Source organism: Embleya sp. NPDC001921, assembly GCF_053594475.1.
Genome location: NZ_JBSFEO010000051.1, coordinates 1 through 84,617, shown reverse-complemented (window position 1 = coordinate 84,617; position 84,617 = coordinate 1). Strand labels below are relative to the sequence as shown.

The window sequence follows — 84,617 nt, the reverse complement described above, 5'->3', positions numbered from 1 at the left end:
ATAAAAACACCCAACACAGAGAAAACCAAAATATAGTGCGTGATAGGGTAGTTCCGCGGTGTCCTCTCCCGTCCGCCCGGGGCGGGGCTCACACCCCGCCCGTCCGGCGCTCGAGGACAACACGGCCGCAGGCCGGGGCGTTCGTCGGGCTCCCGCTCGCCGACAGGCTTAACGCGTCGGGGGCTTCTTCCCCGTGACGCCCATGTAGACCAGCGTGGACAGCGCCGGACGGACGTCCTTCATCTTGATGTTCCAGGATTCGAAGCCCTTCTGGTGCCCCGCCACCGCCGCGAGCATCGCGACCAGGGTGCCCGCCATCGCGTTCGGGTGCACGTCGTCGCCGACCTTGCCCTTGGCCTGCATGTTCTCGATGGCCTCGGTCAGCGAACCGGTGACCGCCGTCAGGATCTTCTGGCGCACCTTGTAGAAGCGCTTGTCGCCCTCGGCGGAGGCCAGGTCGACGACGCGAAGGATCGGCTCGTAGTCCCGCCAGAAGTCGAGGAATCCGTCGGCCAGGGCCTCGGCGGCGGCGAAGCCGCCCTTGCCGGCCCAGCTCTGGTCCTCGGCGAGAGTCTTCAGACGCTGGCCGTCCTTGGCCATGTCGTTCGCGATCTCGAGGATCGCACTCTCGACGTCCTGAAAGTACTGGTAGAAGGTGGCGGGAGAGGTGCCTGCCATACGGGCGACGTCGATGACCTTGACGTCCCGGTACGGAGACGTGTCGAGCATCTCGCGGAGGCAGTCGAGCAGCTTTTGCCGCGTCGCCTGTCCGCGTCGCCCGGCGACGCGGCCGTCGACGGTGCGAACTTGTCCTGTCATGCCGTCAGTTTACGGGCGCATGATCGGTTTCGCTGTCCGCCGCACGGAGGAAAGCGGGCATTTCCCCGCCGCCGTGCATGAGCAGTTCCGCTCCGCTGACGTACCGTGACATCGGCGACGCGAGGAACAGGCAAACGTCCGCGACGTCCGACGGATCCGCCATCCGACCGAGTGGAATCGTGTCCGCGACGCGCTGCACGCCCGCCTCGTCCCCGTAGTGCAGGTGGGCCTGTTCGGTCCGAACCAGGCCCACGATCACCGAGTTGAGTCGGATCCTGGGAGCCCACTCGACGGCGAGCGATCGGGTGAGCGAATTCATCCCGGCCTTCGCCGCGCCGTAGGCCGCGGTGCCCGGCGAAGGGCGCACGCCGCTCACGCTGGAGATGTTCACGATCACCCCGCCGGTTTCTTGACGGTGCATCAAGCGGTGGGCGGCCTGGGCGAAATAGAGCGGACCGAGCAGGTTCAGCTCGATGATCGCCTTGGAGAACCGGGGCGACGCGGTGGCCGCGTCGGTCTGCGGCGCGCCGCCCGCGTTGTTCACCAGCACGTCCAGTCGACCGAAGCGCTCCTCGACGAACTGCACTGCGGCGAAGGCCGTGTCGGGGTCGCGCACGTCGGCGGGGGTGTACGCCGCGGTGCGTCCGCCGGCGCTCGGCAGCGTCTCCGGTTCGCGCCGCGAGCAGACCACGACGTCGGCGCCGGCGGCCAGGAAGCGCTCGCTGATGCCCCGTCCGATCCCCTTGCCGCCACCGGTGACGAGAACGACGCGTCCGCTCATGTCGAGCGGGTTGGGGGAGGACGTCATGGCCTGCTCCTGACGGGCTGCGGTGTCGTGGGCGCCACGCTCGGTCCGTCTGGCGTGGGTCGCTCGGGGTCAACTATGGTGGCAGAAATCTGACGATCAGTCAGATCGGGTGGTGATGTGCCTCTCACGACCGGACGGCCGCGTCGGCCGCACCCGCCGGTACACGGGTACGTGATCAGCCGATCCGACGCACGCGGCCGAATGGATCTGGTTGCCATGGCTATCCGTTACGAGGTGCGTGAGGGCATTGCCGAGGTGGTGCTGGACGCACCCCCCGTCAACGCGCTCACCGTCGCCGGCTGGTTCGAGCTCGCGGACCGACTCCGCGACGCGAGCCGCGACCCGCAGGTCCGGGCCGTGGTGCTCCGGGCCGAAGGGCGCGGCTTCAACGCCGGCGTCGACATCAAGGAAATGTCGAACACCGAGGGCTTCGACGCGCTGGTCGCGGCCAACAAGGGCTGCTTCGACGCGTTCGCGGCCGTGTACGACTGCGAGGTGCCCGTGATCGCGGCGGTGCACGGCTTCTGCGTGGGAGGCGGGATCGGGCTGGTCGGCAACGCGGACATCATCGTCGCGTCGCACGACGCGTTCTTCGGCCTGCCCGAGGTGGACCGGGGCGCGCTCGGCGCGGCCACCCACCTGGCTCGCCTGGTCCCGCAGCACCGGATGCGACAGATGGTGTACACGTCGGAGAACGCCCCCGCGGCGGAACTGCACGCGTACGGCTCGATCTACAAGCTGGTCGACCGGGACAAGCTGGTCGAGACCGCGTTCGAGGTGGCTCGGGCCATCGCCGCGAAGAGCCCGACCGTCATCCGCGCCGCGAAGGCGTCGCTGAACGGCATCGACCCGGTCGACGTCAAGCGCTCGTACCGCTACGAGCAGGGCTTCACGTTCGAACTGAACCTGACCGGTGTGTCGGACGAACTGCGCGACGCCTTCACCGAGGGTCGCGAGGCCGACACCTCCAAGTGACCGCCACGACCCCTTGCCGGGGGTCCGGGGGTTGTCCCCCGGGTGAGCACGGTACCGAGGGTCGCGAAGCGGACACCTCGAAGTAGATACGGGAGCAACCATCCATGGCTGACAAGCGCATGACGCCCGATCAGGTCGTCGCACAGCTCTCCGACGGGATGACCGTCGGCATCGGCGGCTGGGGCTCGCGGCGCAAGCCGATGGCCCTGGTCCGGGCCATCCTGCGGTCCGACCTCAAAGACCTGACGGTCGTCTCGTACGGCGGTCCCGACGTGGGTCTGCTGGCCCGCGCGGGCAAGGCGAGCAAGCTCGTCTACGCCTTCGTGTCGCTCGACTCGATCCCGCTGGAGCCCAACTTCCGCCACGTCCGGGAGAACGGCCTGGTCGAGGCGGTCGAGTACGACGAGGGCATGTTCCTCACCGGCCTGCGCGCCGCTGCCCAGCGGCTGCCGTTCCTGCCCACCCGGGCGGGCCTGGGCTCGGACATCCTGAAGGTCTCGCCGCACCTGAGGACGATCGAATCGCCGTACGGCGACGAGACGTTGGTCGCGATGCCCGCGCTGAACCTGGACGTCGCGCTGATCCACGCGAACGTCGCCGACGAGCGCGGCAACGCCGCGCTGACCGGCCCCGACCAGTTCATGGACGACCTGTTCTGCCTCGCGGCCGAGAAGGCGTACGTCTCGGCCGAGCGCGTGGTGCCCAGCGAGGAGCTGCTCAAGGCGGCCGGCTGTGTGCACACGCTGACCGTGCACCGCTACATGACGCACGGTGTGGTCGAGGCGCCGAACGGCGCGCACTTCACCGAGTGTCCGCCGGAGTACGGCCGGGACGAGGCGTTCCAGAAGGCGTACGTCACCGCTGCCGCCGACCCGGAGGCGTGGGCCGCGTTCGAGCGGCGATTCCTCGAGGTGGAGAACGAAGCGGCATATCAGGCCGCCGTCGCGGAGTTCCAGAAGGAGACGGCCAAGTGAGCACCGAGACCCTGATCGAGGCCACCCGGGCCGACGTGTGCGTCGCGGCCGTCGCGGACTGCTTCCGCGGCGACGGCGAGATCATCGGCAGCCCGATGGGCGCCGTGCCCACGATCGGCGCCCGGTTGGCCCGCGCGACGTTCGAACCGGACCTGATGCTCTCCAACGGCGAGTCGTACTTCTTCGAGGGCGACGCCCGACTGGGCGCCACGCCGGACGAGTTCGCCGTCGTCGGCTGGATTCCCTACCGCCAGGTGCTGGACGTGCTCGCCTCCGGTCGGCGGCACGTGATGATGGGCCCGGTGCAGATCGACCGGCACGGCAACGCCAACATCTCCGCGATCGGCGACTGGGCCAAGCCCAAGCGCCAGGTGCTCGGATCGCGCGGCGGGCCGGGCAACACGATCAACCACACCACCAGCTACTGGATCCCCAAACACTCGGCGCGCGTGCTCACGCCGAAGGTGGACATGGTCTCCTGCGTCGGCTACGACCGGGCCGCCGAGGTGGGCTCCGCCGGGCGCTTCCACGAGGTCCGACGGGTCGTCACCAACCTGTGCGTGCTCGACTTCGAGACCGACGCGAAGGTCATGCGGCTGCGCTCGGTGCACCCCGGCGTCAGCGTCGAGGAGGTCGTCGAGGCGACCGGCTTCGAGCTGGTGATCCCGAGCGAGGTGCCCACCTCGCGGGTGCCCACGGACGAGGAGCTGCGGATCGTGCGGGACGTGCTCGACCCGCGCGGGATGCGCACGCGCGAGGTGCCGGCGTGAGCGCCGCGGCCGGCACGCACCCGGCGCTGCGCAACGCGTTCACCGAGAGGTTCGGCGTCGACTTCCCCATCGTGCAGACCGGCATGGGGTACGTGTCCTACCCCCAACTGGTCGCGGCCACCGCCGAGGCGGGCGGGCTGGGCATCCTGGCGTCGGCCACGATGACCTACGAGGAGCTGGTCGCGGCGATCGCGGCGGTCAAGCGGAGCACCGCCAAGTCGTTCGCGGTCAACCTGCGCGCGGACGCGCCGGACGCGGCCGAGCGGATCGACCTGATGGGCCGTGAGGGCGTCAGGGTCGCCTCGTTCGCGCAGGCCCCGAAGAAGGACCTGATCAAGCGGGCGCACGACCTGGGCATGCTCGTGGTGCCCTCGATCGGCGCCAAGCGGCACGCGCAGAAGGTCGCCGAATGGGGCGTCGACGGTGTGATCGTGCAGGGCGGCGAGGGCGGCGGGCACACCGGCTCGATCCCGACCACGCTGCTGCTGCCGCAGGTCACCGACGTCCTGCGGGGCAGCGGCGTCACCGTGATCGCGGCCGGCGGCTTCTTCGACGGGCGCGGCCTGGTCGCCGCGCTGGCGTACGGCGCGGACGCGATCGCGATGGGCACCCGCTTCCTGCTCACCTCGGACAGCCCGGTGGGGCACGCGGTCAAGGACGTCTACCTGGCCACCGACGTCAACGGCACGATCGTGTCCAAGGAGGTCGACGGCGTCCCGCACCGGGTGCTGGCGACCGACTTCGTCAAGCGGCTCGAACAGCGCTCGGTGCTCGCCCGCTATCCGCGCTCGATCGCCAACGCGGTGCGGTTCCAAAAGCTCAGCGGGACCAGGCTCACCGACATGGTCCGCGAGGGCCTGGCGATGAAGAAGTCGCAAGGGCTGAGCTGGCCGCAGGTGTTGATGGCGGCGAACACCCCGATGCTGCTCAAGGCCGCGATGGTGGACGGCCGTCCGGACCTGGGCGTGATGGCCTCGGGCCAGGTCGTCGGCGTGATCGAGGACCTGCCCTCGTGCGCCGAACTGATCACCCGGATCGTCGAGCAGGCGAGCGGGATCCTGCACGAGCTGGAGTCCACCCGGGTCTGACCGCCCTCCCGCCTCCCGCGAACGCCGGCATCGCCCCACCCGGGCGGTGCCGGCGTCGTGTTCGCACGGTGTCCGCGCCCACCCGGGGGTGGGTCTGGACCCACCCCGGATCGGGGTCCCGGCGCAGTGTTCCGCGAACGTCGCGCCGACAGACTCGAACTGTCAGCGGGACACGCAGTGGAACACGAGGGGACCTGACAATGGCCAAGCAGCCGGCGACCGTTCGCGTCGCACGATGGAGCGCCACCCACCCGTGGCGGGCGATCACCATGTGGATCGCGTTCGTCGCCATCTGCCTGGTCGTCGGGGGCCTGGCGGGGACCGAGAAGACCACCGACGCGGACATGGGCAACGGCCAGTCCGGCCGGGCCGACGAGATCTCCCGGCAGTACGGCCTGGACGCCGCCGCGAGCGAGAACGTGCTGATCACCGCGAAGAACGGCACGCTGGACCGGGCCGCGGCCGACAAGGTCGCCGCCGAGGTCACCGCGAAGCTTCGGGCGCTGCCCGAGGTCGCCGACGTCGCCGCGCCGATCCCGGCCGAGAACGGTCGCGCGCTGCTGGTCCCGCTCACCATGAAGGGGTCGGCGGACAAGGCCCAGGACCACATCGACCCGTTGCTCAAGGCGACCGCGAGCGTCCAGAAGGCGCATCCGGACCTGCGGGTGGAGGAGATCGGCGACGCGTCGATCGGCAAGGGCATCCAGGACCAGATCGGCAAGGACCTCGGTCAGGCCGAACTGTTCAGCCTGCCGGTGACGCTGGTCATCCTGATGGTCGCGTTCGGCGCGATGATCGCCGCCGCGGTGCCGGTGCTGCTGGCCATCTCCGCGGTCGGCGCCTCGATCGGCCTGTACGGCCTCGCCTCCTCGGTCTTCCCCGACTCGGGCACCGTCTCCAGCGTGATCATGATGATGGGCATGGCGGTCGGCGTCGACTACTCGCTCTTCTACGTCAAGCGTGAGCGGGAGGAGCGGGCCAAGGGCCGCGGCCGGATCGACGCGATCGAGATCGCCGCCGCCACCTCCGGGCACGCCGTGGTGGTCTCCGCGATCGCGGTGGCCGTCTCGATGGCCGGCATGTACATCGCCGACGACGCGGTCTTCTCCAGCCTGGCCACCGGCGGCATCATCGTGGTCGCGGTCGCCATGATCGGTTCGCTCACCGTGCTGCCCGCGCTGCTGGCCAAGCTGGGCAACCGGATCGACCGGCCCCGGATCCCGATCCTGTGGCGGCTGACCGCCCGCGAGGACCGCGAGCCGCGGGTGTGGAAGGCGCTGCTGCGCCCCGCGCTGAACCACCCCGCCATCACCCTCGCGGTGTCGGTGATCGCCCTGGGCGCGCTGGCCCTGCCCGCCTTCGGGATGAAGCTGCAGAACACCTCCAGCGACGACTTCCCGCGCTCGATGTCCACGATGCAGACCTACGACCGGATGACCGAGGCCTACCCGAGCAAGCACAGCCCGTACAACCTGGTCGCGCTGGCTCCGGTCGGCAAGGAGAAGGAGACCCGTGCCGCGCTGGACCGGGCGGTCGCGCAGACCCGGAACAACCCGCTGTTCACCCAGGACCCGGTCGAGGTGCTGGTCTCGAAGGACGGGCGCGCGTTCAAGGTGGACGTGACCGTGCCGCACATCTCCAGCTCGACGCAGGCCAAGGCGGCGCTGAAGCAACTGCGCGAGAGCGTGCTGCCGGACACCGTCGGCAAGGTTTCCGGCGCCGAGTTCGCGGTCTCCGGCGAGACGGCCGCGAACAAGGACTTCGCCGACCACGTGCAGGACAAGCTGCCGCTGGTGATCGCGTTCGTGCTGCTGCTGACCTTCGTGATGATGTCGGTGACGTTCCGCTCGGTGGTCGTGGCGCTCACCGCGATCGGGATCAACCTGCTCTCCGCGCTGGCCTCCTTCGGCTTCCTGGTCGTGGTCTTCCAGCACACCTGGGCCGAGGGGATCCTGGACTTCAACTCCAGCGGCGCGATCATCTCCTGGCTGCCGCTGTTCCTGTTCGTGGTGCTGTTCGGCCTGTCGATGGACTACCACGTCTTCGTGGTCAGCCGGATCCGCGAGGCGGCCATGCAGGGCATGTCCACCAAGGCCGCGGTCGAGAGGGGCATCACCAGCTCGGCCGGCGTGATCACCAGCGCGGCGATCGTGATGGTCTCGGTGTTCGTGGTCTTCGGCACGCTGAGCATGCTGGACATGAAGCAGATGGGCATCGGCCTGGCCGCCGCGGTCCTGATCGACGCGATCGTGGTCCGCATCGTGATCCTGCCCTCGCTGATGACCCTGCTGGGCCGGGCCAACTGGTGGCCCAGCCGCATCCCCCGGGTGCACGCCCCGCAGCACGCGGCGCCGCAGCACCCGGCCGAGTACGAGCCGCACGTGTACCAGCGGCAGATCTGACCCGGAGCGACCCCCGCGAACGCCGAAGGGCGCGACCACCGAACCCGGTGGTCGCGCCCTTCGGCGTTTCGCGTCGCGCGATCCGACGCCGGGTCAGCCCAGGCGTTCGATGATCATGGCGTTGGCCTGGCCGCCGCCCTCGCACATGGTCTGCAGGCCGTAGCGGCCGCCGGTGCGCTCCAGGTGGTGCAGGAGCGTGGTCATCAGGCGGGCGCCGGTGGCGCCGAGCGGGTGGCCCAGGGCGATGGCGCCGCCGTTGGGGTTGACCTTCTCGTGCGGGGCCTTGATGTCCTTCATCCAGGACAGCACGACCGGGGCGAACGCCTCGTTGATCTCGACCGCGTCGATGTCGTCGATGCCCAGGCCGGACTTGGCGAACGCGTACTCGGTGGCCGGGATCGGCGCGGAGAGCATCTCGATCGGGGACGCGCCGCGCACGCTCATGTGGTGGACCCGGGCGCGCGGGGTGAGGCCGTACCGCTTCAGCGCGCCCTCGGAGACGATCAGCAGCGCCGCCGCCCCGTCGGAGATCTGCGACGCGACGGCGGCGGTCATCCGGCCGCCCTCCATCAGCACCTTCAACTCCGCCATCTTCTCCAAGGTGGTGCCCCGGCGCGGCGGCTCGTCGACCGAGACCAGCGTGCCGTCCACGTCGATCGGCGCGATCTCGCGCTCGAAGAAGCCGCTGTCGATCGCGTGCAGGGCGCGCTCGTGCGAAGCGAGCGCGAAGCGCTCCATCTCCTCGCGGGAGATGTCCCACCGCTTCGCGATCAGTTCGGCGCCGTGGAACTGGTCGACCGGCTCGTCGCCGTAGCGCGCCACCCAGCCCTTGGAGCCGGAGAACGGGTCGGAGAAGCCGAGCGGCACGGCCGAGGTCATCGCCGAGCCGATCGGGATCTGGTTCATGTTCTGCACGCCACCGGCGATGACCACGTCCTGCGTCCCGGACATCACGCCCTGTGCCGCGAAGTGGATCGCCTGCTGGGAGGAGCCGCACTGCCGGTCGATGGTGACCCCGGGCACCGCCTCGCTGTAGCCCGCCGCGAGCCACGCGGTGCGCGCGATGTCGCCCGCCTGCGGGCCGATCGTGTCGACACAGCCGAACACCACGTCCTCGACCACGTCCGGGTCGATCCCGCTGCGCTCGACCAGCGCCTTGATCGCGTGCGCGCCCAGGTCGGCCGGGTGCACCCCGGCCAGGCTGCCCTTCTTGCGACCGACCGGCGTACGGACCGCGTCGACGATGTATGCCTCGGCCACTGGGGCCCCCTTTGATCCTCGTGTGTTCGGCCGGCGATCGCGCTCGCACCCCGGTGGGCCGAAAAGCCCGCCCGCGTGTCCGATCGCACGCCGCTTACGGTGTCGCCACACCGCGTGCAACAGCTAACCTGACGACCCGTCAGTTATGCTACCCGTGTCCGACCGGGTTTCGACCTGTGTGTCCTCGGTCTCACACCCGTCGAGGGAGTCGCCCAGTGGATCTCGAATTCACCGAGCAGGAGCAGGAGTTCCGCCGGGAGGTGCGCGCTTGGCTGGCCGCCAACGTGCCCGCCGAGCCACTGCCGTCGATGGACACGCGGGAGGGCTTCACGGCCCACCAGGCGTGGGAGCGCAAGCTCTTCGACGCGCGCTGGGCGGTGGTGTCCTGGCCGAAGGAGTACGGCGGGCGCGAGGCCGGCCTGACCGAATGGCTGATCTTCGAGGAGGAGTACTACCGCGCGGGCGCCCCCGGCCGGGTCAGCCAGAACGGCATCTTCCTGTTCGCGCCGACCGTCTTCGAGTTCGGCAGCAGGGAGCAGCAGAACCGCTACCTGCCGAAGATGGCCTCCGGCGAGGAGATCTGGGTCCAGGGCTGGTCCGAGCCGGAGGCCGGCTCCGACCTGGCCAACGTGCGCTCGCGCGCCGACCGGGACGACGAGCGCGGCGGGTGGCTGCTGAACGGGCAGAAGATCTGGAGCTCGCGCGGCACCTACGGACACCGCCTGTTCGGCCTGTTCCGCACCGATCCCGACGCGCAGCGCCACCGCGGCCTGACCTACTTCATGGTCGACCTCGCCGCCGAGGGCGTGACCGTGCGGCCGATCCCGCAACTGGACGGGGAGCCCGGCTTCGCCGAGGTCTTCCTGGACGACGTCTTCGTGCCCGACGCCGACGTGCTCGGCGGGGTGAACGAGGGCTGGAAGATCATGATCGCCACCACCGGCAGCGAGCGCGGGCTCAACCTGCGCAGCCCCGGCCGCTTCGTGGCGCCGGCGAACCGGCTGCTGGACCTGTACCGGCGGGACCCGCGCCCGGCCGAGCGGGACGCGGTGGTGCGCGCGTGGATGGACGCCGAGGCGTACCGGCTGTTCACCTTCGGCACCGTCACCAAGCTTCAGGCGGGCGGCGCGATCGGCGCGGACTCCTCGATCAACAAGGTCTTCTGGTCCGAGATGGACGTCGAGCTGCACGCGACCGCGCTGCGCCTGCTCGGCGAGGCGGGCGAGCTGGACGACGGCGACGGCGGCTGGCTGGACGGCTTCCTGTTCGCGCTCGGCGGGCCGATCTACGCCGGCACCAACGAGATCCAGCGGAACACGATCGCCGAACGCATCCTCGGCCTGCCCCGAGCGAAGTAGAAGGATTCCGACGATGCGCCTCGCATACACCGAAGACCAGGAACTGTTCCGCGACACGGTCCGCGAATTCCTCGCCGACCGGTGCACCACCGCACACGTACGCGCCGCGTGGGACGCCGACAGCGCGATCTCCGAGCGCTGGGCCGAACTCGCCAAGGTCGGCGTGACCGGCATCGTGGTCCCCGAGGAGTACGACGGCCTGGGCATGGGCGACGAGGAACTCGCCGCCGTGCTGGTCGAGACCGGCTACGCGGCGCTGCCCGAACCGCTGCTGGAATCGGCGGTGGCGGTCGGCCTGCTCGCCGAGTTCGCCCCCGACGCCGGATGGTTGGCGAAGATCGCGGCCGGGCGGGCCACCGCGTCGGTGCTGCTGCCGGGGCAGCGGCTCGCGGTCGAGGCCGCGGCGGCCGACCTGCTGGTGATCGGGCTGGACAACGGCGAGCTGCACGTGGTCGAGCCGGGCGACTGCGAGCTCACCGCACACCGCTCGGTCGACCGCAGCCGCAAGCTGCACACCGTCGCGTTCCGGCCGACCGACAAGACCCTGGTGGCCTCCGGCGCCCATCGGGCGCTGGCTCGCGCGGCGAACCGCGGTGCGCTCGGCGCGGCGGCACAACTGCTCGGCCTGACCCGACGGATGTTGGACATGACGGTGGACTACGCCAAGCAGCGGGTCCAGCGCGGCGTGCTGATCGGCACCCACCAGTCGGTCCAGCACCACCTGGCCAACGTGCTGATCAGGCTGGAGTTCGCCCGCCCGGTGGTGCTGCGCGCGGCCTACTCGCTCGCCCGCGACCTGCCCTCGGCGGACCGCGACGTGTCGATGGCGAAGATCTACGCGAGCGAGGCGGCCGACCTCGCGGCCCGCAACTGCCTCCAGGTGCACGGCGCGATCGGCTACACCGAGGAGCACGACCTCCAGCTCTTCATGAAGCGCGCGTGGGCGCTGGGCGGCGCGTGGGGCGACACGGGCGCACACCGCGACCGGGTCGCGACGGACCTGCTGGGGGCGGCGCCGGCGCCGACCACGCCGACGTTCTGAGCTTCGCGGCTTCGTGGGCCCACGGCCTTTGGGCCCACGGCTTTCCGAGCACGACGGCTTTCCGGCCCCATGGCCTGCCGAGCACCACGGACCTTGCGAGCCCCACAGCCCGACGACGCAACAGGGCGGCCGTCGTCCGGCCGAGCCCCCGACCCGCGCGAGCGGGTCGGGGGGCCTCGGCGCGTCCTCAGCGGACCCGGTACTCCTTGCTGCGGGTCCGGAACAGGCCGGCCTGCTCGGACCAGTCCAGGTTGCCCAGTTCGATCATGTGCGGGGCCATGGTGAGCGCCTGTGCGCGGGTCAGGTCGCGGGCGGCCCAGATCGAGCGGACCGAGCCCTGTACGCCGTGCGGCGGGTAGGAGGCGATCGTCTCGGCGGCCCAGCGTGCGGTGTCCAGGAGTTCGGCGGCGGGCACCACCTGCGACACCAGCCCCGTCTCGTAGGCGCGCTTGGCGCTCATCCGCTCCGCGTTGCCCAGCAGGGTGAGCCGCATGACCTCGCCCAGCGGCATGCGCTGGGCCAGGTGCATCGACTCGAACCCGGACACCATGCCGTACGTGGTGTGCGGGTCGAAGAAGGTCGCCTCCTCCGCCGCGATCACGAACTCGCACTCGCCGAGCAGGTAGAACGCGCCGCCGCAGGCCATCCCGTTGACCGCGATGACGACCGGCTTCCACAGGTCGGAGAACTTCGGTCCGATCCTGAGCATCGGGTCGTCCATCATGTACGGCGACGACGGCTGCGGGATGTCCACGCCCCGGTCGATGCCGGTACAGAACGCCTTGTCGCCCGCGCCGGTGAGCACCACGCAGCGCACGTCGTCGTCGTGGCGCAGCTCACGCCACACGCTGTGCAGCTCGTCGATCATCGTGACGTCGAACGCGTTGTGCCGGTCCGGGCGGTTCAACGTCACCCACGCGACACCGTTCTCCTGCTCGTAGCCCAGCGTCTCGAACTTGCGCATGCCTCAGCCCTCAATCATCGGTGACCACCACGTCGCGGTGGTCTGCGTCTCGATCGCCGTGATGCCGCTTCCCTCGCCGCCATGATCTGACGTACCGTCAGGTTCAATCAACCTCTGGCCTCACCGGGAGCGATCATGCAAGGGGACCTTGAGTGGGGGAGCATCCCTGCCCTCGTGGACAGCGCGGCGGACCGCTTCGGTGACCGTGAGGCCGTGGTGGACGGCAATGTACGGGTCGGCTACGCCGAACTGCGGGACCGCGTCCGGCGTGCCGCGGCGGCGGTTGTCGCGGCGGGCGTGGACAAGGGCGACCGGGTCGGCATCTGGGCGCCGAACTCGCTGGACTGGATCGTGTCCGCGCTCGGCGCGTTGACCGCGGGCGCGGTCGTGGTGCCGATGAACACCCGGTACAAGGGCGCCGAGGCCAAGTTCGTGCTGGCCAAGACGCACGCCAAGCTGCTGTTCGTCTCGGGCACCTTCCTCGGTTCGTCCTATGTCGGGATGCTCCGTCAGGCGGCCGGCGGCGCGGCCGAGGGCCGGGCCTTCGCGGACCTGCCCGAGCTGGGCCGGGTGGTCGTGCTCGCGGACACCGCGCCGGACGACTGCGTCGCGTGGGCGGACTTCCTGGCCGGCGGCGAGCGCGTCACCGCCGCCGAGGTGGACGCCCGCAAGGCGAGCGTCGGCGCGGACGACATCGGCGACATCATCTTCACCTCCGGCACCACCGGGCAGCCCAAGGGCGTGATGACCACCCAGGCGCAGACGCTGCGCGTGTTCGACACGTGGGCGTCGGTGGTCGGCCTCGTCGAGGGCGACAGGTACCTCATCGTCAGCCCGTTCTTCCACACCTTCGGGTACAAGGCCGGGATCGTCGCGAGCCTGATCAAGGGCGCCACGATGATCCCGCAGGCGGTCTTCGACCTGGACGCCACGATGGCGGTGATCCAGCAGGAGAAGGTCACCGTGCTGCCGGGCGCGCCGACGATCTACACGTCGCTCCTGGACGCGGTGGCGCGCGAGGGGGCGGGCAAGTACGACCTGTCCTCGCTGCGTCTGGCCGTCACCGGCGCGGCGGCGGTGCCGCTGTCCCTGGTCACCCGGATGGCCGAGGAACTGGGCTTCGACTCGGTGCTCACCGCGTACGGGCTGACCGAGTCGTGCGGTACGGCCACCATGTGCCGGCAGGGCGACTCGGCCGAGGTCATCTCGTCCACGTCCGGCCGGGCCATCCCCGGGGTCGAGGTGGTCACCGTGGACGCGGACGGCAAGCCGACCGCCGTCGGCGAGTCCGGCGAGGTGTGGGTGCGCGGTTACAACGTGATGAAGGGCTACTTCGAGGACCCGGAGGAGACCGCCAAGGCGATCGACGCGGACGGCTGGCTGCACACGGGCGACGTGGGTGTGCTGGACGGGCACGGCAACCTGCGGATCACCGACCGGATCAAGGACATGTTCATCGTCGGCGGCTTCAACGCCTACCCGGCGGAGATCGAGTCGGTGCTCGCGGGGCACCCGGCGGTCTCGGAGGCCGCGGTGGTGGGCGTTCCGGACGCGCGGATGGGTGAGGTGGGCAAGGCGTACCTGCTGCTGCGGCCGGGGGCACAGGTCACGGCCGAGGAGGTCATCGCGTTCTGCCGGCAGGAGATGGCGAACTACAAGGTGCCTCGGGCGGTCGAGTTCGTCACCGAGCTGCCTCGGAACCCGGGCGGGAAGGTGTTGAAGTTCGAGCTTCGGGCGCGGGCTGCGGAGGAGGCGGTTCGCCGCTGACGCGGGGTGGGGTTTTGGCCTCAAGCGCCGGCCGGGCTGTTTGGCCTCAAGCGCCGGCCGGGCTGGGGGGACCTGGCCTTCGGCCGAGGTGGCCTCAAGCGCCGGCCGGGCTGTTTGGCCTCAAGCGCCGGCCGGGCTGATTTGGCCGCGCTGTGTTGGCCCGGTCGAATTGGGCGGGTCGGATCGGCGGGGTTACTTGCCGTCGAATTCGGCCGGCTTGCGGGCTGCCTTGGCTGTGTAGCCGGCTGTCGAGTCTTCGGAGACCAGGGTCAGGGCCGCGGACATGGCGGTGAGGCCCAGGGCCGCGTCGAGGTTGGCGTCGGCGAAGGTGTCGATGCTGCGCTTGATGCCCTGGACGGCGAGCGGGGCGTTGGCGGCCACCTCTTCGGCCAGGGCGCGGGCGGTGCGGTCCAGGTCTGCCACCGGGACCACCTCCTGGACCAGGTTCAGGCGTTCGGCCAGGGCGGCGTCGATGCGGCGGCCGGTCAGGGACAGGAGTTTGGCCCAGCCCGCGCCCGCCTCGCGGGCGATGCGGATGTCGCCGCCCGCGTCCACCGCGACGCCGATCTGCGCCTCGGGCAGCGCGAACCGGGCGTCGTCGGCCGCGATCCGGATGTCCGCCATCAGTGCGAGTTCGAAGCCGAAGCCCAGGCAGTAGCCCTGGACGGCGGCGATCACCGGCTGCGGCAGCCGGGCGAAGGTGCGAAAGCGCTCGTGTACCCAGCGCAGGCCCTCGTAGTAGTTGCGGGTGCGTTCCGCGCCGGAGCGGCCGGTGATCGCACCGCCGGGCGCGGTCACGTCGATGCCCGCGCAGAACGCGCGCCCCTCGGCCCGGAGCAGCACCACGCGGACCCGTTCGTCGAAGCGGATCCGGTCGGCCATGATGCCCAACTGCCGGGTCGCCTCCCAGCTCCACGCGTTGAGCTTGTCCGGTCGACACAACGTCAGCACCGCGATGCCGGTGTCCTCCTCGACGTCGAGCCGCATTCGCACCTGGGCCTCGTCGATGCTCGGGTCGGTGGTGTTGATCACGGTCCGGTTCCTCCAGGAGCGGTACTTCGGCCTTGTCTGACGACCCGTTAGATCGGAGTATGTGACACGCGTTCGCCACAGTCCAACGATCTCCCTCGATCCCTCGGAGGCACTTTCATGGCCGCGATCCTGCCCCCGGGCACCCTGCACGTCGGCATGCAGCTGCCCATCCAGTCGCAGAGCAAGCTGTACGCGGAGGCCTGGGAGGAGACCTCGGGGCCGGACGAGCTGGGCGAGATCGCACAGGCCTGCGATCGGGCCGGCTTCGCGTACATCGCGGTCTGCGACCACACCGCGATCCCGCGCAGCCACGCCGGCGCGATGGGCACCGAATGGTGGGACACGATGACCACGCTCGGCTGGCTCGCGGGCATCACCGAGCGGATCCGGCTGATCAGTCACGTGTCGGTTCTCGCCTACCGGCACCCGATGATGTCCGCCAAGGCGTTCGCGACGCTGGACCGGATCTCCAAGGGCCGCGCGATCGTCGGCGCCGGCGCCGGACACGTCGAGGCCGAGTTCGAGATGCTCGGGGTGGACTTCAAGACCCGGGGCAAGGCGCTCAACGAGGCACTGGAACTGCTCGACCTCGCGCTGCGGGACGAGTACGTGACCTTCGCGGGCGAGCGCTGGCAGGTCAGCGACATGGGCGCGCTGCCGCGTCCGGTGCAGACCCCGCGTCCGCCGATCTGGATCGGCGGCTCGGCCGGCGCCGCGCTCAAGCGGGTGGCCAAGTACGGCGACGGCTGGCTGCCGCAGGGCAGCCCGCGCGCCACCTACCCCGATCAACTGGCCGAACTGCGGCGCTACCAGGAAGAGTTCGGTCGCGCGGACGAGCGGCTGGACATCGGCGCGATCACCGAGCTCCTGTACGTGGGCGAGGCCGGCTGGGACGTCGGCGCGAGCACCCTCACCGGCAGCCCGGACAAGCTCGCCGAGTCGCTGCGCTGGTACGGCGAGCAGGGCGCGAACCAGATCCAGGTGCGCTTCCGCAGCCGCGACCTGGCCGAGCTGCTCGACCAGATCGCCCGGTTCGCCGCCGAGGTCGCGCCGCAACTGTCCTGATCCGGGTGGCGGTCCCGGTTTTGCCGCCCGGCTGTGCCAAAGCTCTGACGTTCCATCGGTCTCGGTTCTCCGAAAGGAAGTTCGGTATGGGCAAGCTGGACGGCAGGGTGGTCCTGATCACCGGCGCGGCGCGCGGGCAGGGCGTGGTGGAGGCCCGCCTGTTCGCGGCCGAGGGCGCGCGGGTGGTACTCGCCGACATCCTCGACGAGGCGGGCGAGGCGGCGGCCGAGGAGATCGGCGACGCGGCCCGCTACGTGCACCTGGACGTGTCGGACGAGGACGACTGGCAGCGCGCGGTGGGCACCGCCGTCGACACGTTCGGCGGGCTCGACGGGCTGGTCAACAACGCCGGGATCCTGGCCTTCGACCCGATCGAGGAGATGTCCCGGGCGGCATACCTGCGAATCGTCGAGGTGAACCAGCTCGGCACGTTCCTGGGCATGAAGACCGCGCTTCCGGCGATCCGCGCGACGGACGGTCCGGGCACGATCGTGAACATCGCGTCCTACGCCGGGCTGGCCGGCATGGAGGGGCTGGTCGCGTACGCCTCCACCAAGGGCGCGGTGCTCGCGATGACCCGGGTGGCCGCGCTGGAGGCCGGACCGCGGATCCGGGTGAACGCGATCTGCCCGGGCGGCGTGCGTACGCCGATGACCAATCCGGCCGACATCGAGGGCCTGACCGTACCGACCCCGGCGCCGGGCGAGCCGGACCCGGTAAGTGAGGTGTTCGGCGGCATACCTCTGGCCCGGATCGGCGAGCCGGACGAGATCGCCTCCGCCGCGCTGTTCCTGACGAGCGCCGACAGCTCGTACATGACAGGCACCCACATCGTGGTCGACGGCGGGTGGATGGCGGGCGTGAAGCTCTTCTGAGCGGTTGCGGGAGGCCGTCGCGAGCCGTGCGGATCCGCCACTGGGATATGCCGCTGTGGCATGACTGTGGTGAGCCCCGTCTCATCCCGCGCCGGCCCCTGGCGACCCCGGATATCTGACGTACCATCAGTTTCGTGGGTGGGCGGGGTCGGGTATGCGCGGGCATGCGACCGGCCGCGTTCGCGGGCAACACCGAGGGCAGAAGGAGCTTCGCCATGCTGGACCACGTCATCACCGGAGCCACCGTCGTCGACGGGACGGGCGCGCCGTCCTTCCTCGGTGACGTGGGCATCAGGGACGGCCGGATCGTCGCGGTCACCCCCGCCGGCGGCATAACCGAAGAGGCCGCGAGCACCGAGAACGCCGAGGGTCTGATCCTGGCCCCCGGGTTCGTCGACCCGCACACCCACTACGACGCCCAGTTGCACTGGGACCCGTACGCCACGCCCTCGGTCAACCACGGCGTGACCACGATCATCGGCGGCAACTGCGGCTTCACGCTCGCGCCGCTCAAGGCCGAGGACGCCGACTACACCCGTCGGATGATGGCCAAGGTCGAGGGCATGGCGCTGCCCGCGCTGGAGAACGGCGTGGACTGGAGCTGGGAGACCTTCGCCCAGTACCTGGACAAGCTGGAGGGCAGGATCGCGGTGAACGCCGGCTTCATGGCCGGGCACTGCGCGATCCGCCGCTACGTGATGGGCGCCGACTCGGTCGGCAAGGAGGCCACGCCCGAGCAGGTCGCGGCGATGGTGGTCGAGCTGGGCAAGGCGATGGAGGCCGGCGCGCTCGGCTTCTCCACCGGCCAGTCCAACCACACCGACGGCGACGGCAACCCGGTTCCCTCGCGGGCCGCGACGCCGGCCGAGATCCTGGCGCTGTGCGAGGAGGTCGGCAAGCACGAGGGCACCCAGCTCGAGGTCATCGTCGCCGGCTGTCTGGACAAGTTCTCGGATGAGGAAATCGACCTGCTGGTCAAGATGACCACCACGGCCGGCCGGCCGATGAACTGGAACGTGCTCACCGTCGACGCCGCCGCGCCCGACCGCGCGCCGCGCCAGATCTACGCGTCGGAGAAGGCCAAGGAGGCCGGCGGGCGGATCGTCATCCTGACCATGCCGGTCCTGGTCCCGATGAACATGTCCTTCCTGACCTACTGCGCGCTCAACCTGATCCCGGGCTGGGGCCCGATCCTGTCCCTGCCGGTGCCTGAGCGGATCGCCAAGCTGCGCGACCCCGAGGTGCGCGCGGAGATGCTGCGCAACGCGGACAGCCCCGAGGCGGGCGTCTTCCGCCGGCTCGCCGACTTCGGCCGCTACGTGATCGGCGACACCTACTCCGAGGCGAACGAGGGCCTGTCCGGCCGGGTGGTCGCGGACATCGCCAAGGAGCGCGGCCAGGACGACTTCTGGACGCTCGTCGAGATCTGCATCAACGACGACCTGCGCACGGTGCTGTGGCCGATGCCCACCGACAACGACCAGGCCTCGTGGGACCTGCGGCAGCAGGTGTGGGACAACGAGCACGTGATCCTGGGCGGTTCGGACGCCGGCGCGCACCTGGACCGGATGTGCGGCGCCACCTACACCACGCGCTTCCTGGGCGACATGCTGCGCGGCCGCAAGCTGGTCTCGCTGGAGCGCGCGGTGCAGATGCTCACCACCGAGCCCGCCGAACTGTTCGGCCTCAAGGACCGGGGCCGGATCGCCGAGGGCTTCCACGCCGACCTGGTCCTGTTCGACCCGGCCACCGTCGGCTCCGGCCCGGCCCGGCTGATGCACGACCTGCCCGGTGACAGCCCCCGACTGACCAGCGAGTCCACCGGCGTGGTCAGCGTCCGGGTCAACGGCGTGGAGACCATCCGCGACGGCGAGACCACCGGCGCCGCCAACGGCACGCTGCTGCGCTCCGGCAAGGACACGGTCACCGTCTCGGTCTGACCGCACCAAGAAACTCGGTGGCGTACGGGGGTCCTCCCGTACGCCGCCGCTCCATGCCCGGGCGGGATCGTGCCGGGCGGGGCCGGGCGGTTCTCGTTCGAGTGATCCGTTCGGGACGCCGGGGCGAATCGCCCAACCGCCGCCTACGATCTATACGACACGTACTGGAGGTATATATGACCAATACCGTGATCGACATAGACGATGAAGCGTTGGCCGAAGCCATGGTCCTGCTCGGCACCAAGACGAAGAAGGACACGGTGAACACGGCACTGCGCGAGGTCGCGATGCGCCGGCGGCGTCGTCAGGCGATGGTCGACATGCAGCGGTCGGCCGCCGAGGGCGGGATCGATCTGGAGTTCCTGAGTGACAAGAGGAACTACCGCAGTTGATCGTTGCCGATTATCTGATCGATACGAGTGCCGTGTGGCGCTTGTTGCGGGACACCGATCTGGTGCTGCCCTGGCATGCCTCGATCGAAGCGGGCTTGGTCGGTATCTGCACGATCACCGAATTGGAGGTCCTTCGCAGCGCCCGGAGCCCCAGTGAGGCCGCCGACTGGGACGACTGGCTCGGCCATGCCTATCTGCCCTACGAAACGGACGAGCGCGACATCCGCCGAGCGCGGACGGTCCAGCAGAGGCTGATGCACACCGGCTCCCATCGAGCGCCGGGGCCCAGCGATCTGATCATCGCAGCCACCGCCGAGCGCCACCGTTTGGCGCTGCTGCACGACGACAACGACTTCGAGGCGATCGCCAAGGTCACCGGGCAGCCACTGGCTCGGGTGACCGGCTCGTTGCCGTAGGGATGCCCGGGGTTCGTCGACGGTTGCGGACCGCACGTGACGTGCGACACGAGTCCCGATGCCCTCGATCGAGCGCGCCTACCCTTGGTCTGTTCGGGGGACGGCGTCGCGTCGGCTCCCGTTTGTCGGCTGGTCGGAGCGTACGTGGTGCGGTCGGCCCGCCGATCCGGCCCGAGCAACAGCGACGACAGCGAGGTGTCGCATGACCCCGACCCCCAACGAGGGACGTCCCACCGAGAGTTCGATGCGGCGCGCGCTGCGACGAGCCCGAGACGGGGTCATGCTCGACGTCTCGGAAGCGGCCGTGCTCCTGCACGCGCGCGACGCGGACCTGGCGGACCTGAGCCGGTCGGCCGCGCGCGTGCGCGACGCCGGGCTGGAGGCGGTGGGCCGCAGCGGGATGATCACCTACAGCCGAAAAGTGTTCATCCCGCTGACCCGGTTGTGCCGGGACCGCTGCAACTACTGCACCTTCGTCACCGTCCCCGGCAAGCTTCGGCGCGAGGGCCACGGGATGTTCCTCAGCCCCGACGAGGTGCTGAAGATCGCCCGTGACGGTGCCGCGCTCGGCTGCAAGGAAGCGCTGTTCACGCTGGGGGACCGGCCCGAGGACCGCTGGCCCGAGGCGCGCGAGTGGCTGGACGCGCACGGGTACGACGACACGCTCTCGTACGTGCGGGCGATGTCGGTGCGGGTGTTGGAGGAGACCGGCCTGCTGCCGCACCTCAACCCCGGGGTGCTCTCCTGGACCGACTTCCAGCGGCTCAAGCCGGTCAGCGCGTCGATGGGGATGATGCTGGAGACCACCGCGACCCGGCTGTGGTCCGAGCCCGGCGGCCCGCATCACGGCTCACCGGACAAGGAGCCGGCGGTACGCCTGCGGGTGCTGGAGGACGCCGGGCGCTCGAACGTGCCGTTCACCACCGGTCTGCTGATCGGCATCGGCGAGAACATGACCGAGCGGGCCGAGTCGATCTTCGCGATGCGCAAGGTCGCCCGGCAGTACGGCTCGATCCAGGAGATCATCCTGCAGAACTTCCGCGCCAAGCCGGACACCGCGATGCGCTCGACGCCGGACGCCGACCTGGTCGAGCTGGCCGCCGCGATCGCGGTCTCGCGGCTCGTGCTCGGGCCCAAGGTCCGGGTACAGGCGCCGCCGAACCTGATCGGCGACCAGTACGCGCTGATGATCGCCGCCGGCATCGACGACTGGGGCGGCGTATCGCCGCTCACCCCCGACCACGTCAACCCCGAACTCGCGTGGCCGCAGATCGAGTTCCTCGCCGAGCGGACCGCCGAGGCGGGCTTCGTGCTGCGCGAGCGGCTCAACGTCTACCCCGAGGTGATCCTGCGCGGCGAGCCGTGGGTGGACCCCCGAGTGTTGCCGCACGTGCGCGCGCTGTCCGACCCGGAGACCGGGCTCGCGATCGAGGGCAAGTGCCCGGAGGGCCTGCCGTGGCAGGAACCCGAGGACATCTTCGCCGCCGCGTCCGGCCGCACCGACCTGCACGTGAGCATCGACACCGTCGGCCGCACCAGCGACCGCCGCGACGACTTCGACAACGTGTACGGCGACTGGGAGTCGCTGCGCGAACAGGTCGCCGACGCCGCCACGGGATCGGTGGTCCGGCTCGACGCGGAGGTCCGGGCGGCGCTCGCCCAGGCCGCCGCCGACCCGACCCGGCTGACCGACGACCAGGCCCTCGCGCTGTTCCACTGCGACGGCGTCGCGATGGACGAACTCGGCCGGATCGCGGACGACTTGCGGCGCGAGGTGAACGGCGACGAGATCACCTACATCGTCAACCGGAACATCAACTTCACCAATGTGTGCTACACCGGCTGCCGATTCTGCGCGTTCGCGCAGCGCCGCACCGACGCGGACGCGTACACCCTCTCCCTGGACCAGGTGGGCGAGCGGGCCGAACAGGGGTGGGCGGTCGGCGCGACCGAGGTGTGCATGCAGGGCGGCATCCACCCGGACCTGCCCGGCACCGCCTACTTCGACATCGCGCGCGAGGTCAAGAAGCGCGTGCCGGACATGCACGTGCACGCGTTCTCGCCGATGGAGGTGGCCAACGGCGCGACCCGCACCGGGATGTCCATCCGGGACTGGCTGACCGCCGCCAAGGAAGCGGGCCTGGACACCATCCCCGGCACCGCCGCCGAGATCCTCGACGACGACGTGCGCTGGATCCTGACCAAGGGCAAGCTGCCCGCCGCGACCTGGGTCGAGGTGGTCAAGACCGCACACGAACTGGGCATCCGCAGCTCCTCGACGATGATGTACGGCCACGTGGACACCCCCTCGCACTGGCTCGGCCACCTGCGCCTGCTCGGCCGGATCCAGGACGAGACGGGCGGCTTCACCGAGTTCGTCACGCTGCCGTTCGTGCACACCAACGCGCCGGTCTACCTGGCCGGCATCGCCCGCCCGGGCCCGACCCTGCGGGACAACCGCGCCGTGCACGCGATGGCCCGGATCCTGCTGCACGGCAAGATCGACAACATCCAGACGAGCTGGGTCAAGCTCGGCGTCGAGGGCACCAACCTGATGCTCGAGGGCGGCGCGAACGACATGGGCGGCACGCTCATGGAGGAGACCATCTCCCGGATGGCGGGCGCCGACAACGGCTCCAAGAAGTCCATCGTCGAACTCGAGGCGATGGCCGCCTCCCTGGGCCGCCGAGCCCGCCAGCGCACCACCACCTACGGCGAGGTGAGCCCCGAACGCCAGGAAGTGGCCCGCCGCCACGACGCCGACGTCGAACGCATCATGCTCCCGATCCTGGGCTGATCCGGCCGACCGGTGGACCGACGACCGCGCCCGCCGCCCCCTTCTTCGCGGGGGCGGCGGGCGCGGTCGTGTACGGGTTCAGCGCGGGGACACGAGGGTGAAGGGTCCGACCTTCTTCAGGTCGAACACCGCGGGGTCGATGAGCTTCTTGGGGAACACCACGTCGCGCCACTGGTTCTCGGGCGACATCGGGAACGCGTCGACGACCATGCGCGCGTGGTACCCGTCCGCCTCGGCGCGCAGGAGCATCACGTCCGGGGCGCGCCATGGACTGGCCTTCATCCGCTTGATCAGATCCTGCGCCGAGTCGGCGGCGGCCCAGCGGGCGACCTCCTTCTGGCGCGCGTCCAACTCGCCCAGCGGGTTGGAGTACTGCGGGATGTAGGCCAGGAAGCCCCAGTAGGGCTTTATCGCGAGCAGCCGGTAGTTGTCCGTGAGCAGGACCGTCTTGTTCGGCGCCTTGTTCTTCGTGGCATCGGCGATGGCCCGGAAGACCATGCGGTCCAGTTCCAGCGACGCGAGGGTGTCGCCGGTCGCCGGTTCGTCCCGGATCCGCGGCTCGTTGCCGTCCGGATAGGGCTCGCCCAGGGCCTGGTCCAACGAACCCCGGTCGGAGCGGGCGAACTGCTGGGCCACCACGACACCCGACGCCACGGCGAGCACGGTGACCACGGCGAGCGCGGTGCGCGCGATCCTCGGCTCGGTCGCCTTGGCCCGGATCTCCCGCAGCCCGGCCGCGAGCCCGAATACCCCCGCGGCGGCGAGACACAGCTCCAGGATCGGGGTCACCCGGAAGGTCAGCAGGGTGGTGTCGGCGACCCCCGCGGCGAAGGAGAGGACCGACCACGTGTAGCAGCCCACGACGCCGATCGCGAGCCCGCGCGCGACGATGTCGCCCGACCCGACCGCCCAGACCAGCCAGACCACGCCGATCAGACACAGCACGCCGATCGGCGTGAAGTCCAGCATCGGTGTGGCGAAGGTCGCCCCCTCGGGGAAGAGGTAGTGCTGCGCCGCGTTGCTGGGCATCCCTTGGCGGACCGACTCGAGCAGGTACGGCAGCCACACCGGCAGGATGAGCACCGCCGCCGCACCCGCGATCGCCAGCAGCCGGCCGAGCACCGTACCGAGCGTGTAGCCGGACGCAGGCGCGCCGCGCGGGTTCGGGATCCGGGCGGAGCGCCTGCGGTCGAGCACCAGCCCCACCGCGGCGGATCCGACGATCACCAGCGTGAGGAAGCCGGTGATCAGCGTGTAGAACAGCGCGGAGATGCCGAGGAAGACCCCGATGCCCAGGAGCACGCCGAGGTTCTTCGGCCGGCGGTCGCGGTGGGCGTCCCGGCCGCCTCGGGCCAGCACGTGGGCGATGGCGACCACGACCGGCGGGGCCAGCGCGGTGACGACCCAGGCGTAGCCCTCGTTCACCGCCGGCGACATCCCGGACAATCCCACCAGCGTGGTCGCGGTGCTCAGCGCGATGGCCATCGGACGGGAGACGATCGCACTCCACAACGTGAACGCGAGGGCGACCGTGACACCCGCGGTCAGGATGGTGAACGGCTTGTAGGCCTCCCAGCCGGCCAGGCCGAACAGGTTGGCGAAGCGTCCGCCGAGCCAGAACCAGCCCGTGGGGTACAGCGGGGGTGTGCTCTCGTAGTTCATGTCGGACAGCCGAGGCGAGTCGGTCATCCGGGTCAGGTACTGGCTGCGGAACGAGTTGTCGCCCGCGAGCCCGCCGTAGTACCACTTGGTCGCGTACAGCGGCAGCGCGAGCACGATCGTCGGCAGCGCGGTCAGCAGCACCCAGGTCGACACGGTGCGCAGCAGTGGCCGCTTCCCGCCGCGCAGGATCAGGAACGCGATCGCGCCGAGCAGCGCGAGGGCACCGAGACTGGCGAACTCCAATGGGATCAAGGACTTGGAGAGGGTCTGCGACTTGTCCGGTCCGACCATGATCCGCGGCCTGGGCAGCCCGGCGTGGGTGATCAGGTACTGGAGCGGAAGGCTGGTCGCGACGGCCACCGCCGCCGCACAGCACAGTTCGCCGATGATCGACCACGATCGGCGCCCCGCACGGCCGACCGCCGGGCCGGCGGATCCATTTCCGGACACGGGCGAACGCGCCACGTCGTGCGCCGAATGATCCGACATTACGTCCACCAAGCGGTCCCGTTCGATGAGATCCGGGAGCGTACGGTCGACTTCCGGATCGGCTGGCTCGAGCACCGAGGCGAGCGGGCCGCCGCGGATCGATCCGGCCGGAAACGGATACCGGACTCGTCGGGGCCCACACCTCGGGACGGCAGCCTATCCCCCGACCCGATCATGCCCACAGGACCGCGGCGCTCCCCGCCCGAGACGGCTCGGACTCCTCCCTTCGCGCTGGATCGCGATCGGGGACCGCGGCGGAGGCCGTGCCGCACCCGTTCGCCGGCGCCGCCGGCCCCGGGCCGTCGGACGTGTGTGCGGCCCCTTGGCGACCCGCCGCGGGTACGCTGCCGTGGGGTGTCGGGGGAGGGGAGTACACACACATGGCCGCACTCTGGTCCAGAGACCGGCTGCAGGACTTTCGGGCGCGAGTACGCGGGTGCCTGGTCGGTGGGGCGATCGGTGACGCGCTCGGCGCCGGCATCGAGTTCCTCAGTCTCGCGGAGATCCGCGAACAGCACGGGCCCGACGGCGTCGTCGGGTATGTGACGGCGTATCACCGGCACGGCGCGATCACCGACGACACGCAGATGACGTTGTTCACGGTGGAGGGTCTGATCCGCGCGCACGTGCGCCGGGACACCGGCGCCTGGCATCCGCCGACCGATCTGCACGGCGCGTATCTGCGCTGGAAGGCGACGCAGAGCGAGTGGGGGCCGGACGAGCGCAAGGACGAGGGCTGGTTGGTCCGCGAGGAGTGGCTGTACAGCTCGCGTGCGCCCGGATCCGCGTGCCTGCGCGGGCTGGAGGACGAGAGCGTGATGGGCACGCTGGAGCGGCCCAAGAACCCCGATTCCAAGGGGTGCGGGGCGGTGATGCGCTCGGCGCCGTTCGGCCTGCTGGTCGGCTGGCGTCCCGAGCTGGTCTTCCAACTCGCGGTGGAGTGCGCGGTGCTGACGCACGGTCACCCCACCGGCTATCTGTCCGCGGGCGCGTTCGCGGTGATCGTGCACGCGGTCATGCAGGGCGCGCCGCTGGAGGAGGGCGTGCGGGTGGCGCTGGAGCTGGTGAAGTCCCGTCCCGAGCACGCCGAGACGGCGCGGGCGATCGAGGCGGCGTCGGCCGCGGTCCGCGCCGGCGTGCCCTCGGCCGAGCGGGTCGAGGCGCTGGGCCAGGGCTGGACGGCCGAGGAGGCGCTGTCGATCGGCCTGTACTGCGCGCTGGTGGCCCCGGACATGCGCACCGGACTGCTGCTCGCGGTCAACCACGGCGGCGACAGCGACTCGACGGGGTCGATCTGCGGCAACCTGCTGGGCGCCATGCACGGCGACACCGTGCTGCCCGCGGACCTGGTCGCCGAGCTCGAAGGCCGGGGCGCCATCCTGGAGTTGGCCGACGACTTCGCGATGGAGATGACCCAGGGCACCACGCTGCACGGGCCCGAGGCGGGCGATACCTCCTGGGCCAAGCGCTACCCGCCCAACTGAGCGCCGGCGGGCGTCACCGGGCCCAACCGGGCGCCGGCCGCCCCGACTTCGGGGCGGCCGGCCGGTTCGGTCAGGGGCGGCGGTCGTCCACCCACGCGCCGCCGACCATCACGGCGCGCACCCGCAGCGCGTCGTCGAGCACCACCAGGTCGGCCCGCTTGCCCGGCTCCAGGGTGCCGACCCGATCGGCGATGCCCAACGCCCGGGCGGGGGTGGCGGACAGCGAGCGGACCACGTCGGCGATCGGCAGGCCGCCCGCGACGCCGTTGCGCAGCGCCCGGTCCAGGGTCAGCGTGCTGCCCGCGATCGAGTCGCCGTCGGCCAGCCGGGCCACCCCGTCGACCACGTCCACGGTCATCACCCCCAGCGGGTACACGCCGTCCGGCATGCCCGCGGCCCCCATCGCGTCGGTGATGAACGCGACCCGGTCCGGCCCCGCGCTCGCGTAGGCCAGATTGACCACGCTGGAGTGCAGGTGCACGCCGTCGTTGATCAACTCGACCACCGCGTCGCTGTCCTGGAGCAGCGCGGTGACCGGTCCCGGCTCGCGGTGGTGCACGCTGCGCATCGCGTTGAACAGGTGGGTGGCCACAGTCGCGCCCGCGGTCAGCGCCGCGCGCGTCTCGCGGTGGGTGCCGTCGGTGTGCCCCACCGCGGCGATCACCCCCTCGTCCGCCAGCCGGCGCACCAGCTCGACGCCGCCGGGCAGTTCGGGCGCCAGCGTGAGCATCCGGATCGCGCCGCCGCCCGCCTTCAGCAGCGCGGCGACCTCGTCCCGGTCGGGCGCGCGCAACTGGGTCGGGTCGTGCGCGCCGCAGCGGGCCGCGCTCAGGTACGGGCCCTCCAGGTGCAGCCCGGCCAGCCGGCCGTCGTGCACGAGCGGGGCCAACTCGGTCACGATCCGCAGCAGGTCCGCGGGAGAGGCGGTGACCAGACTCGCGACCGTGGTCGTGGTGCCGTGCGAGCGATGGAATTCGGCCACCCGCAGCGCCTCGTCCGGGTCGCCGGAGGTGTACGAGCCACCCCCGCCGCCGTGTACGTGCATGTCCACGAAGCCGGGCACGATCCAGCTGCCCGCGACGTCGACCGCCGGCTCCGGACCGGCCGGCAGGCCCGGGCCCGCGAAGGCGATGCGGTCGCCGACCACGCCCACCGAAGCGCCCTCGACCACCCCGGAGGGCAGCACCACTCGCGCATTGCCGAGCACCGTCACCCGCGCACCTCCAAGGTGTCCCACGCGATCAGACCGGCGCCTCGGCAGCCGGCCTCGTCCCCGAGCGCCGCGGTCACCAGCGGCGGTACGTGTTGGACCACGGCGCGCTCGGCGAGCAGCGTCCGCAAGGGATTGAACAACTGTTCCCCGGCGAGCGAGAGACCACCGCCGATGACCAGCAACTTCGGGTCGTACAGCGCGAGTCCGGTGAGCAGGCCGTCCGCGAACGCGGACAGGCCCTGCCCCCACACGGCGGCCGCGACCCGGTCGCCGGCGGCCACCCGGGCGACCACCTGGGCCGCGCTCAGCGGCGGATCGTCACCCGGCGCGGCCTCGGCGAACGCGTGCGCGATGGCGGGTCCGGAGAAGTGCGCCTCCAGACAGCCGACCGCGCCGCACGTACACCTGCCACCGCCCGGCCGCACCGTGATGTGGCCGATCTCGCCCGCCTGTCCGTGCGCGCCCGGGTAGGGGCGGCCGTTCAACACGAGCACCGAGGCGAGCCCGGTGCCGATCGCCACGAACAGGAAGTTGTCGCAATCGCGTCCGGCGCCGAGCCGGCCCTCGGCCAGCGCGCCGGTGCGCACGTCGTGGCTCAAAGCAGCCGGTAGGCCGAGCCGGTCCGCGATCAGCGAGCGCAGCGGCACCTCGCGCCACTGGATGCTGGCCGACCACACCGCGACGCCCGCCGGGTCGTCCACGATGCCCGGCACCACGACCCCGGCCGCGCGCGGCACGCCACCCGACTCCACCGCCCGCTCGCGCAGCGCCGCGGCGAAGTCGACGATGCCCGCGACCACCGCGTTCGGTCCGTGGGTGCGGCCGGTGGGACGCCGCTCGCTGTAGACGAGGTTGCCGCCCGCGTCGACCACGCCGCCCTTGATGTCGGTGCCGCCGACGTCGAGTGCGACGACGCAGTCCGCGCCGGACAGGTCGGACGGCGGGGTGTTCACGTGCGGCATCGGCGTCTCGAGTCTGGTAGATGGGGCGGATTGTGAGCCCGAGGGCGGGTGGATCCGAGAATGCGCGTTTGTGCTCACTGGATAGCAGTTGAAAACATGAACATGCAACAGCATCGTTCAGTGAGCGCGGGCTCACGGAAACCCCGACGCTCGACACGTGTGGGGCGCCCGCGAGGATGTCCCGAACGATCCGACGCGAGTCGGCCAGGGCTGTCGGACAGGGTGGGAGGTCACGGGTGAGCCGTTACGAGCGGTGGGGTGCGCTTCTCGAGCTGCTGGCCAAGCACGGCCGGCTCGAGGTCGAGGACGTGGCCTCGGAGCTGGACGTCTCGCCCGCGACGATCCGTCGAGACCTGGATCAGCTCGCGCAGCAGCAGATGCTCACCCGCACCCGGGGCGGCGCGGTCGCGCACGCGGTCTCCTACGATCTGCCGCTGCGCTACAAGACCGCCCGGCACGCGTCCGAGAAGCAGCGCATCGCGCAGGCCGCCGCGGCGCTGGTCAAGCCGGGCGAGACGATCGGGCTCAACGGCGGCACCACGATGACCGAGGTGGCCCGCGCCCTGGTCGCCCGGGCCGACCTGCACACCGAGGGCGACTCCAACGCGCAGGCGTTCACCATCGTCACCAACGCGCTCAACATCGCGGGCGAGCTGGCCGTACGGCGGCACGTGAAGATCGTCGTCACCGGCGGCGTGGCGCGGACCCAGTCCTACGAACTGATCGGCCCGTTGGCCACCGGGATCCTGCGCGAGGTGGCTCTGGACGTGGCGATCCTGGGCGTCGACGCGATCGACGTCGAGCACGGCGCGAGTGCCCACCACGAGGGCGAGGCGAGCATCAACCAGTTGATGGCCGCCGGCGCCGGTCGGGTGGTGGTGGCCGCGGACTCGTCCAAGCTCGGGCGCCGCGCGTTCGCCCGGATCTGCCCGCTGGATCGCATCAGTGTGCTGGTGACCGACACCTCCGCGCCCGAGGAGGCCACGGCGGCGTTCGTCGACGCGGGCGTGCGGGTCATCCGGGTCTGAGCCCGCGCGCCGGACCCGCCCGGCGGCCCGAAGCACCCGCTCGCCCGGGACGCGACCGCGCGTCCCGGGCGTTCGCGTACCCGCGTGCGTATCCGCCCGTGTACCCGCCCGTGTGCCCGCCCGTGTACGCGCCTGTCTACCCGCCTGCGCACCCGCGCGCCAACCAACTCGGCAGACCATTCGTGAGACCGAACCGGCACCGTCTGTGCCGGTTCCTCTGCATGCGCGCCCGCACGGGTCCCGCATGGGTAACGAATTGCTCTGCAAACTTCCTCGACCCCTCCTCGGAATCTCAGGATTGGTGTAGACCTTTCTTCCGGCGAGGTGTTGACTGCCGACACGGCGAGTCCGCAAAATGCTCGATGCTGCTCAAGAGTTTTCTTCAATCCCGCGTTGCGAACAGTTTTGCGCAAGCGAGTGCATGGGTTTAGCGCGACCAAACCCTCACCAACGGTCCTGTTTTCCCGAAGGCATGAAGGCGGTACTGCGATGAAGCGGCACCAGATGGCATTGGCGGCGACAGGACTGTCGGCCGCACTGCTTCTGTCAGCGTGTGGTGGCTCGGACGACAAGAAGGACGACGACAAGGCGACCCCCGGCGCCTCCGGCGAGGCCGGCGCGCCCAAGGACGGGTCGATCAAGTTGGTCGTCGCCGACTACGGCAGCGGCGACGGCAGCATGCAGAAGTACTGGAACGGCGTGATTTCGAGTTTCAACGCGAAATACCCCGGCATCAAGGTGAACCTGCAGGTCATCAACTGGGATGACATCGACAAGCAGGTCGCGACCATGATCCAGAACAACGACATGCCCGACCTTCTGCAGACCGGCGGCTATGCCGACAAGGTCGTCGACGACCTGCTCTACCCGGTCGACGACATCATGTCGCCCGCCACCAAAGCCGACTTCGTCGATTCCTTCACGCCCGCAGCGACGGTCAAGGGCAAGCAGTACGGCATTCCCTTCACCTCCAGCACCCGGCAATTGATCTACAACACCGATCTGTTCGCCAAGGCCGGAATCACCGACCCGCCGAAGACCTGGGACGAGCTCAAGGCCGCCGCGACCAAGCTCAAGACCGCCGGCGTGCCCACGCCGTTCGGCCTGCCGCTGGGCAAGGAGGAGGCCCAGGGCGAGTTCATGAACTGGGCGCTGGGCAACGGTGGCGGCTACCAGACCAACGGCAAGTACACGGTCAACAGCCCGCAGAACGTCGAGGCGCTGAACTGGGTCAACGACAACCTGGTCAAGGGCGGTCTGACCGAGTCCAACCCCGGCACCAAGAACCGCAAGGACGTCTACACGGACTTCTACGGCGGCAGCGTCGGCATGGTGAACAGCAACCCCACCATGATCGCCACGCTGAAGAAGGACTACCCGAACCTCAAGTACGCGACCGCGCCGATCGCCGGCAAGACGGGCCCGCTGAACGAGACCCTCGGGGTCTGCGACTGGATGATGGCGTTCAAGAAGAACGGCAAGAAGGACCAGATCAAGGCCTTCGTCGACCACGCCTTCAGCACCGACCAGCAGATCAAGTTCCAGGAGCAGTACAGCTTCCCGCCGGTGACCAAGTCGGTGATGGCCAAGATGACGGCCAACCCGGCCAATGCCGGCCTCAAGCCGTACATCGACCTGCTCCCGAAGGCGAAGTTCTACCCGCTCAACGACGTCGCGTGGGACGTGCTCTCGCCGAAGATCAAGGAGCAGCTCGGTAGCGCGGTCTCCGGCAAGTCGCCCAAGGACGTGCTGGACCAGCTCCAGAAGGAAGCCGAAGCGGCGGTCGCGCAGCAGAAGAGCTGACGCACCACAGATACGTCCGAGCACCGAAGGAGGAGGACGGCCCCGTGGCCGAAACCGCCGTACGCAGAGCGCCTACCGTCGTCACCAGAGTCAAGAAGGCGCTGGCCCCGCTGCCGTGGATCGGCCCGGCCGTCCTCCTCATCGGTGTCGTGGTCCTGTGGCCCGTGGTCGTGATGGTCTGGAGCTCCTTCCAGCGCATCCGCCGCACCGGCATCGTGGTGGGATCCAACGGCACCGACAACTACAAGAAGCTGTTCGACGAGCCGGACTTCGTGGCCGTGCTGTGGAACACCGTGATCTGGGTGCTGGTGGTCGTCGCCATCACGCTCGTGTTGTCGATGTTCCTGGCGCAACTGTTCAACCAGCACTTCCCCGGCCGGCGGTTCGCCCGCTGGGCGATGATCGTGCCGTGGGCGGCCTCGGTCTTCATGACCGCCGTCGTCTTCAAGTGGATGCTGCACGAGACCCACGGCGCGATCAACACGCTCATGGTCGACCTGCACCTGATGGACGCGGGCAAGGACTGGCTCGGCAAGCCGTCCACGGCGATGCCGTGGATGATGGCGGTCGCGGTCTTCGTGTCGCTGCCGTTCACCACGTACACGCTGCTCGCGGGTCTGCAGACGGTGCCCGGCGAGGTGTACGAGGCGGCCAAGATCGACGGCGCGTCCACGTGGCGCACCTACCTGTCGATCACCCTGCCGCTGCTCAAGCCCGCGATCCTGGTCGCGGTGGTGATCAACCTGATCAACGTCTTCAACTCGTTCCCGATCATCTGGGCGATGACCAACGGTGGACCGGGCTACGAGACCGCGACGACCACGGTGTTCATGTACCAGCTCAAGGCGTCCGACATCGGCGAGAGCGCGGCGATGTCCGTGGCCAACTTCGCGATGATCATCATCCTGGTCGCGTTCTTCCTCGTTGTCAGCCGCGGGAACAAGGAGACCGACCGATGAGCACGAGCACCGCCGCCGGCCGCAAGCCGGGCGCCGGCGCCGCGAAGCAGCCTTCGGGCGTTTCGGCCCGCGGGAACAGGCCCGGAAGGAAGAAGTCCGCGCTCGGGGGCTCGAAGTACAGCCACAGGCAACTGTGGTTCGGCGCGCTCGCGTGGGTGATCGCGATCGTCTTCGTCGCGCCGTACATCGAGATGGGCATCACCGCGCTGCGGCCCAAGGACGAACTGACCAGCGACGGCTACGTGCCGTCGAAGTTCGAATGGGCCAACTTCGTCGACGTGTGGGACAAGTCCACGCTCGGCGACAACCTCAAGGTCTCGCTGCTGGTCGCCGGCATGTCGACGCTGCTCGTGCTGGTGGTCTCGCTGCCCGCGGCGTACTACACCGCGCGCAAGCGGTTCCGCGGCCGGGGCGTGTTCCTGATGCTCGTGCTGGTCACCCAGATGTTCCAGCCGACGTCCCTGCTGGTGGGGCTCTACCGCGAGTTCTACATCCTGGACCTGCTCGACTCGTACTGGGCGCTCGTGCTCGTCAACGGCGCGTTCAACCTGGCCTTCTCGGTGTGGATCCTGACCGCCTACTTCAGCGCGATCCCGGTCGAGCTGGAGGAGGCCGCGATGATCGACGGTGCCTCCCGTCTCGGGGCACTGCGTCGGGTCACCCTGCCGCTGGCGATGCCCGGCATCGTCACGGCGGTCATCTTCACCTTCATCGCGGCGTGGAACGAGTTCACCGTCGCGCTGGTGCTGGTGACCACACCGGACAAGCAACCGCTCACGGTCGGGATCAACAGCTTCCTCGGCGCCTACCGGGTCGAGTGGCAGTACCTGTTCGCGGGGTCGGTGGTGGCGATCGTGCCGGTGGTGATCCTGTTCGCGTACATCGAGAAGCACGTCGTGTCGGGTCTGACCGCCGGGTCGGTCAAGTAGTCCGGTCGACCTTCGGTCCGGACGACTCCGGGAAGCACGAAGCCCACAGGTCTCGGGGGCCTGTGGGCTTCGGCGCGTTCGCGGACGCCGCGGCTACGGCAGGGTGATGTGGTACGCCTTGCGCAGCGTCTCGTGCACCGTCCACACCGTCTCGTCGCCCTCCTCGAGCACGCACGCGTCGCCCGGGCCGACCTCGATCGTCGCGCCGCCCCGAATCTCGATGGTGGCCCGGCCCGAGACGACCACGAACAGCTCGTTTGCCTCGGTGTCGGTCACCACGCCCGGGGTGATCTGCCAGATGCCGCGGATCTGCTTGCCGTCCTCGGACTCCCACAGGACCTTGCCCGAGACCTCGGGCGTGCCGGAGACGATCTGGGCCGGGTCGAGCGGGTCGGCTTCGAGTTCGGCGGCGGGGATATGGACGGCAAAAGTAGACATGCGGCGGAGCATATAGGCCACTGCCGCGACGCCCTCCCTCGGGTGATTCGTGGGCTTTTCCGGCGAATCACCGCGCCGGTGCGGTGGTCCGTCGGCACGGGCGGGCACAATGCCGGAAGCGGGTCGACGGGCCCGGGCGAGGTACCGAAGGGGTGACCGATGGGCGAGGAACACGACGCGCGGCCCGAGCCGCCCGGGATTCCCGGGCAGGGCGCCGCGGCGACCTTCTCCGAAGCGGTTCCCGCCGGCGGATTGTCCGACCGGGACCGGGACATCCTCGAATTCGAACGCCAGTGGTGGAAGCACGCGGGTGCCAAGGAACGTGCCGTGCGCGACCGCTTCGGTTTCTCCGCGACCCGCTACTTCCAGGTGCTGAACACGCTGCTCGACCGGCCGGAGGCGCTCGAACACGACCCGATGCTGGTGCAGCGGCTGCGCCGGCTGCGCGAGGCCAGGCAACAGGCCCGTTCCACTGTGCGTCGTCCCGGGCACTGAGGGGCCGGGGGTGTTCACACGCCGCAGGGACGAGTACGACGTGTTCGCCGGCTTCGGTCGGTACGGCCTGATCTGGACGAACGAGGACCTGTGGGCCGAGGAGGTCGAGCGGGTCGGGCAGGTTGGGCGGGTTGGGCGGGTTGGGCGGGGCGAAGGGGTTGGGCGGGGCGAGGCGGTCGGGCGGGCCGAAGGGGCCGGGCGGGTCGGGCGGGCCGAGGCGGTCGCCGGCGGGCACGCGGTGCCGGCCGAGCGCGATCTGATCGGCGGGCTGCGGGCGTCCCCGTCCCCCGTCCTCGCGCGCCGGACCGGACCGGGGCGTTCGCGGCGCGGCCTGCTTCCGGTGGCCGCGCTCCTGGCGCTCTGCGCGGTGGCGGGCGTGCTCGCGCTCGGCCGGGACGAGCCCGCGACCCGCGTGGCCGCGGACCGCGCCCGGCAAGCCCCCGCACCGGCCCCGATCGCGGCCCCGCCCGCGTCGGCCCGCCCGGCGCCGCCCGCCCGAGCCCCCTCGGCGCCCCGGGGAGCGCGCGGCAAGGTGGTGCTGCTCGACCAGACCAAGGTGCCCACGCTGGCCGAACGCATGGCCCGGCGGCTGGAGGCGGCGGGCTGGGAGGTCAGCGGGACCGACGTGTTCCGCGGCGCGGTCCCGGCCACCACCGTCTACCACCCGGTCGGCCAGGAGCGGCAGGCGCGCGCGCTGGCCGCCGCGCTGCCGGGGATCGGCCGGATCAAGCCGGCCTTCGCCGGTATCCCGCTGCATCGACTCACCGTGATCGTGGTCGACGACCAGGTGGTGCCGCCGGCGGATCGCCTGCTCGGTTCGCTGACCACTGGGTAGGTTGGTCGGCATGACCTCGAACCGGTCCACGCTGCCCGAACCCACCACGCCGGCCGGTCGCACGGGCCTCGCCGCGTTGCTCGGCGAACCGGCCCGCGCGGTCGTCGCACTCGACTTCGACGGCACGCTCGCCCCGATCGTCGACCGCCCGGACCAGGCCCGCGCGGACATGCGCGCGGTCCGGGCGCTGTCCCGACTGACCCCGCACCTGGCGGCGACGGTGATCGTCACCGGCCGCCCCGCCGCGGTCGCCGTCGAGTACGGCCGCTTTCGCGGCGTCGCCGGGCTCGAACAACTCGTGGTCCTGGGCCACTACGGCCTGGAGCGCTGGGACGCGGCGACGGGTCGGGTCAGCGCGCCCGAACCACCGCGCGGGGTGGGGGAGGTGCGGCTCGCGCTGCCCGGTCTGCTGCACTCGCTCGAGGTGTGGAACAGCACCTGGATCGAGGACAAGGGCAGCGCGCTGGCCGTGCACACCCGCCGCGCCCCGGACCCGGACGCCACCTTCGCGCTGCTGCGCGACCCGCTCGCCGAACTCGCGGCGCGGCACGACCTGGCCGTCGAGCCCGGCCGCTACGTGCTGGAACTGCGCCCCCGGGGAATGGACAAGGGCCGCGCGCTGACCGGCTTCCTCAAGGAGAAGCAGGCCGGGTCGGTGCTCTTCGCCGGCGACGACCTCGGCGACCTCGCCGCGTTCGAGGCGGTCGAGGAATTGCGCGAGCAGGGCGTCGCCGGCCTCACCGTGTGCAGCGGCTCGGCCGAGGTGCACGCCTTGGCCGAACGCGCCGACCTGGTCGTCCCCGGCCCGGAGGGCGTCGCCGACCTGCTGGCCGCACTCGCCGACCGGGTCGAGCGGGCATAGCCGGGTTCGGCGCTCCGTTCCCGGCGTGTGGGGCGTGAGCGGTGCTCTCGTTGTGAGCAGCGCTCTCGCCGTGAGCGGTGCCCATACTGCGAGCGGCGGCGTTCTCGCTGTGAGCGGTGCTCTCGTCTCGGGCGGTGCTCTCGTTGTGAGCAGTGCTCTCGCCGTGAGCGGGTGCTCTTGCTGTGAGCGCTGCTCTCGTCACGCGTGGTGCTTGTTGCTGTGAGCGGTGCTCTCGCGCTGAGGGGTGGTCTTGCTTCGAGTGGAGTTCTTGCCGTGAGCGGTTGCCTCGCCGCGGTGGTGCTTTCGTTGTGAGCGGTGCTCTCGCTGTGAGCGGTGCTCTCGTCGTGTGCGCTGCTCTCGTCACGAGTGGTGCTTTCGCCCGGAGCGGTGCTCTCGTTGTGAGCAGTGCTCTCGCCACGTGACGAGAGCACTGCTCTGGCTGGGAGCGCTGCTCACGGCGGGTTTGTGCGCGGGCGCCCGCACGGGGTCTGTGGCGCGCGTGCGCCCGGTCGGGACTCGTCGGCGGCCTTGTGCTCGTTCGGGATTCGTGGTGCTCGCGCGTGCCGTCAGGACTCGTTGCCGGTCGGTGGTGATTCACCCGCGCAGGGCAGGGGGGTTGCCTCCGCGACCGCGAAGCGCGCCCTCGGGTCCAGGAGCAACGCGGCCATCGCGCCCGCCGGTTGCGCCGTCTCCACCCGCAGGTCCGGCTCGACCCGGATGCCGTGCGCGGCCAGCGCGGCCCGCGCGTCGGCGTAATCGGCCGGGGTCAGCCGATACGCGCACGGCATCGGCCCGACCGCCGTTCGGCCGGCCGGGACGTTGTCGGCCCCGTCGAAGTACACCGGCCCGCCGCCGCGTACGGCCCGCTCCCGGGACGTGCGCACCGCCGTGACGATGGTGTCGCCGCGCTCGGCGGCCATCCGGAGTGTGGCCCGCGCGGCCACCAGGTGCGCGGCCACCCGCCGCCGCCCGAGCAGGCCCGGATCCGTGCGCTCCAGAGCCGAGATGGGCCGCCGGGCGATCTCGACCAGTACCGCGACCGCGTGGTCCAGCCCGGCCGCGTTGCGCAGCAGCCGCTCGTCCGCGTCGCCGCCGAGATGCCGACCCGCCGTGCCCTCTCCGTAGACACCCGCCGCCCAACCCGCCGCGGGTAGCGCGGCGCCGATCCGATCGCGCGCCAACTCAACTGCCAGGGAGCGTAGTTCGGGCGCCACGTTGAGGTTGCGCGGCCATAGGTACAGGGTCGGCGTCGGGTACGTGCCGGTCGGCGCGTCGAACTCGTGCAGGTCGTGCACGATGTGCGGTCGCGCCTCGCGGAGTACCCGCCGGATGGCCCGCGCCTCGGGCGAACTCACCGCCACGTGGTCGCGGTTGAGGTCCACCCCCTCGGCGGTGGCGCGGGTGCCCGCCACCAGTCCGTCCGGGTTCGGGGTGGCCAGTACCAGGACGGTGACCCGCTCCAGCAGCCGACGCCCCGCCGGCGAACGATCGGCGGCCAGGTCCCGAACCAGCTTCAGGCAGGCCTCTCGACCGGCCGGCTCGTCGCCGTGCTGACCGCACACGAACAACACGCGGACCGGTTCGGGCACCGTGTCCGCCCCGGCCACGGTGATCAGCTCCAGCGCCCGGCCGCGCGCGCTGGTGCCGACCCGGGTCACCGTGACCCGCGCGGCGCCCCACCCGGCCCGTTCCGGGCCCGGGGTCGCCGAGACCAGGTCGCGCAGGAGGTCCTGTTCCTGGGAGAGCGTCGTCCAGGCGGTCCCGCCGCGCCGCTCGAAACCGGTCGGCACCCGGCCTCCGCGCCCACCGCCCGGCGGAGCGGGCGCGAGCGCGATCCCGGCCACCAGCGCCATCGCGAGCACCGTCCTCGCCGTCCACGCCCTCATCCCCGAACCACCGTCCCCTTCACCACGATCGACACCCCGCCACCACCCCGACCGACCGCCCACGCGCCCGGGTGGTCGTCGTTCCCGCGCGTCGTTCCCGCGCGTCGTTCCCGCGCGTCGAACCCGCGCGTCGAACCCGCGCGTCGAACCCACGCGTCGAACCCACGCGTCGAACCCACGCGTCGTGCCCACGCGTCGTGCCCACGCGTCGTGCCCACGCGTCGTGCCCACGCGTCGTTCCCGTTCCTTGCACCCGCGCCTCGAACTCGCGCGTCGTTCCCGCGCGTCGTTCCCGTTCCTTGCACCCGCGTCTCGAACCCGCGCCTCGAACTCGCTCGTCGTTCCCGCGCGTTGTACCCGTTCCTTGCACCTGCGTCTCGAACCCGCGCCTCGAACCCGCGCCTCGAACCCGCGCGTGATCGGCCGCACCCACCCCGCGCGGGTTCGCGGCCCGCCCGCCCACGTCCACGCGTCCACGCGCCCGCCCACGTCCACGCGTCCACGCGCCCGCCCACGTCCACGCCTCCACGCGTCCACGCCTCCACGCGTCCACGCCCAGGCAAAACAGAGCATGGCCTGCGATAGGGAGTTGATGGGAGAGCCGGACTCGCCTAGGCTCGCTGATTCCGCTGTCCCACCCAGTGCAGTGATCGGGAACCGTCCTCGGCGCCCGGCACCGGTGGGTCGCGCGGGCCGCCGCCTCCGGGCGCCCGGCCCGTGCCCTCCGCAGGGGCGCACCAGGACGTGGCATCGCGCACGGCCGGGCTCCGATCCGTCGCCGCCACGAACCGGAGAGTCATGTCCGCGCCCGCCACACCCGGCCCCGCCCTGCCCGCCCGCGACGCGCTCGACGTCGAACGCGCCTACCTCGACTCCTCCCGCGCCGCGCTGCGCCGGATGCGCGAGGAGACCGAGGCGCTGGACCTGCGCGACGTCGGTGCCACCGCCGTCGCCAACGAGACCGCACAACACCTGATCGCCAAGCGGATCGTCGCGCTGGCCGACCACGCCGGCTCGCCGCTGTTCTTCGGCCGGGTCGACGGCCGGTTCGCCGACGGTGTCGAGGGCGTCGAACCGGTCGAGGTGAGCGCCGACCCGAGCAAGCCGGTCGAGTCCTTCTGGATCGGCCGCCGACACGTGCACGACGAACTCGGCGACCCGATGGTGGTGGACTGGCGCGCGCCGCTGTCCCGCGCCTTCTACCGGGCCAACCGCGCCGAGCCGCTCGGCGTCGAACTGCGCCGCCGGTTCGGCTGGACGGCGGGCGAGCTGACCGCGTTCGAGGACGAGCACCTGAGCGACCCGGACGAGGCGGACACCGCCAGCGGGATCCTCGCGGCGGAGATCGAGCGCCCGCGCGTGGGGCCGATGCGCGACATCGTCGCGACCATCCAGCCCGAGCAGGACGAGATCGTGCGCTCCGACCTGGGCCACACGCTGTGCGTGCAGGGCGCGCCCGGCACCGGGAAGACCGCCGTCGGCCTGCACCGCGTGGCCTGGCTGCTGTACGCCTACCGGGACCGCCTCGCCCGCAGCGGCACCCTGGTGGTCGGCCCGAACCGGTCCTTCCTCGACTACATCCAGCAGGTGCTGCCCGCGCTCGGCGAGATCGAGGTCGGCCAGACCACCGTCGAGGACCTGGTCACCCGCACCTCCAAGATCAAGGTCCGGGCCCTCGACGAGGCGGAGTCCGGCACGATCAAGGGCGACGCGCGGATGGCCGAGGTGCTCCGGCGCGCGGTGTGGTCGGGGCTGCGCGCGCCGACCGAGTCGGTGGCCGTGGTCCGCGACTCGCGCACCTGGCGACTGGCGGTGTACGAGGTCGAGGAGCTGGTGGCCGCGCTGCGCACGCGCGACGTGCGCTACGGCGCCGCGCGCGACATGCTCCGCCAACGGGTCGCGCACGCGCTGCTGACCAAGATGGAGGAGCGCGGCGAGTCCCCGGACGACCGGGTCCAGGACGCGGTCGCGCGCAGCCGGCCGGTCAAGGCGGCGGTGGACGCGATCTGGCCCGCGGTGGACCCGCTCAAGCTGGTGTTCCGGCTGCTGGGCGACGCCGGGTTCCGGGCCGCGTGCGCGGACGGCGTGCTGACCGCCGACGAACAGGCCGCGATCGGCTGGGCCACGCCGCCGCGCGGGGTGGGATCCGCGCGCTGGACCGTGGCCGACGCGGTGCTCGTGGACGAGACCGCCGACCTGCTCTACCGCACCGGCGGCTACGGACACGTGGTGATCGACGAGGCGCAGGACCTGTCCCCGATGCAACTGCGCGCGGTGGGCCGGCGCTGTTCCACCGGCTCGGCCACGGTGCTCGGCGACATCGCGCAGGGCACCACGCCGTGGGCCACCCCCGGCTGGGCGCAGACGCTGCACCACCTGGGGCACGAGGGGGCCAGGATCGAGGAGCTGACCCGGGGCTTCCGGGTGCCGCTCCAGATCCTGGAGTTCGCGAGCCGGCTGCTGCCGGTGATCGCGCCCGGCCTGGCGCCGGCGTCCTCGGTCCGCCAGGCGGCCGGCGCGCTGGCCCTGCGCCCGGTCGAGGCCGACGAACTGGCCGCCCGGTCCGCCGACGCGGCCCTGGAACTGCTCGCGCACGAGGGCTCGGTCGGCCTGATCTGCGCCGACGCCCGGGTGTCGGAGGTGGCCGAAGCGTTGCGCGCGACCGGCGCCGCGCACCGGGTGCTGGGGGAGGAGGGCGGCGCCGAGGAGGCCCGGATCAGCGTGGTGCCCGCGTCGCTGGCCAAGGGTCTGGAGTTCGACCACGTCGCGGTCGCCGAGCCGGCCGAGATCGTGGACGCCGAGACCCAGGGGCTGCGTCGGCTCTACGTGGTGCTCACCCGCGCGGTGTCCGCGCTGGTCGTGCTGCACGCGCGCCCGCTCCCGGAACCGCTGGCGGTACCGGTCCTGCCGCGTCGGTGACGGGCATCCAATACGAGTGAACCGCGTGTGTCGAACCGGTTGGTGGTCGGCTTCGCTCGCTCGTTCTGCCATGCTGGCCGGGTGGAACGTATCCAGGAGTCCGCGACTGTGACACTGCGGGACCAATGGGCCCGGCTCGTCGGTGAGCACGCCGAGGCGGGCGCCGTCGTCGAGAGCCTGCTGGCGCGCTATGCCGAGCCGCACCGCCGCTATCACGACACCGACCATCTGCGCACCGTGCTCGACCTGGTCGGCGAACTGGCCTACGAGGCCGACGACGCCGACGCGGTCGTGCTCGCCGCGTGGTTCCACGACGCGGTCTACGACCCGGCCCGGGCCGACAACGAGGAGCGCAGCGCGCGGCTGGCCGAGCGCGGCCTGCGCGAGGCGGGCGTGAACCCGGCGCTGGTGGCCGAGACGGTGCGTCTGGTCCGGGTGACCGCCGAGCACGCGCCCGGCGAGCACGACCACAACGCGCACGTCCTGTGCGACGCGGACCTGGCCATCCTGGCCGCCGACCGCGAGCGCTACGAGGCGTACACGGCGGCGGTCCGCGAGGAGTACGCGTTCGTCCCGGACGAGGCGTTCCGCGCCGCCCGCGCCGCCGTGCTGCGCGACCTGATGTCGCTGCCCCGACTGTTCCACACCCGCCTGGGCGCGGCACGGTACGAGGAGGCGGCCCGCTACAACATGCGCGCCGAACTGGAACGACTCGAGGGCACGATCCCGCGCCAGCAGTCCTGACCCGGCGCCGCCCGGCTCGGCACGGCGGACGCCCTAGCGCGGGCGGTACCGCTTGCGCCGGCGCAGCCCCGCCCGGGTCAGCCGGATCACCAGTTCCCGACTGGAGACCGGCTCGGCCCCGTTCGCCACCGCCCGTGCGTACAGGTCGGCCGGGACGTCGTAGTGATCGCGGTCGAACGCGCGCTCCGGCGCGCCGAGTTCGCGCGCGAACGCGTGCAGTTCGGCGTGCGAGACGTCGCTGACGAGGTGCGACCACAGCCGCCCGCGTCCGGGCCAGGCGGGGGGATCGATGAGAAGTGCCACGCGGTCGATTCTCGTATACGTCGCGATCGCGCACACTTGTGGACCATGAGCAAGGATCCGACCGACGTCGCCCTGTTGACCGCCCGCGCCCTGGTCCTGGCCGATCTGCGCACGCACGGCGTCGAGACCCCCGAGACCGTGACCGTGGTCGAGCACGCGCTGGTCGAGCGCAAGTGGTGGGTCGAGCAGTGGCCCGACGGCGCCGCGTACGTTCCCGGACTGATCGGCCAGGACGTCCAGGAGGCGCTCACCGAGCAGGGCACGGTGTGGCCGCCGTGCCCACGGCACGACGACCACCCGCTCTACCTCGAAGCCGAATTGGGCGAGGACCCGCACTGGGTCTGCGAACGCGACGCCGAGGTGATCGCCCCGCTCGGCGGCCTCGCGCCCACTCGGCCGCCGAACGAGCGCGCCGTCAACGACGCGTAGATCGGCCGGTCGCCGCCGACCGCGTACGCGCCGACCAGCCGCTCGCTCCGGGCCCGGCCCACGGTGACACCGGCGTGCGTGTGCTCCGGCGTCACCGTCACCACCTGCGCGCCGGCGGCGTCCAGCGTGTGCTCGGCGCGCCGCCGCTCCTCGGCGTCGGCGGCCCGCAGCGCCTGGGCGAGCACGTCGTACGGGTCGCCGGCCGCCGCGCCGTCGCCGCCGGGCAGGCTCAGCACGGTCCGGCTCGGCGGCGGATCGCCCACGTCGCGCGGACTGAGGCACAGCGCCTCCGCGCCGTAGCAGAACCGGATCAGCGGCTCCCACATCACCGACCAGTACGCCCGCGAGGGCGCCCGCTCGATCCCGGCGATCGCGCCGTCCAGCAGCACCACCGCGCCCACCTGCTCGTCGACGCACTCGAACTCGGCGACGAAGCGTTCGAGCTCGAGCGCGAAGTGCTTCAGGAACAGCGCCAGGTTCCCGGTCTCGGCGAGGCCGGAGGACGCGTTGAAGCGCTGCACGGCCGGCCACAACCTGCTGTAACCGTCCGCGTCCGCGCTCGCCGACGCGGCGGCGCGCAGCGCGAGCGGCAGCACGGCGAGCGACCGCGGTGCCTCGGGGATCAGTCCGGGCTGGGTCTGCTGGACGCACATCGCCGCGTCGAAGGCGAGCCGATCCGAGGGCTCGACCATGGCGGCGCGCGGCATCGCGTGGTCCTGCGCGCTCTGCTCGACGATCACCGCGAGGTGACACGGGATCAGCGCGACGTTCGGCGTGTGGTTGACGAAGGTGAGCGTGCCGTAGCCGCTCGTGCCGATCCACAGATCGGTCGGGAGCGTCACGGCGGGCGCGTCGCAGGTGTCGCCGAGCAGCGGCAACACCTGCATCCGGCCGACGCTCTGCACCCGACCCAGGGTGCAGCCGGCCAGCAGGTCGCCGATCGGCAGCGCGTCGTGGGCGAGGGTGTTCATCCGGTCACCTCCAGGTGGGCCAGGCGCAGCAGGGCGGGTACGGCGGCGGCCGGGTCGGCGACCAACATCAGCCGGCACCAGGCGAGTTCGAGGGCCTCGGGACGATGGACGGGGGCGGTGGGCAGGTCCGGCGCGTAGCCGCGCAGGCCGCCCGCCTCGGCCGCGAGCACGGGCGAGAGCTGGACCACCGGCACCGCGACGCCCAGGGTGTGCGCGGCGTCGAGCACCTGCGCGAACCGTCCGGCGGGCGCGTTCTCGTAGCCGTCGCCGATCACCACGATCAGCTCGGCGTCGGTGCGCAGCGCGGCGACCAGAGCCTCGGCCGCCGCCGTGGCGCCGGTGGGTCGCACCAGTCGGCCGTCCGGGGCGCCGCCGATCCACACGTCGTGGCACTCGCCCGCCGCCGCCCGCAGCGCGTCGCGCAGCGCGAGCACCGTGGCGATCGGCCGCAGTGGCTGATCGGTGCCGCCGCGCATCGAGGCGGACCCGTCCAGCACCAGGGCGATCCGACGGCCGGCCAGGTCGAGCCCGGCGGCGCCGGCCGCGGCCCGCCGATCCAGCGCCGCGGCGACCTCGTCGGTCATCCCGGTCGCGAACGCGTAGAGGTAGAGCCGGACCGCGTCGTAGCGGTCGAGGTCGACCTCGACCTCGACGCCCGCACGCTCGGCCTGCCGCTGCCCGGCGAGCCGCTGGCCCGCGGTCAGCCGATCGGCGGTCAGCGCCAGGACACGCGCGGGCTTCTCGTTCGGGTGGAATCGGCCGCGCAGCCCTTCGAGCGTCTCCAGCGGCAGCGCCGCGCCCGCGTCCAGGTCGGTGCGGGCGGCCCGATACGCGACCGGGAGCGGCAGCGTGTACGGGCCGTCGGCGCCGAGCACGAACGCGACGCACTCGCGGGCGACGGCGGGGTCGGCCGGGTCGGGCGCCCAGCGGTCCAGCTCGCGGGCGAGGATGCGCCGTTCCTTCGGGTCGAGTTCCGCGCCGGCGAGCCGCTTGGTCAGGATCGAGCGCAGGATGCCGCTCAGCCGCAGGCCCCACGCGTGCCGCAGTGCGGCGGCGAGCTTGTCCCGGTAGCGCACCGACCACAACTCCAGCGAGCCGGAGCCCAGGACGCTGCGCAGGATCAGTCGGCGCACCCGCGCGTTGTTGACCCGCCGCTCGGCCAGCAGCCCGAACAGCTTGAGCCGACGCGGCACGGTCAGCGCGGCGACCGCGTCGTACACGGCGGTGCCGTCCTCCTCGCGCGCGGGCGTGTCGAGCAGGTGCAGCACGCCGAGCTGCCGGCTGCGGTCGGTGGCTCCGGGGGAGCACACCAGACCCGCGTACAACCGCCGGTCCAGGGCGATCATCGCGCGGTGCGCGTCCTGCTCCAGGGCGAGCTGCTCGTCGCGGGTGTTGTAGAAGGAGGCCCGCCCGGTCGCGGCCACGGCGACGTCCAGGAAGCGGACGACGGTGGCGGCGGCCTCGGCGCGGGTCGGATTGTCGGCGCTCAGGGCGCGGGTGATCTCGGTCATCGAAAGGCTCCCCCGTGGGCACCCGGGGCAGGTCGCGGGTCCGTTGTGGTCCAAGTTTCACCGGGGTCCGAAGACCCCTCCGCCGGGACCGCTTCCAACCCATGGGAAACGGCTCTGTACGAACGCGCAGTTCCCCGGGTGCGATGGCACGCGACTCCGGGCAGGTCACGGGTCCCGGATAGGGATTCGAACCCCAAGCACCCCAAAAGCGCTTGTACGCCAAGACAGAAGGAACGCGTAGTTCCCGGAGTCGCGCTACGAGCCTACGAGCGAGGTACCGCCGGTGCCGGCGATTATTACCTCGAGGGGAAGTCCGAGGTGTCCAGTTCGATACCGAAGGGCCCGGGGATGGCGACCGATCCGCCGAAATCGACGCGCTGGATGCGCTGGTAGACCTTGCCGTCCGGCTCGGAGTACAACGTCGCCGCCGGGCCGTCCTTGTCCCACCGATCGACGAGCAGGTAGAGCGGAATCGGTCCGTGTGCGTATGCCCGCAGCTTGTCGACACGATCGGTGCCCGCGTTGCTCGGGGAGGTGATCTCGGCGACGAGAAGAACCCGATCCGCCGGAGTCGGCGTGGCGACGTCTTCCCGTGCCATCACCACCAGGTCGGGAATACACAGCCGGCCGACCGACATGATCTCCACGCCGAGATGCTGAAAGACACCGCATCCCTCGGGGGCGGCCCGACGCAGCTGCCAATGGAGGTCGTCCGCGATCAATTCATGCCTGTGTCCCGGAGGCGGCGACATCGTGATGTTCTCTCCGTCGAACTCGGCGCGCCAGCCTTCGGGCGCCTCCAATTCCTTCCACATGGTCACGATGTCGCGCCAGGCGGTGCTCACTTCGATCACGGGTGCGGTCAACTCGTCCACCTCGCCCACCTCGATCCATGTCGTACGAGAACGACGCTACGGCCGCCCGGAGACCGTTTCAGGGTAAGTCGCCACCGCCACTCGAACGAGCGAACAAGGCTCGAACACGCGGAAACGCGAAAGAGGCGGCCCCCCGAAGGGGACCGCCTCTCGCGTCGAGACCGTGCGGGTCTACCGATCCTCAGTGGATCAGAAGTCCATGCCGCCCATGTCCGGAGCGCCGCCGGCCGGGGCCGGGTTCTTCTCCGGCTTGTCGGCGATGACAGCCTCGGTGGTCAGGAACAGCGCGGCGATCGACGCGGCGTTCTGCAGCGCGGAACGGGTGACCTTCGCCGGGTCGATGATGCCCTCGGCGATGAGGTCCACGTACTCGCCGGTCGCGGCGTTGAGGCCGTGACCCGGGGTCAGGTTGCGCACCTTCTCCACAACCACGCCGCCCTCGAGGCCGGCGTTGACCGCGATCTGCTTGAGCGGGGCCTCGACGGCCAGGCGCACGATGTTCGCGCCGGTCGCCTCGTCGCCGTCCAGCTCGAGCTTGTCGAACGCGATGGTCGACGCCTGGAGCAGGGCCACGCCACCACCGGCGACGATGCCCTCCTCGACGGCGGCCTTCGCGTTGCGCACCGCGTCCTCGATGCGGTGCTTGCGCTCCTTGAGCTCGACCTCGGTCGCGGCGCCGGCCTTGATCACGGCAACGCCGCCGGCCAGCTTCGCGAGGCGCTCCTGGAGCTTCTCGCGGTCGTAGTCCGAGTCCGAGTTCTCGATCTCGGCGCGGATCTGGTTGACCCGACCCGCGACCTGGTCCGAGTCACCGGCACCGTCGACGATGGTCGTCTCGTCCTTGGTGACGACGACCTTGCGGGCGCGGCCGAGGAGTTCGAGACCCGCGGTGTCGAGCTTGAGGCCGACCTCCTCGGAGATGACCTGGCCACCGGTGAGGATGGCGATGTCGCCGAGCATGGCCTTGCGACGGTCGCCGAAGCCCGGCGCCTTGACGGCGACGGACTTGAAGGTGCCGCGGATCTTGTTGACGACGAGCGTGGCCAGGGCCTCGCCCTCGACGTCCTCGGAGATGATCATGAGCGGCTTGCCCGACTGCATGACCTTCTCCAGCAGCGGGAGGAGGTCCTTCACCGAGGTGATCTTCGAGTTGACGATGAGCACGTAGGCGTCTTCGAGGACGGCCTCCATGCGCTCCATGTCGGTCGCGAAGTACGGCGAGATGTAGCCCTTGTCGAAGCGCATGCCCTCGGTGAGCTCGAGCTCGAGACCGAAGGTGTTGCTCTCCTCGACGGTGATGACGCCTTCCTTGCCGACCTTGTCCATGGCCTCGGCGATCATCTCGCCGATCAGGGGGTCCGCGGCGGAGATCGAGGCGGTGGAGGCGATCTGCTCCTTCGTCTCGACGTCCTTGGCAAGCGCGAGAAGCTGCTCGGAGACGGCCTCGACGGCCTTCTCGATGCCACGCTTGAGGGCCATCGGGTTCGCGCCGGCGGCCACGTTGCGCAGGCCCTCGCGTACGAGCGCCTGGGCGAGGACGGTCGCGGTCGTCGTGCCGTCACCGGCGACGTCGTCCGTCTTCTTCGCGACCTCCTTGACCAGCTCCGCACCGATCTTCTCGTACGGGTCCTCGAGCTCGATCTCCTTGGCGATGCTCACACCATCGTTGGTGATGGTGGGCGCACCCCACTTCTTCTCGAGCACGACGTTGCGGCCCTTGGGGCCCAGCGTGACCTTGACGGCGTCGGCGAGCTGGTTCATCCCGCGCTCGAGGCCGCGGCGCGCTTCCTCGTTGAACGCGATGATCTTGGCCATGTGGTGAAGTCCTCCCAGAACGGGGGTGAGTGCCGGACCGCACAGGTGCCCGCGACGGACGACCCGACCACCGCGAGGATCCCTCCCTCACGGGTGCCGAGCCTCACCGGCTCGGTCCGTTTCTGTCACTCTCACATCCAGAGTGCTAACGCCAATGATTAGCACTCGGCCATGCCGAGTGCAAGCGCAACGGCCGGTCCCGACCCGTCCGCGCACACCCCCGCGCGTGTCGCACGAAGCGCGGGTCCGCGCGACCGCACGCACAACGACCGGGGCCCGGCCCCCGCATGGCGGGAAGGCCGGGCCCCGGTCACTGGTCACACCCGATACGCATCCGATCCGACCATCGGACAACAGGTCGGACGAGAGATCGGGACAGGTGTTGTGCCGCGATGTGTCGTGCAGTCCGTGGTGTGGACCGTTTCAAGCAGAGGAGCGGATGCCCCCTGGTTCAGGCGGTGACGCGGACCATGTCGGCCTGCGGCCCCTTCTGCCCCTGCGAGATCTCGAACTCGACTCGCTGCCCCTCCTCGAGCGTCCGGTACCCGTCCATCTGGATCGCGCTGTAGTGGACGAAAACGTCCGCACCACCGTCGACCGCGATGAAGCCGTACCCCTTCTCCGCGTTGAACCACTTGACGGCGCCCTGAGCCATTCCTAACTCCCCTGTTACTGGCCCTTTCACGGATACTGCACGCCGCAGCTCCGGGTTCGTATCCAGAAGGACCCGGCCTTCCGCTACGACCGCGGCTGAATGTATCCGGACGGATGCCCGGAGCAACAGGTCAATCGGACGAGAATTCCCGAGTGAATAAAGCTCGCATTCTTCGCGAACCGCCAGGAAAGCCGTATTTCAATTCGTCAGGAAAACGACTTTCGATACATATCGGATGTGATTCCGACCACGGGTTTACCGACGGGACGCCGCCAAAGCGGGGAAATGGACCCGGGTAAACACGTGTAACGCACGACCCGCCGGGGAGAGAGGAAATCCGCTGCCCGGTGCTCCGGACAGCGGATTTCTCGGTTCCGTTTCGTGATCCGTGCCGATGAAGATCGACACGGTCGGCCTATCGCGTCAGCAACCGCCGGCGACCGCCGGGATGATCGAAACGCTGCCGTTGTCGGGGATCGTGGTGGCGAGACCGTCCGCGAAGCGCACGTCCTCGTCGTTCACGTACAGATTCACAAAGCGGCGCAGCTTGCCCTCGTCGTCGAGGATGCGCGCGCGAATTCCGGTGTGGTCCTTTTCCAAGGCGTCCAGGACCTCGGCGAGGGTGCTCCCCTCGACGGACACCTCGGCCGCCCCACCCGTGTAGGTGCGCAGGATCGTCGGGATGCGAACGGAGACGCTCATGCCAGGCCGGCCTTTCGGAAGGATTCCAGAGTGGGTCGAATGGTCGCGGTGGCGCCGGTGGTCGGCGTGACCGCGTCCAACGTCTTGAGGCCGTCGCCCGTGTTGAGCACGACCGTCTCGGCGTCCGGGTCCAGCGCGCCGGACGCGAGCAGCTTGCGCAGGCAGCCGACGGTCACGCCACCGGCGGTCTCGCCGAAGATGCCCTCGGTGCGGGCCAGCAGCTTCATCGCCTCGACCACCTCGGCGTCGGTGACGTCCTCCACCGCGCCGCCGGTGCGCTTGCACACGTCCAGCACGTACGGGCCGTCGGCCGGGTTGCCGATCGCGAGCGACTTGGCGATCGTGTCCGGCCGCACCGGGCGGATCACGTCGTGGCCGGCCTTCCACGCGGCGGCCACCGGGGAGCACCCGGTGGCCTGCGCGCCGAAGATCTTGTACGGCGCGTCCTCGACCAGACCCAGCGCGATCAGCTCGCGGAAACCCTTGTCGATCTTGGTGAGCTGCGAACCGGACGCGATCGGGATGACGATCTGCTCGGGCAGCCGCCAGCCGAGCTGCTCGGCGATCTCGTACGCGAGCGTCTTGGAACCCTCGCCGTAGTACGGCCGCAGGTTGACGTTGACGAAGCCCCAGTCCTCACCGGCCGGGTCGCCGATCAGCTCCGAGCAGAACCGGTTGACCTCGTCGTAGGTGCCCTCGATGGCGACCAGCTCGCCGCCGTACACGGCCGCCGTGACGACCTTGCCGGCCTCCAGGTCGGACGGGATGAACACGCAGCTGCGCAGGCCCGCCCGGGCGGCGGCGGCACCCACCGCGCCGGCCAGGTTGCCGGTGGAGGAGCAGGAGAGGGTGGTGAAGCCGAACGTGCGCGCGGCCTCGACGGCGATCGCGACCACGCGGTCCTTGAAGGAGTGCGTCGGGTTGCCCGAGTCGTCCTTGACGTGCAGCTTCGCGATGCCCAGCTCGCGGCCCAGGTTCTCGGCGCGGACCAGCTTGGTGAAACCGGGGTTCAGGTTGGGCCGGGACGCGACGTCCGCGGACACCGGCAGGAGCGGCGCGTAGCGCCAGATGTTCTGCGGGCCGGCCTCGATCCGCTCACGCGTCACGGTGCCGAAGTCGTAGGCCACCTCGAGCGGGCCGAAACAGGACTCGCAGGCGTACTTGGGGCCCAGTTCGGTGCGTTCGCCGCACTCGCGACACGACAGCGCGACGGCCGGACCGAAGGAGGTGGAGGTGGCGCTGGTGGAACGGGTGGCGGTGGGTGTCGCCATGGCGAGGGCCTTTCTGTCCTCATCTTTACCCGTGGGGTTCCACGGGCCGGACTTGGCACCTGTCCGATCCGCCGGTGCTCGCTCGCGCCGAAAGCGCGTCACGAGGAATGACGATCGGATGGTTGCCGGGGCTTCAACGGGCCGTTCCCTCTGCCCCTCTGGATGAGCTGCTATGGCGGTGGACACACCTTCGCGAGGTGGCCGGTCCGCGTTTGTCCGGCTCGACGTGCGATCGTCGTATCCGGTGACGACGACTGTAACCGAACCGGTGCCGCGTCGATCATCCGGTCCACCTCGCGAGACGGTGGAGGGTGGCCGCGACCGAGGCCGGAACACCGGCGACGACAGGGGATTTCGAACGTGCAGCCCGAGGTGAGCGCCTGGCTTCGACGACGGTCCTCCGTCGCCGCGGACTGGCCCGTCGACAAGCTTCTTGACGCCAAACGAGACACCCGGGTCAGCGTCGTCCTGCCCGCGTTGAACGAGGCGGCGACCGTCGGGGACATCGTCAAGGTGGTTCGCACCGAGCTGATCGAGCGCGCGCCGCTGGTGGACGAGCTGGTCGTGGTCGACTCCGGATCGGTCGACGACACCTCCCGGATCGCCGCGGACGCGGGCGCGCGGGTCGTGCACCGCGACGACATCCTGCCCTCGCTCCCGGCCGTGCGCGGCAAGGGCGAGGTGTTGTGGCGCTCGCTCCTGGTCACCGACGGCGACATCGTGGCGTTCGTGGACGCCGACCTCAAGGACTTCTCGGCCGACTTCGTCACCGGGATCCTCGGTCCGCTGCTCACCGACGGCTCGGTGCACCTGGTCAAGGCGATGTACGACCGGCCGCTGGAGCTCGGCGACACGATCGTGCCCGCCGGCGGCGGCCGGGTGACCGAGTTGGTCGCGCGTCCGCTGCTCAACCTGCACTGGCCGGAACTCGCCGGTTTCGTCCAGCCGCTCGGCGGCGAGTACGCGGCCCGCCGATCGCTGCTGGAACAACTGCCCTTCCCGTGCGGATACGGCGTGGAGACCGCGATGCTCGTGGACACCCTGCGCCTGGTCGGCCTGGACGCGATGGCGCAGGTGGACGTGGGGGTGCGCCGGCACAACCACCAGGACGAGGCCGGGCTGGGCCGGATGGCGGCGGAGATACTCCAGGCCGTCGAACGCCGGCTGCGGCGCGGCCCGAACGGCGCGCATCCGGTCGAGCTGAGCACCGCGCTGACCCAGTTCGAGCGGGACGAGGGCGGTTTCCGGCTGCGGACGCACGACGTGGCGGCCCGGGAGCGGCCGCCGATGGCGACCGTGCCCGCATACCGCGCACGGACCCGCCTGGTCGAGCGCTGATCGCCGGGCGGCGCCGGCGGGCTCAGTTGCCGAGCACCTCCGCGACCTTGCGCACGGTGTTCTCCCGGGCCGCCCGCACCCGGGTCAGCGCCGCCGCCTCGCGCTCGATCGCCTGCCGCTGATACGCCACGTCGACCGCGTACCAGGTGCCCGCGACGTTGTGCTCGTCCCGGCAGGCCACCGTCGCGGTCGCCGCCGCGATCTCGCGCGCGCTCGGCACGGGCGTGTCCCAGGCCGGATCGCCGCCCGCCGCCAACGGATCGGGGTAGTCGAACCCCTTCCCCCGCATGCACGTCGACCACAGCGCGAGCACCCGCCGCACCCGAGGATCCGCGCGCGAGCGCTCGAACGACTCCACATCCAGACGGCTGGGCAGCGCCGCGCGCTCCAGCGCCGGATCCACGCCGAGGGCGAACCGCGCCTCGCCCAGGCAGCCCGGCCCCGGCCGATCGACGCCCTCGGTCGGCGCCGGCGGCACCCCGTCCGCCGCCGCGGCGCCGTACAGCGCCACCTCCAGTTCGCGGCCCAGGGCCGGTGCGCTCGGCTTGTCGCCCGCCCTCGCCGCTCCCGGCGGCCGAAAACCCCGGCCGGCCGCCTCGACCGGGTCGCCCACCCCGTACCGGCGCTCGGTGCGCGAGCGCGGCACCGGTGCGGTGTCCGCCGTCGCGGGCGTCGGATACGCCAGGCCCAGCCGGCCCAGGCAGGCCCGGATCAGCACCTGCTCGGCCGCGGTCTGCCGGGCGCGCTGCTCCGGGGTCGGCAGGTAGGCCGCGATCGGCAGGTCGAGCCGGGTCACCTCGCCCGCCGGCGGGACCGCGTCGAGCGGCGGCGGCGCGACCGACGGGTCGGCGGGGCCGGACGCCCGGGCCGCCGGGTCCGCGCGCTCGCCGCTCGCGGTGCACCCCGCCGACGCGGCGCACAACACGACGCCCAGCACCATGCCCACCAGCACCGGTCCCGGGACGCGGCGCGGGCGCGCTACTGCGCGGTCCAACTGCCCGACGCGTTGTTGTTCTTCAGCGCCGGATCGAGATTGGCCGTGGACTTCGGACCGATCTCCTGCATCGGGCCCTGATAGTTGCTGCCGTAGTAGATCCGCAGGATGTGCGTCGGATCGTTGTTCCACACCGACGCCGCGTTGTTCTTGACCGCCGTCCACGCGCCGCTGCTGCCGTCCGGGGACGGCATGAAGCGGTACCCCGCGTAGTTGGCCACGTTGTACCGGTGATCGAAACGCGCGCCCTTGGCGTTCGAGTTGTAGTACAGACACGCGTCGCCGTCGTTGCACGCGCCGTCGCCCTCGGCGACCGCCGGTGCCGCGCCGCTCGCCAGGATCAACGCGGCGGCCACGGCGCCCGCGGCCAGGCCACGATTGCTGCCCATTCCCGATTCCCCCTTGCCCCGTCGCCCTTTTTCGGACCCCGTCCAACGAGCGGGTCCGCCGGTCGAGTCCCCGGTCGGACCCGGGCGAGGTGGGCCCGACGAGTCAAGAGAAAGCACACCCCCGCTACTCCCGGTAGTGACATGCGCACGTGATACTCGCCACACCGTTCGAGCCCGGGGCGCGATCGGGTCGGGTTTGCGCACCGGGAAGCGTGGCTAGGGTCGGGGCATGAGTGCTCCCCCTCCCGCCGGTGTCCTGGTCGCCTCGAATCGCGGTCCCGTGTCCTTCTCGCTGGAGGACGACGGCACGCTGTCGGTCAGTCGTGGCGGCGGCGGACTCGTGTCCGGGCTGTCCACCGCGGGCCAGGGGACCGGCGCGGTGTGGGTGTGCTCGGCGCTGGGCGAGGCCGATCGCACCGCGACCCGGGCCGCCCCCTCGGGCCGGCTGGATCTGGCCGGTCACGACACCGGTGGCCTGGCCGTACGGATGCTGGACATCGATCCGGGCACCTTCGCGCGGGCCTACAACGCCATAGCGAATTCGACCCTGTGGTTCGTCCACCACCTGCTCTACGACACCCCGTCCAAGCCGGTCTTCGACGCGCGCTTTCGCAAGGAGTGGGCCTCCTACGAGGCGTACAACCAGGCCTTCGCCGAGGCACTGGCCGACGAGGCGGCCGAGGGCGCGAAGGTGGTCGTGCAGGACTACCACCTGACCCTGGTGCCGGTGCTGCTCCGCCGGCTGCGTCCGGACCTGCGGATCGGGCACTTCTCGCACACCCCGTGGGCGCCGCCGGACTACTTCCGGCTGCTTCCCGACGACATCGCGCGGTTCGTCCTGGAGGGCGTGCTCGGCGCCGACCACGCGGGCTTCCTGACCCGGCGCTGGGCGCTCGCGTTCCTGGACTGCTGCGCGGACGTGCTCGGCGCGGTGGTGGACCGGGACGCGATGACCGTCACGCACGCGGGCCACGTGACCGAGATCGGTGTGCACGGCCTGGGCGCGGACGCCGACTTCCTGCGCGAGCGGGCCTCCCGGGCCGACGTGGACACCCGGCTCGCCGGACTGCGCGAGGCGGTGGGCGATCGCCGGGTGATCGTCCGGGTGGACCGCACCGAACTGTCCAAGAACATCGTTCGCGGCCTGCTGGCGTATCGCGAACTGCTGCGCACCCGGCCGGAATGGCTCGGCCGGGTGGTGCACGTCGCGTTCGCCTACCCCTCGCGGCACGACCTGCCGGAGTACCGCGAGTACACCGCCGCGGTGCAGCGGGTGGCCAAGGAGATCGACGACGAGTTCGGCACCGGCGACTGGCAGCCGCTGATCCTGCACGTCAACGACGACTTCCCGCGCTCGCTCGCGGCGTACCGACTGGCCGACGTCGCCTTGGTGAACCCGATCCGGGACGGGATGAACCTGGTCGCCAAGGAGGTGCCGGTGGTCTCGCTGCTGGACGAGGCGCACGGGGGCTGCGCGCTGGTGCTCTCGCGCGAGGCGGGCGCGTTCGAGGAGCTGGGCGAGGACTCGATCGTGGTCAACCCGTTCGACGTGTCGCAGACCACCGAGGCGCTGCACACGGCGCTCACGATGGAGCCCGCCGAGCGGCTGCGACGCACCAAGCGGCTGGCCGCGGCGGCGGTCGCGCTGAACCCGCAGCAGTGGTTCCTGGAGCAGTTGGACGCGCTCGGCAAGTAGCCGCGACCGGCGAACCGCCCTCGAACGCCGGTCCGGCCGGCGTTCGAGGGCGGGTGCTCAGGCCGAGGCGGGCGCGGTGGCGCGGCGGCGCCGGGTGGTCACCACCGCGACCGTGCCGGCGGCGACCAGGGCGACGCCGGCGACACTCGCGCCGACCAGGCCGGCGGGCCCGGTGAGCGGCAGGCTGCCGCCGCCGGACTTGCCCGCGCCGCCGGTCGAGCCGCTCGTCGCCGCGCCGCCGGTCGACCCGCTCGTCCCGCCGCCGGTGCTCGCCGAACCGGTCGAGCCGGTGCCCGAGGTGCCGGCGGTGGTGGTGCCGGTCGTGCTGCCCGCCCCCGCCGTCGTGCCGGATCCGGCCGTGGTCGAGCCGCCCTTGAAGGAGACCTTCACGAACGCGTCCTGGCTGCGGTCGGGGGAGCCGTGCGCGGCCATGGTCAGCACGTAGCACTCCGTCTTGAGGCAGTCGACGTCCTTGCCCGCGCCGTTCTTGTACGAGGCCCTGACGTCGGTGAGGGTGACGGAGAACGTGCCGTCCGGGTTGATCCCGTCCGCGCCGTACGCCTTGAGCCACTTCGAGGCGCCGTAGTTGCCCGCGTTGGTGGTCCAGTCGGCCTCCTTGGGGCCGAACACGACGTAGATCCCGTTGCCGCTGCCCGCCACGTAGCCGGAGCCCTTGACCGTGACCGACGCGCCCGCCGGTTCCAGGCCGGTGCTCGGCGTGACGGTCAGCTTGGCGCCGCCGGCCGCCGCCCGCGGGGCGGCCTGCGGGGCCCGGGCCTGCTCGGCCGCCGCCCGCGGTGCGGTGCGCGGCGACTTGGGGGCGCCGGCCGGCGCCTGCGCGGCGAAGGTCACCGCGACCTTCGCAGTCGGCCCGCCCTCGGCGCCGACCCGGACCTCGAACGCCGGTGCGTCCGGGGCGAATCCGGTGCCCACCCGCAGCGGTGTGGCGACGATGCCCCGCGCGTCGGCGGCGAGCGTACGGCTGCCCGCCCGGTCGGCGGTGTCGCCGCCGTAGAGGGCGACGGTGACCCGCGCGCCGGGGGCGAAGCCGCGGCCGACGACGGTGATCTCGTCGCCGGCCGCGGCCAGTTCGGTGCCGCGCGACGCGGTGACGGTGGGTGCGGCCGGGGTCTCGGCGCGGGTGTCGCCGGGGGTGGCGTCGGCGAGGGCGCCGGGGGCGGCGGCCAGTACGCCGGCGCCGGCCAGGCCGAGCGCGGCGGCGGCGGTCGCGGCGCGACGGACGCGGTGCGAGGTGTACATGTGAACTCCTAATGGGGTCGGGGCGGCGACGCGACGGCGGGCGGTCAGCCGGTCGGGTCGGCGGTGACTTCGGTGGGGGTGCCGGCGGTGTTCGGCGCGGCGGCATCCCGCGCGGCGGCGGTCCGGCGCCGCCGGCGACGCGGCACGGTCACCACGTAGGCGATCAGCGCGCCGAGCAGCAGCGTGAGCGCGGCCAGCAGCAGCCACGGCGGCGCCCACACGCTGGTCGACTTCGCGGTCGCGGTCGCCGGGTTGCCGGTGACCTCGACGTCCGCGGTGAGTCGACCGGCCGGGAAGACACCGGTGAATCGCTGGACCACCTCGTGTGTCGCGCCGGGCAGCAACTCGGGCAGGGCGGCGCGGGCGGGTCCGCCCAGTCGCCATCCGCCGAGCCCGGTGACGGTGGTCTCGGCGCTCGCCGAGGTGCGCACGTTGCCGGTGTTGCGGATCCGGTAGCGCACGATCGCCTCGCCGCCGCCGAACATCGCGATCGGGTTGTCGTAGGACAGCCGCAGGTCCTCGATCGCCAGGCGCGGCACGGCGGGGCCGTCCACCCGCAGGTACACGCGCGCGCCGACCCGCCGGTCGACGTCGAAGCGCTGCTGTCCGGGGCCGGTCGCCTCGGCCTTGATCGAGGCGACGATGGCACCGGTGTGGTCGCCGGGGCTCGCGTCCGCCGGGACGGTCAGCCGGAACGGGATGTCCGCGCGCTTGCCCGGCGCGATCGTGTACGTCTCGGCGTCGAAGCCGATCCACGCGCCGACGTCCTTGGGCCGCTCGGCGGCGGTCAGCAGGGTCATCCCGCCGTCGGCGGCGAGCACGGCGTCGGTGGCGTACACGCGCAGGGTCAGCGGCTTGTCGCCGAAGTTGGACACGCTGACCACGTCGACCAGGGTCTGTCCGGGCCCGGCGGTCAGCACGAAGTGGTCGCGCCCGCCCGCCGGTTGCACGCCCCAGGTGAACTCGTCGGCGGCCCGGGCGGGCGCCGCGAGCGCGATCGGCGGCAACACGGTGGCGAACAGGACGCACAACAGTCGAACTGCGGCGGCACGCATGCGGGGCTCCTTTTTTGGGCGGCTTCGCCGCCGGCTCGCGAGGCGCCGCTTTTCTGCTCCCCCGCTTCGCTCCTCCGCAGAAAAGCGGCGCCTCGCTCGGGGTCGGGTGTCCCTCCGCTTCGCTGCGGGTCACCCGACCCGAACTTGCGGCTCCGCCGCTCTCCGCGCTTCGCGCGTCGATCGCTGTGATGGGGCCGGGTCGGGGGCGCTGACGCGCCGTGGGGGTGGGGCGGGCTCGGCAGCCGAGACGGTGCCGGCCGGTGTGCTTCGGGGGCGGAGTGGGTCTTCGATCCCGGGCCGGGTGGGGGGGCGCTGACGCGCCGTGGGGGTGGGGCGGCCTCGGCAGCCGAGACGGTGCCGGCCGGTGTGCTTCGGGGGGCGGAGTGGGTCTTCGATCCCGGGCCGGGTGGGGGGCGCTGACGCGCCGTGGGGGTGGGGCGGCCTCGGCAGCCGAGACGGTGCCGGCCGGTGTGCTTCGGGGGGCGGAGTGGGTCTTCGATCCCGGGTCGGGCTTGGTGGCGGGAGGGCGGCGGGGAGATCGACGGGCGGAGGTCGTGCGTCGGGCTCCTCGGAGAAGCATTCGTACGGTGGGGTCGGGTGGGTGATTCTTTGGGGCGGCGAGGTGAGCGCGGCCGGAGAGCCCGAGGGGCGCATGCCGGGTGTCGTGGTGCTCGGCGGGGGATGGTGGGCCCCTGGACGGCGCGCTCGGGGCCATCCCCCGACGCGTCGGCGTCGGGGGATGGCCGTCGGCGGCGAGTCGGGGGAGCCCCGGTCCGGATCCGGGTCAGATGAGCGTCAGCGTCAAGGTGCCGGTGTAGGTGCCGGGCACGGTGATGCCCGGGATGCCGAGCTTGAGGTCGCCGCCGCACTCGAACGAACCGGCGCTCGCGCCGGCCGCCGACGAGCACAGCGTGCGCGGCCGGCCCAGACCGGCGCCGGGCTCGGCCTTGCCACCCGCGGTGACCTGCGGCGTGGCGCCGCCGGTGGGCAGCGAACCGGTGACCGACTTCGCGGTGGGTGTCCAGCCGAGGTTGTCGCCGACGATCCGGCCGCCGGCGGCGGTCAGGTCACTGGCCTGACCGGTCAGCGTCCAGCCCGCGTTGGTGCCGCGCGCGTCGGAGACGGTGAGCGGGTTCAGCGCGCCGCCGGTGAAGGCGTCCTTGCCGTTGAGGGTGACGCCCGGGAGCGCGACGTCGGTGCCGCCGACGCCCAGGGTCAGCGGGCCGCCCTGCACGTCGGTGGTGATCACCTGGTAGCCGGTGCCGGGACCCGGCGGGACCGTCACGGGCTTGAACGCGACCGGGAGGAAGGTGTCCTGGGTGCGGTCGGGCGAGCCGTGCGCGGCGAAGGTGACCACGTTGCACGTGGTGACGGAGCAGTCGTACTCGACGCCGCTCGCGTTCTTGTACTTGGCCTTCATGCCGTCCAGCGTCAGCGAGAAGCTGCCGTCGGCGTTCAGCTTGGCCTGGCTCGACGACCCGGACGGGTTGGTGCGCACCCACTTGGTCGCCTGGTACGGCGCCGGGTTGGTGTTCCAGTCGGCGCCCTTGGGGCCGAACGCGACGTAGATGCCGTTGCCGCCGTCGCGGACCGGGTCGAACCCGGTGCCGGTGACCGTGAACGTCTGTCCGGCCGGGTCGGCCCCGGTGGCCGGGGTCACCGCGAGCTTGGGCGCCTGCACCGGCGTGGTGCTCTTGAACGCGACCGGCGTGAAGGTGTCCTGGCTGCGGTCGGTCATGCCGGCGCCGTGCGCGGCGAAGGTGACGACCCGACACTCCTGCTTGAGGCAGTCCACCTCCTTGCCGTTGCCGTCGGTGTACTTGGCCTTGACCTCGAGCGTGGTCGTGAAGGCCCCGTCGGCGGTCATCTTGCTGCCCGCGACCCACGCCTGGGCGCTGTAGGCACCCGCGTTGGTGAAGTAGTCGTCGATCTTGGGACCGAACAGGACGTAGACCCCGTTGCCGGAATTGCGCACCTTGTCGAAGCCCGTGCCGGCGACCGTGATCGTGGCGCCGTCGGGGTTGACGTCGATGTTGGGCGACACGGTCACGGACGGGGTCGTGGCGGCCTGCGCGGGCGACGCCAGGCTCACGCCGGCCATCGCCAGCGCGGCGGTCGCGCCCATCGCACCGAAGCGGATCAAGCGGTTCGCGGGCTGGGGCCGCGCTCCGTTCGTCATCCTTGGCTCCTCCATCTGGCAGTGTGCACAGGGCGACGCCCGGACCTATTAGCGGTAGGTCCGGGCGCCGCCCTGCGCAGAGGAGGTAAGGCTAACCTAATTAACGGCATCGTAAAGAGCGGGTGCGGCGCTCCGGCAGCGGAGTGCGTCACACCCGAACGAGGCCCGAGCGCCCGTTGTGTGCCCTCGCCTACGTGGTGATCCGATCCGGCAATTCGGCTGCCTACGCGGCGAGCTGACGCCGATTCAGCCGCCACAGCAGATACAGCGACGCGGCGATCGCGGCGATCCGCACCATCGCGGGCAGCAGTTCGCCGTACCGGTCCCACGCCTGATCACTGGTCAGGTCCACGCCCATGTGCCCGGTGGCCCGCATCCACATCCCGATCGCGAACGCCAGCGCGGTCGCGCCGGGGACGTAGAACGCGGCGAACCGCCGCTCCTTGAGCGACCACGCGCCCGCCGTGAAGACCACCAGGAGACCGAGCACCACCACCGCCGTCGAGGCCACGATCGCGCCGATCGCCATCAGCGCGATCGCGAACACCTCGCGCACCTGCGTGCGCAGCGCGCCCGGCCCGAACACGCCCAGCACCGGCGTGGGTTCGGTCAGCGACTCCTCGTCGTCCCAGGTCGCCGACGTGTCGGAGACCACGCCGATCGGATACGCCGGCGCGTGCAGCGAACCGTCGCCGTACACGTCGGGGCCCGGCCGCTCCGGCGTGCCGCCCTCCGGCGGGGTCCGCCACCACAGCGGCTCCTCCTCGGGATCCGCGAGCGGCACCGGCTTGGTCGCGGCGGTGCCGCCGGCGGCGGTCTCGGCGAGCGTGGGCGGACCGCCCGACGCCGCGGCCTCGGGCGAGGCCCGGGGCGGGGGCGGGCTCGGCTGCGGCCGGGACGGATCCAGCACCGCCGGAATCGGCGTCGCGTCCGCACGAAAGCCCATCTGCCGGGCCACCGTCGCGTAGCGCGAACCGCGCATCGACATCGCGCCGACACCGTCGTCGGCCCCGGCGCTGCGCAGGTCGCCGAGCCGATACAACTCGTGGCCCACCACCGTCTCGGGGCTGCCGAGCCGATCCAGGATGGCCTGCACGGTGCCGGGGGTGTGCGCGTTCAACCGCTCGCGTTCGCTGTTGATCTGGCTGCGCAGGCGCTCCACCATTCGGGCCCGGTCGGCAGGCCGGAGCCTGCGCTGGGCGGCGTCGCCGACCTCGCCCAGGTACTGCAGAACCAGGTGATCGCTCTCGAAGTTCACGCCCCCACCCCACCCCCGCCGAGGGATCGTCGAATCGGCACAACGTCTGCGTCGGTAAAGCGACAACTCAGCGTAGGGGCGCGGGCGAGACGGAGCGAGGGGTTGACCGAAATGGTGATCGCCCCGATCGCCCGAAATCGACTCCCCGCGGCCCGGATCCACGGTTTCCGCACGGCTTCCTCCGGGGCTCCGGGGGGCTTCCCCCGGGGGCCTCCTCGGAGGCTTCCTCGAAGCTTCGAGGGCATCGGGATCGCGGGAGCGGTGATCGTCGACGGGCGAACCGTCTAACGTTGATGGGATGACCACAGCTGCGTCGCCCACCCGTGCCGAGGCGGATCGGCCCGCCGACTCCGGCCCCCGGACGCTCGCCGAGGATCTGCGCGGACGTACCGACGCGGCCCTCGGCGCGCTGCTGCGGGCCCGGCCGGACCTGACCACGCCGGTCCCGGTGGACCTGACCCAGCTCGCCACCCGGGCCACCACGCGGGCCTCGATCGCGCGCGCCCTGGAGCGGCTGGACCGGTTCACTCTCCAGGTGGTGGATGCCGCGGTGGTGCTCCCGGACGGGTTCGCCGCGGCGCGGTTGTCCCCGCTGGTGGGCGCGGCCCCCGAGGCACTCGCGCGGGCGGTGGCCAATCTGCGCGAGCAGGCCCTGCTGTGGGGGCCCGACGGCGCGCTGCGGGTGGTGCGGACGGTGCGCGACCTGGTCGGCGCGAGTCCGGCCGGACTGGGCCCGACGCTGGCCGGCGCGCTGGCCGCGACCGCGCCCTCCCGGCTCCAGGATCTGCTCGCCGACCTCGGCCTGGGCTCCACCCACGACGCGGTCTCCGCGATCGTGTCGGTCACCGACCTGTGCACCGACCCGGTGCGCCTGGACGCGCTGCTCGCGCAGGCGCCCGAGGCGGCCCGCGAGGTGCTGGACAAGCTGGTCTGGGGCCCGCCCACGGGCAGCGTGCGCGGCGCCGACCGGCCGGTGCGCGCCGACGCGGCCCGGACTCCGGTGGAGTGGCTGCTGGCCAGGGCGCTGCTGGTGCCGGCCGGCCCGGACGCGGTGGTGCTGCCCCGCGAGGTCGCGCTGCACCTGCGCGGCGGCCGGGTGCATCGCACGCTGGAGCCGACCCCTCCCGAGTTGCCGGTGCGCGGGCACGATCCACAGGCTGTGGACAACTTGGCGGCCGGCTCCGCGTTCACCGCCGTCCGCCGGGTCGAGGACCTGTTGGAGGCGTGGAGCACCGGCGGACCCTCGGTGCTGCGGGCCGGCGGCCTGGGCATGCGCGAGTTCAAGCGCGCGGCGGTGCAGTTGGACGCGCCCGAGGCCGAGGTCGCGCTGTGGCTGGAACTGGCCTACGCGATGGGCCTGGTCGCGGGCGACGGCGAACCGGACGAGCAGTGGCTGCCCACACCCGCCTACGACACCTGGCGCCGGACCCCGGTCGGCACCCGCTGGGCCGCGCTCGCCGGCACCTGGCTCGAGACCACCCGGGTGCCCGCCCTGGTCGGCTCGCGCGACGACAAGGACCGGCCGATCGGCGCGCTGGGCCTGCAGGTGGACCGCACCGCCGCCCCCGAGGTGCGCCGGCGGATCCTGGCCACGCTCGCCGCGTTGCCGCCGGGCTCGGCCACCGACGCCGACTCGCTGCTCGCGCACCTGACCTGGCATCAGCCGATCCGGGCGGCGCGACTGCCGCGGGAGCTGGTCCGGGCGATGCTGGTCGAGGCCGAACTGCTGGGCATCACCGGCCGAGGCGCGCTCGCCGGGTACGCCCGCACGCTGGCCGAGGGCCGGGTCTACGAGGCGGGCGACGCGCTGACCCCGCTGCTCCCGGAGCCGTTGGACCACGTACTCCTCCAGGCCGACCTCACCGCGGTGGCGCCGGGCCCGCTGGTCCTGGACCTCGCGCACGAACTGCACCTGGCCGCCGACGTGGAGTCCACCGGCGGCGCCACCGTGTACCGCTTCACCGAGGAGTCGGTACGCCGCGCGCTGGACGCCGGTCGCACCGCCGGCGACCTGCACCACCTGCTCGCCACCCACTCGCGTACCCCGGTTCCACAGCCGCTCAGCTATCTCGTGGACGACGTGGCCCGTCGGCACGGCCGGATCCGGGTCGGCACCGCGGCGGCCTTCCTGCGCTGCGACGACGACGCGCTGCTGGGCGAACTGCTCGCCGATCGCCGGGCCGCCGGGCTGCGGCTGCGCCGGTTGGCGCCGACCGTGCTGGCCGCCGAGTCGGCACCCGACGGCGTGCTGGAGAAGTTGCGCGCGATGGGCTTCGCGCCGGTCGCCGAGTCGGCCACCGGCGATCTGGTGCTCACCCGCCCGGACACCAAGCGCACCCCGCCGCGCTCGGCGCCGCCCCGGGTCGCCGGCGAGCCGCCGGCCCCGAGCGAGGCGCTGCTCGGCGCGGCCGTCACCGCGATCCGCGCGGGCGACTCGGCCGCCACCGGCCGGGCTGCGGACGACGGCGCGGAGCGCGACGGCGAGCCGGTCGAACTGCCGCGCACCTCGGCCGCCGAGACGCTGCTCGCGCTCCAGGCCGCACACGCCGAGCGGCGCGCGGTGTGGATCGGGCACGTCACCCGGGAGGGCCGGGCCACCCAGCACATCGTGGTCCCGCTGCGTCTGGAGGGCGGCTACGTCACCGCCCACGAACAGGGCACCGGCGAGATCCACACCTACCCGCTGCACCGCATCACCGGCGTCGCGGAGGCGGGCTAGGGCGTGTCTTCAATCCCCCGCCGGCCGCCACGACGCCCGGCACCGCATCCGCCCTTCGGGCTCCCTCGCCGCGCTCGCCGCCCCGGAGAACCACCCGAAGAGAACCACTGTGCGAGCGCTTCTCCGGCACACCGACGCACCCCATCCGCCCGTCGGGCCCTCGCCGCGCTCACGCCACGAAGCCCGACGGGAGATCGAAGACCCGCCCCGGCACCCAGCCCGAAGCAGGCCCGCGTCGCTGTCGTTCCCTCGGCTGCCGGATCGCCTCCCCCCACGGCGCGTCAGCGCCCCCGACCCGGCCCCACCCCAGTGATCGACGCGAAGCGCGGAGAGCGGCGGAGCCGCAAGCTTGGGTTTCGTGGCCCGGAGCGAAGCGCAGGGACACGAAGCCCCGAGCGAGGCGCCGCTTTTTCTTGGAGGAGCTTGCGGGGGAAAGAAAAAGCGGCGCCTCGCGAGCCGGCGGCGAAGCCGCCCAACAGACAAGCTCACATCTCCCGGCGGCCGATGCGCCACACCGCGAGCCACACGCACAGCGCGGACAGGACCACGGCGACCACGAGGTTGTCGACGTACTCGCCGGGAGTGTGCCCGCGCAGCAGGTCGACCTGGCAGTTGAAGAGCTGGCTGGGCAGCCAGTGCTGCAACGGGCGCCACAGCGCCGCGACCGGCATCAGCACGAACGCGACCAGGGACCCGCCGAAGATCGCCACGGGCCGGCGCAGGAACGCCGCCATCGCGGCGACCACGCTCACCTCCAGCACCACGCCCACGATCCCGTAGAAGGATCCGTAGAAGACGGCCTTCGCCGGCAGCGGGCCGAACATCCAGTGCACCTGGGCCCAGGCGAACAGGTTGCCCATCAGGTAGGCCAACGAGACCGCCGCCGTGGTCACCGTGTACCGCGGCACCACCAGATCGCGACGTCGCCGCACCCGGGTGCGATGGAACGCGGCCAGACCGGGTCGATGGTCGACCGCCAGCGCGCTCGCCATCAGCGCGAGGCCGACCAGGATGCCGATCTGGCCGGCGGCGTAGGTGTACACCGCCATCCCGCTGTCCGCCCGCATCCCGCCCGCCGGTGCCACCGCGTCGATGTGCAGGGCCTCGACGATGCGGTCACGGTGTTTGGCGAAGACCGGGCCGATCAGGCCCACGCCCGGATAGGCGACCAGGAGCAGCAACAATCGTTTGGTGCGCACCAGCCGCAGCCACTCCAGGCGCCACAGCCCCAGGCGGCGCGGCCCGCGCGGGAGCACCCGCTCCGCGTCGGCCACCACCGCGGGCGGGCCGGCCGACGTCGACGCGGGCGCCTGGACGGCGCCTGATCGGGTCATCGCGGACCGCCGGTGATGGACAGGAACGCCGCCTCCAGGTCCGACTCCTCCGGCGCGACCGACACCAACCGGGCCGTGCTGCGGCTGAGCACCTCGGCGAGGTGCCGCTCACCGGCCTCCAGCGACCGGGCCTCCACCCGGAACAGCCCCGGCCGCAGCGACGACACGCGCGCGACCCAGCTCTCCGCGGCGAACGCGCGCAACAGGTCGGTGCCGCCACCGCGCACCCGGACCAGCCAGCTCGGGCGCATGTGCGTGTCCACCAGTTCGGCGGTCGGCCCCTGATAGAGCAGCCGGCCCGCGCGCACCACGCCCACGTGATCGCAGACCCGTTGTACGTCGGCCAGGATGTGGCTGGAGAAGACGACCGTGGTGTGCTCGCGCAGGCTCGCCACCAGGTCGAGCACGTCGGCCCGGCCGCGCGGGTCCAGCGCCGAGGTGGGCTCGTCCAGGATCAGCAGTTCGGGGTCGGCCACCAGCGCGGCGGCCAGACCCAGGCGCAGCGTCATGCCGCGCGAGAGCGAGCCGGCCTTGCGGTCGCCGCACGCGGACAGGCCGGTGCGGTGCAGGGCGACCTTGACCTTCTCCCGGGGCAGCCGGCGGTCGACGAGGTTTCCGGCCAGTTCGACCACCTCGGACGCGGTCAGCCAGGGCTCGAACTCGGGTACGTCCGTGGACACCGCGACACGGCGTCGATCGACGCCGAAGACCACCTCGCCGGAATCCGCCCGCCGGGTGCCGCCCATGATCGACAACAGCGTGGTCTTGCCCGCGCCGTTGGGTCCCACCAGGCCGTATACGCAGCCGCGCGGCACCTTCAGGTCTATCCCGAAGATCCCGGTGCCGCCGCCGTAGTCCCGGGTCAGGGCACGGGTGGACACGGCGGGACCAGTGGGTGCGCCGGCGTGCTCGGGGGTCTCGGCGGCGGTGCGATCGGGACGGGGAACCCGATCGTCGGAGGCCGACGACGTTTGTTGCGCCATCAAGTATCCAGGGTAGGTAGGCCGGCCGGTTTGTGTGTTCCTCCGTAAGGATGGGTCTGGCGCTCCTCCCTGGGCAGTAGTGCCCTTAATGCCTGCTCCCGCCGATGACAAACGGTTTTCGGAACACGGCCGCCGGGCGGATGGTTGACACTTGTTGGTCCCGTCCCCTCCTCCTTGCGGAAAGGTTGGCCCGTGCCCGATGGCCCGCTGATCGTCCAGTCCGACAAAACCCTGCTCCTCGAGGTCGGGCACGAGGCCTCCGCCGCCTGCCGCCGAGCCATCGCACCGTTCGCCGAGCTCGAGCGCGCCCCGGAGCACGTGCACACCTACCGGCTGACCCCGCTGGGCCTGTGGAACGCGCGCGCCGCCGGCCACGACGCCGAGCAGGTCGTGGACGTACTGCTGCGCTACTCGCGCTACCCGGTGCCCAACGCGCTGCTCGTGGACGTCGCGGAGACGATGGGTCGCTACGGCCGGCTCCAACTGTCCAAGCACCCCACCCACGGTCTGGTGCTGACCACCACCGACCGCGCGGTGCTCGAGGAGGTGCTGCGCAGCAAGAAGATGATTCCACTGGTCGGCACCCGGGTGGACCCGGACACGGTGGTGGTGCACCCCTCCGAGCGCGGGCAGATCAAGCAGGTGCTGCTCAAGCTCGGCTGGCCCGCCGAGGACTTCGCGGGCTACGTGGACGGCGAGGCGCACGCGATCGACCTGGCCGAGGACGGCTGGCAGTTGCGGCCGTACCAGCAGGAGGCGGTCGAGGGCTTCTGGCACGGCGGCTCGGGTGTGGTCGTGCTGCCGTGCGGTGCGGGCAAGACGCTGGTGGGCGCGGCGGCGATGGCGACCGCGAAGGCGACCACGCTGATCCTGGTCACCAACACGGTCTCGGCCCGCCAGTGGAAGTCCGAGCTGGTCAAGCGCACGTCGCTGACCGAGGACGAGATCGGCGAGTACAGCGGTACCCGCAAGGAGATCCGGCCGGTCACCATCGCGACCTACCAGGTGGTGACCACGCGCCGAAAGGGCGTCTATCCGCACCTGGAGCTGTTCGACTCCAGGGACTGGGGCCTGATCGTGTACGACGAGGTCCACCTGTTGCCCGCCCCCATCTTCCGGTTCACCGCCGACCTGCAGGCTCGGCGTCGACTGGGCCTGACCGCGACGCTGGTACGCGAGGACGGTCGCGAGGGCGACGTGTTCTCGCTGATCGGCCCCAAGCGCTACGACGCGCCGTGGAAGGAGATCGAGAACCAGGGATACATCGCGCCGGCCGATTGCGTCGAGGTTCGGGTGACATTGACAGAGACCGAACGGCTGGCCTATGCGACCGCCGAGCCCGAGGAGCGCTATCGCTTCTGCGCGACCACCGCGAGCAAGACGCGCGTGGTCAAGGACCTGGTCGAGCGGCACCGCGGCGAACAGACCCTGGTCATCGGCCAGTACATCGACCAACTCGACGAGTTGGGCGAGGTGTTGAACGCGCCGGTGATCAAGGGTGAGACCACCAACAAGGAGCGCGAGCGGTTGTTCGACGCGTTCCGCACCGGCGCCGTGCAGGCGCTCGTGGTCAGCAAGGTGGCGAACTTCTCGATCGACCTGCCGGACGCGACGGTGGCCATCCAGGTGTCCGGCTCGTTCGGGTCGCGGCAGGAGGAGGCCCAGCGGCTCGGGCGGGTGTTGCGGCCCAAGGCGGACGGCCGGGGTGCGCGCTTCTACTCGGTCGTCGCGCGGGACACCATCGACCAGGACTTCGCGGCGCATCGGCAACGCTTCCTCGCGGAACAGGGCTACGCGTACCGGATCGTCGACTCCGACGACCTGGACAAGCAGAGGTAGCCGGGCGTTCGGTCCGAGGGACGTTCGATCAGGGGCTCGGGCGCCGTTCGGGCGTCTTCGCGGTCCGCTCCCGCCGCCACAACGGTGTGCGGCGGGGGTGGACGCGGGCGGCCAGGTGCCGGCCCAGGAATACGTAGGCGAGGAACGCGCCGGTCGCGTTCAGGATCACGTCGTCGATGTCGAACGCCCGGCCGACGACGAACAGCCCCTGGACCGCCTCGACGACGAGCATCAGCACGCCGACGGTGAGCAGGATCCGCAGCGGGCCGCGCAGCCGGGCGGCGACCACCGGGAGCAGTACGCCCAGCGGCGCGCACAACACCAGGTTGCCTCCGATCTGCCGGACCGCGTCCCGGACTTCGGGGCGATCCAGGTAGGAGCGGATCGAGTCGCCGGGGTCGGTGTTGCCGGTGACCAGGTCCTGCGAATCGGGCTGCGGGGTGAACGTCACCCGGGCCAGCACCAGCGCGAACGCGATCAGGGCCAGTGTGCCGAGCCCGATCGCGACGCCGCGCAGCACGCGGGCTCCGCGCGAGCGGGCGGGGGCGGGACTCGGGGCGGTGGCGTCGGCGGTCGGGCGCTTCGCGCTCGGGTGCTTCGCCGTCGAGCGTTTCGCGGGCGTGCGCTTTGTGGCGGCGCGTTTCGCGGCCGTGCGCTTCGTGGCCTTCGTACCGGGCGTGTCCACCGTGTCCACCCCCGGTTGTGTCGGTTCGGCTGCCCTGGGCGGGCGTCTGCCCACGGGGCCCCGGACCATGCGGGGTCACGGCACGGCGTGCCGACCGAGCAGGGTGACCCGGACGGCGGTGCTGGTGAACACCCATGTGCCGCGCGCGATCGTCGCGGTGATGTGGGCGGGCCGGCGCAGCCGGGCGCGCACCAGTTCGGGGAAGGCGATCTCGGCGGGGGAGGAGCCGCGCAGCGTCGGCATCCGCAGCGATCGGGGGGCGGGGAGATGCGTCATCGTGCTCATGTCCTCGACGCTACGTGGACCGACGTAACGGGTGCGTCAGCACCAGGGCGCCCGCCGCGCTACCTCTCGCGGATGACCGTCCCCTAGGGGTGGACCGGGCGGCGGACCCGGAGGGCCGGGGCCGGCCGACCCCGGGGACCGGACCGGGTCGGGTCGAGGGCCCGATCGCCGTGGCCGGCGAGGGTCGGATCGCCGCGGGTGACGGTGCGCGCCGGGAACGAGCCCCCCGGCGGTCGCGGTCGCCTCGAACGCGCCCTTGACACCACGAACCGGAAACGATCAACGACTGCCCAGTTCACGGCGTCGCCCGCATTCGGACATCGGCACGCAACGTGCCTCGTCGTAGGCTGAACGGGTGAATGCCCTCATGGTTGGCTTCGACCTGGACATGACGCTCGTCGATTCCCGTCCCGGCATCGGGGCGGCGTGGTCCGTGCTCGCCGAGGAGACCGGCGTCCCGATCGACATCGCGCTGGTCGTCTCCCGACTGGGGCCGCCACTGGAGACCGAGGTCGCGAACTGGTTCCCGGCCGCCGAGGTCACCGCCGTCGCCGCGCGCTACCGCGAGATCTATCCACAACACGCCGTGCTCGGTACGGACGTGCTGCCCGGCGCCCGCGAGGCGCTCGCCGCGGTGCACCGACACGGCGGCCGCACCATGGTGGTGACCGGCAAGCACGAGCCCAACGCGCGCCTGCACCTGGACCATCTGGACCTGGCCGTGGACCACTTGGCCGGCGACCTGTGGGGCGAGCAGAAGGGCGGCGCACTACGCGCGTCGGGGGCGAGCGTGTACGTGGGCGATCACCTCGGCGACCTGATCGGGGCGCGCGCGGCGGGCGCGATCGCGGTCGGCGTGGCCACCGGCCCGATCTCCGCCGCGGACCTGCGCGCCGCCGGGGCCGACGTCGTGCTCGACGACCTGACCGAGTTTCCCGCGTGGCTGGACGCGCACGTCGCCGACCTGCGGCTCGCGGACCTGCGCGAGCGGCTGCGCGAACTGGGCAGCGTCGCGGTGGCGTTCTCCGGCGGCGCGGACTCGGCCTTCCTGCTCGCCGCGGCGGTGCGCACGCTGGGCGTGCACAACGTGCTCGCGCTGACCACCGAGTCGTCGAGCCTGCCGGCCGCCGAGCGCGACGCCGCGCGGGCCTTCGCGGCCGGGCTGGGGGTGCGGCACGAACTGGTGCCCAGCGACGAGATGGCCCGCGAGGGCTACCGCGCGAACGACGGCGACCGATGCCGGTTCTGCAAGACGGAGTTGATGGCGGTGCTCGGGCCGGTGGCACGCGCGGCGGGGATGGCCCACCTGGCCACCGGGACCAACGCGGACGACGTGCGCGCGGGCTTTCGGCCCGGGATCGCCGCGGCGGCCGAGGCGGGTGCGGTCACCCCGCTGTGCGACGCGGGCCTGACCAAACCCCAGGTGCGGGCGATCAGCCGGACCTGGGGGCTGCCGACCTGGGACAAGCCGGCCGCGGCCTGCCTGTCCAGCCGGGTCGCCTACGGCGTGGCGATCACCCCGGCCCGACTGGCCCGGGTCGAGCGCGCGGAGACCGCGTTGCGCGCGGTGCTGGTTCGGGACGGGATCGCGGTCCGCAACCTGCGGGTGCGCGATCTGGGGCAGTCCGCGCGGATCGAGGTGGACGGCCCGCTGAGCGCCGCCGTGGACGGCCACGCGCCGGCCCTGGCGGCGGTGCGCGAGGCCGGCTTCGCGAGCGTCGAGGTGGATCCGCTCGGCTACCGCGAGGGCGCGATGAACGAACTCCTGGCCGACCCCGAGTCGTACCGCTAGTCGTACCGCCGCGGCACGCCCCGGGCGCGGCGGGGGCGGACGGGGCGTCAGAGGGTCTCGGGCACCGGGCGACGCCTGCTGCGGGCCGATTTGAACAGCCCGGCGCCGGCCAGTGCGAAGCCGACCGGCATCAGCGCGCTGACCAGGTAGACCGCCGTCGGCAGGGCGTCGGCGCCGATCAGCAGCGGCGTGACGGTGGCGAGCGTGGCGAGCGTTCCGATGGCGAAGAGCACCGCGCCGATGCGGACGAGCCGATCGCCGGGGCCTGCGGATGCGTTGTACACACGTCCAGGGTAGATGCCCCGTTCCGCCCCGGACGCGCCCGGGGCGGGATCCCCATGTCCGGCCGAGAAGGCGACCATTAGCCTGGACGAGTGAACGGGGTCACTACGCGTTCCTGCTCGGATTCGATGTGTGCGCCCCACCCAGCCTGGTAAATGCTCGTAAAAGTCCCGACGAAGCCGTCCCGACACGATCGAGGTCTCCCGTGCCCACCGGCAAGGTCAAGTGGTTCGACACCGAGAAGGGCTTCGGGTTTTTGTCCCGGGACGACGGGGGCGACGTGTTCGTGCACGCGTCGGCGCTGCCGCAGGGCCTGGACACGCTCAAGCCGGGCACCCGGGTCGAGTTCGGCATCGTCGAGGGGCGGCGGGGCGAACAGGCCCTCTCGCTCCGTGTCCTGGACCCGCGCCCCTCCGTCGTCGCCGCGAGCCGCAAGAAGCCCGACGAGATGAGTTCGATCATCCAGGACCTGCTCAAGGTCCTCGAAGGCGTCGACAAGACGCTCGAGCGCGGGCGCTACCCCGACAAGCGCGCGACCACGAAGGTCGCCGAACTCCTGCGGGCGGTCGCCGACGAATTGGACACGTGACGGGCGGTTTTGCGCGTTGCGTCGGTGCGCTCGGCCTGGCGGCCTGTGCGGTGTCCTCAAACGCCGGACGGGCCGAGTTTGTCCTCGAGCGCCGGACGGGCTGAGTGGGCTGTGTTTCCGTGTGGCGTTGGTCTCGCCGAGACCTGGGTTGTCCTCGAGCGCCGGACGGGCTGATGGGGTTGCGTGATCGGGCGTGAGTTGGTCTCGCCGACGGCTGGGCGTCCGGTGGTTCGGGGTCGTTCGGTGCAGCCGGCGTTCCGGGTTCGGTGCGGCCGGTGTCTAGGGGAACGCGAGGGCGCTTGCCGGGATGGGGGGGACCAGGTGTTCGGCGGCGGCGCGGGTGAGGAGGTGGGTGACCGCGGCGTGGCCGGCGGCGCCCAGGTCGCGGGTGAACTCGTTGACGTACAGGGCGATGTGCTGGTCGGCGACCGCCGGGTCCATCTCCTGGGCGTGTTCCAGGACGTAGGCGCGCGACGCGGCCGGGTTCGCCCAGGCGTGTTCGACCGAGGCGCGTGCCGCCGCGGCCAGCGCGGGCAGGTCCAGGGAGCGCCTGGCGATGATCGCGCCGAGCGGGATCGGCAGGCCGGTGTCCGACTCCCACCAGTCGCCCATGTCGGCCAGGCAGGTCAGGCCGTAGCGCGCGTAGGTGAAGCGCGCCTCGTGGATGACCAGGCCCGCGTCCACGAGGCCGTCGCGGACCGCGGGCATGATCTCGGCGAACGGCAACACCCGGATCTCGCCGACCCCACCGGGCACGTTGCCCGCCGCCCACAGCCGGAACAGCAGGTAGGCGGTGGAGCGTTCGCTCGGTACCGCGACCACCTTGCCCGCCAGCGCCGCGGGCGTGCTCGCGCCCAGGCTCAGCACCAGCGGGCCGCAGCCGCGGCCGAGCGCGCCGCCGCAGGGCAGCAGCGCGTACTCGTCCAGGACCCACGGCAGCGCGGCGTAGGACACCTTCAGCAGGTCCAGTTCGCCGCGCTCGGCCAGGCCGTTGGTGATGTCGATGTCGGCGTAGCGCACGTCCACGGGCGGCGCGTCCGGGAGCAGCCCGTGCGTCCACGCGTGGAAGACGAACGTGTCGTTCGGGCACGGCGAGTAGGCCAGCGACAGGGTCATGGCGTCGGGCTCCCTTCGAGCGCGGCGAAGGCCGCGGTGAGTGCGCGCAGCGCGTCGGGAATGCGCCACGCCGCGCGGTCGCGCGGACCCACGGCGTTGGAGACGGTGCGCAGTTCGAGCATCGGCACGGCGAACGCCGCGGCGGCGGTGGCCACTCCGAAACCCTCCATGCCCTCGACCGCGGCGCCCGGATGGCGCGCGGCCAGCTCGGCGGCGCGCGCGGCGGTGCCGGTGACCGTGGACACGGTGAGCGCGGGCCCGGTGGCGAGCGGGATGTCCGCCACCCGCAACGCCTCGCCCACGCGGGCGAGCAGGCCCGGGTCGGCCTCGAACGCGCTCGTCCCGAAGCCCAGTTCCTCGATCGGCACAAACCCGTCGGCGGTCTGCGCGCCCAGGTCGGCCGCCACCACGCGGGTGGCCAGCACCGTCGAGCCGACCGGCGCGACACCCGCGAAGCCGCCCCCGATACCGGCGTTGATCACCAGGTCGTAGGTGCCGCGGGCGAGTGCCGCGGCGGTTCCGGCGGCCGAGGCGGCCGGACCCGCGCCGACGGCGAGCACGTGCGGACCGGGCATCCGCCACGAACGCGAACCGCCGAGCACGGCGTCGCGCTCGGCGGCCACCGCGGTGATCACCAGGATGGGCAAGGGCTACTTCTTCTCGACCTTGAAGGCCCAGATGCCGCGATAACCCTGCTTGCCGTCCGGCTGCACGACCTGCACGATCAGCGGCTCGCTGTCCTTCTCCGGCGCGCCGTAGTTCAGCCGAAGGCCCGAGAAGTAGGTGGACTTGATCGGCGTGGACGACTGCTGCTTGCCGTTGACCAGGAGCAGCCAACCGGCGTCGGCGATCTTCTGGTCCACGCCGACCGAGAAGGCACCGCCCTCGGAGACCGAGATCTTCTTGACGTCGGTCTCGTTCAGGCAGCCCTCGACCTTCGCCTCGGCGAGCGTGCCGTCCTCCTTGTAGCACTCGGCTTCGGAGTGGACCGACGTACTCCCGCTGACCAGGGTCACCAACGGGGTGGGCTTGTCGATGTTGCAACCCGTCAGGGCGAGCGCGCCCAGGACGGCGGCGCCGGCGAGCGCGGCAGGGCGGCGAGTCTTCATGATCGGAAGATTACCGGGCGGCCCGCAGCCGGATGCCGGGGGACCGCTTGCGACGCGCCCGGCGAGTCGTCAGTTTGCGGCCCACGACCACCAGCGCCAGCGTGAGCACGCCGGCCGCCACGCTCATCCCCAGCGTGCCGTTCAGCGGCAGCGCGATGCCGATGCCGCCGCCGACCACCCACGCCACCTGGAGCGCGGTCTCGGTCCGGGCGAAGGCCGACGTGCGCACCTCCTCGGGGATGTCGCGCTGGATCATCGCGTCCAGCGAGAGCTTGCCCAGCGCCTGCGCGAGGCCGGCCACCGCCGCCACCGCGAGCACGGTGACCAGGCTGTACATCACCGCGGCCCAGGCCGCGCAGGACGCGGACACCAGGAGTACGCCGACGATGATCGCCTCCGGCGCACGGGACTTGAGCCAGGCCCCGAGTCCGGTGCCGACCGCGTTGCCGACCGCGGCGGCGACCACCACCGCGATGGTGGCCTGGGTCGCGGACAGGTCGGCCACCGGGTGCTGTCGCATCAGGAAGCCGAGGAACATGATCAGGAAGCCGGAGAAGCCGCGCATCGCCGCGTTCGCCCACAGCGCCTGGACCACGGACGGGCCCACGCTGCGCAGCCGCCGCGAGGTCTTGACCCGGACCGGCTTGCGACCGGCCTCGCGCTCGCCGCGGGTATCGGGCCCGTCCTCCACCGACCCGTCGGCCGACTCCTCGACCCCGGGCTCGGCCACCGCCTCGGTCGTGCCCTCGGCCCGCCCCGCCCGCAGCTTGGTCAGCGACACCTTGCGCTTGTGCTCGACGCCGGGCGCCTCGGCGGTGAAGGAGGCCCGGTCCTCGCCCTCGGCCGAGTCGACCTTGGCGGGCAGGGTGAGTGCCAGGATCGCGCCGAAGGTGAACACGACACACGCGCCGTACAGGATCCCGGGTGTGCCGAACGCGTACTTGAGACCGCCCGCGACGGGTGCCGCGCCCATCGTGCCGATCAGGCCGAACATGGTGATCCGCGAGTTCGCCTTGACCAGCGAGACCGAACGCGGTTGCAGCCGGGGCACCACCGCGCTGCGGCTGACCCCGTAGACCTTCGAGGAGACCAGGACGCCGAACGCCGCCGGATACAACTCGAGTCCGCCGTCGTTCACCGAGCCGGCCATCAGCCAGCACAGCCCCACCCGGACCAGCATCGCCACCGCCATCGCGACGCGGCGACCGCGGCGCATCCGGTCCAGGATCGGACCCAGCACCGGGGCCAGCAGCGCGAACGGCGCGAGGGTGATCAGCAGGTACATCGCGACCCGGTCGCGCGCCTCGCCGGTGGGCACCGAGAAGAACACGGTCGTGGCCAGGGCCATGGTCACCAGCGCGTCGCCCGCGTTGTTGATCAGATGCAGCTCGATCAGCTTGGCGAGGCCGCTCTCACCGGCCCCCTTGGCCCGGGCCGCGCCGCGTAGTTTGCCGAAGCCGCCGGTGAAGAGTCCGCCGAACCAGCCCAGCGCGCGCCGCGCCGGACCTCGGTTCTTGGCGTACGACCCACGGGTCGTGCCAGGCGCACGAATGGTGCGCCGTGATGCGGTGGTGGTCTTGGAGGCTGCCACGCCGGGATCCTGCCCTCGCTCCCTCGGTTGATGCGGTCGCGACACGCCAGGAAGGGCTCGCTCCGCGCGCCCGTTCGGGAATCGGACGTGTTTTGAGGGTATCGGCGGTGGAGACCTTCGACGCGTGAGAGAGAATCACTCTCGTGAGTGCCGCGACCCGTAGTCGAACCCCGGACCGCCTCTGCGCCGAGGCGGTTGATCTTGCCTTCGCTGCCGCCGAGGAAGCCGCAGGTCAGGACTCCGTCGGCGAGCATCTGGGTGTTCAGGTGGATGGTGATCGCCTGGTCACCCACCTGTTCGCGTGCCGCGAGTCCGCCTACCACGGCTGGCGCTGGGCGGTGACCGTTGCCCGTGCGCCCCGCGCCAAGCTGGTGACCGTGGACGAAACCGTCCTCGTCCCGGGACCCGAGGCGCTGCTCGCGCCTGCCTGGGTGCCGTGGAACGAGCGCCTTCGTCCCGGCGACCTCGGCGTGGGCGACCTGTTGCCCACCGACGCCGACGACCCCCGTCTCGAATTCGGTTACACCGGAGCGGACGAGACAGAGGAGGAATTGACCGAGCCGATCGCGCTCGGTCCCAAGGCGGTCGCGTACGAACTGGGGCAGGGGCGCGTGCGCGTCCTGTCGCCGGTCGGCCGCGACCTGGCCGCAGACCGCTGGGACGAGCACTTCGGCCGAGCCACGCCGATGGCCCAGGCCGCCCCGGCGCACTGCACGAGTTGTGGATTCCTGGTCAAGGTCGGCGGCCCGCTCGGGCAGGCGTTCGGAGTGTGCGCCAACGAGTACTCGCCCGCCGACGGCCGGATGGTCTCGCTCGCCTACGGCTGCGGTGGCCACTCGGAAGCGGCGGTCATGCCCGCCGCGACGCCCGCAGCCGAACTGTCCCTGGACGAGTACCGGATCGAGACCGTGCGGATCCGCCCGGTCGAGAGCTCGGTGGACGAGGACGCCTTGCAGCCCGGCGAGGACCAACTGGGCCACTCCTGATCGATCGCGCACACGTGCCCACCACGTCGGGCGACACGCCCGACCTCGTCGACCCGTCCGAATCACCCGACCCGCCCGACCGGCCGAAGCCGCCACCGATCCGGTGGCGGCTTCGGGTCGTTTCGGATCCGGGTCTAGCGTGCCTGGCCCCGGAAGCCGACCGGGCCCTCGCCCGGGAACTGCGCGGAGCCCTGGAAGCGCGCGCCGTCGTCGAAGAAGGTGATGGTCGCGTTGCCCTGCGGGCCGGACCAGGAAAGCTGGGTGCCCGTCGCCGGGCGGGCCTTGTCCGGAACCACCGCGTTGCGGCTCTGGACGACCACCGCGAGGTCCGCGTCGTCGTGCCAGGCCGCGTCCGCGCCGCCCCATTGGATCTGTGTGCGGTAGGTAGCCACGTTTCTCCCCTTCCGTAGCCGAGTGGGGTTTCCCCACCCTTTGTGTCTACATCCGAACGCTCCGCTCTCGCCAGGGCTTTGCGGCCGACTGTATGTGTGGGTTTTGTGTGACTTGATCCACCGGCGTCCGCACCGTGGGACCGCCGGGAAGCCGCGTGCCCGGAAACGCAATAGGGTTCCGGCCACATCCGCGAACGAGGGACGGCGCACGGCATGGGCATCGAGGACCGCTTTGGCACCGCTTCGCTTCGGCGAGCCGTACTGGACGCGTGGGTCGCGTCGCCCGCGCGTTTCCGGGAGGACGCGAACGCCGAGGAGGAACTCGCCCTCGGCGGCTATCGCGACCGCCTGGTGGTCGAACTGGCGCAGAACGCCGCCGACGCCGCGGCTCGGGCGGGCGTGCCGGGCCGGCTCCGGCTGACCCTGCGCGGCGGCGTCCTGGTCGCGGCCAACACCGGCGACCCGCTGCACGCGCAGGGGGTCGAGGCGCTGTCCACGCTGCGCGCCTCGGCCAAGCGCGACGACGGACCCGAGGCGGTCGGCCGGTTCGGCGTCGGCTTCGCCGCGGTGCTCGCGGTCACCGACGAGCCGTGCGTGCTCTCGCGCAGCGGCGGCGTGCGCTGGTCCCTGCAGGAGGCCCGCGACCTGGTCGCCGAACAGGCCCGGGCCAACGCCGGATTGACCGACGAGCTGGCCCGCCGCGACGGCGGCGTGCCGGTCCTGCGGCTGCCGATGCCGGCCGAGGGCACCCCGCCCGAGGGCTACGACACCTGCGTCGTACTGCCGTTGCGCGACGGCGCCGCGGTGGACCTGACCGCGCGGCTGCTCGCCGAGATCGACGACGCGCTGTTGCTGACGCTGCGCCGTATCGGCGAGATCGTGATCGAGACCCCGGACGGCGTGCGCACGCTGACCAGCCGCGCCGACGGCGGCGCGATCGTGGTCACCGACGACGGCGTGGAGACCCGCTGGCGGGTCGCCGAGGACGGCGGCGCCCTCGAAGCCGAGCTGCTCGCCGACCGGCCCACCGAGGAGCGCCGCCGGGCCGCGTGGTCGGTGCTGTGGGCCGTGCCGCTGGACGCCGCCGACCAGCCGCGCCGACCGGGCGTGCGGCCCGTGGTGCACGCCCCCACGCCCACGGACGAGCCGCTGGGGCTGCCCGCGCTGCTCGTCGCGTCCTTCCCGCTGGACCCGACCCGCCGGCACACCGCGCCCGGCCCGCTGCGCGACTTCCTGATCGAGCGGGCCGCCGAGACCTACGCCACGCTGCTGGGCACCTGGCCGACCTCCACCACCGGCATCCTGAGCCTGGTGCCCGGGCCGACCGCCGAGGGCGAACTGGACGGGCTGCTGCGGCACCGAGTGTTGAGCCGGCTCGCCGACACCGCGTTCCTGCCCGCCGCCGCGCCCGCCTCCGAGGCCGAGCCGAACGACCCGGACGCGCTGCTGCTCGACCGCGGCACCGCCGCGCGCGACCGCGACCTGCTGCGCCCGCGCGACGCGGTGCTGATCGAGACCGCGAGCCCGGGCCTGGTCGACGCGCTGGCGCCGGTGGTGGCCGGGCTGCTGCCCGCGGGTCTGGACCGCAGCGCGGCGCTGCGGGTGCTGGGGGTGCGCCGGTTGCCGCTGGCCGAGGTGGTCGACCAGTTGGCCGGCATGGACCGGGAGCCGGCCTGGTGGCGCGACCTCTACGACGCGTTCGACCCGGCCGCCCGGGACGCGCTGGGCGCGCTGCCGGTGCCGCTCGCGGACGGGCGGGTGGTGCGCGGGCCGCGCGGGATCCTGCTGCCCTGCCCGGACAGTCCGGACCTGGCCGCGCTGGACGTGCTCCGGCTGCGGGTCGCGCACCCCGAGGCGACCCACCCGCTGCTGGAGCGGCTCGGTGCGATCCGGGCCACCCCGCGCGCGGTGCTCGCCGACCCCGCGGTGCGCGCGGCGGTGACCGAGAGCGAGGACGGCGACGACATCGCCGACGCGATCCTGGAACTGGTCCGGGCCGCCCGGATCGGTCCCGGCGACGAACCGTGGTTGTCCGCGCTGCTGTTGCCGGACGTGGACGGCGACGCGGTCCCGGCCGGCGAACTGATGTTGCCCGGCAGCCGGATCGCCGCGGTGGTCGAGCCGGACGCGCTCGGCATCGTCTACCCGGACCTGGTCGAGCGCTGGGGCGAGGACGTGCTGGAGGCGGTCGGCGTGCTCGGCACGTTCGGCCTGGTCCAGGAGGACGACGTGGTGCTCGACCACGACGGCTGCGACCACGACCTGGACGCCGAGGACGACTGGCTCGACGACGTGCTCGACCACATGCCGGACCAGGGTGTGCCGCCGGTGCTGGCGTCCTTCGTCGCGGTGCGCGATCTGGACCTGGTCGCCGACGACGCGTGGGACGAGGCGCTGGAGGTGATCGCCACGCCGCCGCTGCGCACCGCGGTGACCGAGCCCGCGCACGTGCTGCTGCCGGACGGCGGTACGGCCCGGGTGCCCTCGTACACGGCGTGGTGGCTGCGCGGGCATCCGGTGCTGGACGGCCGGCGTCCGGCGGGTCTGCTGGCCGCCGACGGGGATCGGCTGCTGCACGGGCTCTACGACGAGGTCCGGGCGAGCCTGGACCCGGTCTTCCTGACCGCCCTGGGGGTGCGTACGACGCTCTCGGCGCTGCTGGCCGACCCGGACGGCCCGGACGAACTGCTCGAGCGCCTGGCGGACCCGGAGCGGCCCGTGACCCGCGATCAGCTTCGCGCCCTGTACACCGCGCTCGCCGACGTCGCGCCGGAGCGGCTGTCCGCGCCGACCGAGCTGCGCGGCGTCTCGGGCGGGCGGATGACCGTCGCCGACGTGGCGGACGCGCTGGTGGGCGACGCGCCGGACCTGGCGGCGCTGGTCGCCGACGACGCCACGCACGTGGTGCTCCCGGTCCGGCCGGACCGCGCGGAGGCGCTGGCCGACCTGCTCGACGTACCGCTGCTGTCCGAGACGATCCCGGGCAGGGTGCTCTCCGAGGGCACTCGGCACGACGTGCCCGACGACGTGCTGGCCGCGATGCCGGACGCGCCCAAGGAGTACTTCGAGCACGAGGAACTGGTCGTCTCCGGCCCGAACGAGAGCGAACTCGACGCGGACTGGCGCTACATCGACGGTCAGGTGCACGCCACCACGTTCGAGGGTGTCGCCCGCGGCCTGGCCTGGGCGGCGGGGGAGTGGCACCGCCGCTTCGAGGTCGAACAACTGCTCACCCACCCGGAGAACGCCGCGCACTTCGCCACGGAACGCGACTTCGACGGGGTGTGAGGGCGACCCGACCGCTCCGGGACGCCCGGGCTCACCCCCGGGCGTCCCGGAGCGTTTCCTCGATCTCCCGACGGCGGCTCGCAGGCACGCTCCGGCCCTGTTGGCGCCGCACCCAACCGGAGACGCGCCAGCCCACCTCGAGCAGGGCCGCGCCGATCAGCGCGATGCCCACCGCCGTGCCGTTGTTGCCCTGGTCCTGCGGATACAGCGCGAAGAAGTCGGCCACGAACGGGACGTAGAGCGCGATCAGGAAGGCCGCCCCCATCGCGGCGATCAGCGCGATCCGCCACCACGTGTACGGGCGGGCGACGATCGCCAGGATCCAGAGCGCGACCAGGAACAGGGTGATCACCGCGCTGGTGCGGTCCTGGTCGAGGCTCGAGCCGTGGTTGAGGCGGGCCAGCCAGTAGGTCAGGAACGTGGCCGCCGCGGCGACCACGCCGCCGGGGATCGCGAAGCGCAACACGCGCGGCACGAAGCCCGGTCGGGCCCGCTCGGCGTTCGGGGCCAGGGCGAGGAAGAAGGCCGGTACGCCGATGGTGAGCGAGCCGATCAGGGTCAGGTGGCGGGGCAGGAACGGGAAGACCACGCTCGCGACACCGGTGAGCAGGGACAGCAGCAGCGCGTACACGGTCTTGACCAGGAACAGGTTCGCGACCCGCTCGATGTTGCCGATCACCCGGCGGCCCTCGGCGACCACCGAGGGCAGCGTGGCGAAGCTGTTGTCCAGGAGCACGATCTGCGCGACCGCGCGGCTCGCGCCGCTGCCCGAGCCCATCGCGACGCCGATGTCGGCGTCCTTGAGCGCGAGCACGTCGTTGACGCCGTCGCCGGTCATCGCGACCGTGTGGCCGCGCGCCCGGAGGGCCGCGACCATCGCCCGCTTCTGCTGCGGGGTGACCCGGCCGAACACGGTGTGGTTCTCGAGCGCCTGCCCGAGTTCGGCCCGGTCCTGGGGCAACCGGCGGGCGTCCACCGCGTGTTCGGCGCCCGCGAGGCCCAGTTCGGCGGCCACCGCGCCGACCGAGAGCGCGTTGTCGCCGGAGATCACCTTGGTCGCCACGCCCTGACCCGCGAAGTAGCGCAGCGTCGCGGCGGCGTCCGAGCGCAACCGCTGCCGCAGTACCACCAGCGCGGCGGGCCGGGCCAGGGCGCCGGCCTCGTCGGACAACGCGTCGGCGGTCGCCAGCAGGAGCACCCGCAGCCCCCGCGCGCCCGGTTCGTCCACCCGCGCGAGCACCGGGTGGCCCTCGGCCAGCAGTACGTCGGGCGCGCCGAGCAGCCACGTGCCGTGGTCCGCGAAGCTCGCGCCGCTCCACTTGCGGGCCGAGGAGAACGCGGCGACGTCGGTGACCGGCCAATCCGGCGGCGCGGGGTAGGCGTCCACGATCGCCTGGAGGCTCGCGTTCGGCCGCGGATCGGAGGCTCCCAGCGCGCCCAGGGCCGCGTCGATCGGCAGCGTGTCGTCGAGCGGGCGGACCTCGGCCACGTCCATCCCGCCCTCGGTGAGCGTTCCGGTCTTGTCCAGACAGACCACGTCGACCCGGGCCAGGCCCTCGATCGCGGGCAACTCCTGGACCAGGCACTGCTTGCGACCCAGGCGCACCACACCGACCGCGAACGCGACCGAGGTGAGCAGCATCAGGCCCTCGGGGACCATGGTGACCAGGCCCGCGACCATGCCGCGCAGCGCGTTGGGCAGGCCGTCGTCGGTGCGCAACTGGCTGATGATCAGCAGGACGCCCACCGGGATCATCAACCAGGTCACGTAGGTGAGGATCCGGTCCAGCCCGCGGCGCAGTTCCGAGTCGACCAGGGTGAATCGCCCGGCCTCCTCGGCGAGCCGGGCCGCGTACGCGTCGCGGCCGACCTTGCCGGCCCGGAAGGCGCCGTTGCCGGCGGCCACGAAGCTGCCGGACATCACCTGGTCGCCGACCTTCTTGTGGACCGGGTCGGTCTCGCCGGTGAGCAGCGACTCGTCGAGTTCGAGCGCGTCCGCCTCGACCACCACGCCGTCCACCGGGACCTGTTCGCCCGCGCCCAGTTCGCACACGTCGTCCAGGACCAGTTCGCGCGCCGACAGTTCGGCGGTGTGCCCGTCCCGGCGTACCCGCGGTTTGGCCTCGCCGACCACGGCCAGGGCGTCCAGGGTGCGCTTGGCGCGCAGTTCCTGGATGATTCCGATCGCCGTGTTGGCGACGATGACCAGGCCGAACAGGCCGTCCTGGATCGGGCCGACGATCAGGATCACCACGAACAGCGTGCCGATGATCGCGTTGAACCTGGTGAGGACGTTGCCCCGGACGATCGCCGAGGTGCTGCGGCTCGACCGGGTCGGGACATCGTTGACGCGGCCGTCCGCCACACGTTCGGCGACCTCGGCGGTGGTCAGCCCGGGGAGGACGGCGGGGGCTTCGATCATGCCCTGACGTTACGTGGGCGAATGTCGGATTCTGTGGCTATTCGTTCCGTGGCTCTTCGTCACTCGTCGTGCGGACGGAGGGCGCCGCGTGGTCGCCGGGCTTCGGCCGAGGTGTGGGCGGCGCCCGGCTCAGTCCTCGTCCGTGCTCCGCAGTCGACGGCAGTACCAGAGTCCGAACAGGCCCAGGCCCGAGCCGGCCAGCGCGCACCACGGCCACCAGCCCCGGCCGTCGTCCTCGAGCGTGTCGCGCATCAGCCACGCGGCCACGAACAGCGCGAACCAGATCAGGCTGCCGACGCCGACGAGCTTGATGATGTCGCCCTCGTGCGGAGGCGGCGGAGGACGCATGCCGGTGTCCGGGTCGGGGGCCTCGACCGCTCGCCGCCCGGCCGGCGCCTCGGATGCCTCGGACGTCTTCGGCTCGTCTGCCCGCGGCTCGTCGTGGACGGCGGCGAACTCGGTGGTCTGCCCGCCGGACAGGGCCGGGTCGAGGGCCGGGCTCAGGGCCGGGTCCAGGGCCGGGTCGTAGGCGCTCGCGCCGTGGTTCGTGTCGGGGGAGTACGGGTCGGGGCCGCTCGACGAGGACACCGCCGCGTAGCCGCCGGACTCGCCCGATGGGGACACCGCCGCGTAGCCGCCGGACTCGCCCGATGGGGACACCGCCGCGTAGCCGCCGGACTCGCCCGACGGGGGTGCCGCCGCGTAGCCGCCGGACTCGTACTCGGCCGGCGGGTAACTCGCCTGCGGGTAGGTCTCGGCTCCGTAGGCGGCGTACTCGCCGCTGCCGTGGGCCGCCGGGTTCGGATCGTACGCCTGGTATTCGCCGCTGCCGTGCGCGCCGGCGTTCGCGTCGTAGGCGGCGTATTCGCCGCTGCCGTGCGTGCTTGCCCCCGGGTCGTAGGCGGTGTACTCGCCGCTGCCGTGCGGGCCCGGGTTCGCGTCGTATGCCTGGTATTCGCCGCTGCCGTGCGCGCCGGCGTTCGCGTCGTATGCCTGGTATTCGCCGCTGCCGTGCGGGCCCGCGCCCGGGTCGTGGGCCGTGTACTCGCCACTGCCGTGGGAGCCCGCGTCGTACGCGTCCTCGACGGGACCCGAGGCCGCCTCCGGGCGCGTCGCGCCCGTGTCGTCCGGATCCGGCGAGGTGCGCCGTCGTTTCCCGCTCCCGTGCCTGCTCACGAAACCTAGGCTACTTGGCCGCCCACATCGGCCCCGCGCGCGTCCCGACGAACAAGCGGAGGGACCGGTTCCCTTTTTCGCTGTGGTGTCTGGCACCCTTTTCAAGGTCTCCCGGTACGGGTCCCATCGTGCCGTGTGCGTGTCTTGACTCCCCGTTCCCACGCTCCGAGGATCCGCATGTCCCCCCAGGCCGCCGCCGCGACCGATTCGCACGCCCCCCGTACGCCGAGGAGCGGCCTCGACCGCTTCTTCAAGATCTCCGAGCGCGGCTCGTCGCCGCTGCGCGAGATACGCGGCGGGCTCGCCACCTTCTTCGCGATGGCCTACATCGTCGTGTTGAACCCGATCATCCTCGGCTCCGCGCACGACAAGTACGACCAGCAGCTCTCCCAGCCGCAACTGGTCACCGCGACCGTTCTGGTCGCCGCCGTGATGACCATCCTGATGGGCCTGATCGGCAACATGCCGCTCGCACTGGCCGCCGGACTGGGCATCAACGCGATGGTGGCGTTCCAGATCGCGCCGCAGACCACCTGGGACGAGGCGATGGGCCTGGTCGTCCTGGAGGGCATCGGCCTGCTGATCCTGGCCGCCACCGGGCTGCGCGAGGCGATCATGAACGCCATCCCGCTGGTGCTCAAGCAGGCGATCGGGGTCGGCATCGGCCTGTTCGTGACCCTGGTCGGCCTGGTCAGCGCGGGCGTGGTGACCCGGGTGCCGGACAAGGTGAACTCCACCGTGCCGGTCGCGCTGGGCAGCGGCGGCACGCTGCAGGGCTGGCCGGCCGTGGTCTTCTGCTTCGGCCTGGTGCTCACGTTCGTGCTCGTGGTGCGCAAGGTGCCGGGCGCGATCCTGATCGGCATGGTCGCCTCGACCGTGCTCGCGGTGATCGTGCACCAGGCGGCCGGCCTGGACAAGGCGGCCTGGGGGCTGACCGCGCCCGAGGCGGACGGCGTCGTGGACACGCCCGATTTCGGACTGATCGGCAACGTGGACCTGTTCGGCGCGTTCGGCCGGGTCGGCTTCATCACCGCGTCGCTGCTGATCTTCACGCTGCTGCTGTCGAACTTCTTCGACGGCATGGGCACCATCATCGGGGTCAGCCGCGAGGCCGGGCTGCTCGACAAGCAGGGCAAGGTGCCGAACCTGGGCCGCATCCTCACCGTGGAGTCGGTCGGCGCGATCGCCGGCGGCGGCGCCTCGGCGTCCTCCAACACGGTCTTCGTCGAATCCTCGGCGGGGGTCGGCGAAGGCGCCCGGACCGGCCTCGCCAATCTGGTCACCGGCGGCCTGTTCGCGCTCGCGCTGCTGTTCACGCCGCTGGCGAAGCTGGTGCCGGCGCAGGCCGCCACCCCGGCGCTGGTCGTGGTCGGCGCGCTGATGATGACGCAGATCAGGCACATCGAGTGGGACGACATGACGGTCGCCGCCCCGGCGTTCGTGACCATCGCGCTGATGCCCTTCACGTACAGCATCACCACGGGGATCGGCGCGGGCTTCATCCTGTACGTCGTGCTGCGCAGCGCGGTCGGCAAGGCTCGGGAGATCCCGGTGTTGTTGTGGATCGTGTCGGCGTTGTTCGTGGTGCACTTCGCGATCGATCCGATCGAGCAGGTGTTGGGGGTGAAGTAGGGGGTTGTGGGGCGACGGGGCGGGGGCCTGAGTCGCGGGGGGCGACGGGCCGGGGGGCCTGAGTCGCGGAGACAGCGGGTCGATGTGCCGGAGTCGTGTCGGCGGCGTGCTGCTTGTTGGGCGACTTCGTCGCCGGCTCGCGAGGCGCCGCATTTTCTTTCCCCCGCAAGCTCCTCCAAGAAAAAGCGGCGCCACCCGCCGGGGGTATGTGGGGGGTGGGCTGCGCGGCGCGCCACCCAACACC

Annotated in this window: 69 protein-coding genes, 2 pseudogenes and 1 riboswitch; of the genes and pseudogenes, 35 read left to right on the top strand and 36 right to left on the bottom strand. The window is 71.8% G+C overall.

Annotated elements, in window-relative coordinates:
• Window positions 1-168: 168 nt before the first annotated feature.
• A complete protein-coding gene (locus ACWCPW_RS41775; protein ID WP_449766848.1) occupies window positions 169-819 on the bottom strand; it encodes a TetR/AcrR family transcriptional regulator in 651 nt (216 codons plus the stop codon).
• Between the two features lie 4 nt (window positions 820-823).
• The gene (locus ACWCPW_RS41770) at window positions 824-1,627 is read right to left on the bottom strand and encodes an SDR family oxidoreductase (protein ID WP_449766847.1); all 804 of its coding nucleotides are present in this window, start codon (window positions 1,625-1,627) and stop codon (window positions 824-826) included.
• Between the two features lie 216 nt (window positions 1,628-1,843).
• Between ACWCPW_RS41770 and ACWCPW_RS41765 the strand changes: the two genes are divergently transcribed.
• The 5 genes from ACWCPW_RS41765 to ACWCPW_RS41745 all read left to right on the top strand — a co-directional run bounded on the left by ACWCPW_RS41765 (window position 1,844) and on the right by ACWCPW_RS41745 (window position 7,836).
• The gene (locus ACWCPW_RS41765) at window positions 1,844-2,602 is read left to right on the top strand and encodes an enoyl-CoA hydratase family protein (RefSeq protein WP_355533169.1); all 759 of its coding nucleotides are present in this window, start codon (window positions 1,844-1,846) and stop codon (window positions 2,600-2,602) included.
• A 104-nt stretch (window positions 2,603-2,706) separates the two neighbouring features.
• Entirely contained in the window at window positions 2,707-3,576 is an 870-nt protein-coding gene (locus ACWCPW_RS41760) for a CoA transferase subunit A (RefSeq protein ID WP_449766846.1), read from the top strand.
• Window positions 3,573-4,346 carry a CoA-transferase subunit beta gene (locus ACWCPW_RS41755; RefSeq protein WP_449766845.1) on the top strand — a complete coding sequence of 258 codons (774 nt, stop codon included), beginning with the start codon at window positions 3,573-3,575 and terminating at the stop codon, window positions 4,344-4,346. Before ACWCPW_RS41760 ends, ACWCPW_RS41755 begins: the two co-directional genes overlap by 4 nt.
• Complete coding sequence (locus ACWCPW_RS41750) at window positions 4,343-5,434, top strand: NAD(P)H-dependent flavin oxidoreductase (protein ID WP_449766844.1); 1,092 nt, start codon at window positions 4,343-4,345, stop codon at window positions 5,432-5,434. Before ACWCPW_RS41755 ends, ACWCPW_RS41750 begins: the two co-directional genes overlap by 4 nt.
• Window positions 5,435-5,634: 200 nt before the next feature.
• Window positions 5,635-7,836, top strand: coding sequence for an MMPL family transporter (locus tag ACWCPW_RS41745; protein WP_449766843.1), 2,202 nt, complete (start codon window positions 5,635-5,637; stop codon window positions 7,834-7,836).
• A 93-nt stretch (window positions 7,837-7,929) separates the two neighbouring features.
• On the opposite strand, the gene ACWCPW_RS41740 is transcribed toward ACWCPW_RS41745, so the two are convergent.
• On the bottom strand, window positions 7,930-9,096 hold the full coding sequence (locus ACWCPW_RS41740) for an acetyl-CoA C-acetyltransferase (RefSeq protein WP_449766842.1): 1,167 nt from the start codon (window positions 9,094-9,096) through the stop codon (window positions 7,930-7,932).
• Window positions 9,097-9,311: 215 nt separating this feature from the next.
• Here ACWCPW_RS41740 and ACWCPW_RS41735 point away from each other — a divergent pair, with 215 nt between their 5' ends.
• Together ACWCPW_RS41735 and ACWCPW_RS41730 are read left to right on the top strand one after the other, a co-directional pair.
• Complete coding sequence (locus ACWCPW_RS41735; protein ID WP_449766841.1) at window positions 9,312-10,454, top strand: acyl-CoA dehydrogenase family protein; 1,143 nt, start codon at window positions 9,312-9,314, stop codon at window positions 10,452-10,454.
• Between the two features lie 13 nt (window positions 10,455-10,467).
• A complete protein-coding gene (locus ACWCPW_RS41730) occupies window positions 10,468-11,496 on the top strand; it encodes an acyl-CoA dehydrogenase family protein (RefSeq protein WP_449766840.1) in 1,029 nt (342 codons plus the stop codon).
• Window positions 11,497-11,683: 187 nt separating this feature from the next.
• On the opposite strand, the gene ACWCPW_RS41725 is transcribed toward ACWCPW_RS41730, so the two are convergent.
• The gene (locus ACWCPW_RS41725; RefSeq protein ID WP_449766839.1) at window positions 11,684-12,460 is read right to left on the bottom strand and encodes an enoyl-CoA hydratase/isomerase family protein; all 777 of its coding nucleotides are present in this window, start codon (window positions 12,458-12,460) and stop codon (window positions 11,684-11,686) included.
• 135 nt (window positions 12,461-12,595) lie between these two features.
• On the opposite strand from ACWCPW_RS41725, the gene ACWCPW_RS41720 reads away from it, so the two are divergent.
• Window positions 12,596-14,227 (top strand): FadD3 family acyl-CoA ligase, encoded by a 1,632-nt coding sequence (locus ACWCPW_RS41720; RefSeq protein ID WP_449766838.1) that lies wholly within the window; start codon window positions 12,596-12,598, stop codon window positions 14,225-14,227.
• Window positions 14,228-14,419: 192 nt separating this feature from the next.
• Here the strand turns inward: ACWCPW_RS41720 and ACWCPW_RS41715 are convergent, their stop codons facing one another.
• Window positions 14,420-15,259, bottom strand: a complete 840-nt coding sequence (locus tag ACWCPW_RS41715) for an enoyl-CoA hydratase/isomerase family protein (RefSeq protein ID WP_449766837.1) — start codon at window positions 15,257-15,259, stop codon at window positions 14,420-14,422.
• A 117-nt stretch (window positions 15,260-15,376) separates the two neighbouring features.
• On the opposite strand from ACWCPW_RS41715, the gene ACWCPW_RS41710 reads away from it, so the two are divergent.
• From ACWCPW_RS41710 to ACWCPW_RS41685, 6 genes are all read left to right on the top strand, one after another.
• On the top strand, window positions 15,377-16,324 hold the full coding sequence (locus ACWCPW_RS41710; RefSeq protein ID WP_449766836.1) for a TIGR03619 family F420-dependent LLM class oxidoreductase: 948 nt from the start codon (window positions 15,377-15,379) through the stop codon (window positions 16,322-16,324).
• A gap of 86 nt (window positions 16,325-16,410) precedes the next feature.
• Window positions 16,411-17,199 carry a glucose 1-dehydrogenase gene (locus ACWCPW_RS41705; protein WP_449766835.1) on the top strand — a complete coding sequence of 263 codons (789 nt, stop codon included), beginning with the start codon at window positions 16,411-16,413 and terminating at the stop codon, window positions 17,197-17,199.
• A gap of 164 nt (window positions 17,200-17,363) precedes the next feature.
• Window positions 17,364-19,139 (top strand): N-acyl-D-amino-acid deacylase family protein, encoded by a 1,776-nt coding sequence (locus ACWCPW_RS41700; protein ID WP_449766851.1) that lies wholly within the window; start codon window positions 17,364-17,366, stop codon window positions 19,137-19,139.
• Between the two features lie 176 nt (window positions 19,140-19,315).
• Window positions 19,316-19,531 (top strand): type II toxin-antitoxin system VapB family antitoxin, encoded by a 216-nt coding sequence (locus tag ACWCPW_RS41695; protein ID WP_449766834.1) that lies wholly within the window; start codon window positions 19,316-19,318, stop codon window positions 19,529-19,531.
• Window positions 19,528-19,947 (top strand): PIN domain nuclease, encoded by a 420-nt coding sequence (locus ACWCPW_RS41690; RefSeq protein WP_406297228.1) that lies wholly within the window; start codon window positions 19,528-19,530, stop codon window positions 19,945-19,947. Before ACWCPW_RS41695 ends, ACWCPW_RS41690 begins: the two co-directional genes overlap by 4 nt.
• A gap of 202 nt (window positions 19,948-20,149) precedes the next feature.
• A complete protein-coding gene (locus tag ACWCPW_RS41685) occupies window positions 20,150-22,744 on the top strand; it encodes a bifunctional FO biosynthesis protein CofGH (protein ID WP_449766833.1) in 2,595 nt (864 codons plus the stop codon).
• A 78-nt stretch (window positions 22,745-22,822) separates the two neighbouring features.
• Here ACWCPW_RS41685 and ACWCPW_RS41680 read toward each other — a convergent pair whose 3' ends face one another.
• Window positions 22,823-24,895 (bottom strand): arabinofuranosyltransferase, encoded by a 2,073-nt coding sequence (locus tag ACWCPW_RS41680; protein ID WP_449766832.1) that lies wholly within the window; start codon window positions 24,893-24,895, stop codon window positions 22,823-22,825.
• Between the two features lie 380 nt (window positions 24,896-25,275).
• On the opposite strand from ACWCPW_RS41680, the gene ACWCPW_RS41675 reads away from it, so the two are divergent.
• Window positions 25,276-26,379, top strand: coding sequence for an ADP-ribosylglycohydrolase family protein (locus tag ACWCPW_RS41675; protein WP_449766831.1), 1,104 nt, complete (start codon window positions 25,276-25,278; stop codon window positions 26,377-26,379).
• 70 nt (window positions 26,380-26,449) lie between these two features.
• Here the strand turns inward: ACWCPW_RS41675 and nagA are convergent, their stop codons facing one another.
• Together nagA and ACWCPW_RS41665 are read right to left on the bottom strand one after the other, a co-directional pair.
• Entirely contained in the window at window positions 26,450-27,592 is a 1,143-nt protein-coding gene (gene nagA, locus ACWCPW_RS41670) for an N-acetylglucosamine-6-phosphate deacetylase (protein WP_449766830.1), read from the bottom strand.
• Entirely contained in the window at window positions 27,589-28,554 is a 966-nt protein-coding gene (locus ACWCPW_RS41665; protein ID WP_449766829.1) for an ROK family protein, read from the bottom strand. The genes nagA and ACWCPW_RS41665 overlap by 4 nt, the downstream gene beginning before the upstream one ends.
• Before the next feature lie 236 nt (window positions 28,555-28,790).
• Here ACWCPW_RS41665 and ACWCPW_RS41660 point away from each other — a divergent pair, with 236 nt between their 5' ends.
• The 4 genes from ACWCPW_RS41660 to ACWCPW_RS41645 all read left to right on the top strand — a co-directional run bounded on the left by ACWCPW_RS41660 (window position 28,791) and on the right by ACWCPW_RS41645 (window position 33,273).
• The gene (locus tag ACWCPW_RS41660) at window positions 28,791-29,582 is read left to right on the top strand and encodes a DeoR/GlpR family DNA-binding transcription regulator (protein WP_449766828.1); all 792 of its coding nucleotides are present in this window, start codon (window positions 28,791-28,793) and stop codon (window positions 29,580-29,582) included.
• A gap of 489 nt (window positions 29,583-30,071) precedes the next feature.
• Complete coding sequence (locus ACWCPW_RS41655; RefSeq protein ID WP_449766827.1) at window positions 30,072-31,385, top strand: extracellular solute-binding protein; 1,314 nt, start codon at window positions 30,072-30,074, stop codon at window positions 31,383-31,385.
• A gap of 44 nt (window positions 31,386-31,429) precedes the next feature.
• A complete protein-coding gene (locus ACWCPW_RS41650; protein ID WP_449766826.1) occupies window positions 31,430-32,344 on the top strand; it encodes a carbohydrate ABC transporter permease in 915 nt (304 codons plus the stop codon).
• The gene (locus ACWCPW_RS41645) at window positions 32,341-33,273 is read left to right on the top strand and encodes a carbohydrate ABC transporter permease (RefSeq protein ID WP_449766825.1); all 933 of its coding nucleotides are present in this window, start codon (window positions 32,341-32,343) and stop codon (window positions 33,271-33,273) included. The genes ACWCPW_RS41650 and ACWCPW_RS41645 overlap by 4 nt, the downstream gene beginning before the upstream one ends.
• A 93-nt stretch (window positions 33,274-33,366) precedes the next feature.
• Here ACWCPW_RS41645 and ACWCPW_RS41640 read toward each other — a convergent pair whose 3' ends face one another.
• On the bottom strand, window positions 33,367-33,711 hold the full coding sequence (locus ACWCPW_RS41640) for a cupin domain-containing protein (protein WP_395874566.1): 345 nt from the start codon (window positions 33,709-33,711) through the stop codon (window positions 33,367-33,369).
• Window positions 33,712-33,870: 159 nt separating this feature from the next.
• Here ACWCPW_RS41640 and ACWCPW_RS41635 point away from each other — a divergent pair, with 159 nt between their 5' ends.
• From ACWCPW_RS41635 to otsB, 3 genes are read left to right on the top strand one after another with little or no spacing between them, the layout of a single operon-like run.
• Window positions 33,871-34,206: a DUF3263 domain-containing protein gene (locus ACWCPW_RS41635; RefSeq protein ID WP_449766824.1), complete on the top strand. Its 336-nt coding sequence runs from the start codon at window positions 33,871-33,873 to the stop codon at window positions 34,204-34,206.
• Between the two features lie 10 nt (window positions 34,207-34,216).
• Window positions 34,217-35,041 (top strand): LytR C-terminal domain-containing protein, encoded by an 825-nt coding sequence (locus ACWCPW_RS41630; protein WP_449766823.1) that lies wholly within the window; start codon window positions 34,217-34,219, stop codon window positions 35,039-35,041.
• 10 nt (window positions 35,042-35,051) lie between these two features.
• Window positions 35,052-35,903: a trehalose-phosphatase gene (gene otsB, locus ACWCPW_RS41625; RefSeq protein ID WP_449766822.1), complete on the top strand. Its 852-nt coding sequence runs from the start codon at window positions 35,052-35,054 to the stop codon at window positions 35,901-35,903.
• A 566-nt stretch (window positions 35,904-36,469) separates the two neighbouring features.
• Here the strand turns inward: otsB and ACWCPW_RS41620 are convergent.
• Window positions 36,470-37,789 (bottom strand): M14 family zinc carboxypeptidase, encoded by a 1,320-nt coding sequence (locus ACWCPW_RS41620; protein WP_449766821.1) that lies wholly within the window; start codon window positions 37,787-37,789, stop codon window positions 36,470-36,472.
• A 798-nt stretch (window positions 37,790-38,587) separates the two neighbouring features.
• Between ACWCPW_RS41620 and ACWCPW_RS41615 the strand changes: the two genes are divergently transcribed.
• Window positions 38,588-40,708: a HelD family protein gene (locus ACWCPW_RS41615; protein ID WP_449766820.1), complete on the top strand. Its 2,121-nt coding sequence runs from the start codon at window positions 38,588-38,590 to the stop codon at window positions 40,706-40,708.
• Between the two features lie 81 nt (window positions 40,709-40,789).
• Complete coding sequence (locus tag ACWCPW_RS41610) at window positions 40,790-41,452, top strand: HD domain-containing protein (protein ID WP_449766819.1); 663 nt, start codon at window positions 40,790-40,792, stop codon at window positions 41,450-41,452.
• Window positions 41,453-41,485: 33 nt separating this feature from the next.
• Here the strand turns inward: ACWCPW_RS41610 and ACWCPW_RS41605 are convergent, their stop codons facing one another.
• Window positions 41,486-41,755, bottom strand: a complete 270-nt coding sequence (locus ACWCPW_RS41605; RefSeq protein ID WP_395874554.1) for a DUF4031 domain-containing protein — start codon at window positions 41,753-41,755, stop codon at window positions 41,486-41,488.
• Window positions 41,756-41,800: 45 nt separating this feature from the next.
• Here ACWCPW_RS41605 and ACWCPW_RS41600 point away from each other — a divergent pair, with 45 nt between their 5' ends.
• The gene (locus tag ACWCPW_RS41600; RefSeq protein WP_449766818.1) at window positions 41,801-42,184 is read left to right on the top strand and encodes a hypothetical protein; all 384 of its coding nucleotides are present in this window, start codon (window positions 41,801-41,803) and stop codon (window positions 42,182-42,184) included.
• 254 nt (window positions 42,185-42,438) lie between these two features.
• Here the strand turns inward: ACWCPW_RS41600 and ACWCPW_RS41595 are convergent.
• The 7 genes and pseudogenes from ACWCPW_RS41595 to thrC all read right to left on the bottom strand — a co-directional run.
• Window positions 42,439-43,155, bottom strand: a pseudogene (locus tag ACWCPW_RS41595) (ARPP-1 family domain-containing protein); the annotation flags it as partial.
• Window positions 43,152-44,666 (bottom strand): hypothetical protein, encoded by a 1,515-nt coding sequence (locus ACWCPW_RS41590; RefSeq protein ID WP_449766817.1) that lies wholly within the window; start codon window positions 44,664-44,666, stop codon window positions 43,152-43,154. The pseudogene ACWCPW_RS41595 and the gene ACWCPW_RS41590, both read right to left, overlap by 4 nt.
• Window positions 44,667-44,962: 296 nt before the next feature.
• The gene (locus ACWCPW_RS41585; protein WP_406297204.1) at window positions 44,963-45,541 is read right to left on the bottom strand and encodes a Uma2 family endonuclease; all 579 of its coding nucleotides are present in this window, start codon (window positions 45,539-45,541) and stop codon (window positions 44,963-44,965) included.
• A gap of 189 nt (window positions 45,542-45,730) precedes the next feature.
• Window positions 45,731-47,356 (bottom strand): chaperonin GroEL, encoded by a 1,626-nt coding sequence (gene groL, locus ACWCPW_RS41580; protein ID WP_020557825.1) that lies wholly within the window; start codon window positions 47,354-47,356, stop codon window positions 45,731-45,733.
• 451 nt (window positions 47,357-47,807) lie between these two features.
• The gene (locus ACWCPW_RS41575; RefSeq protein WP_020557826.1) at window positions 47,808-48,011 is read right to left on the bottom strand and encodes a cold-shock protein; all 204 of its coding nucleotides are present in this window, start codon (window positions 48,009-48,011) and stop codon (window positions 47,808-47,810) included.
• A 423-nt stretch (window positions 48,012-48,434) separates the two neighbouring features.
• Entirely contained in the window at window positions 48,435-48,713 is a 279-nt protein-coding gene (locus ACWCPW_RS41570; protein WP_395874544.1) for a ubiquitin-like small modifier protein 1, read from the bottom strand.
• Window positions 48,710-49,984: a threonine synthase gene (thrC, locus tag ACWCPW_RS41565; protein ID WP_406297202.1), complete on the bottom strand. Its 1,275-nt coding sequence runs from the start codon at window positions 49,982-49,984 to the stop codon at window positions 48,710-48,712. Before thrC ends, ACWCPW_RS41570 begins: the two co-directional genes overlap by 4 nt.
• Window positions 49,985-50,000: 16 nt before the next feature.
• Window positions 50,001-50,153: riboswitch (SAM riboswitch) on the bottom strand.
• Between the two features lie 191 nt (window positions 50,154-50,344).
• Between thrC and ACWCPW_RS41560 the strand changes: the two genes are divergently transcribed.
• Window positions 50,345-51,322 carry a glucosyl-3-phosphoglycerate synthase gene (locus ACWCPW_RS41560; protein ID WP_449766816.1) on the top strand — a complete coding sequence of 326 codons (978 nt, stop codon included), beginning with the start codon at window positions 50,345-50,347 and terminating at the stop codon, window positions 51,320-51,322.
• Window positions 51,323-51,344: 22 nt separating this feature from the next.
• Here ACWCPW_RS41560 and ACWCPW_RS41555 read toward each other — a convergent pair whose 3' ends face one another.
• Window positions 51,345-52,316 carry a hypothetical protein gene (locus ACWCPW_RS41555; protein WP_449766815.1) on the bottom strand — a complete coding sequence of 324 codons (972 nt, stop codon included), beginning with the start codon at window positions 52,314-52,316 and terminating at the stop codon, window positions 51,345-51,347.
• Complete coding sequence (locus ACWCPW_RS41550) at window positions 52,301-52,705, bottom strand: peptidase inhibitor family I36 protein (protein WP_449766814.1); 405 nt, start codon at window positions 52,703-52,705, stop codon at window positions 52,301-52,303. The genes ACWCPW_RS41555 and ACWCPW_RS41550 overlap by 16 nt, the downstream gene beginning before the upstream one ends.
• Before the next feature lie 229 nt (window positions 52,706-52,934).
• On the opposite strand from ACWCPW_RS41550, the gene ACWCPW_RS41545 reads away from it, so the two are divergent.
• Window positions 52,935-54,401 carry an alpha,alpha-trehalose-phosphate synthase (UDP-forming) gene (locus ACWCPW_RS41545; protein ID WP_449766813.1) on the top strand — a complete coding sequence of 489 codons (1,467 nt, stop codon included), beginning with the start codon at window positions 52,935-52,937 and terminating at the stop codon, window positions 54,399-54,401.
• A 57-nt stretch (window positions 54,402-54,458) separates the two neighbouring features.
• On the opposite strand, the gene ACWCPW_RS41540 is transcribed toward ACWCPW_RS41545, so the two are convergent.
• The 4 genes from ACWCPW_RS41540 to ACWCPW_RS41525 all read right to left on the bottom strand — a co-directional run bounded on the left by ACWCPW_RS41540 (window position 54,459) and on the right by ACWCPW_RS41525 (window position 60,153).
• Window positions 54,459-55,661 (bottom strand): hypothetical protein, encoded by a 1,203-nt coding sequence (locus ACWCPW_RS41540; RefSeq protein WP_449766812.1) that lies wholly within the window; start codon window positions 55,659-55,661, stop codon window positions 54,459-54,461.
• Window positions 55,662-55,705: 44 nt separating this feature from the next.
• Window positions 55,706-56,716 (bottom strand): WxL protein peptidoglycan domain-containing protein, encoded by a 1,011-nt coding sequence (locus ACWCPW_RS41535; protein WP_449766811.1) that lies wholly within the window; start codon window positions 56,714-56,716, stop codon window positions 55,706-55,708.
• A 784-nt stretch (window positions 56,717-57,500) separates the two neighbouring features.
• Window positions 57,501-58,895, bottom strand: a complete 1,395-nt coding sequence (locus tag ACWCPW_RS41530; protein ID WP_449766810.1) for a hypothetical protein — start codon at window positions 58,893-58,895, stop codon at window positions 57,501-57,503.
• Window positions 58,896-59,118: 223 nt separating this feature from the next.
• On the bottom strand, window positions 59,119-60,153 hold the full coding sequence (locus ACWCPW_RS41525; RefSeq protein ID WP_449766809.1) for a hypothetical protein: 1,035 nt from the start codon (window positions 60,151-60,153) through the stop codon (window positions 59,119-59,121).
• 298 nt (window positions 60,154-60,451) lie between these two features.
• Here ACWCPW_RS41525 and ACWCPW_RS41520 point away from each other — a divergent pair, with 298 nt between their 5' ends.
• Entirely contained in the window at window positions 60,452-62,872 is a 2,421-nt protein-coding gene (locus ACWCPW_RS41520) for a helicase-associated domain-containing protein (protein ID WP_449766808.1), read from the top strand.
• Between the two features lie 485 nt (window positions 62,873-63,357).
• Here the strand turns inward: ACWCPW_RS41520 and ACWCPW_RS41515 are convergent, their stop codons facing one another.
• Entirely contained in the window at window positions 63,358-64,206 is an 849-nt protein-coding gene (locus ACWCPW_RS41515; protein ID WP_449766807.1) for a hypothetical protein, read from the bottom strand.
• Window positions 64,203-65,087 (bottom strand): ABC transporter ATP-binding protein, encoded by an 885-nt coding sequence (locus ACWCPW_RS41510; protein WP_449766806.1) that lies wholly within the window; start codon window positions 65,085-65,087, stop codon window positions 64,203-64,205. The genes ACWCPW_RS41515 and ACWCPW_RS41510 overlap by 4 nt, the downstream gene beginning before the upstream one ends.
• Window positions 65,088-65,381: 294 nt before the next feature.
• On the opposite strand from ACWCPW_RS41510, the gene ACWCPW_RS41505 reads away from it, so the two are divergent.
• Window positions 65,382-67,028 carry a DNA repair helicase XPB gene (locus ACWCPW_RS41505; protein ID WP_449766805.1) on the top strand — a complete coding sequence of 549 codons (1,647 nt, stop codon included), beginning with the start codon at window positions 65,382-65,384 and terminating at the stop codon, window positions 67,026-67,028.
• 28 nt (window positions 67,029-67,056) lie between these two features.
• On the opposite strand, the gene ACWCPW_RS41500 is transcribed toward ACWCPW_RS41505, so the two are convergent.
• Window positions 67,057-67,722 carry a VanZ family protein gene (locus tag ACWCPW_RS41500; RefSeq protein ID WP_449766804.1) on the bottom strand — a complete coding sequence of 222 codons (666 nt, stop codon included), beginning with the start codon at window positions 67,720-67,722 and terminating at the stop codon, window positions 67,057-67,059.
• A 66-nt stretch (window positions 67,723-67,788) separates the two neighbouring features.
• The gene (locus ACWCPW_RS41495; protein ID WP_449766803.1) at window positions 67,789-67,998 is read right to left on the bottom strand and encodes a hypothetical protein; all 210 of its coding nucleotides are present in this window, start codon (window positions 67,996-67,998) and stop codon (window positions 67,789-67,791) included.
• A gap of 367 nt (window positions 67,999-68,365) precedes the next feature.
• Between ACWCPW_RS41495 and ACWCPW_RS41490 the strand changes: the two are divergent.
• Window positions 68,366-68,944, top strand: a pseudogene (locus ACWCPW_RS41490) (HAD family hydrolase); the annotation flags it as partial.
• A 69-nt stretch (window positions 68,945-69,013) separates the two neighbouring features.
• Window positions 69,014-69,790 (top strand): ATP-dependent sacrificial sulfur transferase LarE, encoded by a 777-nt coding sequence (gene larE, locus ACWCPW_RS41485; protein ID WP_449766850.1) that lies wholly within the window; start codon window positions 69,014-69,016, stop codon window positions 69,788-69,790.
• Between the two features lie 47 nt (window positions 69,791-69,837).
• On the opposite strand, the gene ACWCPW_RS41480 is transcribed toward larE, so the two are convergent.
• Window positions 69,838-70,074 (bottom strand): hypothetical protein, encoded by a 237-nt coding sequence (locus ACWCPW_RS41480; protein WP_406297185.1) that lies wholly within the window; start codon window positions 70,072-70,074, stop codon window positions 69,838-69,840.
• A gap of 203 nt (window positions 70,075-70,277) precedes the next feature.
• Here ACWCPW_RS41480 and ACWCPW_RS41475 point away from each other — a divergent pair, with 203 nt between their 5' ends.
• Window positions 70,278-70,661: a cold-shock protein gene (locus ACWCPW_RS41475; RefSeq protein ID WP_020556830.1), complete on the top strand. Its 384-nt coding sequence runs from the start codon at window positions 70,278-70,280 to the stop codon at window positions 70,659-70,661.
• A gap of 279 nt (window positions 70,662-70,940) precedes the next feature.
• Here ACWCPW_RS41475 and ACWCPW_RS41470 read toward each other — a convergent pair whose 3' ends face one another.
• Genes ACWCPW_RS41470 through ACWCPW_RS41455 form a run of 4 tightly spaced genes read right to left on the bottom strand, consistent with a single transcriptional unit; the run spans window position 70,941 to window position 74,477 of the window.
• Window positions 70,941-71,777 (bottom strand): 1,4-dihydroxy-6-naphthoate synthase, encoded by an 837-nt coding sequence (locus tag ACWCPW_RS41470; protein WP_449766802.1) that lies wholly within the window; start codon window positions 71,775-71,777, stop codon window positions 70,941-70,943.
• A complete protein-coding gene (locus tag ACWCPW_RS41465) occupies window positions 71,774-72,424 on the bottom strand; it encodes a futalosine hydrolase (RefSeq protein WP_449766801.1) in 651 nt (216 codons plus the stop codon). The genes ACWCPW_RS41470 and ACWCPW_RS41465 overlap by 4 nt, the downstream gene beginning before the upstream one ends.
• A 3-nt stretch (window positions 72,425-72,427) precedes the next feature.
• Window positions 72,428-72,886, bottom strand: coding sequence for a DUF2771 domain-containing protein (locus ACWCPW_RS41460; protein ID WP_449766800.1), 459 nt, complete (start codon window positions 72,884-72,886; stop codon window positions 72,428-72,430).
• A 10-nt stretch (window positions 72,887-72,896) separates the two neighbouring features.
• Complete coding sequence (locus ACWCPW_RS41455) at window positions 72,897-74,477, bottom strand: MFS transporter (protein ID WP_449766799.1); 1,581 nt, start codon at window positions 74,475-74,477, stop codon at window positions 72,897-72,899.
• Window positions 74,478-74,611: 134 nt separating this feature from the next.
• Between ACWCPW_RS41455 and ACWCPW_RS41450 the strand changes: the two genes are divergently transcribed.
• Complete coding sequence (locus ACWCPW_RS41450; protein WP_449766849.1) at window positions 74,612-75,463, top strand: DUF3027 domain-containing protein; 852 nt, start codon at window positions 74,612-74,614, stop codon at window positions 75,461-75,463.
• Between the two features lie 134 nt (window positions 75,464-75,597).
• On the opposite strand, the gene ACWCPW_RS41445 is transcribed toward ACWCPW_RS41450, so the two are convergent.
• A complete protein-coding gene (locus ACWCPW_RS41445) occupies window positions 75,598-75,855 on the bottom strand; it encodes a hypothetical protein (protein ID WP_449766798.1) in 258 nt (85 codons plus the stop codon).
• Between the two features lie 213 nt (window positions 75,856-76,068).
• Here ACWCPW_RS41445 and ACWCPW_RS41440 point away from each other — a divergent pair, with 213 nt between their 5' ends.
• On the top strand, window positions 76,069-79,143 hold the full coding sequence (locus ACWCPW_RS41440) for a sacsin N-terminal ATP-binding-like domain-containing protein (protein WP_449766797.1): 3,075 nt from the start codon (window positions 76,069-76,071) through the stop codon (window positions 79,141-79,143).
• Between the two features lie 31 nt (window positions 79,144-79,174).
• Here ACWCPW_RS41440 and ACWCPW_RS41435 read toward each other — a convergent pair whose 3' ends face one another.
• Both ACWCPW_RS41435 and ACWCPW_RS41430 read right to left on the bottom strand, forming a co-directional pair.
• Window positions 79,175-81,565 carry a cation-translocating P-type ATPase gene (locus ACWCPW_RS41435; RefSeq protein WP_449766796.1) on the bottom strand — a complete coding sequence of 797 codons (2,391 nt, stop codon included), beginning with the start codon at window positions 81,563-81,565 and terminating at the stop codon, window positions 79,175-79,177.
• A gap of 129 nt (window positions 81,566-81,694) precedes the next feature.
• Window positions 81,695-82,741: a hypothetical protein gene (locus ACWCPW_RS41430; protein ID WP_449766795.1), complete on the bottom strand. Its 1,047-nt coding sequence runs from the start codon at window positions 82,739-82,741 to the stop codon at window positions 81,695-81,697.
• Window positions 82,742-82,918: 177 nt separating this feature from the next.
• On the opposite strand from ACWCPW_RS41430, the gene ACWCPW_RS41425 reads away from it, so the two are divergent.
• Window positions 82,919-84,373: an NCS2 family permease gene (locus ACWCPW_RS41425; RefSeq protein ID WP_449766794.1), complete on the top strand. Its 1,455-nt coding sequence runs from the start codon at window positions 82,919-82,921 to the stop codon at window positions 84,371-84,373.
• The last annotated feature ends 244 nt before the right edge of the window (window positions 84,374-84,617 follow it).

Excerpts from the sequence above, each read along its gene's own strand:
- ACWCPW_RS41575 (WP_020557826.1), bottom strand. The coding sequence starts at position 48,011 with ATGGCTCAGGGCGCCGTCAAGTGGTTCAACGCGGAGAAGGGGTACGGC.
- ACWCPW_RS41680 (WP_449766832.1), bottom strand. The coding sequence starts at position 24,895 with ATGTCGGATCATTCGGCGCACGACGTGGCGCGTTCGCCCGTGTCCGGA.
- ACWCPW_RS41760 (WP_449766846.1), top strand. The coding sequence starts at position 2,707 with ATGGCTGACAAGCGCATGACGCCCGATCAGGTCGTCGCACAGCTCTCC.
- ACWCPW_RS41440 (WP_449766797.1), top strand. The coding sequence starts at position 76,069 with ATGGGCATCGAGGACCGCTTTGGCACCGCTTCGCTTCGGCGAGCCGTA.
- ACWCPW_RS41770 (WP_449766847.1), bottom strand. The coding sequence starts at position 1,627 with ATGACGTCCTCCCCCAACCCGCTCGACATGAGCGGACGCGTCGTTCTC.
- ACWCPW_RS41700 (WP_449766851.1), top strand. The coding sequence starts at position 17,364 with ATGCGACCGGCCGCGTTCGCGGGCAACACCGAGGGCAGAAGGAGCTTC.
- ACWCPW_RS41655 (WP_449766827.1), top strand. The coding sequence starts at position 30,072 with ATGAAGCGGCACCAGATGGCATTGGCGGCGACAGGACTGTCGGCCGCA.
- ACWCPW_RS41685 (WP_449766833.1), top strand. The coding sequence starts at position 20,150 with ATGACCCCGACCCCCAACGAGGGACGTCCCACCGAGAGTTCGATGCGG.
- groL (WP_020557825.1), bottom strand. The coding sequence starts at position 47,356 with ATGGCCAAGATCATCGCGTTCAACGAGGAAGCGCGCCGCGGCCTCGAG.
- ACWCPW_RS41765 (WP_355533169.1), top strand. The coding sequence starts at position 1,844 with ATGGCTATCCGTTACGAGGTGCGTGAGGGCATTGCCGAGGTGGTGCTG.
- ACWCPW_RS41745 (WP_449766843.1), top strand. The coding sequence starts at position 5,635 with ATGGCCAAGCAGCCGGCGACCGTTCGCGTCGCACGATGGAGCGCCACC.
- ACWCPW_RS41460 (WP_449766800.1), bottom strand. The coding sequence starts at position 72,886 with ATGAAGACTCGCCGCCCTGCCGCGCTCGCCGGCGCCGCCGTCCTGGGC.
- ACWCPW_RS41775 (WP_449766848.1), bottom strand. The coding sequence starts at position 819 with ATGACAGGACAAGTTCGCACCGTCGACGGCCGCGTCGCCGGGCGACGC.
- ACWCPW_RS41720 (WP_449766838.1), top strand. The coding sequence starts at position 12,596 with ATGCAAGGGGACCTTGAGTGGGGGAGCATCCCTGCCCTCGTGGACAGC.
- ACWCPW_RS41710 (WP_449766836.1), top strand. The coding sequence starts at position 15,377 with ATGGCCGCGATCCTGCCCCCGGGCACCCTGCACGTCGGCATGCAGCTG.
- ACWCPW_RS41600 (WP_449766818.1), top strand. The coding sequence starts at position 41,801 with ATGAGCAAGGATCCGACCGACGTCGCCCTGTTGACCGCCCGCGCCCTG.
- ACWCPW_RS41705 (WP_449766835.1), top strand. The coding sequence starts at position 16,411 with ATGGGCAAGCTGGACGGCAGGGTGGTCCTGATCACCGGCGCGGCGCGC.
- ACWCPW_RS41550 (WP_449766814.1), bottom strand. The coding sequence starts at position 52,705 with ATGGGCAGCAATCGTGGCCTGGCCGCGGGCGCCGTGGCCGCCGCGTTG.
- ACWCPW_RS41540 (WP_449766812.1), bottom strand. The coding sequence starts at position 55,661 with ATGTACACCTCGCACCGCGTCCGTCGCGCCGCGACCGCCGCCGCCGCG.
- ACWCPW_RS41695 (WP_449766834.1), top strand. The coding sequence starts at position 19,316 with ATGACCAATACCGTGATCGACATAGACGATGAAGCGTTGGCCGAAGCC.
- ACWCPW_RS41530 (WP_449766810.1), bottom strand. The coding sequence starts at position 58,895 with ATGACGAACGGAGCGCGGCCCCAGCCCGCGAACCGCTTGATCCGCTTC.
- ACWCPW_RS41515 (WP_449766807.1), bottom strand. The coding sequence starts at position 64,206 with ATGACCCGATCAGGCGCCGTCCAGGCGCCCGCGTCGACGTCGGCCGGC.
- ACWCPW_RS41615 (WP_449766820.1), top strand. The coding sequence starts at position 38,588 with ATGTCCGCGCCCGCCACACCCGGCCCCGCCCTGCCCGCCCGCGACGCG.
- otsB (WP_449766822.1), top strand. The coding sequence starts at position 35,052 with ATGACCTCGAACCGGTCCACGCTGCCCGAACCCACCACGCCGGCCGGT.
- ACWCPW_RS41570 (WP_395874544.1), bottom strand. The coding sequence starts at position 48,713 with ATGAGCGTCTCCGTTCGCATCCCGACGATCCTGCGCACCTACACGGGT.
- ACWCPW_RS41620 (WP_449766821.1), bottom strand. The coding sequence starts at position 37,789 with ATGAGGGCGTGGACGGCGAGGACGGTGCTCGCGATGGCGCTGGTGGCC.
- ACWCPW_RS41495 (WP_449766803.1), bottom strand. The coding sequence starts at position 67,998 with ATGAGCACGATGACGCATCTCCCCGCCCCCCGATCGCTGCGGATGCCG.
- ACWCPW_RS41535 (WP_449766811.1), bottom strand. The coding sequence starts at position 56,716 with ATGCGTGCCGCCGCAGTTCGACTGTTGTGCGTCCTGTTCGCCACCGTG.
- ACWCPW_RS41665 (WP_449766829.1), bottom strand. The coding sequence starts at position 28,554 with ATGCCGCACGTGAACACCCCGCCGTCCGACCTGTCCGGCGCGGACTGC.
- ACWCPW_RS41590 (WP_449766817.1), bottom strand. The coding sequence starts at position 44,666 with ATGACCGAGATCACCCGCGCCCTGAGCGCCGACAATCCGACCCGCGCC.
- ACWCPW_RS41470 (WP_449766802.1), bottom strand. The coding sequence starts at position 71,777 with ATGACCCTGTCGCTGGCCTACTCGCCGTGCCCGAACGACACGTTCGTC.
- ACWCPW_RS41725 (WP_449766839.1), bottom strand. The coding sequence starts at position 12,460 with ATGCGCAAGTTCGAGACGCTGGGCTACGAGCAGGAGAACGGTGTCGCG.
- ACWCPW_RS41730 (WP_449766840.1), top strand. The coding sequence starts at position 10,468 with ATGCGCCTCGCATACACCGAAGACCAGGAACTGTTCCGCGACACGGTC.
- thrC (WP_406297202.1), bottom strand. The coding sequence starts at position 49,984 with ATGGCGACACCCACCGCCACCCGTTCCACCAGCGCCACCTCCACCTCC.
- ACWCPW_RS41675 (WP_449766831.1), top strand. The coding sequence starts at position 25,276 with ATGGCCGCACTCTGGTCCAGAGACCGGCTGCAGGACTTTCGGGCGCGA.
- ACWCPW_RS41645 (WP_449766825.1), top strand. The coding sequence starts at position 32,341 with ATGAGCACGAGCACCGCCGCCGGCCGCAAGCCGGGCGCCGGCGCCGCG.
- ACWCPW_RS41435 (WP_449766796.1), bottom strand. The coding sequence starts at position 81,565 with ATGATCGAAGCCCCCGCCGTCCTCCCCGGGCTGACCACCGCCGAGGTC.
- ACWCPW_RS41520 (WP_449766808.1), top strand. The coding sequence starts at position 60,452 with ATGACCACAGCTGCGTCGCCCACCCGTGCCGAGGCGGATCGGCCCGCC.
- ACWCPW_RS41545 (WP_449766813.1), top strand. The coding sequence starts at position 52,935 with ATGAGTGCTCCCCCTCCCGCCGGTGTCCTGGTCGCCTCGAATCGCGGT.
- ACWCPW_RS41640 (WP_395874566.1), bottom strand. The coding sequence starts at position 33,711 with ATGTCTACTTTTGCCGTCCATATCCCCGCCGCCGAACTCGAAGCCGAC.
- ACWCPW_RS41425 (WP_449766794.1), top strand. The coding sequence starts at position 82,919 with ATGTCCCCCCAGGCCGCCGCCGCGACCGATTCGCACGCCCCCCGTACG.
- ACWCPW_RS41635 (WP_449766824.1), top strand. The coding sequence starts at position 33,871 with ATGGGCGAGGAACACGACGCGCGGCCCGAGCCGCCCGGGATTCCCGGG.